Consider the following 92439-nt stretch of genomic DNA (forward strand, 5'->3'; position numbering starts at 1 on the left):
CACGAACCACCACCGCCCTGATGCAGCGTCAGCCCACTAGACTCGAAACAGGCACGCTGACCAGGACAAATGGAGAAGCACAACTGGAGTACTAGTACTCCAGAGTGACTTCGCGATCTACGCGCTGGAGGGGGCGGAGAGCCGCTGCCGGTAGTGGCTGCGACGTGCCGAAGCTTGGTGGCTTCTGCGCCAGTTCGACCAGTGCAGGAGTGCGTTCAGGGCTGTGATCGGCGGGCTGAACAGTGCGCCGATCAGGCGGCGGATCTCCGGGACGGTCAGGTCGACCGGGTCTCCGCTTCGGGCCGGGCGGCTCGCATCCGCACGTCTGGTCGGCCTCGCGTCGTCGACTGCCGCGGCAAGGAACGCGTCGCGTCGGTGCGGCGTTGCTCCGTTGGCTGTTATGTGTGGCGCCTATGTCACACCAGTGCCGCGCCGCCGTCTATCGCGAGCGTGGTGCCGGTGACGTAGGCGTTGGCCAAGACGAAGAGATAGGCCGCCGCGGCTTCCTCGGCAGTGCCGACACGCCGCGTGAGCAGCTCGGACCCGGCGCCCTGGAGGAAAGCCTCCGGGTCTGGGACACTGCCGTCCCACAGCTCGGTACGGATCACACCGGGCTGGATCACGTTGACGCGCAGAGGGGCGAGTTCGACGGCGAGTGCCCGGGACAAGGCCTCGATGCCGCCGGTGATACCTGCCGTGAGCGCGGTTCCGGACAGTGGGCGGATCGCGAGGACGCCGGAGCTGAAAGTGATCGAGCCGCCGTCGCGCAGTCGCGGTGCAGCGTACTTGGCGGAGAGGAACGCGCCCCAGAACCGGCGCTCGAAGACGGCCCTGGCCTCCTGCGGGGTGGTGTCGACCAACGGCTTGATCAGCAGAGATTCGCCCGCGGTGTAGACGAGGTGGTCGAAATCCCCGACCTGCTCGAAGAATGCGGCGATGGCGTTGCCGTCGGCGACGTCCAGGCGGCGGCCTTCGGCCGGCTCGCCCAACCGCTTCGTCGCGGCGTCCACGCGGTCCTGATTGCTAGAGGCGACCACGACGTCCGCGCCGGCCGCCGCGGCCTGTTGGGCTACCGCGAAGCCGATGCCGGAGGTTCCACCGATGATCACGATCTTCTTGCCAGCCAGAGACATGGGATCCATTCCTTCGTCGATGCAGTGCGGGGTTCGGCAACCGCCATGGCAAGAACGTACGCCTCCACATCGAGACGGTGAATGACTTAAGATCTCGATTCCCTGTCATATCGTCTCGCCGTACAGGCGCTAGAGTGGTGCTGTGGACATCCTGAGCGACACCCTCGAAGTCCTGCGAACGGGACGTCCGATGGTGACTCGCACCGACGCACACGCCCCGTGGGCCCTGAAGTTCCAACCCATCTCAGGAGCTGGATTCCACGTGGTCGTGGAAGGGCACTGCCATCTGCTGCCACCGCACGGCCAACCGCTCGCGCTCGGCCCCGGCGACATCGTGTTCCTGCAGCGCGGCAGCGGGCACACCTTGTGCGACGTGCCGGGCCGCGATCCGGTGGACTTCGTACCGGAGCGCGTGGACCGTTCCTCGCCGATCGGCCAGGTCACCGTGGACGGACCAGGGCCGCGCACGGTGCTGGTGTGCGGCGCGTACGCGATCGACGTTGATCGCCCGCATCCGCTGTTCAGCGATCTACCGGAGGTCATCCACCTCCCCGCGGTTCCCGGCCGCCACCCGGTGCTGCGCTCGGCGGTCGATCAGCTGTGCGCCGAGTTCCACGCGCGGCAGCCGGGCTCGGACGCGGTCGTCACGGCGCTCATCGATCTTCTGCTGCTGTACATCCTGCGGTCGTGGTACGCCGAACTACCGAAGGAGCGGACCCGGGGTTGGGCGGCCGCGCTGACCGACCCGGTAGTTGCCCCGGCCCTGAAGGCGATCCACGACGATCCCGGCCATCCCTGGACCGTGGAGTCGCTGGGCACCCGGGCCGGGCTGTCCCGCGCGGCGTTCGCTCGCCGCTTCGCCTCGGTGGTCGGCGAGCCGCCGTTGACCTACCTGACCAACTGGCGGATGGCCACCGCGGCGCGGTTGCTGCACCGATCGCCGACCCCGCTGAGCACGATCGCGCAGCACACGGGGTACACGTCGGAGTTCGCCTTCGCCAAAGCTTTCAAACGGCACTTCGGGTCGCCGCCGGGGGCCTACCGCAAGCAGGTCAAGGTGGCAGGCGACGAACCAGGCGGATACAACTAACGGTGAGGGCCAGGACATCACCGCAGCGGATTGGGAAGCGGTGGTCGCTGCCGATCCCGGCCTCGCGGTGGCCCCGATGTGGTGGAGCGCCGGGCGGATCGTGTCCAAGAACCCAGCGATGCGGTGATCGCGACGATGCGCGGTGGCGGAGGTTCTGGAGGCGAAGGTCCAGGTTGACGACGGCGATTACTACGACGCCTGATGCGTGCGGCCACCGCGAGATGATCAAGGGTTTGTGTGGACTGTCACGCAGCGTCGGCCCCGCACACGCGGGGATGTTCCGCTGGGCTTGCTCGCCGCACTGCTGCTGTACGGGGCGGCCCCGCACCCGCGGGGATGTTCCCACGGATCGCCGGCATCAGGCCCTCGCGCTTGCGTCTATCGGGCCGTTTCCGAACCAACGGGTCCCCGAAGAAGCCACCGCCGATCCGTGCCAGGTATCCGGTCTCATAGCGTGTGCGAGCGATGGCTCCGGTGTCATTGCTCATGACCCCCCGGGAGGGGCGCGGTCTTGCCCGCGCCCCTCGGTCGAGTCAGGAGGCGGGGCCGGTGGCGGCGGCCGCCGCGCGACGCTTCGGGCTTCGCTCACGTCGGCGTCGGCTGGTGGCGGGGCCCGCCTCGGGGGCGGGCTGGTGCTCCGTGCCGTTGTCGACGTCGTCGGGTTTCGGTACGGGGGCAGCTTCGGGCGTGGTATCCCGTTCGGGGCTCGGAGCCTCCCCGGATGCCTGCTTCTGCGGCGCCGGTTCCTCGGCCGCCGTCTCTTCGCCGCCCCCGTCTGGCTCCGGCTCGGATTTATCCTGCGGGTTCGGCTCGGCCTTGGGGTCTTAGTGGTTGTCGTCGGGGGCCGACGGGGTGTCGCGTTCGGCGGTGACAGCGGCGAGGACGTTGTCGAAGAGGTCTATCGATGGACGGTGGCCGACGTAGCGGGGTTTGTACTCGAAGGCGGGCAGCAGGTGGTCTTCGAGAGTGCGCAGGATGATGTCTGCGGGGTCTTCGTCGTCTTCGGTGACGAGGGTGGTCGCCTTGCTGTAGCGGCGCCCCTCGGGGAAGCGCGGGGCGATTTGCGCTTCGTGGGCGGCTTTTTCGGCAGGGGTGGTCACCCGGACTGGGTCAGCCGGCGATTCAAGCGCCTGGTGGAGCTGTCCGGGCTGCCCCCTGTCCGCCTCCACGATGCCCGGCACATCTCAGCGAGCCTTTCATTGCTCGCAGGGAACGACATCAAGGTCGTGCAGGAGAAAACTCGGCCACAGCTCACGGCAGATCACCTCCGACACGTACACCAGCGTCCTGCCCGAGCTGCTGCGCGCCGAGGCTGAGTCGACGCTCTCCGTCGTCCCGCGCGAAGTGTCCTACAGAGTGCATCAGGCGCTGAAGATCCCAGAGAGTGCCTTCAGGGATGGGCTGGCCGTCGTGTACGCCCATGCGGCGAGCTACGGCGATCTCTGGCCAGTAGGTGCCCGGCTTCGGCACGACGGTGAACTGCTGGGGGAGATCAGAGCCCCCGTGCGCTCCCCCGAGCAGGCGGCGGCTGCCGCAGAGAAGTGGCTGCGCGCGCACTGCACCGAAGGCAGCTTGCAACTGGTCCGAGTCGAGAATCCGCACGCGGCAGTACCTGAGGATCAGCGTCAGCGCCTCACCTTGGTGCGGCAGCGTCAGCGCCTCACCTTGGTGCGCTTCGTGGTCGGCCGCGTCGCTGCATCCGACGTAGCCGGCTGGCTGGAGCGAGCCCGAAGGACGACGGCGCGGACGAGCGACAGGGCCAGGAAGCCGCGTAGGAACACGCGGCTGAGGCGTGTCGTTGCCGCTGGTGTCCACACGTTGTCCACACACTGAGTGGACAACGGCAGAAACGGGCCGTCACGATCACCGGCAAGACCCGTCCGACCAGGGAAAACGCTGGTCAGATCGTTTCTGCACGCGTAGCGCGCGGTGGGGCGGGTGGGACTCGAACCCACGGCCGACGGATTATGAGTCCGCTGCTCTAACCGGCTGAGCTACCGCCCCTAACGGCGCGTCGCGCACAAATGTGCGCGCCGTCTGCCGCAGCATAGCCGCTCATACGATCTCCTGCCTCGGATGGTCGGCAACGCACAATCATGAGGACTGCGCTGCCCCCTGCCCGGTTCCAGGAGCCGTCGAGAAGTCGTCGTGAAGCCGTCGCGACGTACTCCAGGACACGAAAAAGGACCCCCCGCGGGGCCCTCTTCCGGTAGCTGCTCCCCCGGCTGGACTCGAACCAGCAACCCTCCGGTTAACAGCCGAATGCTCTGCCAATTGAGCTACAGGGGATCGCGCTCCCCCGACTGGACTCGAACCAGTAACCTGCCGGTTAACAGCCGGCTGCTCTGCCAATTGAGCTACAGGGGATTGCTGCGTGTGCACCGAACGCACCTACCCGGGGCGTCCCGGGGGGCGTGTGCTCGCTGCGACACATACATTAGCGCAAGCAGGGGGGTGCTCCGCCAATCGGTAAGGGCCCGGGTGATCACGGGCCTGACCGGGTAGGCGGCGAGCACCGACGCAAGGGAAGGGTGGCAGCCATGCGGTACAAGCTGACGTTCCTCGCCGGACTGGCCCTCGGCTACGTGATCGGCACGCGAGCCGGGCGCGAGCGCTACGAGCAGCTGAAGAAGTCCGTGCGCGAGTTCTCCCAGAATCCCGCCGTGCGCAATGCCGCGGAGTCCGCGGCGCACAACAGCCGCGAGGCCGCGGGCAAGGCCTTCCACGCGGTGAGCGACAAGGTCGGGGACCGGGTTCCCGACTCGGTGGCCGAGCGGGTGCGGTCCCTGCGGGAGCGGAGCGCGAGCAGCGAGGACGACTGGGGCACCACTAATACGTGACCACCGGCAGCACTGACCGACGTGCGTGACGTAGTACCACCGCGCGTGCGGCAGAATCTTGTGTCATGGGGATAGTCGCCGGCTTGGACAGTTCGTCTGCATTCACGCGCATCGTCGTCTGTGACGCGGACACGGGTTCCGTGCTGCGCCAGGGATACGCGCCGCACCCCGTCGAGGCGAAGGCCACCGAGATCGATCCGCAGGTGTGGCTGCTCTCGCTCGGCGAGGCCGCGGCCGGCGGGCTGCTCGAAGGCGTGCAGGCCATCGGCGTCTCGGCGCAGCAGCACGGTCTGCTGACGCTGGACGCGCAGGGCAATCTCGTACGTCCCGCGCTCCTGGGCAATGACCGGCGGGCGCAGGCCGCCGCGGCGGATCTGATCGACGCGCTGGGCGGGCGGCAGGCCTGGGCCGAGGCCGTCGGCTCGGTGCCGCAGTCCGCGCAGCCGGTGGCGAAGCTGCGCTGGCTGGCGCGCTCCGAGCCCGAGTCGGCGCAGCGCGTCGCTTCCGTCATGCAGCCGCACGACTGGCTGGTGTGGCAGCTGCTCGGGCGGCCGGCCCGCAGGACCACGGACCGCGGCGGCGCTTCCGGCACCGGTTTCTGGTCGGCGGGGTCCGGCTCGTACCGGCACGACCTGGTGGAGCTGGCTCTCGGGCACCAGTGCGCGCTGCCCGAGGTGCTCGGTCCGGCCGATGCCGCGGGTACGACGCCCGAGGGGCTGCTGATCTCCGCCGGGACCGGCGAGACGATGGCGGCGGCCTTCGGGCTGGGCGTCGGGGTCGGCGACGCGGTGGTCTCGCTGGGGGCCTCTGGCTCCGTGATGGCGGTGCACCACGACGCGTTGGCCGATCCGAGCGGGATGATTACGTCGTTCGCCGATGCGACCGGGATGCATCTGCCGGTGGTGCACACGCTCAATGCCGTACGGGCGCTGCGCGGCACGGCCGAGCTGCTGGGCCTGGAGGATCTCGATGAGCTCTCCGCGCTGGCCATGAAGTCGACGCCCGGTTCGTCCGGGCTTGTGATGCTGCCGTATCTGGAGGGCGAGCGCACTCCACAACTGCCGCACACCGCGGGGACGCTGAGCGGTCTGCGCCGCGAGTCGATGAGGCCCGAGCATCTGGCCCGAGCCGCTTTCGAGGGCATGCTCTGCTCACTCGCGGACGCCATGGACGTGCTGCGCGGGCGCGGGGTCGAGGTGCGCAGGGTGTTTCTGCTGGGTGGCGCCGCCGAGTTGCCGGCCGTACAGGCCGCGGCCCCCGCGATCTTCGGGGCGCAGGTCGTCGTGCCGCAGCCCGCCGACTACGCCGCGGTCGGCGCGGCCCGGCAGGCCGCGTGGGCGCTCGGGGTCTCGCAGGGGACGCTGTCGCGGGCCGCTCCACCGGCCTGGCAGGGGGCCGCGGTTGGGGTTGCCCCCGGCTTGTCCACGGGAACTTTCGAGGCGGGCGAGCAAATCGTTCCGTCGGAGGAGGAACGCGCGGTGGGTCAGGCGGTGCGTCAGCAGTACGGCGCGACGCGGGATCAGATCCACCCCGGGGCGTTCAACCCGACATCTTGACCCTGCCTTGAATTAATCCCTTGAGGTTCCCAGGGTGGAGTGCCGCAAGATGGGGTGACCCCTCGATCTTGCCGACTCCGAGAGACAGCGCGTGCTGATACGACTTCTGCGGACGTACCTCGGTCCGTACCAGAAACCCATCGCCGTACTGGTGGCGCTCCAACTGCTGCAGACCAGCGCCACCCTCTATCTGCCCACCCTGAACGCGGACATCATCGACAACGGTGTCGTGAAGGGGGACACGGGCTACATCCTCCAGGTCGGCACGGTCATGATCGCCGTCAGCGTCGTCCAGGTGGTCTGCAACATCGGCGCCGTCTTCTACGGCGCGCGGACCGCGTCCGCGCTCGGGCGCGATGTCCGGGCCGCCGTCTTCGACCGGGTGCAGAGCTTCTCCGCGCGCGAGGTAGGGCACTTCGGGTCGCCGTCGCTGATCACCCGTACGACCAATGACGTCCAGCAGGTGCAGATGCTGGTCCTGATGGCGTTCACGCTGATGGTGTCGGCTCCCATCATGTGCGTCGGCGGCATCATCATGGCGCTCGGCCAGGATGTGCCGCTGTCTGCGGTGCTGCTCGCGGTGGTGCCGGTGCTCGGCATCGCGGTTTCGCTGATCGTCAAGAAGATGCGGCCGCTGTTCCGGACCATGCAGGAGCGTCTGGACACGGTGAACCGGGTGCTGCGGGAGCAGATCACCGGCAACCGCGTCATCCGCGCCTTCGTACGCGACGAGTACGAGAAGGAGCGGTTCCGCGGGGCCAACACCGAGCTGACCGATGTGTCCCTGTCCACCGGCCGGCTGATGGCGCTGATGTTCCCGACCGTCATGACGGTGGTGAACGTGTCGTCCGTCGCCGTCGTCTGGTTCGGTGCGCACCGCATCGACAGCGGCGAGATCCAGATCGGCGCACTGACCGCGTTCCTCGCGTATCTGATGCAGATAGTGATGGCGGTGATGATGGCCACCTTCATGTTCATGCAGGTGCCGCGCGCCGAGGTCTGCGCCGAGCGGATCGAGGAGGTGCTGGCGACGGATTCGAGCGTGGTGCCGCCGTCCGCGCCCGTACGGCGGTTGCGCAGCCACGGGCATCTGGAGGTGCGGAACGTGGAGTTCCGCTACCCGGGGGCCGAGGAGTCGGTGCTGCGCAGCGTCGATCTGGTGGCGCGGCCCGGTGAGACGACCGCGATCATCGGGTCGACGGGCAGCGGAAAGTCGACGCTTCTGGGGCTCGTACCGCGGCTGTTCGATGTGACGGGCGGCGAGGTGCTCGTCGACGGGGTGGATGTGCGGGAGCTCGATCCGGCGCTGATGGCGAGGACGGTGGGGCTCGTGCCGCAGAAGCCGTATCTCTTCTCCGGGACGGTGGCCACGAATCTTCGGTACGGAAAGCCCGGCGCGAGCGACGACGAGCTGTGGCAGGCGCTGGAGGTCGCGCAGGCCGCCGACTTCGTACGGGATCTCGAAGGCGGGCTGAACGCGCCGATCGCGCAGGGCGGCACCAATGTCTCCGGCGGGCAGCGCCAACGCCTCGCGATCGCCAGGACCCTGGTGCAGCAGCCGGAGATCTACCTCTTCGACGACTCCTTCTCGGCGCTGGACTACGCGACGGACGCGGCGCTGCGCGGGGCGCTGGCACGCGAGACCGCCGAGGCGACGGTGGTGATCGTCGCCCAGCGGGTGTCCACCATCCGCGACGCCGACCGCATCGTCGTCCTGGACGAGGGGCAGGTCGTGGGGACCGGCAGCCATCACGAGCTGATGGAGAGCAATGAGACCTACCGAGAGATCGTGCTCTCGCAGCTGACGGAGGCTGAGGCCGCATGAGCGGGCCGGGCGGACGGATGATGATGGGACCGGTCGAACGGTCCATGGATTTCAGGGGCTCGGGCAAGCGGCTGCTGCGGCAGCTCGCGCCTGAGCGGACGACGCTGTGGGTGATGCTCGCGGCGTGTGTGCTGAGCGTCGCGTTCGCGGTGGTCGGGCCGAAGATTCTGGGGCAGGCGACCGACCTGGTCTTCGCGGGGGTCGTCGGCCGGGAGATGCCGGCGGGGACCAGCAAGGAGCAGGCGATCGCCGACCTGCGGGACAAGGACCAGGGCGAGCTCGCCGACATGCTGTCCGGCGTGGGCTTCACGCCCGGCGACGGCATCGACTTCGCCGCCGTGGGCAATGTGCTGCTGGTGGCGCTGGTGGTGTACGTGGCCGCGGGTCTGCTGATGCTGGTGGCGACGCGGCTGTCGATCCGGGTGATCAACCGGACCGTGTTCCGGATGCGGGAGGACGTGCAGACGAAGCTGTCGCGGCTGCCGCTGTCGTACTTCGACCGGGCCAAGCGCGGCGAGGTGCTCAGCCGGGCGACGAACGACATCGACAACGTCTCGCAGACGCTGCAGCAGACCATGGGGCAGCTGATCAACTCGCTGCTGACCATCGTGGGCGTGCTGGCGATGATGTTCTGGATCTCGCCGCTCCTCGCGGTGGTCGCGCTGGTGACGGTGCCGGTGTCGGTCTTCGTGGCGACGAAGGTCGGCAAGCGTTCGCAGCCGCACTTCGTGCAGCAGTGGAAGACCACCGGCAAACTCAACGCCCATATCGAGGAGATGTACACCGGCCATGCGCTGGTGAAGGTCTTCGGGCGCCAGAACGAGTCGGCGCAGGCTTTCGCCGAGCAGAACGAGGAGCTGTACGAGGCCGGTTTCAGGGCCCAGTTCAACAGCGGGGTGATGCAGCCGCTGATGTTCTTCGTCTCGAACCTCAACTATGTGCTGGTGGCGGTCGTCGGCGGACTGAGGGTCGCGTCCGGCGCGCTGTCCATCGGCGATGTGCAGGCTTTCGTCCAGTACTCCCGGCAGTTCTCGATGCCGCTGACGCAGGCCGCCTCGATGGCGAACCTGGTGCAGTCGGGCGTCGCGTCCGCCGAGCGGATCTTCGAGCTGCTGGACGCGGACGAGCAGGAGGCCGACGCTCCGTCGGCCGAGCGGCCGGAACAGCCGCTGGGGCAGGTCTCGCTGGAGAAGGTCGCCTTCCGGTACGACCCGGAGAAGCCGCTCATCGAGGATCTGTCGCTGAGCGTGGAGCCGGGTCATACGGTCGCGATCGTCGGCCCGACGGGTGCGGGCAAGACGACGCTGGTGAATCTGCTGATGCGGTTCTACGAGGTCACGGGCGGCCGGATCAGCCTGGACGGCGTGGACATCGCGAAGATGTCGCGGGAGGAACTGCGCTCCGGCATAGGGATGGTGCTCCAGGACACCTGGCTGTTCGGGGGCACGATCGCGGACAACATCGCGTACGGCGCGTCCCGCGAGGTGACGCGGGAGGAGATCGAGGAGGCGGCGCGCGCGGCGCACGCCGACCGTTTCATCCGTACGCTCCCCGACGGCTACGACACGGTGATCGACGACGAGGGCTCGGGCGTGAGCGCGGGCGAGAAGCAGCTGATCACGATCGCGCGGGCGTTCCTGTCCGATCCGGTGATCCTGGTGCTCGACGAGGCGACGAGCTCGGTCGACACCCGTACCGAGGTGCTCATCCAGAAGGCGATGGCGCGCCTGGCCCACGGGCGTACGAGCTTTGTCATCGCGCACCGGCTCTCCACGATCCGGGACGCGGATGTGATCCTGGTGATGGAGAACGGGGCGATCGTCGAACAGGGCACGCATGAGGGGCTGTTGGCGGCGGACGGGGCGTATGCGCGACTGTACGCGGCGCAGTTCGCGCAGGCGGTGGTGGAGGTGGAGTAGGGGGGCGGTGCGGAGGCGCCTGCGGCGGGCTTCACCCCATCCCGCCCTCCCCCTACGGCCTGGCGGCCGTGGGAGGTACCCCCATCCCGTAACCGGGGGCGCTGCCGCCGGACCCGCCCCCTACGCCCTGCGGGCGTGGGGGACCCCCAGTACGCCCTTCGGGCGTGTCCTCAATCGCCGGACGGGCTTGATTTCCGCCGGTCGTCCTGAGAATTCAAGCCGACCGGCGGAAAATCTAAGCCCCTCCGGCGATTGAGGAGCGGGGTCCGGGGCGGAGCCCCGGTGTCAGTCCAGGTAACCCCGCAGTTGGTCCGCGAAGGCGTGGTCGCGGAGTTTGTTGAGCGTCTTGGACTCGATCTGGCGGATGCGTTCACGCGTCACGCCGAAGATCCGGCCTATCTCTTCGAGCGTGCGCGGCCTGCCGTCGACCAGCCCGTAGCGCAGCTGCACGACCTTGCGTTCGCGCTCGCCGAGGGTGGAGAGCACCGCCTCGAGGTGTTCACGCAGCAGCAGGAAGGCAGCCGACTCGACGGGGGACGCCGCGTCGCCGTCCTCGATGAGATCCCCGAGAGCGACATCGTCCTCCTCCCCCACCGGCGCGTGCAGCGAGACCGGTTCCTGGGCCAGCCGCAGCACCTCGCTGACCCGCGCGGACGGCAGGTCGAGCTGGACGGCGACCTCTTCGGGGGTGGGTTCGTAGCCGCGTTCCTGGAGCATCCGGCGCTGGACCCGGACGACCCGGTTGATCAGCTCGACGACATGGACCGGGACGCGGATGGTGCGTGCCTGGTCCGCGAGGGCCCGGGACATGGCCTGGCGGATCCACCAGGTCGCGTACGTGGAGAACTTGTAGCCGCGGGCGTAGTCGAATTTCTCGACCGCCCTGATCAGGCCCAGGTTTCCCTCCTGGACGAGGTCGAGCATGGTCAGCCCGCGGCCGACGTAACGCTTGGCGACGGAGACGACGAGCCGGAGGTTCGCCTCGATCAGCCGGCGCTTCGCCATCCGGCCCATGACGACCAATTTGTCGAGGTCGACGGCGAGTTGGGAGTCATCGATGTCGGGGGTCTTGCCGAGCCGCTCCTCGGCGAACAGACCCGCTTCGACGCGCCGCGCCAGTTCGACCTCCTCGGCGGCCGTGAGCAGCGGAATCCTGCCGATCTCCCGCAGATACTGACGGAACAGGTCGGACGAGGGCCCGGCGCTGTCCATGCGGGCGGCCCGTCGTTCCGGAGGCTCGGGCACTTCCACCGGATCCTCGACGACAGTCTCCGGGACCGCTTCGGGAACGGTCACGGTCTCGGGGTGTACGGCCCGGCTCTGCGCGGGGACCTGCGCGGAGACGGCCGCGACAGCATCGGTCTCGGTCAGGGTCTGGGTCTGCACGGGGGCGACCTCCAGGGTGATCGCTGCCGGTTCGGGGGCGTGCGGCAGCGGGACGGAGGCGGCCGGACCGCTTTCCGTCCCGTACACGATGAACGGATCCGCGGGGGTGAGAGGTCCACTGTCGGTGGACCGGCCGCGCTCCGGGGACTCAGGCACCGCACCCCAGTGTGGGGTACGACACATCACTGCCACGAGGGGCGTGCGGCTACTTTTTGAGTCCAGTGCGTGACCGGGCGGTTACCCAAGCGGGGCTAGAGGGCGTCCGCGCCCTGATTGCGCAGGGACTGGGCGTACTGCTGGAGCACCCACAGTTCGTTCTGCACGGCCGTGTGGTGCTCGGGGTCGGCGTGCGGGCCGAGGCGGGCGAGGGTGCCCTGGACCTCGCGGATGCGGCGGTCGACCGCGCGGAGGCGGACCTGGACGAGCTGGGTGCCGGCGTACGTCTCGTCGACCGTCCTGGCGTGGACCGCTTCGACGGCGAGCTCGGTGACCAGGGCGCGCACGGTGTCGTTCGGGGCGGCGTCGCGCACGCGGGCGAGGTACTCGGGGGAATCCTGGGTGCCCTGTTCGGCGCCGCCGGCCTCGGCGATGGTCTGGCGGACCGCGGCGTACGGCGGGGCGGTGAACTCGTCCACGCCGTACGCGTCGAAGGCCGGGGAGACCAGGTCCGGGTGCTGGAGCGCGAGCTTGAGCAGTTCGCGTTCGGTGCGGTGGGCGGGGCTGCGGAGGTTGAGGGCGGGGCCGCCCGCGGAGGTCTGCGGAGCCGTCTGGTTCTCGTACGACCGCGGAGTGCGGGACGGGGTCGCGGGGCCGCGGCCGCCGCGGTCGCGCGCCCAGCGGGCGAGCTGGGCGACCCGCTTGACCACGAACTGCGTGTCGAGGATGCCGAGAATGCCGGCGAGTTGCACGGCCGACTCGTGCTGGATGGCGATGTTCTTGATGCCCGCGACGATGGGCGCGGCCTCGTCGAGCGCGGCGGCCCGGCCCGCGGGCGTCTCCAGGTTGTGGCGCAGGACGCTGTGGCGGATCGCGAACTCGAAGAGCGGCGTGCGTGTTTCGACCAGCTTCTGCACGGCGTCGTCGCCCTCGGCCAGGCGCAGTTCGCAGGGGTCCATGCCGCCGGGCGTAATGGCTATCGACGTCTCGGCGGCGAACTTCTGGTCGTCCTCGAAGGCGCGCAGCGCGGCCTTCTGCCCGGCCGCGTCGCCGTCGAAGGTGAAGATCACCTCGGCGGTGGCGTTGTCCATCAGCAGCCGGCGCAGGATCTTGATGTGGTCGCCGCCGAAGGACGTGCCACAGGTGGCGATGGCGGTGGTGACCCCGGCCAGATGGCAGGCCATGACGTCGGTGTAGCCCTCGACGACGACGGCCCGGCTGGTTTTGGCGATCTCCTTCTTGGCGAGATCGATGCCGTACAGCATCTGGGACTTCTTGTAGATGCCCGTCTCAGGGGTGTTGAGGTACTTCGGCCCGTTGTCGCTCTCGTACAGCTTGCGTGCTCCGAAGCCGACGACATCGCCCGAGATGTCGCGGATCGGCCACATCAGCCGGCCGCGGAAGCGGTCGATGGGGCCGCGGCGGCCGTCCTGGGAGAGGCCGGAGAGGATCAGCTCTTTGTCGCTGAAGCCCTTCCCGCGCAGAAAGCGGGTGAGGTGGTCCCAGCCCTGCGGGCTGTAGCCGACGCTGAAGTGCTGGGCGGCGGCCTGGTCGAAGCCGCGCTCGGCGAGGAACTTGCGGCCCGTCTCGGCCTCGGCGCCGGTCTCCAGCTGCTCGATGTAGAACTGCGCGGCGGCCTTGTGCGCCTCGACCAGGCGGATGCGCTCGCCCCGCTGGTGGGTGGGGTTGTACCCGCCCTCCTCGTAGCGCAGGGTGATGCCCGCCGTCGCGGCGAGGCGCTCGACCGTCTCGGAGAAGGTGAGATGGTCGATCTTCATCACGAAGGCGATGGTGTCGCCGCCTTCCTGGCAGCCGAAGCAGTGGAAGAGACCCTTGCTCGGGCTGACCTGGAAGGAGGGGGACTTCTCGTCGTGGAAGGGGCAGAGCCCCTTGAGGTTTCCGCCGCCGGCGTTGCGCAGCTGGAGGTACTCGGAAACGACGGCGTCGATCGGGACCGCGTCCCGGACCGCCTTCACGTCGTCATCGTTGATCCTGCCTGCCACACGCGGAAGTCTACGGTGGCGCGGTGACACTCCCCGTCAGCTGTTGAGGGAAGTGAGCGGTACGGAAGGGTCGGCGAGTGCGTCCGGGTCCACCGGGTCGCCCGAGCGGATCAGCTGCTGGATCGGATCGGTGACGTCCCACACATTGACGTTCATCCCGGCGAGCACCCGGCGGTCCTTCAGCCAGAAGGCGATGAACTCCCGTTTCCCGACGTCGCCGCGGAGCACCACTTGCTCGTACGAGCCGGGCGGCGCCCAGCCGGAGTACTCCAGGCCCAGGTCGTACTGGTCGGAGAAGAAGTACGGGATGCGGTCGTAGGAGACGTCCTTGCCGAGCATCGCGCGCGCGGCGGCCGGGCCGCCGTTGAGGGCGTTCGCCCAGTGCTCGACGCGCAGCCTGGACCCCAGCAGCGGGTGGTGGGCGGCCGCGACGTCGCCCGCCGCGTAGATGTCGGGGTCGGAGGTGCGCAGCGCGGCGTCGACGGCGATGCCGCCGCCGTGCGCCCGGTCCGCGAGCGCGAGGCCGGCGGCTTCGGCGAGGGCGGCGCGCGGGGCCGCGCCGATCGCGGCGAGGACGTCGTGGGCCGGGTGCTCCTCGCCGTCGTCGGTACGGGCCGCGAGGACCATGCCGTCCTGGCCGGTGATCTCGGTGAGGCGGGCGCCGAAGTGGAAGCGGACGCCGTGCTCGCGGTGCAGTTCGGTGAAGACCTGGCCGAGCTCGGGGCCGATGACCTGGTGCAGCGGGGTGGGTTCCGGTTCGACGACGGTGACCTCGGCGCCGTAGCCGCGGGCGGCGGACGCGACCTCCAGGCCGATCCAGCCCGCGCCCGCGATGACCAGATGGCCGTTGTCGCGGCCGAGTGCGGTGAGCACCTGGCGCAGCCGGTCGGCGTGGGCGAGGCGGCGCAGATGGTGGACGCCGACCAGGTCGGTGCCGGGAATGTCCAGGCGGCGCGGCTCGGCGCCGGTGGCCAGCAGCAGCTTGTCGTAGTGCAGGACGGTGCCGTCGCCCAGGCGTACGGACTTGGCGTCGCGGTCGACGGCGACGACGGTCTGGCCGAGGTGCAGTTCGACGTCGGCCTGGGCGTACCAGGCGGGTTCATGGACGAAGACGCTGTCGCGCTCCTCCTTGCCCGACAGATAGCCCTTGGACAGGGGCGGCCGCTCGTAGGGGTGGTCGCGTTCGTCACCGATGAGGATCACGCGGCCGGTGAACCCTTCGGCGCGGAGGGTCTCGGCGGCCTTGGCTCCGGCAAGGCCGCCACCGACGATGACGAATGTCCGATGTGCGTCGACCACTTGATGCCTCCTCTTTGCTTCTACGCTGCACAGCCTTCAGCGAGCGTCCCGCACGCAGCGTTATGGCGGAAGAGGGAGTGACCCGTGGGCGTGTCATCCCGGACGCGCCGCGGGGCCCTCCCGGCTGCTCAGCGGCGGGCCGTGAGCTGGGTGTGCAGGGTGCGGGCGGAGTCGTCCGTGAGCGAGGCGAGCTGATCGACGATCACCCGCTTGCGCGCCCGGTCGTCGGGGGCGGCGTCGAACAAAGCACGGAATTGCGGGTCGAGGCTCTCGGGGGCGCGGGCGGTGAGCGCCTCGGCCAGTTCGGCGAGCACGATGCGCTGGTCGGCGCGGAGCGCCTCCTGTTCGGAGCGCTGCATCACATAGCGGTCGGCGACGGCCTTGAGAACCGCGCATTCGTTGCGGGCGGCGCGCGGAACGACCAGCTCGGCGGCGTACCGGGTGAGCCGCCCGGAGCCGTACGCCTGGCGGGTCGCGCCCTCGGCGGCGAGGCAGAAACGGCCGATGAGCTGGCTCGTGGCGTCCTTCAGCCGGCCCTGCGCGACCGCAGAGCCGTCGTAGTGGTGCGGCCACCACTCCTGGTCGATGAGCCGGTCCAGGGCCTCGGCCAGCTCCTGCGGCTCTGTGTCCTCGGGTACGTACCGCCCGATCGCCACCCGCCAGATGTCGGTGCGCTCCGGTTCGGCGAGGAGGAGGTTGGGGTCGATATGGCCGGCGTGCAGTCCGTCCTCGAAGTCGTGCACGGAGTACGCCACGTCGTCGGACCAGTCCATGACCTGGGCCTCGAAGCACTTGCGGTACGCGGTGGCGCCCTCGCGGGCCCATTCGAAGACCGGCAGGTCGTCCTCGTAGACGCCGAATTTCACCGAGTCGGGGTCGGTGGGGTGTCCGCCGCGCGGCCAGGGGTATTTGGTGGCGGCGTCCAGGACTGCCCGGGTGAGGTTGAGGCCGACGCTGACGAGCTCGCCGCTCCCCGCCCCGGCATCGGCCGGTGTCGCCGTGCGGCGGACGAACCGCTTGGGCTCGATACGGGTCAGCAGCCGCAGCGACTGGGCGTTGCCCTCGAAGCCGCCGCAGTCCTTGGCGAAGTCGTTCAGCGCCTGCTCGCCGTTGTGTCCGAACGGCGGGTGGCCCATGTCGTGGGCGAGGCAGGCGGCCTCGGCGAGATCGGGGTCGCAGCCGAGCGCCGCGCCCAGTTCCCGTCCGACCTGGGCGCATTCGAGGGAGTGGGTGAGCCGGGTGCGGGGGCTGGCGTCCCATGCCTGGTTGCGGGTGCCGGGGGTGACCACCTGGGTCTTGCCGGCGAGCCTGCGCAGCGCGGAGGAGTGCAGCACGCGCGCGCGGTCGCGCTGGAAAGCGGTGCGGCCCGGGCGTTTGTCCGGCTCGGGGGCCCAGCGTGCGGTGGCCGCCTCGTCGTAAGCGTCGTCGGGAGCCACGTCGTATGCGTCGGGGCCGGATGAGGTGGTGCCGGTGGTGCCTGCCATGCACCGAAGGTAACCGGAGCCGCCGGCGGACGGGCGACGAGGTGGGCTGCGCAGGGGCGAGTTCGCGCCGCCGCACGGCTGGGCTGCGCCGGTGCGCGGCGGGGGCTACGCCGGTGCGCGTTCGCGCCGCCGCAGGGCTGGGCTGCGCCGGTGCGCGGCTGGCCTACGCGGGTGCGAGTTCGCGCCGCTGCGTCGCGTACGCAGTGCTCAGGGCCTCGTCGTAGCGCTGCAGCAGCAGCCGGGCCAGGGCCGGGTGCGCGCCGAGCGGGGCGGCGGCGATCCAGGGCGAGGCGGCGGCGCTGCGGGTGGCGAACAGGCCCGGGAACGCGAAGTAGGAGGCGATCGCGATGCGGTGGCGGCCGCGGGCGGTGAGCGCACGGACGGCCGCGGGGACGGTGGGCTGGGCAGCCGACGCGTAGGCGGGAATGACCGGCACTCCGCCGAGGCGCTCGCTGAGCAGTTCCGCCGTGTCACGGGCGTCGGACGCGGAATCGGGGTCGCGCGAGCCGGCGGCGGCCAGGACCACTCCGGCGCTGCGGCTGGTGCCGTCCTCGGGCTGCCAGCCCGCCTCCGCCAGCCGTGAGCAGAGCGCCTCCACGAGGAGGGGGTGCGGGCCGAGCGGGGCGGCGACGCGTATGTCCGCGCCGGGGACGGCCGCGGCCGCCTGCGGCAGATCGTGCTTGACGTGGTAGCCGCGGCCGAGCAGCAGCGGTACGAGGACGGCGCGGGCGCCGTCCTCGCTCCGCTCGCCCTCGAGCGCGGCGAGGGTGCGGGGCAGCAGCGGCTCGTTCAGCTCGATGTGGCCGAGGCGGACGTCGAGGCCGGGGCGCAGCTCGCGGACCCGGTCGAGGAGCTCGGTGGCGGTGAGCAGGGCGCGCGGGTCGCGGCTGCCGTGCGCGACGGCGACGAGGGTGGGCCGTTCGGTCGGGGGCATGCGCCTGCGGGTTCCGTTCAGTGTGACGTGGCTGAGTTGGCTGCCGAGCTGGTCGGAGATGCGCAGGAACAGCTGCGCCGTGGTGTCGAGGGGCCTCGTGTCGAGGGGCGTGGTGTCGAGGGGCAGGGACTCGCGAAGGTACGCCGGCTCCGTCATGGACTGATCCTGCCGGGCAGAGATTGCCGGGTCATTGCGTGAGGGTGACGGGTGTTTTCCACAGGCTCACCGGCTCCCCTGCGGCGTTGTCAGACCCGCCACCCAGGGATCGAGACGCCGGGGAGGTGTGCGCCCTGCCCGAACTGCTCGCCGGCCAAACAGGTCCCCCGACCGAACCGATCCGGCCCAATCCGCGTCTGACCAGGCGTGAAGGTGAGACTACGACTGCCCAAAGCACCCAGAACCCGGCGCGCCCAGCGGCGGATCGCGCAGACCGTCATGCTCGCCTGCGTCCTCGCGCTCGCGCCCGCGACCTGGATGCACGCCGTCGCCGACAGCCGCGTCCGCACCGTCGCGCAGGTCCCCGCGCAGGATGTCGCCGTGGTCTTCGGGGCCGGGCTCTGGAAGGGCCGCCCCACTCCCTATCTCGCGCACCGGCTGGATGCCGCCGCCGAGTTGTACCGGGCGGGCAAGGTCAAGGTCGTGCTCGTCACCGGCGACAACAGCCGCGTGGAGTACGACGAGCCGGACGCCATGCGCTCGTATCTCACCGCCCGCGGCGTGCCTGACAAGCGAATCGTCAGCGACTACGCCGGGTTCGACACGTGGGACTCCTGCGTACGCGCCAAGAAGATCTTCGGCGTCCACCGCGCGGTCCTGGTGACCCAGGGCTTCCACATCCGTCGGGCCGTCGCGCTCTGCCGGGCCGCGGGGGTCGAGTCGTACGGCGTCGGGGTCGCCGAACCCCACGACGCGACCTGGTACTACGGCGGGACGCGGGAGATGATCGCGGCGGGCAAGGCGGCGGTGGACGCCGCGTTCACGCCGGATCCCCGGTTCCTGGGCGCCGAGGAGCCCGGCGTGAGGGAAGCGCTGGCCGCAGCTGCCCGGTGACACGCGGCGACAGACTCGCGTCGGCATCCGCAGCGCGCGACAGTGAACCGTATGGAAAACCACGTAGCAACCCTGCTCAGCCGACACGCCGAAGCGCTCGCGCTCTTCACCGAACGCGTGCACGCCGTACGGGCCGATCAGTGGGACGACCCGACGCCCTGCACCGAGTGGACCGTTCGCGATCTCGTCAACCATCTCACCGCGGAGCAGCTGTGGGTGCCGGACCTGGTGACGGATGGAGCGGGCATCGATGAGGTGGGCGACGCGTACGACGGCGATGTGCTCGGCGCCCACCCGCGGGCCAGCTGGGACGCGGCCGCGCGGGCCGCACGGAAGGCCTTCGGGGCGCCTGGGGCGCTGGAGCAGACGGTGCTGCTCTCGTACGGCGAGACCCCGGCGGTGGCGTACTGCGCGCAGATGATCACGGACGCCGTCGTGCACAGCTGGGACCTGTCCCGTGCGATCGGCGCGCCGGAGCGGCTGCCGGACGTGCTGGTGGGCTTCGCGCTCGACGAGGTCACTCCGTACGCCTCTGGCCTGTCGAAGTCCGGCCTTTTCGCCCCGCCGATCGAGCCGCCGCCGGGCGACAGTCACCAGGCCAGGCTGCTGGCGCTGCTCGGCCGCCGCGCCTGAGGCGCGCCGCGGGTTCCTCACGGGGAGCCGCGGTACGTCACGGGGAGCCGCGAGTACCTCACGGCACCGCGGGTTCCTCACAGGCACCGCGGGTTCCTCACGGGGCCGCGGGGGGCGGGCGGAGCCGGGCGTACCCGGACCGTAATCCGGCGTGCCCGCCCGCGTAACACGCGCGTCCCAACCTGGGCGTATGTCCGAAACCACCACCGAGGCTGCTGCCCCGGCCACGCCGACCCACTGTCCCTACTGCGCCCTGCAGTGCGGGATGAGTCTGCGCGGCGGACCGGAAGCGGTCGAGGTGGTGGAGCGCCCGGACTTCCCGGTGAACCGGGGCGCGCTGTGCGGCAAGGGCCGCACCGCGCCCGCGCTGCTCTCCTCCCGGGTGCGCCTGACCGAGCCCCTGGTCCGTCGCCCCGCCACAGGCAGGCTCGAGCCGGCCACCTGGGAGGAGGCGCTTGGCACGGTCGCGGCGGGACTGCGGCGTACGAGGGAGACGTACGGCCCCGACGCGGTCGGCGTCTTCGGCGGCGGGGGCCTGACCAATGAGAAGGCGTACTCGCTGGGGAAGTTCGCGCGGGTCGTGCTGGGCACCTCGCAGATCGACTACAACGGGCGCTTCTGTATGTCGTCGGCGGCGGCCGCGCACCAGCGGGCGTTCGGGCTCGACCGCGGGCTGCCGTTCCCGCTGGAGGACATTCCGCGCACCGGATGCGTGATCCTCGTAGGCTCGAATCTCGCAGAGACGATGCCGCCGGCGCTGCGCTATCTGACCGAACTGCGGGAGAACGGCGGCACGTTGATCGTCGTCGACCCGCGGCGGACACGGACCGCGGAACAGGCCGACCTGCATCTCGCGCCCCGGCCGGGGACGGATCTGGCGCTCGCGCTCGGGCTGCTGCACCTGGTGGTCGCCGAGGGGCGTACGGACGAGGAGTTCATCGCCTCGCGCACGAGCGGCTGGGGCGAGGCGCGGGCCGCGGCGATGGCGCACTGGCCGGAGCTGGTGGAGCGGATCACCGGCGTGGGCGTGCCCCAACTGCGCGAAGCGGTGGAAATGTTCTGCGGCGCCGAGTCGGGGATGGTGCTGACCGCGCGCGGTCCGGAGCAGCACTCCAAGGGCACGGACACGGTGAGCGCCTGGATCAACCTCTGCCTGGCGACCGGCCGCGCGGGCCGGCCGCTGTCCGGCTACGGCTGCCTGACCGGTCAGGGAAACGGCCAGGGCGGCCGCGAACACGGCCAGAAGGCCGACCAGTTGCCGGGCTACCGCAAGCTCGACGACCCGGCGGCGCGGGCGCATGTCGCCCGGGTGTGGGGGGTTGAGCCTCAGACGCTGCCGGGCCCGGGGCGCAGTGCGTACGAACTGCTGGACGCGCTGGGCGGTGATGTGAAGTCGCTGCTGCTGATGGGCTCGAACCCGGTGGTCTCCGCGCCCCGGGCCGGGCATGTGGAGGAGCGGCTGCGCTCGCTGGACTTCCTGGCCGTCGCGGACGTGGTGCTGTCGGAGACGGCGGCGCTCGCGGACGTGGTGCTACCGGTCACGCAGTGGGCGGAGGAGACAGGCACGACGACCAATCTGGAGGGCCGTGTCCTGCTGCGCCGCCAGGCGGTGCAGGCCCCACCAGGCATACGGAGCGACCTGGAGGTGCTGGGCGGGCTGGCGGCTCTGCTCGGCCACGAGAAGGGCTTCCCCGCGGACCCGGAGGAGGTCTTCGAGGAACTGCGCAGGGCGTCGGCGGGCGGCCCGGCGGACTACTCCGGCATCACGTACCGAAGGATCACTCAGGAGGACGGGGTGTTCTGGCCGTGCCCCGAGGAGGCCTCCGGAGACCATCCCGGCACGCCCCGGCTCTTCCTCGAACGGTTCGCGACCCCCGACGGGCGCGCCCGTTTCGTCCCGGTGGCGCATCGGGCCGCCGCCGAGGAGGTCGACGAGGCCTATCCCGTACTGCTCACCACCGGGCGGGTCGTCTCGCAGTACCAGTCCGGCGCGCAGACCCGGCGGGTCGATGAGCTCAATGCCGCCGCCCCCGGGCCCTTCGTCGAGCTGCATCCGTTGCTCGCCGAGCGAGTCGGGGCCGTCGAGGGCGAGCCGCTCGCCGTCGTGTCACGGCGCGGGCGGGCCGTCGGGCCCGCCCGGATCACCGCCGGGATACGGCCCGACACCGTCTTCATGCCGTTCCACTGGCCCGGCGACGGCCGGGTCAACTCGGTGACGAACCCGGCGCTCGACCCGACCTCGCGGATGCCGGAGTTCAAGGTGTGCGCGGTCCGGGTGGAACGCGCACACGTGACATAGCCCCAGGTCAGCTGCTCAGCCGGCCGCACCAGTCGCCGCCCCGGATCCGCGTGCCCTTCGCCCGCAGCTCCGCGGCCACACCCGGCGCCGCGACGTACACCCAGGCCCGTACGGCCGTGCCGTCCGGGCGCAGGACGTCGCGGGCCACCCGCTCGTACACATTGCGCGGGTGGCCGGGCGCGGTGTACTCCTCCAGGTGGTCGAGTACCGCGAGCAGCTCGCCGTACTCCCCCGCAGCCGCCGTCACCAGCTCCCCCGCGACTGTGCCGCCGCCGGCGTCGAGGACGGCGTACGGATAGCCGGGGCCCTCGTACAGCACCGCGCCCGTGAGCAGCGCGGGCTCTTCCGTCGCCGTCCGGCCGTGCAGGAAGAGATCGTGGTTGCACTCGCCCGGGCGCAGCGTGCCGTAGACGAAGAACGGGAGCTGGTCGGCAGACATCGTCACGGCGCCGTGGTCTCCGCGTCGATCCACGCCAGATACGCGGCGCTGCCGGCCACCACCGGCGTCGCGATGATCTCCGGCGTCTCGTAGTCGTGCGCGGCGACCAGATGCGACTCCAGCGCCGCATAGCAGGCCTGCGTCGTCTTGAAGAGGACCTGCCACTCCTCCGCGGTCTCGACCTCGTGCTTCCAGCGGTAGACGGAGGTGACGGGCGCGGAGATCTGCGCGCACGCGGCCAGCCTCGCCTCCACCGCGCCGCGCGCCAGCTCCTCCGCCTTCGCGGCGCTGTCGGTCGTGGTCAGTACGGTCAGTGCCTGGGCCACTGACGGGCTCCTTCGGGTCGCGGTCCATAACCGGTCGGTCAGGCCACCGTACGCACGGCTCTTGCCCAACGTCCCGGCATCTGTGACGACGCTTGCGGCGCAGCCGCTCGCCAGCCGCTCGCCCAGCGGCCCGATCAGTACGGTCGGCCCTCAACCGGCGTACGGGTGGCTGGACTTGGCGTTCCGCAGGGCGTGCCCCCACCAGGCGAGCCGGTCGAGCATCGTCTTGGCGGCGGCGTCGCAGGCGGCGGGGTCCTTGTGCCGCCCATCGCCGTCGAAGTGGGTGCCGGCCTGGTGGAAGGAGACCGTGTCGCGGACGCTGACGGCATGCATTTCGGCGAAGACCTGGCGCAGCTGCTCGACGGCGCGCAGGCCGCCGGAGATTCCGCCGTACGAGACGAAGCCGACGGGTTTGGCCTGCCACTGGGTGTGGTGCCAGTCGATGAGGTTCTTGAGGGCGGCGGGGAAGGAGTGGTTGTACTCGGGGGTGAGGACGACGAAGGCGTCGGCGTCGGCGAGCTTCGGGGAGACCTTGGCCAGTTCGGCGCGGACGGCGGGGCCGGGGCTGTAGGAGAGGGCGGTGGGCAGGTCGGCGTCGGCAAGGTCGATCAGTTCGACGGTGAAATCCTCGCGTCCGGCGGCGCGGGAGAGGAACCAGTCGGCGATGACGGGGCCGAAGCGGCCTTCACGGTTGCTGGAGAGGATGACGGCGAGCTTCAGCGGCGCGGCACTCTCGGGCGCGGTGCTCTCGGGCACGGTTGCACGCACGGTCTCGGGCGCGGTGGCAGGCACGGCCTCGGGCACGGTGCTCTTGAGCACGGTTGCGCGCACGGCTTCAGGCGTTGTGAGGTCCATGAGGATGAGACTGGTACCTCAAGCATGATTGAGGTCAAGCCCATGCCCAGCGAGCCGGTTCGGCCGGCCGGGGCCGCCCTCACCCGTTCAGCACGCGTCGGACCCAATCCCCCATCCGACTCCCCATCACCCGCCATGACCTGCGACAACGTCCGGCGTCCAGCACGACACGCCGAGTCGGGCCATCGAATCTGATTGCCCATCAGCAGGCGTGGGCCGCGGGCTGCGCCTTATCTCAGAGAAACGAGGACGACACTCGCACCACCGTGCTTCTCCGGAGGAGCCCCATGCGCACCACCGCCCGCCTGCTGCCTGCCACCGCGCCGGCAGCCGCCACGATAGGGCTCGGCGCCCACGGGGCGTACGCCGGGGACTTCGCGGTAATGGAGGCGTTCCCGTCGACCGCCGCGCCGGGCGCGACCATCACCGTGAACACCGCCGCCTGCGGCCCGGGCGGCCGCGGCGTCGGAGACGCACGGTCGCTGGGCGCGGGCGGATTCCGTCTGTCGGCGGGTACGCACAAGAAGGTCGTGGTCGGCCGGTTCAAGGTCCCCCACGACACCGAGCCCGGGACCTACCCCATCGAGGTGAGCTGCAAGAACGACAAGCCGGCCACCGGTGACCTCGCGGTGCGGCATCACAAGCGGCCGAGCGGCCATGTGCACACCGGCGTCGGCGGCAGCGTCGGCCCGGACATCACCAAGATCGCGGCGGGCGTGGCCGTACTGGCCGCGGCCGCCGTCGGCGGGACCCTGCTCCTGCGCCGCCGGGCGAGCGGCGCGCAGGGCAGCTGACGGGCCGGTTCACACCGTCCCGGAGTACCCGCCGTGTCCCCGCTCCCGTCGGGCCCCAGGGCCTGACGGGAGCGGGCCCGGGAGTGTTGAGCGACGTCTGAGGTTCCGGGAAGGGGCGGGCGGCGCAGCGGCCGACGGACAGTCTGGCAACCGGTCACGCCAAAGGCCGTTTCGGTACTAGGGCGAGTCCACGGGCCTGGTTCCGATGACGACGGTGGCGTACAGCTCCTCGGAGACAGCCACCCGCGGCGCCAGCCCGCCTCGGGCGAAGGCTTCGACGGCCCCCGGCGCCTGCCGCTCGCCCGTCTCGATGAGCAGGCACCCGCCGGGCGCCAGCCATCGCGACGCCGCACCGGCCACCCGCCGTAGTACGTCAAGCCCGTCCGCGCCGCCGTCGAGCGCCACCCGCGGCTCGTATTCGCGCGCCTCCGGCGGCAGCAGCCCGACCTCCCCAGTCGGCACATACGGCACATTCGCGGCCAGCACATCGACCCCGCCCCGCAGCGCGGCGGGCAGTGGCCCGAAGAGGTCGCCCTCGTACACCTGCCCCCCGACGGGCCCGACATTGCGCCGGGCGCACCGCACCGCGGCCGGGTCGACATCGGCGGCGTGCAGCTGAGCCCCCTCGAGCGCCGCCGTCAGCGCGACGCCCACGGCGCCGGAACCGCAGCACAGATCGACGACGACAGCCCCCGGCCCGGCGAGGCGGACAGCCTGCGCCACGAGGAACTCGGTGCGCCGGCGAGGCACGAAGACCCCGGGCTCGACGACCACCCGCAGACCGCAGAACTCGGCCCATCCGAGGACGTGTTCAAGGGGCAGCCCGGCGACCCGCCGGTCCACCATGGCGGCGAGTTCGGACTGCGACATTGCCGTGGAGGTGAGCAGTCGCGCCTCGTCCTCGGCGAACACACAGCCGGCGGCGCGGAGCCTGGTGACGATGGCGGAGAGAGGAAGAAGTGACGGTGAAGCCGGCATGGAAGCCTTTCGGGAAGCCTGAGGGCGCTCCCGCGGGGCGGTCACCTATGTCGGATCGACCGCGCGGCCGTGAGATGAGAGCACCCAGCCTGCACCTGCGGTAATGGGTCTCACCTCCTACGACGGTCCACTGCTGGAGACGGCAACACTACCCGAGCGGGCGGGTGGCGGGCGCGTGAATCCCGGTCCCCTCACACACCCGCCCCCGGCACGCTGAGGGCAGCGTTCCCCGCGGGAAACAGAGGAGAACCTGCCGGGTAACACCGAAGCCGCAGGCTGCAGGCATGGCTTCAGAGATCGTGGTGATCGGCGGCGGGACGGCGGGCGCACAGCTGGCGCGCCGGCTCGGCTACGCGGGCGTCCCCGTCACCGTTCTCGGCGAGGAGCCGCATGCCCCGTACAACAGGGTGCTGCTCGCGGAAGTCCTCGCCGGGCGGTACGGCCCCGAGGTCATCGCCCTGCCCGACGTTCCGGTCCGGCGCGGCGTGCGGGCCACCGCGGTCGACCGGGACCGGCGTCTTGTGCACTGTGCGGACGGCACCTCGGTGGCGTACGACCGGCTGGTGCTGGCGACCGGTTCCAACCCGGTGCTGCCGCCCCTGCGCGGGATCGGCGACGGGCTCCCGGACGGGGTGCATCCCTTCCGTACGCTGGACGACTGCGCAGCGCTGTCGGCGGCCGTACGTCCCGGCATCCGCGCGGTCGTCGTCGGCGGCGGGCTGCTCGGCGTCTCGGCGGCCCGCGCCCTGGCCACGCGCGGCGCGAAGGTGGTGCTCGCCCAGCAGGGCGAGCACATCATGGAGCGCCAGCTGGACGTCTCCGCATCAGATCTGCTCCGCCTCCACCTGGAGGCACTGGGTGTGGAGATCCACACCGAGTGCCGGGTGAGGGGCCTGCACTGCGGCCCCGACGCGGCGGTCAGCGCCGTCGAACTCGCCGACGGGTACGCGCTGGACGCGGAACTCGTCGTCCTCGCGTGCGGCGTGCGCCCCAGGGTCACTCTGGCGCTGGACGCCGGGCTGGAAGTCCGCAAGGGCATCGTCGTCGACGACGAGCTGCGCACCTCGGACCCGTACATCCACGCCATCGGCGACTGCGCGGAACACGCGGGAATCGTCCAGGGCCTGGCGGGCCCGGCGCTGGAGCAGGCGGACGTCCTGGCCTCCGTACTCACCGGCACAGCCGCCCGCTACACCGGCACCCGCGCCCTGACCCGGCTGACCCTGACGGGCCCGGCAGTCCCGGCCGCGGCAACCGCAGCCATCACCGGCGCGGGCGGCACCGCCGCCGGCCCTCTCGATCTCGCCGCTTTCGGCGATCCGACGCCCCGCCCGGGGGACGACGTCATCCAGCTCGCCGACGCCACCCGGGGCGCGTACCGCAAGGTCGTCGTCCGCGGGGACCGGCTCGTCGGCGGGGTGCTGCTCGGGGATCTCGCCGCGGTCGGCGCGCTCGCCCGGGCCTGGGAGGGCGACGAGGCCCTGCCGGACTCCGTGCCCCTGCTCCACCTGCTCACCAATGATGGAGGCCTCTGACATGCCTGCGATGCCCACCCCCGCAATCGTGGTCGTCGGCCACGGGATGGTCGGCCAGCGATTCCTGGAGGCCCTCGCAGAGCGCGGCGTCGCCGGGCGGGCGCGGATCGTCGTGCTGTGCGAGGAGCCCCGCGCCGCATACGACCGGGTCCAGCTGACCTCGTACTTCTCGGGCCGCACCCCGGACGACCTCTCTCTGGTCGAGGGCGACTTCATGGAGCGCCACGGTATCGAGCTGCACCTCGACGACCCGGCCGAGACCATCGACAGGGCGGCCCGCACGGTCACCTCGCGCGCCGGGCGGACCTTCGCCTACGACACGCTCGTCCTGGCCACCGGCTCGTACCCCTTCGTACCGCCGGTGCCGAACAAGGACGCCGAGGGCTGCTTCGTCTACCGCACGATCGAGGATCTGCTCGCGATCGAGGAGTACGCGAAGACGGCCACCACCGGCGCGGTCGTCGGCGGCGGACTGCTCGGCCTGGAGGCGGCGGGCGCGCTCAAGGGGCTGGGCCTCAAGACGCATGTCGTGGAGTTCGCGCCCCGGCTGATGCCGGTGCAGGTCGACGACGGCGGCGGCGCGGCCCTGCTGAAGACCATCGAGCGCATGGGGCTGACCGTCCACACGGGCACCGGCACCCAGGAAGTCACCGTCGACGAGTCGGGCGCCGTCAACGGCATGGCCCTGTCGGACGGTTCGGTCCTCGCCACCGACCTGGTCGTCTTCTCGGCGGGCGTACGGCCCCGGGACCAGCTCGCCCGCGACGCGGGCCTGGACGTGGGCGAGCGCGGCGGCATCGTGGTCGACGACCAGTGCCGTACGTCCGACCCCGCGGTGTTCGCGATCGGCGAGTGCGCGCTGGCGTCGGACGGCCGGGTGTACGGACTGGTGGCGCCCGGCTACGAGATGGCCGAGACGGCGGCCGCCGCGCTGGAGGGCTCGCTGGAGGGCGACGTCAAGACCTTCACCGGCGCGGACATGTCGACCAAGCTCAAGCTGCTGGGCGTGGACGTGGCCTCCTTCGGTGACGCGCACGGCGCGGCAGACGGCTGCCTCGACGTCGTCTACTCCGACTCCCGCTCCGGCGTCTACAAGAAGCTGGTCATCGGCCAGGACGGCGAGCTGCTCGGCGGCGTGCTGGTCGGCGACGCCGACTCGTACGGCATGCTGCGCCCGCTCACCGGCTCCGTCCCCCCGGTCTCGCCCGAACAGCTGGTGCTGCCCGCGGGACTCGGCGCCCCGGTCGCGCTCGGCCCGTCCTCGCTGCCCGACGACGCGGTCATCTGCTCCTGCCACAACGTCACCAAGGGCACCATCCGCGGCGCGGTCACCGAGCACTCCTGCGCGACCGTGCCAGAGGTGAAGAAGTGCACCAAGGCCGGTACGGGCTGCGGCAGTTGCGTCAAGGTGCTCGGCCAGCTGGTCAACGCCGAGCTGGAGGCGTCGGGCGTCGAGGTCGACAAGGGCCTGTGCGGCTGCTTCGGGCAGACCCGCCAGGAGCTGTACGAGATCGTGCGTGCGCTGCGCATCACCTCGTACGCGGCGCTCCTCGACTCGCACGGCCGTGAGGCGGCGAAGGGCGGCAACGGCTGTGAGATCTGCAAGCCGACCGTCGGCTCGATCATCGCCTCGCTGGCCCCCACGATCGGCGCCGACGGCTACGTCCTGGACGGCGAGCAGGCGGCGCTCCAGGACACCAACGACCACTTCCTCGCCAATATGCAGAAGAACGGCTCGTACTCGATCGTGCCGCGCATCCCGGGCGGTGAGATCACTCCCGAGAAGCTGATCGTGATCGGCGAGGTGGCCCGCGACTACGGCCTCTACACGAAGATCACGGGCGGCCAGCGCATCGACCTCTTCGGCGCGCGCGTCGACCAGCTCCCGCAGATCTGGGCTCGCCTGGTGGACGCGGGCTTCGAGTCCGGGCACGCGTACGGCAAGGCGCTGCGCACCGTGAAGTCCTGCGTGGGCCAGACCTGGTGCCGCTACGGCGTGCAGGACTCGGTCAAGATGGCCATCGATCTGGAGCTGCGCTACCGGGGCCTGCGCTCCCCGCACAAACTGAAGTCCGCGGTCTCCGGCTGCCAGCGCGAGTGCGCGGAGGCGCAGAGCAAGGACTTCGGCGTCATCGCCACCGCCAACGGCTGGAACCTGTACGTCGGCGGCAACGGCGGCGCGACCCCGCGCCACGCGGATCTGCTCGCCCAGGACCTCTCGGACGCGGAACTGGTCCGGCTCATCGACCGGTTCCTGATGTTCTACATCCGCACCGCGGACCGGCTCGAACGCACCTCGACCTGGCTGGAGCGGATCGACGGCGGGCTCGGTCATGTACGTGATGTGGTCGTCCATGACTCGCTGGGCATCTGCGCCGAGCTCGAATCGCTGATGGCGGACCATGTCGCCGGCTACCGCGACGAGTGGGCCGAGACCATCAACGACCCGGAACGGCTGCGCCGCTTCGTCTCCTTCGTGAACGCGCCCGAAGTCCCGGACCCGACGGTGAAGTTCGTGCCCGAGCGCGACCAGGTCAAGCCGGACCTGCCGGTACTGCAAATCCGTACTCTGGAAGGAACCGCTGCCCGATGACGATCGCCCCTGAGAAGACGGACACGCAGCTCCAGCTCCGCCTCGGCAGTGAGTGGCTAGCACTCTGCTCGCTTTCCCTGCTGACCCCGGGCCGCGGGGTCGCGGTCCTGCTGCCGGACGGCCGCCAGGCCGCGGTCTTCCTGGACCGCGAGGGCACGCCGTACGCGATCGACAACCGGGACCCCTTCACCGGGGCGCAGGTCCTGTCCCGGGGTCTCATCGGCTCCGCGGCCGGCCGGCCGTTCGTCGCGTCGCCGCTGCTCAAGCAGCGGTTCGATCTGGGGAGCGGGGGCTGCCTGGACGACGAGTCGGTGTCGGTGACGGCGTACGAAGTGCGGCTGAGCGGCTGAGCGGCTGAGCACAGACCTGGTCGTCGGCAGTGGCTCCGCGGCCTGAACGTTCGTAGGGTGGGCCGATCGAGGTTCCCTAGCGAGGAGTTCAGCCATGTCGGGCTGGAACGCGGGCGACATCCCGGACCAGGGCGGACGTACCGCCGTGGTCACCGGAGCCAACAGCGGCATCGGACTCGTCACTGCCCAGGAGCTGGCCCGCCGCGGCGCGCGAGTGATTCTCGCGTGCCGCAGTGAGGCCCGCGGCAAGCGGGCAGAAGAGCACATGGCCCGCCAAGTCCCCGGCGCCGACGTGCAGTTCCGGCCGCTGGACCTGGCGGCACTGTCCTCCGTACGGGAGTTCGCGGCGAGCTGTCCGTACGAGCGCCTGGACCTGCTGATCAACAACGCCGGTGTGATGGCCCTGCCATACCGACAGACGGCCGACGGCTTCGAGACGCAGTTCGGCGTCAACCACCTCGGGCATTTCGCGCTGACCGGGCTGCTGCTGCCGAAACTGCTCGGCACCCCGGGGGCGCGGGTGGTGAGCCTGTCCAGCTTCATGCACGTCCTGGCCAATATCGACATGGGCGATCTCAACAGTGAGCGCCGCTACCGCCGTTGGGTCGCCTACTCCCGCTCCAAGACGGCGAACCTGCTCTTCGTGCACGAGCTGGCCAGGCGGCTGGTCGCGGCGGGCTCAGACGTCGTCGCGGCCGCTGCCCATCCCGGCTATGCGGCCACCAATCTGCAGACCGCGGGCGCGCGGATGGACGGCAGAAAGACAGCCGAGCGGTTCATGCAGGCCGGCAACCGGATCATCGCGCAGTCCGCCGAGTCGGGCGCGCTGCCGACGCTGTACGCGGCCACCGCGCCGGGCGTGCGGCCGGACTCGTTCACCGGGCCGAAGCTGGGCTGGCGCGGTGCGCCCGCGCCGGCGCAGCGGGCGATGTGGACGCGCAACGACGCGGCGGGCGAGCGGCTCTGGGTGGCGTCGGAGCAGCTCACATCGGTGACGTACGAGGGCCTCAAGGCCTGAGCCCTACAAGCCCCTGCTGGTGCCGCTCACGGAGATCCATGCGCCCGGCCCGTACGCAATGTGGATGCTGTCGGCTTCGCCGCCCCGCTTCACCCAGACGAGCAAGGCGCCGCTGCCGTGGATCTCGTACGAGTACCGGCCTTCCTCTTCGCTGTCGGTGCGGTGCTCCTCGTCGCCCGCATGCACCGACATTCCTCCCGATCCCGGCACAACCCATGTAACAGACATACCCCGACGGTACGCCCGATCGGTTCGGGACCCCCCGGGTGACGGTGCCGGGTGGCCGAAACCCCGCGGACTCGACCGCCGTGCGTCACCACCCGTTGACGTGCTGTCAATTCGCGACTCATAGGTTCCCGTACCGGCGCAACCCCGGGCGCCGACCGGCGCCACGGGGCGGTCACCTCACCTGGAGTGACAAGTGGAACGTCGCAGCTTCCTGCGCGGAGCGGTCATCGGCACCTCCGTCGCCACCTTCGGCGGCACCCTGATGCGCGGTGCCGCATATGCGGCCCCGGCCCAGAACGGCCCCAGTCCGTACGGCTCGCTGGGCGCGGCAGACGCCAACGGCATCCAGCTGCCGAGTGGGTTCACCAGCCGCGTGATCGCCCGCTCCGGGCAGACCGTCTCCGGCACTTCCTACACCTGGCACAACGCCCCCGACGGCGGCGCCTGCTTCGCCGACGGCAGCGGCTGGATCTATGTCTCCAACTCAGAGATCAACCCCGGCGGCGGCGCCAGCGCCGTGAAGTTCAACTCCTCCGGCACCATCACCAGCGCGTACCGCATCCTCTCCAACACCCGGCAGAACTGCGCCGGCGGCGCCACCCCGTGGAACACCTGGCTGTCCTGCGAGGAAGTCTCCCTCGGCTACGTCTACGAGACCAACCCGTGGGGTGGCACCAGCACCCGCAGAGACGCCATGGGCAAGTTCAAGCACGAGGCTGCCGCCGCCGACCCGGTACGCCGGGTGATCTACCTGACCGAGGACGAGTCCAACGGCTGCTTCTACCGGTTCATCCCGACCACATGGGGCAATCTCTCCTCCGGCACCCTTCAGGTGCTCGTCGCCGGCTCCGGCACCTCCGGCTCCTTCACTTGGCAGAACGTGCCCGACCCGGACGGCTCGCCGACCGCGACCCGCAACCAGGTCTCCGGCGCCAAGCACTTCAACGGCGGTGAGGGCTGTCACTACGCAGGCGACACCGTCTGGTTCACCACCAAGGGCGACAACCGCGTCTGGCAGGTCAACCTGCTGAACAGCACCTACGAGCTGGCCTACGACGACAGCCTGGTCAACCCCGGTCCCGCCCCCCTGACCGGCGTCGACAACATCACCGGCTCCTCCTCCGGCGATCTCTTCGTCGCAGAGGACGGCGGAAACCTGGAGATCTGCATCATCACGCCGAACGACATCGTCGCAGTGTTCCTGCGGGTCACGGGCCAGTCCTCGTCCGAGATCACTGGACCGGCCTTCTCGCCCGACGGCAAGCGGCTGTACTTCTCCAGCCAGCGCGGTACGAGCGGCTCCTCGTCCGGCGGCATCACCTACGAGGTGACCGGGCCCTTCCGCGCCTAGCCCGCGGCCTCCGCAGTGGCGCCGCCCCGCAGCAGGGCGGCGCCCAGCGGAGTGAGGGTGTGCAGTACGGCGTTGCCGTGGCGCAGCGTCACCACCAGGCCCGCCTCGCGCAGGACCGCCGCGTGCTGGCTGGCGGAGGCGAGCGACACCCCTGCCCTGCGGGCGAGTTCACTGGTCGTGCAGCCGAAGCGGATGGCCTTCAGGACGGTCGAGCGGGTGTGGCCGACGAGCCGGCCGAGCGAGGGGCCGCCGGTCTCGCTGAAGGCGGGCGCGCAGCTCTGGACTGCGGGGTAGACCAGGACGGGCGGGAGCGCGGCGTCACGGTAGACCACCGGGTTGCCGCGGCAGAAGAACGACGGCTGGAGCAGCAACCCCCGCCCGTCCAGGTGCAGTTCGCGCTCCACGGGATAGTCGGCCTCCAGCACCGGCGGCCGCCAGCGGAGCACCGGCGGCAGTGAGGTGAGCAGTTCGCCCGCTCCGCCGTCGAGCAGCGCCCGGCCGCGGACGGCACGGTCCGCCTCGACCCTGGCCTGGATGTGCGGCCAGTACGGCTCGATGGCGGCGCGGTAGTAGCTGCGCAGGACTCCTATGAGCCGGGCGAGCGGCTCGGGCGCGCCTTCGGCGAGCGCGGCGAGCCGGCCCGGCAGCACCGCCCCGCCGCCGCGTCCCGCGGCCGCGAGGGCCAGCTCGGAGTGCAGCCGTCCGGGCGGCGTCGCCCGCAGCGCCTCCAGCCCCGCGTCCAGCCCGCCGCCCCCTTCGGGAGGCGTGAGAAAGTCCGGGAAATACCCCCGCGGCGGAACCAGCGCGGCAAGCAGCCGTGTTTCACCATTCAACCGGGCGCGGGTTTCCGACCGCCATTCCCCGAACATGAGCGCGCGTCGGCGCTCCCGCAATCGGTGAAAGCTGAGAATCGTTTCCCACAAAACATCCGGTCTGACCGCCATCCGCACTCTGGCTAGGTCGTCCCCAGTGAAATGGATACGTAGCACCGAACCCCCACATGTTGCATCCGCAATCGCCCCGATCACTGAGTATGCATGCCATCACAGGACGTTACCACGGTGTTTCAGCCACAGTTGAAACGCCTCGCGAGGGGTGGGTGGCAACCGAAAGGCTGTACGACGTCGGGCAGGAAACCTTCTGTCACCGATGGTCGTGCGAAGGCCGTGGGGGGCTTTGCACGACCGGCGGCGGGCGACCGAGGGTGCGGCTCCCTGTCCGGCACGGGTAATGGGGCGTGGTCTGTGGATGGGGATCCGCAGGCCGCGCCCCGACCCTGGTTTTGCGTAACGAATGGCAGGAATTCGATTGCCGGAAACGGTCCGGCGGGCAACGGTCCAGAATTCAACATGCACATTGCACCGACATGGACTTTACCGAAAGACTGGAAGAAGACCCGGGCGCGGACCCGGAAGAAGACATGGAAGGGGCGGGCGCCCCGCACAGGCGCCCGCCCCTTCCCCTTCGGTGTTCCGGAGCCGCCACCGGATCGGTGAGGGTGGAGGTACCGACTGGGGGCGAACCCCCAGACCCCGCCGACGGCTCCGGCGTCTTATCGGGAGTCGCTGCCCCTTGACCCGGCTGCAGCGCGGCCGGCCTCCAGGCGCGCCACCGGGATGCGGAACGGCGAGCAGGACACGTAGTCCAGGCCCACCTCGTGGAAGAAGTGCACCGACTCGGGGTCGCCGCCGTGCTCACCGCACACGCCCAGCTTCAGGTCGGGGCGGGTGGCCCGGCCGGCCTCGACCGCGCTGCGGACGAGCGAGCCGACGCCGTCCTTGTCGATGGTCTCGAAGGGGGAGACCCCGAAGATGCCCTTCTCCAGGTACGCCGTGAAGAACGAAGCCTCCACGTCGTCGCGGGAGAAGCCCCACACGGTCTGGGTGAGGTCGTTCGTCCCGAACGAGAAGAACTGGGCGGCCTCGGCGATCTGACCGGCCGTCAGCGCGGCGCGCGGCAGCTCGATCATCGTGCCGATGGTCAGCCTGAGGTCGGTGCCGGTGGCCGCCTCGACCTCGGCGATGACCCGGTCGGCCTCCTCGCGGACGATCTCCAGCTCCTGAACGGTGCCCACCAGCGGGATCATGACCTCCGGCCGCGGGTCGCCCTTGGCGTTCTTGCGCTCGGCCGCGGCCTCGGCGATCGCCCGTACCTGCATGGCGAACAGACCGGGGATGACCAGACCGAGACGTACACCGCGCAGACCCAGCATCGGGTTCTGCTCATGGAGCTTGTGCACGGCCTGCAGCAGGCGCAGGTCGTTCTCGTTGTGGTCCTTGCGGGCCTCGGCGAGGGCGACGCGTACCGACAGCTCGGTGATGTCGGGCAGGAACTCGTGCAGCGGCGGGTCGAGCAGCCGGACGGTGACGGGCAGTCCGTCCATCGCCTCGAACAGCTCGATGAAGTCCTTCTTCTGCAGCGGCAGCAGCGCGCCAAGAGCCTGCTCGCGCTCGTCGTCGGTGTCGGCGAGGATCAGCTTCTCGACCATCTCGCGGCGCTCACCGAGGAACATGTGCTCGGTGCGGCACAAGCCGATGCCCTGCGCGCCGAACCGCCGTGCGCGCAGCGCGTCCTCGGCGCTGTCGGCGTTGGCCCGTACGCGAAGGCGGCGTACTCGGTCCGCGTAGGCCATGATCCGGTGCACGGCGGCGACCAGTTCGTCGGCGTCGTCGGCGCCCGCGTGCATCCGGCCCTCGAAGTACTCGACGACCGGGGAGGGCACGACCGGCACCTCACCGAGGTAGACCTTGCCGGTGGAGCCGTCGATGGAGACGACGTCACCCTCCTCGATGACGGTCCCGTTCACGGTGAGCCGGCGCCGCTTGGTGTCGACCTCGAGCTCCTCGGCGCCGCAGACACAGGTCTTGCCCATGCCGCGGGCGACGACGGCGGCGTGCGAGGTCTTGCCGCCACGGGAGGTCAGGATGCCCTCGGCGGCGATCATGCCGTCCAGGTCGTCGGGGTTGGTCTCACGGCGGATGAGGATGACCTTCTCGCCGGAACGCGACCACTTGACCGCGGTGTACGAGTCGAAGACGGCCTTGCCGACGGCCGCGCCGGGCGATGCGGCGATGCCGCGGCCGAGCAGCTCGGGCCCCTTCCCACCGCGCGCTCCTTCGTCTTCGAAGCGGGGGAACATCAGCTGCGCCAGCTGTGCGCCGTTGACCCGCTGGAGCGCCTCGGCCTCGTCGATCAGGCCCTGGTCGACGAGCTGGGTGGCGATACGGAAGGCGGCGCCGGCGGTGCGCTTGCCGACCCGGGTCTGCAGCATCCACAGCTGGCCGCGCTCAATGGTGAACTCGATGTCGCACAGGTCCTTGTAGTGCGTCTCGAGGGTCTCCATGATCTGCATCAGCTGGTCGTACGACTTCTTGTCGATCGACTCCAACTCGGCGAGCGGCACGGTGTTGCGGATACCCGCGACGACGTCCTCGCCCTGCGCGTTCTGCAAGTAGTCGCCGTAGACGCCCTGGTGGCCGCTGGCGGGGTCGCGGGTGAAGGCGACGCCGGTGCCGGAGTCGGGGCCGAGGTTGCCGAAGACCATGGAACAGACGTTGACGGCGGTGCCGAGGTCGCCGGGGATGCGCTCCTGGCGGCGGTAGAGCTTGGCGCGGTCGGTGTTCCACGAGTCGAAGACCGCGTGGATGGCGAGGTCCATCTGCTCGCGCGGGTCCTGCGGGAAGTCGCGGCCCGCGTCGCGGGACACGATCTTCTTGAACTGCTTGACCAGCTTCTTCAGATCGGCCGCGTCCAGGTCGGTGTCGACGGAGACCTTCTTGGCGGCCTTCGCCTCCTCGAGTGCCTCCTCGAAGAGCTCGCCCTCCACACCGAGGACGGTCTTGCCGAACATCTGGATCAGGCGGCGGTACGAGTCCCAGGCGAAGCGCTCGTCGCCGGCCTGCTGCGCGAGCCCGGTGACCGACGCGTCGGAGAGGCCGATGTTGAGGACGGTGTCCATCATGCCCGGCATGGAGAACTTGGCGCCTGAACGTACGGATACGAGAAGGGGGTCGTCGGCCTGGCCGAGCTTCTTCCCCATCTTCTGCTCGAGGGCGTCGAGGTGGGAGCTGACCTCGTCACGCAGTGCCGCGGGCTCCTCGCCGCTGTCGAGGTAGACCTTGCACGCCTCGGTGGTGATCGTGAAGCCCGGAGGGACGGGCAGTCCGAGATTGGTCATCTCGGCGAGGTTCGCGCCCTTGCCGCCGAGCAGGTCCTTGAGGTCCCTGTTGCCCTCGGTGAAGTCGTAGACGAACTTCTGATCTTTGTTTTCCGACACGGGTCTCGACTCCTCGAGGACTCGGTGGCTGCCCTGACGGCGAGGAACATACCCAGATCGAAGGCTTCTGGGTACGTCCACCTGGCCGTCATACGGCTGTAACCACTCCCCCGCCACCAGATCGAAAGTAGTTGGTCGGTGGGTTGGAGCATCAGCATGTTTTCAAGACTCGAAGTCATCGATACGCGAGGTGACGACTACCGCAGGTATCACCACGCATGGCGACGAGTCGCTCGACCGAATGAACCCAGGAGGGGTGGCACTGCGTGCCACTCTTCCGAGAGGTGCAGTCGTCGCCAATTCGCTCATCTGAGCGCTACCCCTATCAAGGGTGGCGAGAATCACGCGACCGACGAGCGTCCAGTCCCATCATCCGGACCCGCGTAACACACCGCAACACGCGGCTCCGTCCGTACTGTGCCGCCCGGCCCTGAGCGTGAACCGCGACCGCCGGGGGTGGCACCCAGGGCCACCTGGGGCGCGTCGTCCGCGCGCCGGCCGGCATCAGATGAGCGGGCTACGGGTGCGGCCGCTCCGGACCCGCCCCGGACCCCGTCCTCACTCTCCCCCGGCTACCGCTGGGAAGTGCCCCCAGGGCGGGCTTGAAATCAAGCCGACCCGGGCCGCCCTCAGCCGCCCGACGTGTCCAGTTCCGCCTCCGCGCTCACGCCCGCGCAGTCGTACGGATCCTTCAGCCAGCCGTCCGGCAGGACCACCCGGTTGTTCCCCGACGTACGCCCCCGCGGCCCGTCCGCGCCCACCGGCCACGGCTGGTCCAGGTCCAACTCCCCCAGAAGCGCGTCCAGTTCCGCCAGCGACGACGTGATCGCCAGCTTCTTGCGCATCTCAGAGCCCACCGAGAAGCCCTTCAGATACCAGGCCACATGCTTACGGAAGTCGATCACCCCGCGCGTCTCGTCGCCGATCCACTCCCCCAGCAGCTCCGCGTGCCGCCGCATGACGACCGCGACCTCCTTCAGCGTCGGCGTCGCATAGGCGCCGCTGCCCTCGAACGCCGCCACCAGATCGCCGAACAGCCAGGGCCGCCCCAGGCACCCGCGCCCCACGACCACCCCGTCGCACCCCGTCTCGCGCACCATCCGCAGCGCGTCGTCCGCCGACCAGATGTCGCCGTTGCCGAGCACCGGGATCTCCGGGACGTGCTCCTTCAGCCGCGCGATCGCGTCCCAGTCCGCCGTACCGCCGTAGTGCTGCGCCGCCGTGCGCCCATGCAGCGCAATCGCCGTCACGCCCTCCTCGACCGCGATCCGGCCCGCGTCGAGATAGGTGATGTGATCGTCGTCGATGCCCTTGCGCATCTTCATCGTCACCGGCAGATCGCCCGCGCCCGTGACCGCCTCGTTCAGGATCGCGCGCAGCAGCGGCCGCTTGTACGGCAGGGCCGAGCCGCCGCCCTTGCGGGTCACCTTCGGGACCGGGCAGCCGAAGTTCAGGTCGATGTGGTCGGCCAGATCCTCCTCCACGATCATCCGGACGGCCTTGCCGACGGTCACCGGATCCACTCCGTACAGCTGGATGGACCTGGGCGTCTCGGTCGCGTCGAAGTGGATGAGCTGCATGGTCTTCTCATTGCGCTCGACCAGCGCCCGCGTCGTGATCATCTCGCTCACGAACAGCCCCTTGCCGCCGGAAAACTCACGGCAGAGGGTGCGGAAGGGCGCGTTCGTGATGCCGGCCATGGGCGCGAGCACCACCGGGGGCTGCACGGCGTGCGGGCCGATCTTGAGCGTCGAGGACGGGGCGAGCGGGGTCATTCGCCTATTGTCGCGCACTGCCGGAAACGTTGGCCGGTCGTACGATCCGCGTATGCCCGAGCTCACACACCGGCGGCAACTGCTCGTGCTGGCGATCTGCTGTATGAGCCTGCTGATCGTCAGCCTCGACAACACTGTCCTCAATGTCGCGCTGCCCTCCATCCGCAAGGATCTGGACGCCTCCGTGGCCGGGATGCAGTGGACGATCGACGCATACACCCTGGTCCTCGCCTCGCTGCTGATGCTCGCCGGCTCCACCGCCGACCGGATCGGCCGGCGCAGGGTCTTCCAGGCCGGGCTCTTCCTGTTCACCCTCGGCTCGCTGCTCTGCTCCCTCGCCCCCAACCTCGAGTCGCTCGTCGCCTTCCGGATGGTGCAGGCCACCGGCGGCTCCATGCTCAACCCGGTCGCGATGTCGATCATCGCCAACACCTTCACCGACCCGCGCGAGCGCGCTCGCGCCATCGGAGTGTGGGGCGGCGTGGTCGGCATCTCCATGGCCGCGGGGCCCCTCGTCGGCGGAGTGTTGGTCGACAGCGTCGGCTGGCGCTCGATCTTCTGGCTCAACCTGCCCATCGGGCTCGCCGCCGCGGTGCTGACCTGGCTCTACGTCCCGGAGTCCCGCGCTCCGAAACCGCGCCGCCCCGACCCCGTCGGCCAGCTGCTGATCATGGCGCTCCTCGGCTCGCTCACGTACGCGATCATCGAGGGCCCCTCGGCCGGCTGGACCTCGCCGCTCATCCTGGGCTTCAGCACCCTCGCGGTCCTCGCGCTCGCAGGACTGCTGCTGTACGAGCCGAGGCGCGCCGAGCCGCTGATCGATCTCCGCTTCTTCCGCAGCGCGCCGTTCAGCGGGGCCACCGTCATCGCGGTCTGCGCCTTCGCCTCGCTCGGCGGATTCCTCTTCCTCAACACGCTCTATCTGCAGGACGTCCGCGGCCTGTCCGCCCTGGACGCAGGGCTGTACATGCTGCCGATGGCCGCCATGACCCTCGTCTGCGCACCTCTGGCAGGGCGGCTCGTCGGCAGCCGCGGCCCCCGTCTCCCCCTGGTGATCGCAGGCATCACCATGGCCGCGACCGGCGTGCTGTTCGCCGCCTACGAGGCCGAGACCTCCGATGCGATGCTCTTCGCGGGATACGTCCTGTTCGGTCTCGGCTTCGGCATGGTGAACACGCCGATCACCAACACCGCCGTCTCCGGCATGCCGCGTGCCCAGGCCGGAGTCGCCGCAGCCGTCGCCTCCACCAGCCGGCAGATCGGGCAGACCCTCGGCGTCGCCGTGATCGGGGCCGTACTGGCCGCCGGGGTCTCGTCCACCTCGTACGCGGAAGGCTTCGTCGCCGCGAGCCGCCCCGCCTGGTGGGTCCTCACCGGATGCGGACTGTGCATCCTCGTGGTCGGCGCGCTGACCAGCGGCGCCTGGGCGCAGCAGACGGCACGGCGCACAGCGGACCGCCTCGAAGCGCCGGACCTGGGCCGGTCGCCCTCCACGGCGACCTTATAGCGGCACACCGCCTGCGGCCCGGGCCGGTACGGCAGTGGGGCGTGGCTCACCTTCGCCCGACACGGTGGTGCCGGCCACGGTCGGTGGGCAAGGATTCGGGAGATGAGTCCGAGTCGCACATGCGAAACATGCGGGACCGCGCTGTCCGGCCGTGGCCGGCGTCCAGGAAGCGAACCGGCACAGGGCGGGCGGCCCGCCCGCTACTGCTCGGACGCATGCAGACAGCGCGCCTTCCGTCGGCGCTCCGCACGGCGGCACGGCACAGCCACCGCGGCCTCGCCCGCCCCCGCCCGCGACCTGCCACGGTCGCTGGACTCCTTCGTCGGCCGCGGGCGTGAACTCTCCCGGCTGCGTGCCCTGTTGAAGTCGTCACGGCTGCTGACGCTCACCGGCCCGGGTGGCGTGGGCAAGACACGTCTGGCGCTGGAGTTCGCCGCCGGTCTGCGCGGCGCCGGGGACGGCCGGGTCCGACTGGTCGAGCTGGACTCGCTCCATGACGGCGGCCGGCTGGCCCAGGCCGTGGCCACCGCGCTCGGTGTGGGCGAACGCGGCAGCCGGACCGGCGTCGAGGCACTGGCCCATGCGCTGGGCGACCGCTCGACGCTGCTGATCCTGGACAACTGTGAGCACCTGGCCGAGGCGTGCGCACAGCTGGCCGCGGCCCTGCTGAGCCGGTGCCCCAGGCTGCGTATCCTCGCCACCAGCCGCGAGGTGCTGCGCGTGCCCGGCGAAGTCGTGTTCCGGGTCGGCGAGTTGTCCCTGTCGCCCGCCGGGGAGGACGACGACCCGGCGGCCGTGCTGCGGGCGGAGGCCGTACGGCTCTTCGTGGAGCGTGCCGGCAGCCGCGCACCCGGATTCGCGCTGGACTCCGGCAATGCCCGTACGGTCGCGGAGATCTGCCGGCGGCTGGACGGCATGCCGCTGGCCATCGAACTGGCGGCCCGCCGCACGGGCGCCCTCCCGCTGACCGACATCCTGACCGGACTGGACGACCAGCTCGCCCTCCTCACGGACGGCAGCAGAACCGGGCCGGGACGGCACCGCGAGCTGGCCGCCGCGATCGACTGGAGCCATCGATTACTGGACCGCGAGGAGCAGACGCTCTTTCGCCGGCTCGCAGTCCTCGTCGGCGGATTCGACGCCGAGGGCGCGGCCGCGGTCTGCGCGGACGGCGGGATAGAGCCGCGGCACGTCATGCGGGTGCTGTGCGCGCTGGAGGCCAAGTCCTTGATCGTACGGCTGCCGGAGGACGCCGAAGGAACGGCGAGGTTCCGGCAGTTGAGCGCCATCCGCGCCTACGCTCTGGACCGCCTCGACGAATCCGGCGAACTGGACGGCACCTGGCGGCGGGCCGTCGACTGGCTGACCGGGTTGATGCTCCCTGTGGCGGATCAGGTGTTCGCCGACCAGGCCGGCGGACCGCTCACCGAGGAGCGGGACAACCTCGCCGCGGCCGTCGCACACACCGCCGGCCGCGACGGCCCACCGCACACCGGGCTGGCGCTGGCGCTGGCACGGGTGCACTTCCAGGAGGAGCAGCTGACGGCAGCCCGCGCGTTGCTGACTCAGGTGCTGGAGCAGGACAGCGGCTCCGCGCACGGCGGTGCCGCCCTGGCGCTCGCCGCACGCGCGGCCTGCCAGCAGGCGGACCCGGCGGCCGCTCTGCGCTTCGCGGAGCAGGCGGTGGCCGTAGAGCAGCGGCGTGACGATCCTGCGGGACTCGCCAACGCGCTGGACGCGCGGGCGGCCGCCAAGCTGAGCCGCGGCGAGTTCTCCGAGGCGGTCGCCGACTTCGCGGAGTGCCTGGACGTCGTCGTCACGCTCGGCAGCCCCCGGGACGAGGCATGGTGCCGGCATCACCTGGCATGGGCCCTGCTGCATGTCGGCAAGGCAGCCGAGGGCGACGCGCTGATGGCTTCCTGCCTGCCCCTGCTGAGGAAGCGGCAGCCCTGGTGCCAGTCGTCGGCGGCGCTGCACACCGCCGGAGCGATACGGCTCGCGCTGGGCGAACTCGACGCGGCGGAGGAGCTGTTCGCCGAGGCTCTGCGGGCGGTGCCCGGCGAGAGCTTCCACGCGCTGTATCCGCTCGAAGGACTCGCCATCGTGGCGGCCGAACGGGGCGAGATGAAACGGTCACTGCGTCTGTTCGCCGCCGGCGCGCAGGCACGACGGCGGCTGGACACCGAGCCGGAAGCCGGGTGGCAGCGACAGGTCGAGGCGGCGGCGGCCCGCGCGATGGCGGCGCTGCCCGCCGCGGCGCGGGACGGGGCGCCCGCCGGTGCGGGCAGGCTGGGCTGGGAGCGGCTGCTCGCGTACGCGCTGCGGGCGGACGACGACGCCGCGGCCGTCGGTGACGCCGGCGCGGATTCGCCGCTGACCGGTCGGGAGGCGGCGGTGGCCGCGCTGGTCGCTCAGGGGCTGACCAACCGCGAGATCGCCGCTCGCCTGGACCTGTCGGCGAGCACCGTCGCCACGCACCTCGACAACGTCCGCGACAAGCTGGGCATGCGGTCCCGGACACAGATCGCGCTGTGGGTGGTGGCCGGACAGGAACGGCGCGGCGCCCCGGACGGCGCGCCGCGCCGGGACGAGGTTTCGTAACGCCGCGAACCCGCCGGTCATCTGATCGATCCGCTCGGTCACGACAGCGGTCAGGCTGAGTCGGAACAGGGCATTCCGAGGACTCGTGGGCGTGGATCCCGGTCCTTCCCCCACGGAATGCCCTGTCCGGCGATCGAATCCGGCGAGGAGACCCGATGCGGCATGACCACGATGCGGACGGCGAACACACCAGCTCACGAAGGGCGTTCATCAAAACGAGCTCGGTGGGAGTGACCGCCGCGGCCCTCGCGGCGACGGGGGCCGCGCCCGCCGCCCCCGCCGCCCCCGCGGCCCCCGTGACCGCGGTGGCCGCGGCGCGCCTGGCGGGACGCCCCCTGGCCGTCACACCCGCCTGCGACGGGCACGAGACCCCGGCGGCGATGGAGGGCCCGCTCTTCAAACCGCAGTCCCCGGAGCGGGGAGACTTCATCACCCCGGCCATCCGCGGAGTGCGGCTCGACCTCACCGGCGTCGTCTACGACACCGTCTGCAAGCCCCTGCCCGGGACGCTGGTCGAGTTCTGGCAGTGCGACCAGAACGGCGACTACGACACCTCAGGGTTTTCGCTGCGCGGCCACCAGTACACCAACGGCAGGGGCGGCTTCCGGCTCAGCACGATCATCCCCCGTGACTACTGGGGGCGTTGGGGCCAACGAGCACCCCATATCCACACCCAGGTCCAGGCCCCCGGCGGACCGGTCCTGATCACGCAGCTGTACTTCCCGGACGACACCCAGGCGTACGGCAGGGACTTCGCCGCGCTCAACGCCGCCGACAGGCTCATCAACCGGGCCTGCACGATCGCGCTCGCGGGCCCGCGGGACGGCGCCTATACCGGCGCCTTCGACTTCGTCATCACGACCACGGTCCAGTAGCCCACCACCGATCACCGAAGGATTTCCGTGATGCATACGAGCAAGTCATCCGGGCGCCTGAACGTGCGCCGGTCTCTGGTGGCGGCGCTGGCCGCCGGCGCCGTCGCGACCGGCGGCCTGGTCGTCGCCGGCACGGGCTGGGCCGGTCCCGCACCCGCCCCCACCGGGTCGGACACCTCCGCCGCAACGTCCCGCGTCGCCGGACAGTGGCAGCGGACGCCGGTCCCCGTGACGAAGGGCGACCTGACCGCCGTGGCCGCGCTCAGCGACAAACAGGCGTGGGCCGTCGGCTACCGGCTGAAGAGCGCGACCGAAGTGGAGGCGCTGGCCCTGCGCTGGAACGGCACCACCTGGACTCAGGAGTCGACGCTGCCGAACGGCAGCTTCCCGCAGGCGCTCGCCGTCCGCTCGGCCAAGGACATCTGGGCGGTCGGCGCCGGCACGGCGCACTGGGACGGCACCTCCTGGACCGCGCGCAACCTGGACCGGGACCCGGTCGGCCGGGTAGTGCCCGACGCGGTGGCGACGACGTCCGACACAAAGGCCTGGACGGTCGGCCGGGCGGTACCGCAGTCCATCAAGAACGCGGTACCCGCCATCCAGTCGTGGGACGGCTCGGCCTGGCGCCGGCAGTCCCTGCCCGACGTCGGCAAGGGCGAACTCACCAGCCTCGCCGCCGTCGCGCCTGACGACATCTGGGCGGCGGGCACGGTCTTCGGCACCGACACCACCGATCAGACCGCCCTGCTGCTGCACTGGGACGGCACGTCCTGGAAGCGCTTCGACGCTCCCGCGGGCAAGAGCGGTGAAGACCCCTTCGTCGGCGCGGTCGCCGCACTGGCCGCCGACGACATCTGGGCCGTGGGCGGCGTGGACTCCAAGGGCTCGGAGCGCCCCTACGCGCTGCACTGGGACGGCAAGAAGTGGGCCGCCGTCACCACACCCGGCGTCGCCGACGGCCGGCTCCGGGCGGTCGGACGAGCTGGGGACGGCGTGCTGTGGGCGGTCGGCGGCAAGGGCGCGGTCTCCGTCGCCCTGCGCTGGAACGGACAGCAGAGCCGCTGGGAGCAGAGCGCCGACCCCGGTGTGGTGGTACGGGGATTCAGCACGGTCCCGCAGAGCGCCGACCTGTGGACCGTGGGCATCGCCAAGCAGGGCGACCTGGTCCCCGCAGTGACCCGCTTCACGGGCTGACCGACTTCGAAACCGGGCCCGGATCACGTGCGCCGCGGCCGTGGGCCCGGACCGCGCGGTGCGGTCCGGGCCCACGGTGTTGATCAGGCCTGCTGCTCCTGCGGCGCATCGGGCGTGCTGCCGCCCTGGGCTCGCTCGCGCATCTTGCGCACCAAGTCCTGCTTCTGGTCGGCGGACGCCTTGCGATCGGCGTTGCGCGCGGGACCGTTGCCCTGCTGGTCGGCTCGGGACAGCTTCTTTCGCTGTCCGCCCACGCCGAGGAGGTTGTTACGGCTCTTGGCCACGGGGTTCTCCCATCGTGGTGAGAAGTGACTCGGGGATCGTCAGACGGGGGGCGGAGTGGACCGCCGCCCTCTCACTCGTAGATCTGGAAGAACGAAGACATGCAGGTGACGGTACCCCGCCGGGGGGCCTGGCAATAACCAGTTTTCGGACGAGGCCCGTGTACTGACCGATGACGACCGACCACCAGAGCGCCCGCGGCGAGTACATCACCGCCCGGCGCCGGTTCGGGGCTGCTCCAGGGTCCAGGGATTGCGCCGTATGGCTGTGCTCGGCGTGCCCGGCTGATACGTCGCTGGTTTTGTCGTAGGGGCGGCGCCCGGCTCTGCGGGCGCCTGGACTCCGTGGAGAATTGAATGCGCAAGGCAATACTCGCGGTGGCCCTCGCCGCCGCCCTGTCCACCAGCGTCCCGGCACTGGCCGCTGACCCCGCCCGGGGTGACGGCGGCGGCCGCGGCGGTCTGAACGTGGCCGGACTGACATCCGACCAGCGTCTGGTGCACTTCCGCACCAGCAAACCCGGCAGTGTCACCTCGATCGGGACCGTCAGCGGTCTTGCCGGTGACACCTCGCTGGTCGGTATCGACTACCGCGTCCAGGACGGCCGGCTGTACGGCGTCGGCAACGCCGGCGGCATCTACACCCTGAACACCGCGAACGCCGTGGCGACGAAGGTGTCCCAGCTGAGCATCGCTCTCCAGGGCACGCTCTTCGGCGTGGACTTCAACCCGGCCGCCGACCGGCTGCGGATCATCAGCGACACAGGGCAGAACCTGCGCCACAACGTGACCGCCCCCGTCGGCGGCACCGTCGCCGACACGACTCTCACCAACCCGCCCGCCGTCACCCCCGCCCTCGGGGTGACCGGCGCCGCCTACACCAACAACGACCTCGACTTGGCCACCGCCACCAGCCTGTTCGACATCGACACCACCAACGACCGCGTCTCGCTGCAGTCCCCAGCCAACTCCGGCACCCTCGCCCCGACCGGAAACCTCGGCGTGGACGTCGGCCCGAGTGCGGGCTTCGACATCTTCTTCTCGCCCAAGGACGGCAGCAACCAAGGCTTCGCCGCCCTCGACACAGGCGGCGCCTTCCGCTTCTTCAAGGTCAACCCGCTGACCGGAAAAGCCACCGACTACGGCGCCTTCCCTGCCGGCCACCAGGTCTTCGACATCGCCCTCCCCTTCTCCATCAACCAGAACTAGTCCACCCCGTCGACATATCTGGTGCCGCGCGGCCTGAGCGCCTGAAGCCGGGCGCCCGGGCCGGAGCGTTCAGCTCACGCGCTCGGGTCGACCGTCGCCTGGTGTTCCTCGGCGAGGTGTTCTTCGGCCTTGAGCCAGGGCAGGAACTGCACCCCCTTGCGCCAGCCGCAGGTGTCGCAGGTCAGCGTCCGCTGCATGCCCGACTTCTGTACGTGCACGACGTGTTCGCGGCCGTGCTGATCCCATCTGCTGACCTTGCTGGTGGTCATGGACGGCATCGTGTCCTCCTGGTGACGACTGCGCCCAGTGTGCAGCAGGGACAACATCAACAGCAGCCTCTTGTCGCGCTGTTGCCCCATGCGTAGCCCAGCGGGCGTTCAACGGGCGCTCAAGCGCCACATTCCAGGAACTGTAGACGGCATGGGAAGGCCGGCCGGGCTGGGGCCCGGCCGGCCTTTCGTACGTCCCAGACGTCCGCAAACGTCCGCAGATGTCAGCAGATTCAGCAGAAGGCAGCAGACGTCAGCAGCCGAGCAGGCGGCTTCCGAGGTAGCCCTGGATCTGGTCCAGGGAGACGCGCTCCTGCTTCATGGTGTCGCGCTCGCGCACGGTCACGGCGTCGTCATCGAGGGTGTCGAAGTCGACGGTGACGCAGAACGGCGTGCCGATCTCGTCCTGGCGGCGGTAGCGGCGGCCGATGGCGCCCGCGTCGTCGAACTCGATGTTCCAGTGCTTGCGCAGGTCGGCCGCGAGGCCCTTGGCCTTCGGGGACAGCTGCGGGTTGCGGGACAGCGGCAGCACGGCGACCTTGACGGGCGCGAGGCGCGGGTCGAGGCGCATCACGGCCCGCTTCTCCATGACGCCCTTGGCGTTCGGCGCCTCGTCCTCGCTGTACGCGTCGAGGAGGAAGGCGAGCATGGAGCGGCCGACTCCGGCGGCGGGCTCGATGACGTACGGGGTGTAGCGCTCGCCGGCTTCCTGGTCGAAGTACGACAGGTCGTGGCCCGACGCCTTGGAGTGCGCGGAGAGGTCGAAGTCGGTGCGGTTGGCGACGCCCTCGAGCTCGCCCCACTCGCTGCCGCCGAACTGGTAGCGGTACTCGATGTCGGCGGTGCGCTTGGAGTAGTGGGAGAGCTTCTCCGCCGGGTGCTCGTACCAGCGCATGTTCTCCTCACGAAGACCCAGGTCGCGGTACCAGTTCCAGCGCTGCTCCATCCAGTAGTCCTGCCACTTCTCGTCCTCGCCCGGCTTGACGAAGAACTCCATCTCCATCTGCTCGAACTCGCGGGTGCGGAAGATGAAGTTGCCCGGAGTGATCTCGTTCCGGAAGGACTTGCCCATCTGGGCGATGCCGAACGGCGGCTTCTTGCGGGAAGTCTGCTGCACCTGCGCGAAGTTGGTGAAGATGCCCTGCGCTGTTTCGGGCCGCAGATAGGCGACGGAGCCGGAGTCCTGGGTCGGGCCGAGGTGCGTGGCGAGCAGGCCGGAGAACTGCTTGGGCTCGGTGAACGTGCCCTTGTTGCCGCAGTTGGGGCAGTTCAGGTCGGCGAGGCCGTGCTCGGGGGCCTTGCCGTGCTTCTCCTCGTACGCCTCCACCAGGTGGTCGGCGCGGAAGCGCTTGTGACAGGAGGTGCACTCGGTGAGCGGGTCGGTAAAGGTGGCGACGTGACCCGACGCCTCCCAGACCTCACTGGCAAGGATCACCGACGAGTCAATACCGACGACGTCCTCGCGCGAGGTGACCATGTAGCGCCACCACTGACGCTTGAGGTTCTCCTTCAGCTCGACACCCAGCGGCCCATAGTCCCAGGCGGCCCGCTGACCGCCGTAGATCTCGCTGCACGGGTAGACGAAGCCACGGCGCTTGCTCAGGTTGACGATGGTGTCGATCTTGTCGGCGGCCACGGTGCTCTCTTCATTACGACGACGACGGGAATTGGACAGATGCGGCGCGAAGCGCCTCGGTGAGGGTGGTGGTCGGGAGACGGGCGGGCGAATGCTTCAGGTTACCGGCGGCCGGACCCCCCGGATCAAATCGGTTGGGGGGCAAGGGGCTCGACAGCTTTGTTGACAATCGTTTCCAGTTTTGTTGAAAATGACTGTCATGAACGTACGCCGCCTCATACCCACCGCCGTCGCTGCCGGAGCCGTCGCCCTCGGCCTCATGGCCGTATCCGCCTGCTCCAGCTCCAATGCCGCCGATGGCGGCAGGAACGGCGACAAGCTGAAGGTGGTGGCGTCCTTCTACCCTATGCAGTATCTCGCAGAGCAGATCGGTGGCGACCACGTCTCCGTCTCCACTCTCACCGAGCCGGGCGTCGAGCCGCACGATCTTGAGCTCAAGCCCCGCCAGACCGCCGAGCTGAACGAAGCCGGCTACATCCTCTACCTCAAGGGCATCCAGCCCGCCGTCGACAAGGCCATCGCCCAGTCCGAGGCGAAGAACAAGATCGACGCCGCCACCCTCACCAAACTGGAGCACCACGGCACCGAGGGCGGCCACAGCCACGAAGAGCCCGGCCACGACGAGCACGCCCACGAGGGCGAGGGCGAGGCCGGCGCCGATCCCCACATCTGGCTCGACCCCGTGAAGTACTCCGAGGTCGCCAAGGGCGTCGGAAAGTCCCTGGAGAAGGCCGACCCGGACCACGCCGCGGACTACAAGAAGAACACCGATGCGCTGGTCAAGAAGCTGGACGGGCTGAACACCGCGTACCAGCAGGGCCTGAAGAACACCACGACCAAGACCTTCATCACCACCCACTCCGCCTTCGGCTACCTCGCCGAGCGGTACGGCCTGGACCAGGAGGGCATCGCGGGCCTCGACCCCGAGTCCGAGCCCAGCCCGGCCCGTATCAGGGAACTGCAGGACATCGCCGAGAAGGACAAGGTCACCACGGTCTTCTTCGAGACGCTCGCCAGCGACAAGACCGCCAAGACCCTCGCCAAGGACACCGGCCTGAAGACGGACGTCCTCGACCCGCTCGAGGGAATCACGGACAAGTCCCAGGGCCGTGACTACATCGAGGTCATGAAGTCCAATCTCGCCGCCCTGCAGAAGGCTCTCGGCGCGAAGTGACCCGCAAGGCAGGCAAGGCAGGCAAGGCAGCATCGGAGGCGCACGACATGGCCATGGAGCCCGTCATATCCATCCGCGGGGCTCAGGCCACGCTCGGCTCGCGGCCCGTGCTGCGCGGCATCGACCTCACCGTCAAGCGCGGTGAGGTCGTCGCGCTGCTCGGGGCCAATGGCTCGGGCAAGTCCACCGCCGTGCGCTCCCTGATCGGCCAAGTGCCGCTCACCGGCGGGGAGATCGCCCTGTTCGGCACGGAGCTGCGGCGCTTTCGCGCATGGTCGCGCGTCGGTTACGTACCGCAGCGCACCACCGCGTCGAGCGGTGTGCCCGCGACGGTGCGTGAGGTGGTCTCCTCGGGGCGTCTGTCGCGTACGAGGCTGGGCCGGCTGTCGAAGGCCGACCGGGCGGCCGTGCAGCGCGCCATAGAGCTCGTGGGGCTCGCCGACCGGGCCAGTGACTCGGTGAACGCCCTCTCCGGCGGCCAGCACCAGCGAGTGCTGATAGCGCGTGCGCTGGCCTCCGACCCGGAACTTCTGATCATGGACGAGCCGATGGCGGGCGTGGACCTGGTCAGCCAGGAGATCCTGGCCGGCACGCTGCGCGAGCAGGTCGCGGCCGGAACGACCGTGCTGCTGGTGCTGCACGAGCTGGGCGCGCTGGAGCCCTTGATCGACCGCGCGGTGGTGCTGCGCGACGGCTGTGTGGTCCATGACGGGCCGCCGCCAAAGGCCGTGGGCCAGCACGCGCTGCCCGGCCACGACCACGTACATCCGCATGCGGCCGACGAGCCGCTCCGCACGGGACTGCTGACCTGATCATGGAAATCCTCGATACGGCCTTCATGCAGCGGGCGCTCATCGCCGCCGTGCTGGTCGGCATCACCGCGCCGGCCGTCGGCATCTACCTGGTGCAGCGCCGGCAGGCGCTGATGGGCGACGGCATCGGCCATGTCGCGATGACCGGCGTCGGCCTCGGCTTTCTGCTGTCGACCAACCCGGTGTGGATGGCGACGCTCGTTGCGGTCGTCGGCGCGATCGCGATGGAGCTGATCCGGGCCTACGGACGCACCCGCGGCGACATCGCGCTGGCGATGCTCTTCTACGGCGGCATGGCGGGCGGCGTCCTGCTGATCAACATCTCGGACGCCGGGTCCACCGCGAATCTGAGCTCGTTCCTGTTCGGCTCGCTGTCCACGGTCTCCGACGAGGACCTCACCGCGATCGCGCTGCTCGCCGCCTTTGTCATGCTGGTCTCGCTGGGGCTGCGCAGGCAGCTGTTCGCGATCAGCCAGGACGAGGAGTTCGCGCGGGTGACCGGTCTGCCGGTGCGTGCGCTGAATCTCCTGATCTCCGTGACTGCGGCCGTCACCGTCAGTGTGGCGATGCGGGTGGTCGGGCTGCTGCTGGTCAGCGCGCTGATGGTGGTGCCGGTGGCCGCGGCCCAGCAGATTTCACGGTCTTTCAAGGCCACGTTCACGGTGGCGGTGGGCATCGGCATTGCCGTGACGCTGGCCGGAACCGCCACCTCGTACTACCAGGACGTGCCGCCGGGCGCGACGATCGTCCTGCTGGCCATAGCGATCTTCGTGACCCTGACCGCGGTGGCGACACCCCTGGCAAGGCGGCGTGCGCGGACTTTGGAGGCGAGCGAGGCCGAGTGCACCATGGAGGTGCCGGGCTCACGACGGCCGGGTGACGACGTCAAGGTCTGACCCCGAGCCTGGCAGAATGGCCCGACATGTGTGCGGGCAAAGCGAGGAGGCACCTGTGACGACGGCGCCAATCGGCGGGAACACCGCCCCAGTACGAGGCCGGTCGACCCGGCAGCGTGCCGCGGTGGCTGCGGCGCTCGACGAGGTGGATGAGTTCCGCAGCGCTCAGGAACTGCACGACATGCTCAAACACCGCGGCGACTCGGTGGGTCTGACCACGGTCTACCGCACGTTGCAGTCGCTCGCGGACGCGGGCGAGGTGGATGTGTTGCGCACGTCCGAGGGCGAGTCCGTCTACCGGCGCTGCTCGACGGACGACCATCACCACCATCTGGTGTGCCGGGTGTGCGGCAAGGCGGTCGAGGTCGAGGGCCCGGCGGTGGAGCAGTGGGCGGAGACGATCGCGGCGCAGCACGGCTACGTGAACGTGGCGCACACGGTCGAGGTCTTCGGCACGTGCGCGGAGTGCGCGGCGGCCGCCGCCGCCAAGTAACCGGGGCTCCGCCCCGGACCCCGTGTCCTCAAGCGCCGGACGGGCTTGATTTCTCAAGCCCGTCCGGCGCTTGAGGACAGAACCGGCCCGGCCCGTGCCGGGTGTGCGCGGCGCGAAGCTGCCGCTCGCGGGTCTGGGGCGTCAGCCCCCAGACGTCCCGTCAGGGTTTCGGGAAGGGGCGGGGTGGGGGAAGTCACCGCCCCGCTCACTCAGACGTGCCCTCGGGCCGCCCCCGCATCGCTTCCAGCTCCTCGTTCGGGATCGCCCCGCCGAACCGCCGGTCCCGCTGTGCGTACTCCAGGCATGCCCGCCACAGGTCCCGGCGGTCGAAGTCCGGCCACAGCACGTCCTGGAAGACCATCTCGGCGTAACTGCTCTGCCAGATCAGGTAGTTGGACGTCCGCTGCTCACCGCTCGGGCGCAGGAACAGGTCGACGTCGGGCATGTCCGGGTAGTACAGGTACTTCTGGATCGTCTTCTCGGAGACCTTCGCCGGGTCGAGCTTGCCGGCCTTCACATCCGCCGCGATGGCTGCCGCGGCGTCGGCGATCTCGGCGCGGCCACCGTAGTTGACGCAGAAGTACAGCGTCATCGCGTCGTTGTTCTTGGTCTGCTCCTGCGCGACCTGAAGCTCCTGGACGACGGACTTCCACATCTTCGGCATCCGGCCCACCCAGCGGATACGGATGCCCAGCTCGTCCATCTCGTCGCGGCGGCGGCGGATGACGTCGCGGTTGAAGTTCATCAGGAAGCGCACCTCGTCGGGCGAGCGCTTCCAGTTCTCGGTGGAGAAGGCGTACAGGGAGAGGTTCTTGACGCCCATCTCGATGCAGCCCTTGAGGACGTCGAGGACGACGCCCTCGCCGACCCTGTGGCCCTCCGTGCGCGGCAGGCCGCGTTCCTTGGCCCAGCGGCCGTTGCCGTCCATGACGCACGCCACATGGTTCGGCACCAGCTCGCCGGGGATCTTCGGCGGGCGCGCGCCGGAGGGGTGCGGCTCGGGGACCTTGTACTCGCGGCGGTTCCGGCCCAGGATTCCGCGTCGTGCCATGCGGCTCACATCTCCTATTTCTCTACTTCTCTACGTACCTCAGCGAGCGCAGGCCACGCTCCAGGTGCCAGTGCAGATAGGCGGACACGAGCCCGCTGCCCTCCCTGACGTGGCGCGCCTCGCACGCGTCCGCCGTGGGCCAGTCGCCGGTCAGCAGCGCGCTGAGCAGACCGATGGCCTCCGCAGAGGGTACGACGCTGCCGGGCACCCGGCAGTCGCCGCATATGACGCCGCCGGCGGCGACGGAGAAGAAACGGTTGGGCCCGTGCATGCCGCATTTCGCGCAGTCGTCGAAGCTGGGCGCGTAGCCGTTGACGGCGAGGGAGCGCAGCAGGAACGCGTCGAGGATGAGATGGGGCGCGTGCTCGCCCCGGGCGAGGGAGCGCAGGGCGCCGACGAGGAGGAGGTACTGCTGGACGGCGGGCTCGCCCTCGTGGTCGGTGAACCGCTCGGCGGTCTCCAGCATGGCGGTGCCGGCGGTGTAGCGGGCGTAGTCGGTGACGATGCCGCCACCGTACGGAGCGATGGTCTCGCTCTGGGTGCACAGGGGGAGCCCGCGGCCGACGAGTTCGCTGCCGCGGGCGAAGAACTGCACGTCGACATGGGAGAAGGGCTCGAGCCGGGCCCCGAACTTGGACTTGGTCCGCCGCACGCCCCGGGCGACCGCGCGGACCCGCCCGTGCCCGCGGGTGAGCAGCGTGATGATGCGGTCGGCCTCGCCCAGCTTCTGGGTGCGCAGGACGACGCCGTCATCACGGAACAGGCTCATGCGGCCATTGTCCCGTACTGGCCGCTGTCGTTTGACCGGGTCCGGTCAGCGATCAGTCGGTCACCCTCTCCTCCAGGCGGACCGTCACGCTGTCCCCCGCCTCCTTGCCTATCGCCTTGCGCACGTCGGCCTTCACGGGCAGCTTGTGCGTGCCGTCCCCCAGAGCCATGAACGAGCTCTGGAACGGATGCCCGTCGATCGTGCCCCGGACCTTGACCAGGCCCCGGGTGCCGAAGAACTCGACCGACTCGGGCCACACCAGGTAGGTCCAGCCGCCCTTCGCAGGGCTCTTCTGCAGCGTTGCGCTGAATTGTTTGTCCATGCAGGTAGGACGGCACAGGGCGGGCAAACTCATCGCCCCGCCCCCACAACCGGAGCGCCTGATCGACCTCCGGGACTGACCCCTCCGGCGGTCGGCGGGACCGGCGTCCGGCCGGGTTTCGCGATGGACCATTCCATACGAGAATTGGACATACACCTCTGACGGGCAGGCCACGCCACCATCGCAGCGATCGGGGCCAGCGTGTCGTCCACCGATACCAGACCGAGTACGCACCCCTTCGGCACTACGAGCGCCGAAGGCACGGCGGAGCGCGACGACGCGCTGACCGATGCCGTACTCAAGGCCGTCGAGGTGACCGGGGCCCACGCCGCGAGTGTCTTCCTGGTCTCGCACAACCGTCAGACACTGGTGCTCGCCGCAGCGGCCGGGATGCCGCCCTCCCTGCTCGGCGGCTGGCAGCGGATTCCTGTGAGCAGCCCCATTCCCGTGGCGGAGGCGTTCCGCTCCAGGCGGACGGTCCATCTGGCCGACGCCGATGAGACCATGCGGCGATTTCCCCAGCTCGCAGTGGCATTGCCCTATCCCTTCGGCTCCGCCTCCGTACCGGTCACGGCGGGGCAGGAGACCTTCGGGTCCCTGGCCACGGTGTGGGCCGCCCCGCCCGGAGGGCACGGGCTGTCCAAGGCACAGCGACGGCAGTTGCGCACCACGGCCGGCCGCCTCGGCGCATCGCTCGCCGAGCTGAGCGCGCGCGGCGTCGACGTCGGTTGCGACATGGAGACCGTTCCGGTGGAGGTCCCGGTGCCTGCCTCCTCTGCGGTACGCGTCGGCCTGTTCGACTGGAACCTGCGCAGCGGAGCCCTCGAAGCGGATGCCACGTTGTGTGCGATCTTCGGCCTCGCCCCGGACGAGTACGACGGACAAGCGGCCACGCTGGCGGCCAAGGTGCACCCAGCGGACCGTTTCGGTTTCCGGGCTGCCGGCCGTGCTGGGATCGAGGCGGGCCGCGTCCTCGCCCAGGTCCTGCGCGTGCCGGAGAAGGGCGGCGGTCACCGTACCGTCGAGCTGTGGGGCCGGGTGCCCGAGACCGCCGCCGGCCAGGAGACGCCGCCCCACCTGGTGGGCGGGGTCCTCGACCTCGGGGCCGGTATGGCCGCCGTCGCGGCGATCGAACGGCTCGCGGACGGCTTCTTCTCCCTCGACCGAGAGGGCTGTGTGACCTACGCCAACCACAGTCTGGTGCGGCTGCTGCGCGTACGCCGGGAGGATCTGGTCGGCCAACGCCCCTGGGACGCCCTGCCGTGGCTGGCCGATCCCGCCTACGAAGACCGCTTCCGAGCCGCCAGGGTCTCCCAGCAGCCCGTCTCGTTCCTGGTCCAATCCCCCGACCAGTGGCTCGTGTTCTCCCTCCGCCCGGACGCGCAGGGCATGACCGGCTGGGCGGCCCCGGCCGGACAACCGGTCCCGGCGGGGACCGAACCCGGATCACCGCCCGCGGAGGAGGCAGCCCCGTCCTCGCGGCCCGCCCCGACCCGCCTGGGCGCCATCTACCGCGTCCTTCAGATGAGCAGCGCCCTGACCGAGGCGGTCACCGCGCGCGAAGTGTGCGATGTCGTCGCCGATCAGCTCCTGCCCGCCGTCGGCGGTCATCGGCTGGCCACTTACGTGGTGCAGGAGCGGCGCATGCGTCTGCTGTCGCAGCGCGGCTACCGCGAGAGCTTCCTGGAGCGCTTCGAGGGCCTGCCGCTGCATCACGCCCGGGAGCCCATGACCGGGGCGCTGGCCTCCGGTGTCCCGCTGTTCATCGAATCGCGGGCAGAGTTCTCGCGGGCCTATCCCGAACTCCACACCGAGTCCAGCTCCTTCGTGTTCCTGCCCCTGATCGCCTCCAACCGCCCCGTGGGTGCCTGCGTCCTGGGCTTCGACGAGGTCCATTGGTTCTCCAACGACGACCGAAGCCTCCTCACCGCGCTGAGCGGACTGATCGCCCAGGCACTGGAACGTGCCAGGCTCTACGACGCCGAGTTCGCCCTCGCCCGGGGCCTGCAGAACGCGCTGCTTCCGCACCGACTGCCCACGATGCCGGGCGTCCGCGTCACCGGCCGGTATCTGCCCGGTACCCGCGGGATGGACATCGGCGGCGACTGGTACGACGCGATCCCCACCGACCACGGCGTCGTGCTGGTCGTCGGAGACGTCGAAGGCCACAACGTCGCCGCCGCGGCCGTCATGGGCCAACTGCGAAGCGCTGTACGGGCCTTCGCCTCCGCGGGCCACCGACCGAGCGACGTGATCGCCCGCACCAACCGGCAGCTCCTCGATCTCGACCCCGGGCTCCTCGCCAGCTGCTGCTACGTCCTCCTCGACCCGGAGTCGGGAGTCGCGCACGTGGTCCGCGCGGGCCACTGCCCGCCCATGCTGCGCCTGCCCGACGGACACACCGAGATCCTGGATCTGCCAGGCGGCCCGCTACTCGGAGTGAAGCGCGCCGTCGACTACCCGGAATCGGAGCTGAGTCTCCCGCCCGGCTCGATCCTGGCCCTCTACACGGACGGACTGATCGAGACACGCGAGTCCGAGATCGGTGTGGGCATGGACCGGCTGCGGACCTCGCTGGCCCATGCTCGTGTGGTCTCCCTGGAAGACCTGGCCGACGCGCTCCTGCGGGACGCCGGCCAGTCCCCGAAGCGAGTGGACGACATCGCGCTGCTGCTCACCATGTACACCCATGCCCCGCCGCCCACGACCCCCGCCGGGTGAGCAACAGCGGGCACCGGACGGCCGGCGTCAGGTCACCTCGCCCCGGCTGCGGGCGTTCACGTACGCCATCGTCGCGCTGATCCGCTCCGCCGCGGTCGCGGGCCGGACCGCGTCCGGCTCGCACTCCCACTCCCGGCCCCCGCCGACCGGTCTCAGCAGCAGCCGCGGGCCCGCCTCCCCCATGAGCAGGCCCACCTGCCCTGTGGTGATGTCGACGACGTAGGACCCGACGGGCGGCGTCACCGTGCCACTCCTCCTTCTTCCTTCGGCAGTGCTGCCGTGAGCTTGCGGACGGTGTCGACGGTGCAGCGCCCCAATTCGACCAGGGGGCAGGGCACCTCGCGTGCGTACGAAGCGGGCTCCAGGCGCAGCGACGGCAGGGTAATGCCGCACAGCTCCAGGGCCGTACGCAATTTGTTCACAGCTTCCTCCGCCTCTTCGATGCATTCCACCGAGTGCCGCGGGTTTTCCTTGTGCGCCATGACTTCCCTTCCCGATCCGATTTCACGTTTCGGATTACAACGGTGACGGAGCGCAGCTACTCTCGACAGGGGTATGCGCACTACAACTGGGCAGCTGCACAAGGGGTTTGATCGATGGCCAATGGTTCACGGCAGGCGGCTTGGGAGTTCTTCGGGGCGGAGTTGAAGCGGCTCCGGGAGGAGGCGGGATTCACTCAGGCGGCGCTGGGCGCGCGGGTTTTCGTGTCCGGTGGGTACATCGGTCAATTCGAACAGGCCATTCGGAAGCCGCAATTGGATGTGGCGCAGCGGATCGATGAGACGCTGCAAACCGGAGGCTTTTTCGAGCGGATGTGGCGGAAGCTGATCAGTACTTCGCGGTACGCGGACTACTTCGCGGCCGCGGCTGAGCTTGAGTCGCTGGCGACGAAGGTGTGTGACTTCGCGCCAACGGTGGTCCCGGGGCTCCTCCAGACCGCGGAGTACGCCCAGGCAGTCATCCTGGCGAGCAATCCGCTCGCCACCGACGAGTACGTCCAGGAGACGGTCAAGGCGCGCCTTGACCGCGCACAAATCCTCAAGGACGCCGCACGGCCGATGTATTGGGGCATCCTGCACGAGACCACGCTGCGCATCCCCGCGGGCGGACCCGCCACGATGGCGCGCCAGCTGGACCACATCGCGGCGCTGGCGGTCGAGCGCAAGGCTCTGATCCAGGTACTGCCATATGCAGCGGGTGCCCACCCACAGATGGGCAAGATGCTGAGGCTCATGGAGTTCGAGGACGCACCGCCAACCGCCTATACAGAAGCGGTGTATTCGGGGAATCTGCTGGACGATCCAGCCCTAGTGAAGCGGGTGCAGGGCACATACGATCTGCTGAGGGCCGCCGCGCTGTCGCCGGAGGCGACCCTGACCATGATCGAGTCGGCGGCGGAGGACTTCAGACGATGCGTGAGTACGACCTGAGCACCGCCCGGTGGCGCAAGAGCACCTACAGCGACGGCGACGGCGGCGAATGCGTCGAGGTGGCGTACGACTTCCCCGGCGCAGCCGAGTGGCGTAAGAGCACTCACAGCGGCGGCGACGGCGGGGAGTCCTGCGTCGAAGTCCTCGACGACATCCCCGGCGTCGTTCCCGTCCGCGACAGCAAGAACCCCGACGGCCCCGTCCTCGTCATCGGAGCCGCCAGTTGGACTTCCTTCGTCGCCGCTGTCCGCTGCTAGGACGCGCCATCTCCGCGTCCTTGTTGATGGCGCGGGCCAGGATCACCCCGATGAGGATCAGCGCCACGCCGAACCAGGACGCCGCGGCGTCGAAGATCAGGGAGACGACGCCCACCGGGATGATCAGGCCCGCCAGCGGGATCAGCAGATTGCGCACCGGTGGCGGGGGCTCACCGGCGCGGTTCCTGCTGCGGACGACCTGTGGGTACCACTCGGTGAAGCTCAGCGCGGTGACGATCGCCGCGATCTGGATGATCCACGCGGTCCAGATGTTGTTCGGGTTGTGCAGGACAAGGTCGCCGAAGCCGCCCGCGATGGCCGCCACGAGGAAGGCCGCGCCCCAGATGCCGGTGATCACTTGGTTGGCCTGGAGGAACTCCGGCGACTTCCAGTACTCCGGGCCGACGCGTTCGCGTGCGTACTGCATGGTGAAAGGCACCCGTACGGCCATCGAGCCGAAGGCGATGACGACCAGCGCGAGGTTGGACATCTCGCCCGCGTAGGTCTCCAGCCATCTGAGGCTGCCTGGCGACGCGGCGGCTCCGGCGCCGGCGAGCAGGGCGAAGAAGAGGATGTCCGCCACTTCCAGGATCTTGAGCGAGATCCCGCGGTAGAGCAGCCGCGCCGTGACGAAGAGTGCCACCGACACGGCGAGGGCGAGGGCCACCGCCAGTTCGAACCGGCCCGGGCCCACAACGACCGAGAAGATGATCCACGGGGACATCCAGACGATCGGACTCTCGAGCGCGGCGGCGAGACGGCCGCCGGGTGCCGTGTTTTCGACAGCATTCATTGCGGGGGCCCCTTCGCCCGGGCAGATCCTCCTGGCGTCCAGCTTCCCGCGTGATGCCCCACGGCGCGATACGAGACCGGGGCAGGGCCCCCCGCGGGCGGCCCGAGGGCGGGAGGTTAGGGTGTCCTTACCCCCGCCCCTCCCGGGAGCCGGGTCATAGATCAGGCTTATGGGTTCATAGGTACAGGGCGGGTACCGCGGTGGGACCGCCGTTGCCAGAGTGGCGTAGGAGAGCCGGCTCCCTCTGTACACGCGCCGGGCCGCCTCACTCGCCGGATCACGCCCCGTGGACCTCGTTCGAAGGGAACCATTCATGCCCCGCCCTCTGCGGATCGCGATCGTCGGTGCCGGCCCCGCCGGGATCTACGCCGCCGACGCGCTGCTGAAGTCCGAGGCCGCCGTCGAGCCCGGCGTCTCCATCGACCTCTTCGAGCGGATGCCCGCGCCCTTCGGACTGATCCGGTACGGCGTCGCGCCCGACCACCCGCGGATCAAGGGCATCATCACCGCCCTCCACCAGGTGCTCGACAAGCCGCAGATACGTCTCTTCGGAAATGTCGACTACCCGAGCGACATCAGCCTGGACGATCTGCGGGAGTTCTACGACGCGGTGATCTTCTCCACGGGCGCGGACGCAGACCGGGCCCTGGACATCCCCGGCATGGAGCTGGACGGCTCGTACGGGGCCGCCGACTTCGTGTCCTGGTACGACGGCCACCCGGATGTGCCGCGCACCTGGCCGCTGGAGGCCGAGAAGGTGGCCGTGCTCGGCGTCGGCAATGTCGCCCTGGACGTGGCCCGCATCCTGGCGAAGACCGCGGACGAGCTGCTGCCGACCGAGATCCCGCCGAATGTGTACGACGGCCTGGCCGCCAACAAGGCGCTTGAGGTGCACGTGTTCGGGCGGCGCGGCCCCGCGCAGGCCAAGTTCAGCCCGATGGAGCTGCGGGAGCTCGACCACTCGCCGAACATCGAGGTGATCGTCGACCCCGAGGACATCGACTACGACGAGGGCTCGATCGCCACCCGCCGCGCCAACAAGCAGGCGGACATGGTCGCGAAGACGCTGGAGAACTGGGCGATCCGCGACGTCGGCGACCGGCCGCACAAGCTGTTCCTGCACTTCTTCGAGTCCCCTGACGAAGTCCTCGGCGAGGACGGCCGGGTGGTGGGGCTGCGCACGGAGCGCACCCGGCTGGACGGCACGGGCAATGTCACCGGCACGGGCGAGACGCGCACCTGGGACGTGCAGGCCGTGTACCGCGCTGTCGGCTATCTCTCCGACGAACTGCCGAAGCTGCCCTTCGACTTCCTCACCGGCACGGTTCCGCACGAGGGCGGGCGGGTCATCGAGGGCGGGGAGCACCTGCGGTCGACGTACGTCACGGGCTGGATCAAGCGCGGCCCGGTCGGCCTGATCGGCCACACCAAGGGCGACGCGAACGAGACGGTCGCCAATCTGCTGGACGACCACGGCAACGGGCGACTGCGGACGCCTGGCGCGCCGGGCGAGGAGGCGGTCGTCAACTTCCTTGAGGCGAGGGGTGTTTCGTACACCACCTGGGAGGGGTGGCACCGGCTGGACGCAGCGGAGCGGGCGCTGGGGGCGGCACAGGGGCGGGAGCGGGTGAAGATCGTCGAGCGCGAGGCGATGCGGCGGGCGAGCGAGGCGTAACCCTGTTTCACGGGGCTCCGCCCCGGACCCCGCGATCATCGGGAAGCCAGGTCAGGGATTTGTCCGACCTGGCTTCCTTTGCTGGCGTCAGGTCGTGTGGGCCGCTTTGAGGATCAGGCTGGTGATCGTGTCGGGGTGGGTGAGGACCGACAGGTGGCTGGTCGGGACTTCGATGGTGTCGGCGTGCATGCGCCGGGCCAGGAAACGCTGGAGGTCGGGGGACGTCGTTCTGTCCTGGGTGGAGATCGCGTACCAGGTGGGCATGTGGCGCCAGGCGGCCACTGTGGTCGTCGATGTGGGGAAGAGGGAGGCGGCGACGCGGCCTTGGGCCGCGTAGAGCGTCAGGGCGCGGTGGCGGGGGACGCCGCCTGCGAAGTCTCTGAGGAAGCCCAGCTTGGTGAGTTGCTTGAAGCCGCCGGACTCGACCAGTTGGGAGTTGGCGGGGTGGGGAACTTGGCGGCCAGGGCCGTGTAGTCCTCCCCTGCGTCGGGCGCGCGGGCGGCGACGTACACGAGGCCGGTGACGTTACTGGCGAGGCCCGCCTGCGAGATGACCGTGCCGCCCCAGGAGTGTGCGGCCAGGATCGTCGGTCCGTCCTGGAGGGCCAGGGCTCGCTCCGTCGCGGCGACGTCGTCGGCGAGTGATGTCAGCGGGTTCTGTACGGACGTCACGTTCATGCCGGCCGCATGGAGGCGTTCGATCACCTCCGACCAGCTTGAGCCGTCCGCGTACGCGCCGTGTACGAGTACGACGTTGCGTACCGGCGGGCGGCGGTGGGACGGCGCTTCGTCCTCCTGAGGCGATGCCCATGCCTGGGAGGCGGGGGCGCCCGCCGTCGCGACGCCTGCGGCCAGTCCGCCCGTGAATGTCCTGCGGGTGATCACTGCTGCTGCCCTCTCTGTCGGTGGGTGTGACGGTGAGTGTGGCGGTGGGTGTCTCGGTGCGTGTCTCGGTGGGTGTGGTCACTTTGCCGGGGTTCTGACCCGGGATCGGTCGCGCGTTCGGCGGTGGCGGCGGCCCAGCGGCCGGATGTGAGGGTGCCCAGGACCAGGATGGCCGTTCCGCAGCCGGCGATGATCCACCAGGCCGCCGGGCGTGCCCCGGCGGCGACCGCGGCGCCGATCACCGCGATGCCGAGTGAGGAGCCGACCTGACGGCTGGTCGCGGCGACCGCGGCGGCGACCCCCGCCTGGGCGCGCGGCATGCCGGACACCGCCGTATAGGTGATCGGTGCGTTGACGAAGCCGAAGCCGAGACCGAACAGGGCGTATGTGACGTACAGCAGGGTGTCGGAGGGGTGGGGGGAGCGGGTGGCGGCGACGGCCAGTACGCCGCTGGCGGTGATGCCGGCCCCTGCGAGCAGCAGCGGAATCCGCGGGCCGCGGCTCCCCACGATCCGCCCGGACAGCGGTGGGCACACCAGGGACAGGACGGCCATCGGCAGCAGGTGCAGCCCGGTGCTCAGGGCACTCAGCCCCAACACCTGTTGCAGGTAGAGGGTGTTGGCGAAGAGGAAACCGCCGAGCGCGGCGAAGGCGAAGACCGCCGTCGCGGTGGCCCCGCTGAAGGGCGCGCTGCGAAAGAGCCGCGGCTCGATCAGCGGTTCGGCGCGCCGGTTCTCGTACGGCACGAAGGCGGCCAGCGCGCCCGCCGCGATGATCAGGCAGGCCACGATCGGCGGCGAGGTCCAGCCCTCGCCGGGCGCCTCGATGATCGCGTACGTCAGTGTGCCGAGCAGGGCGATCACCAGGAGTTGCCCCACCGGGTCCGCCCGTCGGGCCCGTGGCGAGCAGGACTCCGGGACGAACAGCGCGGCGAGCAGCAGCGCGGCCAGTCCGATCGGGACGTTCAGCCAGAACACCGACCGCCACCCGGCCGACTCCACGAGTACGCCGCCGAGGACCGACCCGGCCGCCATGCTGAAGCCGACCACCCCGCCCCAGACGCCGATGGCCCGTGCCCGCTCCCGTGGCTCGGTGAAGGTGTTGGCGAGGATGGCCATGGCGACGGGGGTGAGCATGCTGCCGCCCACCGCCTGCACCATGCGGAAGACCACCAGCCACCCCGTCGTGGGCGCCAGGCTGCACAGGGCCGACCCGACCGTGAAGAGCACGAGACCGAGCTGGAAGATCCGCCGCCGTCCGACACGGTCGGCGGTGGCGCCTGCCAGGGTCAGCAGCGAGGCCAGCACGATGGTGTACGCGTCGAGCGTCCACTGCAGACCGGAGACCGAGGAGTTCAGGTCCTGCTGCACCGAGGGCAGTGCGACGTTGAGGATGGTGACGTCGAGGCTGACCAGCAGCACGCTCAGGCAGCAGACGGCCAGGACGGGCGTATTCCGCCCGCGGCCGGGTTCGGACATGTCGGCTCCTCCGGTCGTTGTCAGCCGCCCAGCCGGTTGGCGGCGTGGGAGTCGGCGAAGTCCCAGACCACGGGCAGGAGTTGCCCGGGGGTCTCGACCTGGGGCATGTGACCGGTACGGGGGAGGAGTTCGAACCGGGCGCCGGGGATGGCGGCGGCGTACGCGCGTCCGTACTCGGTGTCGACGACCTGGTCGCTCTCGCCCCACGCGACGAGGACCGGGTGGGCGACCTTGGCCAGGCGCTCGCGCAGGGTGGGGTCGGCCATGGCGTGCGGGCCCGAATAGACCTGCACCGCGGCCCGGTTGGCGGCCGCGCCCGCGCGCTGCGCCTCGGAGAACGTGCTCGGGTCGACGGCGAACTTCGCGGGGTCGTGGAAGGCGAGAGCGGACAGTTCGGCGGGCGTCAGGGTGAAGGGGTCGGCGACCGGGTGGCCGGGGACGTGGATGCCGGCGGCGTTGACGAGGACGGCACTGCTGACCCGGTCGCTGCCGAGCAGGGCCAGTTCGGCGGTGATCCAGCCGCCTATGGAGTTGCCGACGACGGTGACGCCCTCCAGGCCGAGTTCGTCCAGCAGCGTTGCGTAGACCTGGGCGAGGGTGGGGACGTCGGTCAGCCAGTCGGGCCGGGCCCTCCCGCCGAAGCCGGGGTGGACGGGGGTGATGACCCGGGCCGGCCGCTGCTCGGCGAGGAGCCCGGCGAACCCCGCGACGGTCTGCGGACCGCCGCCGCCGTGCAGGAGGAGGAAGGGATGCCCCTGGCCGGTCCCGCCCCGCTCGTCCACGGTGAAGTCCAGGTCGACGTCGCCGGAGTCGAGGGTGAGGGTGATCGTGCGGGGGGTGCTGGTCATGGGGTCTCCAAATCGGTTACCCGCGTGGGTAGTTGCCGGGGTGACTGCAGGGGCGGTTGCCGGGGTGGCTGCGGGCGGTTGCCGAGGTGGTCACTGACGCGAGCCGTCATGCGTAGTCGGTGGCGGGGACGGTGGCGTAACGGCTCATCGCGTGGACGGTCGCCTGCGGGGTCAGCTCCTGCCCGCCGGCGATCATGTCCCGCAGGTCGCGGAAGTACTGCACGTACAGGTCGGGCGTGAAGGTGTTGAGCATCACGGCCGGTTCGTCGCCGAGGTTGGCGAAGGTGTGCGGCGCGCCGGGCGGGATCATCGCGAGAGTGCCGGCCGGTGCGACGTGCGTCGTCTCTGCGACGGTGAAGTGCACGGTGCCCGAGACGACGTAGAAACCCTCGTCGTGCTCGGCGTGCCGGTGCTGCGGCGGCCCTTCGGTGTGCGGGGCGAGGGTGATCTCGCCGATCCCGAGACGGTGTCCGGTGGTGCTGCCGTCCTCGAGGATGCGGATCTGTGCCGGTCCCAGCCGGATCGTCTCGCCGTCGTCCGGGCCGACCACGGAAACCTGTGTCATTGCCGTCTCCTTCGCGAGAGCCAACTCTCACGAAGGAGACTAGAGGGACGGCCCTCGTCACGCAAGCGAACTCTCATGACGAGAGCGAGCAGTGATAAGGTGCCTGCGGACGGGCAGGAAAGGGGACGTACCGATGGCGACGCAGACCGACACCGGCCGCAGCAACCAGAAGAGGCGCACGCGTACGGCGATCATCGAAGCCGCCCGCGAACTCATCGGCACGGGCGCCGAGGTGACGATGCCTGCGATCGCGCGCGCGGCCCTGGTCTCCGAGGCCACCGCCTACCGCTACTTCCCCGACCTCCCCTCGCTGATCGGCGAGGCCCTGGCCGGCGCCTGGCCGCCCCCCGCCGAGGCACTCGCGCCGGTCGCGGACTCCACCGACCCCGCCGAACGGACCGCCTTCGCCTGCGAGTTCCTGCTCCGCGGGGTACTCCTCCGTCAGGGGGCGGTGCGCGCCGTGATCGCGGCGACCATCACCCGCCCGGAGGCGGCTTCCGCGAGGCCCGGTATCCGTTTCGGGTTGATCGACCATGCGCTCGCGCCCCTGGAGGACACGCTGGGGGCGACGGATCCGGAAGCCCTCGCCCAGCTCAAGCGGGATCTCGCCGTGGTCGTCAGCGCCGAAGCCCTCTTCGCCCTCACCGACCTGTGCGGCCTCAGCCCCGACGACGCCATCGCCAGCGCCGTGCACACCGCGACCACCCTCACCGAAGCCGCACTGCGCGCGGCGGCGCGGGGGTGAGTCGAGCACGCGGAGGCCTTGGCGGGGCGGGAAAAAAGCCCCGCGGAGCCGCCGTCGCGCGCGCCGCTAGAACGGCGTACGCGCCGCCGCCAGCAATCGCGCCGTGTCGTCCGCGCACAGCCGCAGCGCAGCCCCCACCGTCGCCAGCACATCCCGCTCCGCCGGGCTGTACGGCCCGTCCGCCAGGGCGATCCGCGCGCCCTGCAGCAGGATCGACTCGCGGCCCGCGGGGGCCAGGTGCGGCGCGAGCGGCTCCAGCGCCTCGTGGAGCTCGATGGCGAGCGCGGCGCCAAAGGGCCCGGCGTCGGTGACGAAACGGCCGGTGTCCGCGGCGAGGGCCTCGATCAGGCCCGTGAGCTGGTCCTCCGTGCAGTCGTCGAGGCCTGCCGCGCGAACCGTCGCGACGGCGGTCTCGCGGACCGAGCGGGAGGACGTGCCGCCGGCGGCGAGCACGGCGAGGGCGACGGTGTGGACGGCGTCACGGAGCATCGCGGAGAAGCGGGCGGTGGTGGGGTGGTCGAGGGCCTCCATGCCGAAGTGGCTGTGGCAGGCGGCGCATTCGACGACCGGGCCCGCCGAGCCGCGCGGAAGCAGCGGCACACCGAGGACGGTGAGGCGACGGCGGCCGGTGCGTCGGCGGTAGTTGCGGTCGCCTCCGCAACCGGGACAGAAGAACTCACCGTCGCCCACAGTGTTCCAGGCTGTATGAACGCCGCAGACCAGCACTTTTCGGCCGAATAGTCCTCGGGCTGGCTGCACGTCCCACCTCCGTAACTCCCCCGTAGCCCTTCGGGCACGAGGGCGCCCACGGCAACGTTGCCGCGTTGACGTGATGTTAGCCACAGCGGTGAGGCGGCGTCAGTACCCCGGCAACAGTACGACTGGACATGGCCGATCCTCGCCCTCGCCGGGAACCCGGCGACGGGCCGTGTCGTCCCGTGGGTCAGTACCCCACTGGCCTGCCCTGTCGCCCCAGCACCGGACACCCCCGACTGCCCGGCCGCCCCTTCAAACGCACATGCGAAACCAAGCAGCGATGAGTGGAATTCGTTCCGGAGATGTCCTCTTCGACGGCCGTGTGGGCCGTGACGCGACGGACGGGCCTGGATTCCAGGCCCGTCCGTCGGCCGCCGAACGAGCGGCCGCCGGGCGGACCCGGGTCAGCCCTCGCCGCGCCCTGTGTCCTAGCGCGCGGCCCGGTTCACCGCGGAGACGACCGCCTTCAGCGACGCCCGCGTCGTGTTCGCGTCGATGCCCATGCCCCACAGCACCTTCCCGTCGATCGCGCACTCGATGTACGACGCCGCCTGCGCCGAGGCGCCCTCGCTCATCGTGTGCTCCTGGTAGTCCAGCAGCCTGGCGTCCACGCCCACCACGTTCAGCGCCTCGAAGAACGCCGAGATCGGACCGTTGCCGGAGCCGGTCAGCACGGTCTCCACGCCGTCCACGACCGCCTCGACGGTCAGCGTGTCGACGCCGTCGGTGTCGGTGGTGGTCTGGCCGGAGCGCAGCTGGATACGGCCCCACGCGTTGTCCGGGTTCGGCAGGTACTCGTCCTGGAAGACCGACCAGATCGCCGTCGGCGTGACCTCGCCGCCCTCGGTGTCCGTCTTCGTCTGGATGATCTTCGAGAACTCGATCTGCATCCGGCGCGGCAGGTCCAGCTTGTGGTCGTTCTTCAGGACGTACGCGATACCGCCCTTGCCGGACTGCGAGTTGACCCGGATGACCGCCTCGTAGGAGCGGCCGACGTCCTTCGGGTCGATGGGCAGATACGGCACGGCCCACTCGATGTCGTCGACCGTCTTGCCCTGGGCGGCCGCGTCGGCCTCCAGCGCGTCGAAGCCCTTCTTGATGGCGTCCTGGTGGGAGCCGGAGAAGGCGGTGTAGACCAGATCGCCCGCGTAGGGGTGGCGCGGGTGGATCTCCATCTGATTGCAGTACTCGCTCGTACGGCGGATCTCGTCGATCTGCGAGAAGTCGATCTGCGGGTCGACGCCCTGCGAGAACAGGTTCATGCCCAGCGTCACCAGGTCGACGTTGCCGGTGCGCTCGCCCTGGCCGAACAGACAGCCCTCGATCCGGTCCGCGCCCGCCATGATCGCCAGCTCGGCGGCGGCGACGGCGGTGCCGCGGTCGTTGTGCGGGTGCACGGACAGGCAGACGTACTCACGGCGCGACAGATTGCGCGACATCCACTCGAAGCGGTCGGCGTGCGTGGACGGAGTCGAACGCTCCACCGTGGCGGGCAGGTTGAGGATGATCTCGCGTCCGGCCTCCGGCTGCCAGACGTCACAGACGGCCTCGCAGACCTCCAGCGCGAAGTCCAGCTCGGTGTCGGTGAAGATCTCCGGGCTGTACTGGTAGCCGAAGATCGTCTCGTCAGTGAGGATCTTCTCGGCGTACTCCATCACCAGCCGCGTGCCGTCCACGGCGATCTGCTTGACCTGCTCCTTCGAGCCGCGGAAGACGACCCGGCGGAAGGTGGGCGCGGTGGCGTTGTACAGGTGGACGGTGGCCCGGTGCGCGCCGCGCAGTGACTCGACGGTGCGCTCGATCAGCTCCTCGCGCGCCTGGGTCAGGACGGAGATCGTCACGTCCTCGGGGATCGCGCCCTCTTCGATGATGGAGCGTACGAACGCGAAGTCGGTCTCGCCGGAGGACGGGAAGCCGACCTCGATCTCCTTGTAGCCCATGCGTACGAGCAGGTCGAACATCTCGCGCTTACGGGCCGGCGACATCGGGTCGATCAGGGCCTGGTTGCCGTCGCGCAGATCGGTCGACAGCCAGCGGGGGGCTTTGGTGATCCGTTTGTCGGGCCAGGTGCGGTCGGGGATGTCCACGGCGTCGTACGTGCCGTACTTGTGGATCGGCATCCCGGAAGGCTTCTGGGTGTGGGTCGCGTTGGTGACGGGCGTGGGGCGACCGACAGAATGGTCAGACATTTGCGTAGGGCTCCTCGGGGGTCCATCAAGTTGGACGGCCGACTGAGTCGAAGCAGCAGCAGATCCCGCGGGGAGGGGGTCGGCCTACGACTACAGGCCCTCGCCGCGGCAGCTAAGGAGAAGCAGCCCGAAACGCATGATGCGCATCACCATAGCCGAGGCTCACGAGAAGCGGACGTCCCGTATCACTATGCGGGACACAACTTCGGTTACGGGTAAACGGTGATCCATCACTCCATTTCATCAATCATGGTGGCAACTAGTGACAGCTGTATGACCCAGTGCCACAGTCGCCCGCATGGACGCAAACGCCCGCCGGGTAAACCCGGTCTTCTGCACCATCGTGCCGCCGCATGTCCTCGACAAACTGGCCCGCGCCGAGGACCCCGCGATCGCCGAGCCCGCCGCCCGTACGCTCGAGCACGACGCCCTCCAGCGCACCCGCCGCCGGATCACCACGGTCCGCGGCCTCGCTCCGAGCGTGCGTGGCACCGCCTCTGACAAGCCGAACCGCACGATCTACGACGCCCAGCACCGCGAGACCGTACCGGGCAAGAAGGTGCACTCGGAGAGTGACGAGCCGGCCAAGGACGCCACGGTCAACCGCGCCCACGCGGGCCTCGGCGCGACCTTCGAGCTGTTTCTCACGGCGTACGGCCGCCGCTCCATCGACGACGCCGGCCTGCCTCTGAACGCGACCGTCCACTACGGCGAGAAGTACGGAAACGCCTTCTGGGACGGCGAGCGGATGGTCTTCGGCGACGGCGACGACGATCTGTTCCTGGACTTCACGCTGCCCGTCGACGTGATCGGGCACGAGCTCGCGCACGGTGTCACGCAGCACACCGCGAACCTGGAGTACTTCAGCCAGTCCGGCGCACTGAACGAGTCCATGTCGGACGTCTTCGGCTCGCTGATCAAGCAGTACTCCCTCGGCCAGAGCGCCGACCAGGCCGACTGGCTGATCGGCGCGGGCCTGCTCGGCCCGAACGTCACGGGGGTCGCCCTGCGCTCGATGAAGGAGCCGGGTACGGCGTACGACGACGATGTCCTCGGCAAGGACCCGCAGCCCGCGACGATGGAGGACTACGTCAAGACCGGCCGCGACAACGGCGGCGTCCACATCAACTCGGGGATCCCGAACCACGCCTTCTACTTGGCCGCCACCGCGCTGGGCGGCAGTGCGTGGGAGCGGGCGGGCCAGATCTGGTACGACGTGCTGACCGGCGGCGAGCTCACGACGACGGCGCAGTTCAGCGACTTCGCGGCCCTGACAGTGGCCGCCGCGCGCGCTCGCTACGGCGAGGGCGCGGAGCAGGAGGCTCTGCTGAAAGCGTGGTCCCAGGTCGGGGTGCCTACCAACTGAGGCGTTCTCGTACTAAACAGGACCCATGCGAATTCAGGTAAGGCGCACGGGAGGATTCGCCGGCATCGAGCGGTTCGCCGAGGTGGACACCTCGGGGCGGACCGATGCGAGCGAGTGGCACGCCCTGGCCGAGCAGGCGGTGGCCGGCGGCCGGGGCACGCCGCCGGTCGGGGTGCCGGACGGGTTCAGCTACCAGATCACGGTCGACGAGCGGACGGTGTACTGCTCCGATCCCCGGCTGTCCGAGGCGCAGCAGCAGCTGATCTCGCGCGTCCTCAAGGAAGGCGCCTGAAGGGCGCGGGCGCCGACGCCGAGGCGGCGTCCGCGCCGTCCCCCTGGGCGACCGCGAAGTCCCGGACGAGCGCCAGCAGGGTCTCGTCCGCGGTGCGCGGGCCGCCGTTATGGATCAGAACCCCAGCTTGCGCAGCTGCTTCGGGTCCCGCTGCCAGTCCTTGGCGACCTTCACATGCAGGTCCAGGAAGACCGGCGTGCCCAGCAGCGCCTCGATGTGCTTGCGGGACTTGGTGCCGACTTCCTTCAGGCGCTTGCCCTTCGGGCCGATGATGATGCCCTTCTGGCTGGGGCGCTCGATGTAGACGTTCGCGTGGATGTCCAGCAGCGGCTTGTCCGCCGGGCGGTCCTCGCGCGGCAGCATCTCCTCCACCACCACCGCGATCGAGTGCGGCAGCTCGTCCCGTACGCCTTCCAGCGCGGCCTCGCGGATCAGCTCCGCGACCATGACCAGCTCGGGCTCGTCGGTGAGATCGCCCTCCGGGTAGAGCGTGGGGCCCTCGGGCAGCAGCGGGATCAGCAGGTCGGCAACCAGCTGGACCTGCTTTCCGCCGACCGCAGAGACCGGGACGATCTCCGCCCACTCCATGCCCAGCTCCTTGCCGAGCCGGTCGATCGCGATGAGCTGCTCGGCGAGGGTCCTGGAGTCGACCAGGTCGGTCTTGGTGACGATCGCGACCTTCGGGGTCTTCTTGATCCCCGCGAGCTCCTTGGCGATGAAGCGGTCGCCGGGGCCGAGCTTCTCGTTCGCGGGCAGGCAGAAGCCGATCACGTCGACCTCGGCCCACGTCGTCCGGACGATGTCGTTGAGACGCTCGCCGAGCAGCGTGCGCGGCTTGTGCAGGCCTGGGGTGTCCACCAGGATCAGCTGCGCTTCGGGGCGGTGCACGATGCCGCGCACCGTGTGCCGGGTCGTCTGCGGCCGGCTGGAGGTGATCGCCACCTTCTGGCCGACGAGAGCGTTCGTGAGGGTGGACTTGCCCGCGTTGGGGCGGCCTACGAAGCAGGCGAAGCCGGCCCGGTGGGGGCCGTTGTTCTCATCAGTACGAGCGCTCATGGCGCCCATTCTCCCTGATGTCACGCGCCCCGGAGTACGCCCGGCCGCCGAAGCCGCAGCCGCGCCCACACTCCCGCCCCCGCAAGGGCCGCCGCGAGCACCACCGCGACCAGCCACGGCAGCGCGAAGAAGGAGGCCCCTGCCGACTCGCGGACGTCCCGCGCGCTGGCCGTGAGCCGGACCTCGCCCCATTCGAGCCGGGGGGCGCCCGACCAGCGTTCGGTCAGGCGGATCTTCTGACGCGGCAGCAGTTCGGAGGGGATCTTCGTCAGCTCGCGGCTGAGCAGATCGCGTCCGAAAAGGCCCTCCGCCTTGAGCGCGACCTTGGGGTTGAGGGTGACATTGCCGCGGTTGTGGAGCGTGTACGAGATCAGCGCGCTGCTCTCGCCGGTGCCCGGCACCAGGGGCTGCTGATGGGTGAGTTCGACGTTCTCGACGGAGAGCGCGGGCACGGTGGGGCCGCCCACCCGCAGATAGACGCGCGCGCCGACAGCCTGCTGTATGCCGACGGCGACAGAACCCGTCGAGGGGCGGACGCGTTCGTCGAGGGCGACGACCGCGCCGGGGTGGTCGCCGGGCTCGGCCCCTTCGGGGACCGCGAGGGTGTACGGCACGGTGACCGAGCTGTTCGCCGGGACGGTGACCCGCTCGCGGTCGAGCGTGGCCCATGCGCCGACGCCGCGCTGCTTCTCGCTTCGCGCGCGTACGGCGAAGCCGCCGTCCCGCTCGGTGTTGTACGCGTCGGCCGCGTAGAGCCGGAAGGTCCGCGGGGCCGCGGTCTTGTTGGTGACGGTCACCCGGTCGGTGAGGGTCGTGCCGGGATCGGCCGAGAGGTAGAAGTACGGCCGCCTGCCCGGCTCGGTGGAGGTCCCCCCGGCGGAGCGAGGGGGAGAGGCGGGATAGACGGACCAGTTGCCGTTGTCGGCGGCGCGCGCGGCCGGGACGGCGGCGTATCCGTGCACCAGCACGACCAGGACCGGCAGCATCAGCAGGACGTACAGCTTGCGCATGTGCGGAGCCCCCATGATGAGGCGGGCCGACCGGGTGCGCGCCCGGCCCGCTGTTCTTGTTCTGTGGCTGACTCGTTCTGTGGCTGACTCGCCGCGGTCAGGTGAGCGTGAGGGTCAGTACGCCGGAGTACGCGCCGGGGGCGGTGTACGCCGGGACATTCAGCGAGACCTTCGCGTCCACGGTGAACTCGCCTCCGGTGAGCGCCCCGTTGGGGGTGGAGGCCAGTGTCGCGCCCGCGCTGCCGACGGCTCCCGCCGAACCGGCGACGCAGGTGCTGGGACTGCCCTGCTTGGTGGTGCAGGCCGGCGTCCAGCCGAGCTTGCCGGCGTCGATCCTGCCGCCGGGCCCGGTGAAGTCGGTGACCTTACCGGTCAGCGACCAGCCCGCGGGGCCGCCGCGGAAGTCCTTGACCGTCACCGTCTTCAGATCGCCGGTGGACGCCCCGCCCGCGCCGAAGTCGACCGCCGAGAGAGCGACGGTTTCACCGGCCTGGGACATGGACAACGTGCCTGCCGCGACGGAGGAGTTGAGCTTCTGGCTGTTGCCGGGCAGTGGGGTGTCGTCGATGACGGTGTACGCCGCCGGGCCCGCGCCCTTGTCCGTGGACCAGGCGGCGCCCTCGTACGCGACGATGCCGGTGGTCGCCTTGTCGTTGACCTTGAGTTGTGCGGTGAAGCCGCCGTTGGCGTCGGACTTGAAAGTCGTCCTGTCGGCGGTCTCGGCGGCTCCGGCCCGTCCGACGACGGTGACGTCGGCGAGCGGGGTGAACTTCGCGCCGGTGACGGTGACCTGGTCGCCGGGCTTGCCGGAGGCCGCGGCCAGCTGGATGGAGCGCTCATTGGCGCCGGGCTGGTCCGTCGCGACGATCGTCTCGGAGACGGGCGCGGGCGGAGCGATGACCGTGCAGGGGGTGTCCAGCTCCATGATGTAGCTGGTGTGGATGTTGTAGTCGCCGGGCGAGAGGGTGATCGAGCCGGGCGCGGTGACCGTGAAGGTGCCGGTCATCGAGAACGGCGGGAACGCGCCCTTGCCGGGGACGGGTGGATTCTTCTTGGGTCCGGTGACGGTGACGCTGCCGGCCTGTGCGCCGCCGACGGCGACCTTGCCGCTGGGCGTCATGATGTCGGCCGGGAGCGCGATGTCGACCGGGTTGCTGGCGGCGGGTTTGGTGACGGTGTACGTGACCGTGACGGTGTCGCCGACCTTGGGGGCGGCGTTGTCGACGGTGATCTGGGCGGTCGTGGTGCCGTCGATGGGCGGGATGCCGGCGATGGGCGGCGGTACGCAGTGGGTCGCGAAGTCCACCGGTGCGGAGGCGGCGGCCAATGCGTGCGCGGGCCCGGCGAGCGCCGCAGTACCGGCGACAAGGGCGACCGTTCCCAGTGCGGCGGTCCAGCGCCGCCTGCGGCCGGCGGGTTTGCGAGGGACAGATCTTCGAGCAGCGGATCTTCGGGTGGCTGTAGCCATGATTGCCCCCTTCTGAGGAATGCCGGGGGCCATTGACGTGGTACGGCCGGAAGAAGTCAATGGAATCGAAATGCACCGTCTGATGACCCATCAGATACTGTCAAGATCCGCGTTTCCGCAGGCCGGAAGGGGAATCGGCGCCACCGCAAAAGGTGACGCCGACCCCTGTTACAACGGTGCTGTCATGTCCGCCCCGGCGGCGAACCGGCCGCGAGCGCAGAGTTCTCCCTGCCGCTGGGGCGCGTCCTCAGCCCGCGGCGACCGAAGCCTTGAGCTCCCCGTCGGGCCCGGCGAGCAGCACCGGCGTCGCGGGCCCGCCCAGGTCACGTACCGCGGCGCGGTCCTCTTCGGAAGCGGCGTCGGCATCGGAGACGACGGCCGCGGCCTCCAGCGACTTCGCGCCGCTGGCCACGGCCATGGCGACGGCGGTCTGCAGCGCGCTCAGCTTCAGCGAGTCCAGCGCCACGGTCCCGGCGACGTACGTGCGCCCGGTCTCGTCCCGTACCGCCGCCCCCTCCGGCACACCGTTACGGGCCCGGGCGCTGCGCGCCAGCGTGATGATCTTGCGGTCCTCGGGGCCGAGGTCGGTACTCTGCGTCATGCCCCGAGCATAGATCGACGGGCGTGAACGGAAACGGCGAGGCCCCCGGAGCGGGCTCAAAAAGTTCCGCCCGACCGGCGGATATTCACGGTCCGGCCGGACTTTCAAGCCTCGTGGGGGTCCCCCCGGACGAAGTCTGGGGGAGTTTGAAGGCGGGGGGCGCGGGGCGGAGCCCGGTCAAGGGCGGTCCAGCCGCAGCCGTTCCGCCTTCGGCAAGCCCGCCACCACCAAGTCGTAGGAGTCCTCGACCAGTTCACGAACCATCCGGTCCGAAAGCCCCCCGACCGTCACGGTGTTCCAGTGGCGCTTGTTCATGTGATAGCCGGGGGTGATCGCCGGATGGTCCGCGCGCAGTTGGACCGCGATCTCCGGCTCGCACTTCAGGTTCACCCTGAGCGGCTCCGCGTCCAGCGCGCTGAGGGCGAAGAGTTTGCCGAGAACCTTGAAGACGGACGTCTCGGGCCCGAACGGAAACTCCTCCACCGCCGCGTTGAATTCCAGGCAGAACGCCCTGAGTTCCTGCGGGGTCATAGGGACTGCCTCTCCTCCGGCTCCGACAGCACCGTGACGATCTTGTTCCGGCGGCCGGCCGGCGACTCCGCCGTAAGCCGCAGCGTGCGCCCGTCCGGCAAGTCCACCGGCGCGGACGCCCCCGCGATCGGCACCCGGCCGAGCGCCTTCGCCAGCAGGCCGCCGACCGTCTCCACGTCCTCGTCGTCGAGTTCGTCGAGGCCGTACAGCTCGCCGAGGTCCCCGATGTCGAGCCGGGCGGTGACCCGGAAGCGCCCGTCGCCGAGGTCCTCGACCGGCGGCAGTTCACGGTCGTACTCGTCCGTGATCTCGCCGACGATCTCCTCCAGGATGTCCTCGATCGTGACGATGCCGGCCGTGCCGCCGTACTCGTCGATGACGACGGCGACATGGTTGCGCTCCTGCTGCATCTCGCGCAGCAGATCCCCGGCGTTCTTCGTGTCGGGCACGAACATCGCGGGCCGCATCGCCGTGGAGACCAGATCGGCCTCCGACTCGCGGTTGATGTGCGTCTTGCGGACCAGGTCCTTCAGGTAGACGACACCGACGATGTCGTCCTCGTTCTCCCCGGTCACCGGGATCCGGGAGAAGCCGGAGCGCAGGGCGAGGGTGAGCGCCTGCCGGATGGTCTTGAAGCGCTCGATGGAGACCAGGTCGGTACGGGGGACCATCACTTCGCGTACGAGAGTGTCGCCGAGCTCGAAGACGGAGTGCACCATGCGGCGCTCGTCGTCCTCGATCAGCGACTCCTGCTCGGCCAGGTCCACCATCGCCCGCAGCTCGGCCTCGCTCGCGAACGGGCCCTTGCGGAAGCCCTTTCCGGGCGTGAGCGCGTTGCCGATGAGGATCAGCAGCTGCGGGACGGGGCCCATGATGCTGGCGAGCGGGAGCAGGACGTACGCCGCTGCCGTGGCGGTGTTCAGCGGGTGCTGGCGGCCGATGGTGCGCGGGGATACGCCTACCGCGACGTACGAGACGAGCACCATCACGCCGATCGCGACGAGCAGCGCCTGCCAGGTCTCGGCGAACTCCTGCAGACAGACGTATGTGACCAGCACGCCTGCCGCCATCTCGCATGCCACCCGTACCAGCAGGGCGACATTGAGATAGCGGGTCGGGTCGGCGGCGACCTGCGCCAGCTTCGCGGAGCCGCGCCGCCCGGAGCGCTCGGCCTCGGCGGCGCGGAAGCTGGAGACGCGCGCGATGCCGGCCTCCGCGCAGGCCGCGAGCCAGGCGACGACGACCAGCAGAATCGCGCCGACGAGCAGTTGGCCGGTCATGAGACGGTCGGCGCCGGGGACGGACCGGTGAGGCCCTTCTCCGCCCGCCAGCCGTCGATGATCGCCGCCTGGAGACCGAACATCTCGCCCCGCTCGTTCGGCTCCTCGTGGTCGTAACCCAGCAGATGCAGCACCCCATGGACGGTCAGGAGCTGGAGCTCCTCGTCCATGGAGTGCTGCGTCGGAGCCTCTTCGCCCTGCTTCTGGGCGACTTCGGGGCAGAGCACGATGTCACCGAGGAGCCCCTGCGGGGGCTCCTCGTCGTCCTTGACCGGCGGGCGAAGCTCGTCCATCGGGAAGGACATGACATCGGTCGGACCTGGCAGGTCCATCCACTGGATGTGCAGCTGCTCCATGGCCGCGGCGTCCACGACGATCACCGAGAGCTCGGAGAGCGGGTGGATGCGCATCCGCGCGAGCGCATAGCGGGCGACATCGAGGATCGCCTGCTCGTCGACCTCGGTTCCGGACTCGTTGTTGACGTCGATCGACATGGCGCGCTCTGACTACTTCCCGTTTTGACCGTTTTGACCGTCGTACTTTTCGTACGCGTCGACGATACGGCCGACGAGCTTGTGCCGGACGACATCTTGACTTGTGAGCCGGGAGAAGTGGACGTCCTCGACGCCCTCCAGGATTCCCTGGACCTGGCGCAGTCCGCTCTTCGTGCCGTTCGGCAGGTCGACCTGGGTGACGTCACCGGTGATGACGATCTTCGAGTCGAAGCCGAGCCGGGTCAGGAACATCTTCATCTGCTCGGCGCTGGTGTTCTGCGCCTCGTCGAGGATGATGAACGCGTCGTTGAGCGTCCGGCCGCGCATGTACGCCAGCGGCGCGACCTCGATCGTGCCCGCCGCCATCAGCCGCGGGATCGAGTCGGGGTCGAGCATGTCGTGCAGCGCGTCGTACAGCGGCCGCAGATACGGGTCGATCTTCTCGTACAGCGTGCCGGGCAGGAAGCCGAGCCGCTCGCCCGCCTCCACCGCGGGACGGGTCAGGATGATGCGGTTGACCTGCTTGGACTGCAGAGCCTGGACCGCCTTGGCCATGGCCAGATACGTCTTGCCGGTACCGGCGGGGCCGATTCCGAACACGACGGTGTGCTTGTCGATCGCGTCGACGTACCGCTTCTGGTTGAGGGTCTTGGGGCGGATGGTCCGGCCGCGGCTGGAGAGGATGTTCTGGGTGAGCACCTCGGCCGGCGTCTCGACCTCGCCATTGCCGCTCTCACTGGCCCTGAGCATGGCGATCGAGCGTTCCACTGCGTCCTCCGTCATCGGCTGCCCGGTGCGGAGCACGAGCATCATCTCGTCGAACAGGCGCTGGATCAGAGCGACTTCCGCCGCGTCGCCGATCGCGCTGACCTGATTGCCCCGGACATGGATGTCGGCCGCCGGGAAGGCCTTCTCGATCACGCGCAGCAGGGCATCACCCGAACCCAGGACCGTCACCATCGGATGCTTGGCGGGGACGGTGAAGTGGGCTCGTGCCTGCCCCTGCGTCGGGGTCTGGGCTGTGGGTGTCTGAGTCATGGGCCGGCTCTGTGGCCTGCACATACCTCCCGTTGCAGGGTTCTCGCTGCTCGACAACCTCTGGACACCAAGCCTACGACCTGACACTGACAAGACCGAGGGCTTTTACGGCGGGTGCCGGGGGGCCGCGCCGCGGCTCAGGCCGAACGGCCGAAGCCGATGGTCGGCACCGCCCTGCGCAGCGGCCAGGGCCTGGTCGGGGCGGGCAGCAGCGACTCGAGGAAGGCGTACCGGCGCAGGGCCGCGGGGTCCTGGTCCTCGCAGCCCTGGACGTACTGCCACCAGGCCGCGATCTCGGACCAGCCGGGCGCGGAGAGCGATCCGCCGAACTCCTGCACCGACAGGGCGGCGGTCAGCCCGGCGAAGGCGAGGCGGTCGGCGAGCGGCCAGTCGGCGAGGGTGCCGGTGACGAACCCGGCCACGAAGACGTCCCCCGCGCCGGTCGGGTCGAGGGCCTCCACCGCGATGGCCGGGACCTGGGCGCTCTCGCCGGTCGCGCCGTCCACCGCGTACGCGCCGTCCACACCGAGAGTGACGACGGCGAGGCGCACACGCTCGGCGAGGGCGTGGGCGGCGGCGCGCGGGCACTCGGTGCGGGTGTAGCGCATCGCCTCCTCTGCGTTGGGCAGGAAGGCCTCGCAGTGCTCCAGATCGGCGAGGTCGGCAGGGTCCCAGCGGCCGGTCTCGTCCCATCCGACATCGGCGAAGACGCGGGTGCCCTTGCGCGCGGCCTGGGCGATCCACTCGGCGCGTGAGGGGGTCAGCGAGGCGATGGCGGCGCGGGCGGGCGGCGGACAGTCGGGCTCGGACTCGGCCGGCGGGGCCTCGTGGCCGTGGGAGACCATGGTGCGCTCGCCCTCGTACGCCATGGAGACGGTGACGGGCGAGTGCCAGCCGGGGACGGTGCGGGAGAGGGAGAGGTCGATGCCTTCGCCCTGTTCGAGAGCGTCCCAGCAGTACTCGCCGTAGTGGTCGTCCCCGAACGCGGCGGCGAGCGAGGTGCGCAGCCCGAGCCGGGCGAGCGCGGTGGCCATGTTGGCGACGCCGCCGGGGCTGGATCCCATGCCACGGGCCCAGGACTCGGTGCCGCGGACGGGGGCGGAGTCGAGGCCGGTGAAGATGATGTCGAGGAAGACGCTGCCGGTGAGGTAGACGTCGCAGCGGGGATCGGCGGGGGTCCGCAGGGCCGCGAGGGGGTCGAGGCCGTCGGCAGCCTGGTCCAGTTGCTCTCCGTGTCGAGTCGTCACCGTGCCGCTCCCGGTACGTGGTGCAGATCAGGCCAGTCTGCCTGATGGAGGGGGGACGGGGGGTGCGGAGGGTGCGGGGCCGGGGAGGTCTCCCCACCCCGGCCCATCCCGAAACTGGGGCAAGCCCCAGACCCCGGACGCCATTCGGGCGTTGGGGGGGGACCTCCCACGCCCGCAGGGCGTAGGGGGTGGGGGCACCTCCCATGCCAGAAGGGCTATGGGGGAGGTCCGGGGCGGAGCCCAGGCGGCTACCAGCGGGGCACCGGCGGCGCGGTCCAGCCGGGCTCGGCGACCCGCATCGCCGCCGCGTCGTCGCGGTCGCGCATCGTGCCGTCGTCGTCGAGCCAGCGCCGGTGGAGGCGGGCGAGGCGCCCGCGGTCGAGTTCGACGCCCAGGCCCGGAAGATCACAGACAGCCAGCCGGCCGTCCTTGAATTCGAGGCGCTCGGTGATGACGTCCTCGGTCTGCCAGGGGTAATGGCTGTCGCAGGCGTAGTCGAGGTTGGGGACGACCGCGGCGACCTGGGTCATCGCGGCGAGGCTGATGCCCAGGTGGGTGTTGGAGTGCATCGACAGGCCGACGCCGAACGTCCGGCAGATCGCGGCCAGTTCACGGGTGCTGCGCAGGCCGCCCCAGTAGTGGTGGTCGCAGAGGACGACCTGCACGGCACCCCGGGCGAAGGCCTCCGGTATCTCGGCGAAGGTCGTCACGCACATGTTCGTGGCCAGCGGCACGCCCGTCCCCGCCGCGACCTCCGCCATCCGGGCGGTCGTGGACGCCGGGTCCTCCAGATACTCCAGTACGTCGGCCAGCTCCTCCGCGACCCGCAGCGAAGTCTCCACCGACCACGCGCCGTTGGGGTCCAGCCGCAGCGGCTGTCCCGGGAACGCCTCCGCCAGCGCGCGAACCGCCGCGATCTCCTCGTCCGGCTCGAAGACGCCGCCCTTGAGCTTGAAGGAGGCGAAGCCGTAGTCGCGGGCGAACCGCCTGGCCTGGGCGACGATGCCTGCGGGGTCGACCGCCGCGCCCCAGTCGTCGGGCTCCCCCGCCCCGCCCGGATGTCCGGCCCAGCGGTAGAAGAGATACGCGCTGTAGTCGACGGCGTCGCGCACCTTGCCGCCGAGCAGCGCGTGCACGGGGAGCCCGAGTGCTTTGCCGAGCGCGTCGAGGCAGGCGACCTCGAAGCCGGAGACGACCGAGAGCCGCAGTTTGCCGGCCGTCTGCACGCCACGCAGCCCGCCGACGTCGACGGCCTTCGCGCCGGTGGCCTCGGGCGAGTCGCCGCACACCAGGTCCGCGAGCCGGTGCAGCCCGTTCACATCGCTGACCTGGCAGCCGGGCAGCGCGTCCGCCAACGGGGCCGCCAGATCGAGGTACTTGGTATCGCCGTAGGTCTCGCCGACGCCGGTGACGCCGCCCGCCGTGACCACCTCGACGATGAGGCGGGGGGTGTACGGCTGGTGCACGCCCTGCGTGTTGAGCAACGGCGGGTCGGCGACGAGGATCGGGGTGAGCCGCACTTCTGTGATCGTCAGGTCCTGCGTCATGCGGTCGCTCCTACGAGGTCGAGTCCGTCCACGAGCAGTGCGTCGAGGTCCGCGCGCGCCATGCCGTCCGACAGTCGCGCGGCGACGGCGGCTGCCGTGGCCTGCTCGATGCCGTCTCCCTATGTAGATGTTGTACACGGATGAGAATGGAGATTAGATACGCGCACAGAGCCCGTCAATGGGCCGGGGGGCCCTGGAGGCGGACTCGGCCTCGATCCGGGGCGGTTACGCGGTCGACCGCTGCCGGCGCTCCCGTACCCGGGGCTCCGCACCGTGGGGCTATTCCGGCGCGGCGAACTCGTACGCCTCGACCTCCGCGATCAACCTCCCCCTCCGCTCCTCGTCGTCCTCCAGAAACGCCGCCACAAACGAATTCCGCGCCAGCTCACGCAGCTGCTCGTCGTCCAGCCCCAGCGCCTCGTGCACCGCGTGGAACGTGTCCCCGACGTAGCCGCCGAAGTACGCGGGGTCGTCCGAGTTGACCGTGCACAGCAGCCCCGCGTCCATCATCCGCGCCAGCGGGTGCTGTTCCAGGGTGTCGACGACCCGCAGCCGGACGTTCGACAGCGGGCAGACCGTCAGCGGAATCCGCTCCCGTGCGAGCCGCTCGACCAGCTCCGGGTCCTCCATGCAGCGCAGACCGTGGTCGATGCGCTCCACGCCGAGGACGTCCAGGGCCTCGCGGACGTACGCCGGCGGGCCCTCCTCGCCCGCGTGCGCGACCTTGCGCAGGCCGAGCGTGGCAGCGGCCTCGTACACCTCGCGGAATTTCGACGGCGGGTGCCCGACCTCCGCCGAGTCCAGGCCGACCGCCGCAATCCGGTGCAGATGCGGCTTCGCGGCCTGGAGCGTCTCCATCGCCGACTCGGCGGACTCGTCCCGCAGGAAGCACATGATCAGCCGGGTCGAGATCCCGTGCCGCTCCTCGCTGCGGTCGAGCGCGCGGGCCAGGCCCTCGACCACCGTGGCGAGCGGGATACCGCGGGAGGTGTGCGCCTGCGGGTCGAAGAAGATCTCCGCGTGGCGTACGCCCTGAGCCGCCGCGCGCGCCAGATACGCGTCGGTGAGCTCGGCGAAGTCGTCCTCGGTGCGCAGGACGGCCATCAGGCTGTAGTAGAGGTCGAGGAAGGACTGCAGATCCTCGAAGAGGTAGGCGCGGCGCAGCTCTTCGGTGTCCTTGTACGGCAACTCGACGCTGTTGCGCGCCGCGAGCTCGAAGGCCAGCTCGGGTTCGAGGGTGCCTTCGATGTGGAGGTGCAGTTCGGCCTTGGGGAGGGGCACGGCGTTCTCGTCTCGGTTACGGGTGACGTTTGGGGAAGGGGACGCGAAGCAGGTCGTGAGCGACGGTCAGTTCCCCCTCGAAACCGGCCGCGCGCGCCTGCCGCTCAAATTCTTCGGGTTCGCTGTACCGCTGCGAGAAATGCGTCAGGACCAGATGCCGCACGCCCGCGTCACGAGCCGCCCGGGCCGCCTGCCCGGCGGTCAAGTGGCCGTGGTCCGCGGCGAGAAGCTCGTCCCCGTCGAGGAAGGTCGACTCGATGACGAGCACGTCGGCGCCGTCCGCGAGCTCGTGCACGCCGTCGCAGAGCCGGGTGTCCATGACGAATGCGAAGCGCTGCCCTCTGCGGAGCTCGCTGACCGCGTGCAAGGGAACGCCCCCCACCTCGCCCTCGCGCTGGAGCCGCCCGACGTCCGGGCCCTTGATGCCGTACTCGGCGAGCTTCTCGGGCAGCATCCGGCGGCCGTCCGGCTCGACGAGGCGGTAGCCGTACGACTCGACTGGGTGCGAGAGTCTGCGGGCCTCGATGGTGTACGACGCGGACTCGGCCAGGATGCCGTCGGCGGCGACCGGGGACGCGATCAGCTCGACCGTCTCGCGGTAGGCCGTCGCGTACCGCAGCCGGTCGAAGAAGCGCTGCCCGCTGGCCGGATAGTGCGCGGACACCTCGTGCGGCACCCGGTCGAGGTTTATCCGCTGGATCACCCCGGCGAGGCCGAGGGAGTGGTCGCCGTGGAAGTGCGTGACGCAGATCCGGTTGATGTCGTGTGCGGCGACCCCGGCACGCAGCATCTGGCGCTGGGTGCCCTCGCCGGGGTCGAAGAGGATGCCCTCGCCGTCCCAGCGCAGGAGGTAGCCGTTGTGGTTGCGGTGCCGCGTGGGGACCTGGCTGGCGGTCCCGAGCACGACGAGTTCACGTACGGACAAGGTGCGTCGGCTCCGTTATCCGGGGGGCCACGCGAGGCCGCGGCCGCCCAGCAGGTGGGCGTGGGCGTGGAAGACGGTCTGTCCCGCGCCGGAGCCGGTGTTGAAGACGATCCGGTACCCGGCGCTGTGGACCTTCTCCTCGGCCGCGATCTCACCGGCCTCCCGCAGCAGATCGGCGACCAGCTGCGGCTCGGCGGCGGCGAGGGCGGCGGCGTCCCGGTAGTGCGCCCTCGGGATGACCAGGACGTGCGTCGGGGCCTGGGGGTTGATGTCGCGGAAGGCGACGACGGTCTCTGTCTCCCGCACCACGGTGGCCGGCACCTCCCCCGCGGCGATCTTGCAGAACAGGCAGTCAGCCTGCGGTTCTCCTGCCATGCCGGGGTCCTCCTCGCGTGAGTCCACTACGACCGGCATCGTATCGAGTGATCGGGTTCGCGGTGCTGTGGGCAGGCGGCCGGCGCCTCCCTACGGCAGCGCCGGAGGCGACTTCGCCGGGTTCTCCGTCAGCACCGCCAGCGCCATCCGGACCGCCTCGTCCAGCTGCGGATCGCGGCCGGCCGCGTGGTCCTGAGGGGACATCACCACCTCCACGTCGGGGTCCACGCCGTGGTTCTCCACGCCCCAGCCGTAACCCTCCAGCCAGAACGCGTACTTGGGCTGCGTCACCAGCGTCCCGTCCACCAGTGTGTACCGGCTGTCGATGCCCACCACGCCGCCCCAGGTACGCGTGCCCACCACGGGGCCGATGCCCAGCGCCTTGATCGCCGCGTTGACGATGTCGCCGTCCGAGCCGGAGAACTCGTTCGCCACCGCGACGACCGGCCCGCGCGGCGCGTCCTGGGGGTAGCTGAAGGGCTGCATCCCGCGCGGCAGGTCCCAGCCCACGATCCGGCGCGCGAGCTTCTCCACGACGAGCTGGGACGTGTGCCCGCCGCGGTTCTCCCGTACGTCCACGACCAGCCCCTCGCGCGCCACCTCGACCCGCAGGTCCCGGTGGATCTGCGCCCAGCCCGGCGCCTGCATGTCGGGGACGTGCAGATAGCCCAGCCGGCCGCCGGACTTCTCGTGTACGTACGCACGCCGGCCGGACACCCACGCGTGGTAGCGCAGCGGCTCCTCGTCGGCGAGCGGGACGACGACCGCATGGCGCGGATCGCCGCCGCCCGCCGGGGAGATGGTCAGTTCGACGGGCTTGCCCGCAGCGCCCACCAGCAGCGGTCCCGGCCCGGCGACGGGGTCCACCGGGCGGCCGTCCACCGCGAGGATCACGTCGCCCGCGCGCACCGCGACGCCCGGCGCGGCGAGGGGCGAGTGGGCCTTCGGGTCGGACGTCTCTGACGGCAGGATGCTGTCGATGCGCCACGCGCCCTCCGCCGCACGGGAGATGTCCGCGCCCAGCAGCCCCTGGCGCGTCGAGCTGCTGCCGTACCCGCCGCGCGGCGTGACGTACGCGTGCGAGGTGCCGAGCTCGCCCTGCACCTCCCACAGAAGGTCCATCAGATCGTCGTGGGTGGCCACGCGCTTCAGCACCGGGCGGTAGCGGTCGAGTACGCCGTCCCAGTCGACGCCGCCGAGGTCCGCGCGCCAGAAGTTGTCACGCATCAGCCGGCCGGCCTCGTCGTACATCTGCCGCCACTCGGCGGCCGGGTCGACACTGGCGCGTACGCGCGAGAGGTCGACGGTGATGTTGGTGTCGCTGTCCTCGTCGCGCGAGGCCCTGCGGTCGCTCGGCACCACCTTGAGCTTGCCGTCGGTGTACAGCAGCACCCGCTTTCCGTCGCCGCTGACGTGGAAGCTCGTGGCGTCCGAGGAGAGTTCCTCGATCTGCTGCTGGACCAGGTCGTACCGCTCCAGCGCGGTCCTGGGCCCGGGGTCGTCGGGCGTGGCGCGGGTCGTGCCGAGGACGCCGCGCAGCGGGTGGCGCAGCCACAGCAGCCCGTCCTTGGCGGCGCGCAGCGTGGAGTAGCGGGCGGCCTCGACGGGGAACGGCACTATCCGGTCGGCGAGCCCTTCGAGGTCGATACGGGTCACCGGCGCGCCGCTCTCCTCGCCGTCCTGCTGCCGCTGGTCCTTGTCCGCCTCGAATGCCCGCCCGTGGCGCTGCGGTCCGAACGGCGACGGCGTCGTGGCCGCCAGCGTGATCAGGTGCGGGCGGCAGCCGCCGACGAAGGCGAGGTCGAAGACGTGCGTGTCGTAGACCGGGTCGAAGGCGCGCTCGGAGAGGAACGCGAGGTGCTTGCCGTCGAGCGTGAACGCGGGCTGGAAGTCGCAGAAACGCAGCGGGGTGGCCTCGGACACCGACAGATCGGCGGTGTTGGCGAGCTTGAGCTGGCGCAGCGGGTCCGGCCCCGGGTGCGACCAGGCGAGCCAGCCGGAGTCGGGCGAGAAGGCCAGGCCGGTGGCCTCGCCGTGCTCGCTGCGGTCGACCTCGCGGACCTCGCCCGACTCGCGTTCGACGAGCAGTACGCGGCCGTCGTGCGAGGCGACGGCGGCGCGGCTGCCGTCGGGGGCCACGGCCAGGCTCAGGACCCGGCCGAGCCGTCCGGCGCCGAGCCTGCGCGGCGTCGCGCCGGGCGCCGGGCCGGTGGACGGCGCGAATTCGAGGGCGTCGTCGCCCTCGGCGTCGGTGACCCAGACGGCGTGCTCCTCGCCGTCGACCCGGAAGGTGCGGGGCAGCCTCGCCCGTACGCCGGGCTCCACCCCCAGTGCCCGCGCGGGTCCTTCCCGGTGGGTGACCCAGTGGACGCCGCCGCGGATCTCCACGGCGCTGCCGCGTCCCGTGTGGTCGGGCGTGGCGGTGCCCAGGTAGTAGTCGGCCTTGACGGGGCGGGGCCGCAGATCGGTGCGCTGGCCGCCGAGCCGGATGTCGAGACGGCGGGGCTCGGCGCCGTCGAGGTCGTCGAGGAGCCACAGTTCCCCGGCCGAGGCGTAGGCGACCCGGGTGCCGTCGGTGGCGGCGTGGCGGGCGTAGAAGCCGTCGACTCCGGTGTGCCGCCGCAGATCGGACCCGTCGGCCAGGGACGAGTACATCGCCCCCACGCCTTCGTGGTCGGAGAGGAAGGCGATCCGGTCCCCCGCCCACAGCGGGTACTCGATGTTCCCGTCGAGCTCCTCATGCAGGCGTACGAACTCCCCGTCGCCCGGCCGGTCGATCCACAACTTGCCCGCCGTGCCGCCCCGGTAGCGCTTCCAGGCGGCGGCCTCGCGTCCCATCGTGGCGGAGAGCAGCACGGTGTGCGGCCCGTACGCCACATCGCCCACGGGCCCGTAGGGCAGGACCGTCGCGGGCCCGCCGTCGAGCGGCACTGCCCGCGCCCAGCTGCGGCGCAGCGAGGCCTGGCCGTACGTACTGATCGCGAGGACCTCGCCGTCCGGGGTCCAGCCGCGAACGGACGTCCTTCCGCTGCCCCAGTACGTCAGCCGGTCCGCGGGCCCGCCGTCGATGGGCGCGAGATGCACCTCGGGCGCGCCGGCCAGCTGCGAGGACCAGGCGATGTGCGTGCCGTCGGGCGAGATCCTGGGGTGGTTCACCGGAATGTTGTCGGCGCTGACGCGCCAGGCCCGGCCGCCGTCGAGCGGGGCGACCCAGACGTCGTCCTCTGCGGTGAAGGCGATCAACTCGCCGCGGACATGCGGATACCGGAGGTAGGCAGGGTGCGTCACACAGTCACCCTAGGCAGGTGGCAGCCGCCGGGTCACGCCTTTCGGATCACTTGCGCGGCGGATCGGGGGTCGCGGTGACGGTCACTGTCACAGTCACGGTGGCACCGGGTGCCTGGCTCGGCGGGTGGCTGGGCGGACGGGAGGGTGAACGGGTGGGTGCGCCCGAGCAGTTGCCGAGCACGGTCGCCTCGAAGACGACCTTGCGGTCGACCTTCGCGATCAGGTCGCCGCGTACGCACTTCCCCGAACGCTCGTCCGTCACCTTGCCCTTGAGCGTGATGTCCTGTTCCGAGTTGGTCTCGCCCTGGCAGTCGACGGTGGCGACGCCCGACGAGGAGGGCGACTTGGTCGCTCCTGAACCGGCTTTGCCGCCATCGATCTTCGCCGTGCAGCTCAGCCAGCGCACATCGAAACCGAGGCGTTCCAGTGTGCTGGTCCCCGTCTTGTCGGTGGTGATCGCGACGGCGACGGAACTCACCCCGCCGGTCGCAGGCTCACAGGCCGCGACACCCACAACTGCGGCTCCGGCAGTGCCGATTGCGGCGAGGGTGCGCGGGCAGCGTATTCGTCTCATGGCCCCCATGAGTGGCAGCCTGCCACCGCGCTCCCGACTGCGGTAGACCGCTTGCCGCCACGCTCGCACCGGGGCTCCGCCCCGGACCCCGCTCCTCAATCGCCGGCGAGGCTGGTTTTCGGGGCTCCGCCCCGCGCCCCGCTCCTCAATCGCCGGAGGCGCTGAACATTCGGCCCTGACCGGGGCTCCGCCCCGGACCCCGCGCCTCAAACGCCGACGAGGCTTGGTTTCCGCCGGTCCGGCGGAAATCAAGCCCGTTGGGGGTCCCCCCGGACGAAGTCTGGGGGAGATTGAGGACACGGCCGAAGGCCGTACCGGGGTCAACAGGCCCCGCCGCAGGTGACCCCCTCAGGACCAGCGGCCCGTGCGCCCCAGCAGCAGCGCCGTCGCCGCCGTACCCGCCGTAGACGTCCGCAGCACACTCCGTCCGAGCCGGTACGGCTTCGCCCCCGCCTCGGCGAACGCCGTCAACTCCTCGGGAGACACGCCCCCTTCAGGCCCCACCACCAGCACGATCGACCCCTCTGCCGGCAGCTCGGCGGTGGCCAGCGGCTCCGCGCCCTCCTCGTGCAGAACCGCCGCGAAATCGGCTTTGGCCAGAAGTGCCGCAACCTGCTTGGTCGTTGCTGCGTCCGCGACCTCGGGGAAGCGGAGCCTGCGAGACTGCTTGCCCGCCTCGCGAGCCGTCGCCCGCCACTTGGCGAGCGCCTTGGCTCCCCGCTCGCCCTTCCACTGAGTGATGCAGCGCGCGGCCGCCCACGGCACGACCGCGTCGACGCCGGTCTCCGTCATGGTCTCGACGGCGAGTTCGCCACGGTCGCCCTTGGGGAGAGCCTGGACGACGGTGATACGGGGCGTCGGCTCGGGCTCCGTAGGGAATTCGAACGGCTCGACGATCAGCCGGTCCTTGCCCTCGGTCCGCAGGACGACACCCGCGGCACCGCGTCCGCGGCCGTCCGTGAGCACGATGTCCTCGCCGGACTGAAGTCTGCGTACGGAGACGGCGTGCCGCCCCTCGGGCCCGTCCAGGGTGAGGATCGCACCCGGCCCCACGCCCTCCAGGGAGTCGACGACGAATACGGGCGCGGTCATCAGGAACGGCCCAGGGCCAGCGCGGCGCGCGCGGAGTCCAGTTCGGCGACGAGGACTTCGACCAGCCGGCCGGCGGGCAGGTCGCGCGCCATCTTGTGGGCCTGCCCGGCCCAGAGAGCCATGCCCTGGGGGTCGCCCGCCTTGGCGGCGGCCTTGCGCAGACCGCTCGTCAGATGGTGCACCTGGGGATAGGCGGCGGGGGCGTACGGGCCGTGCTCGCGCATGAAGCGGTTGACGAGACCGCGCGCGGGCCGTCCGGAGAAGGCGCGGGTGAGTTCGGTGCGTACGAACAGGGGGTTGGTCATGGCCTGCTTGTGCAGCGCGTTGGCTCCGGACTCGGGGCAGACCAGGAACGCCGTCCCGAGCTGCGCGGCGACCGCGCCGGCCGCGAGCGCGCCGGCGATCTGACCGCCGCGCATCAGGCCGCCCGTGGCGACGATCGGCAGCTGTACGGCCTCGCGGACCAGCGCGACGAGCGAAAGCAGCCCGATGCCGCAGCCGTCGGTCGCGGGGTCGTCCCGGTGTGTGCCCTGGTGTCCGCCGGCCTCGACGCCCTGCACGCACACGGCATCCGCCCCGGCCCACTGCGCGGCCTGCGCCTCTTCGGGCGTGGTGACGGTGACGACGGTGAAGGTCCCGGCCTTGGCGAAGGAGTCGAGCACCTCGCGGGTCGGACAGCCGAAGGTGAAGGAGACGACGGGGACCGGATCGTCGAGGAGGATGGCGAGCTTCGCCTCGTACCCGTCGTCGCGCCCCGAGTCGGGGTCGCCCAGCGGTGTCTCGTACCAGGCGGCCTCACCGGCGAGCTGATGCCGGTAGACCTCGACGGCGGCGGGGTCGGCGGTGTTGGCCTGCGGCATGAAGAGATTGACGCCGAAGGGCTGCCCGGTGAGCCCGCGGACCTGTTTGACCTCCTGGTACATGCCGTCCGCGGTCTTGTACCCGGCCGCGAGGAACCCGAGCCCACCGGCTTCGGACACGACGGCGGCGAGCTGGGGACAGGATGCGCCGCCCGCCATGGGGGCCTGCACGATCGGATAACGGCAGAGATCGGTCAGTGCGGAGGACATGCAGGCATGGTGCCATGTCACTCCCGCACCACCGAATCGGGCGCGGTGCCGGCCCTTGTCGGGCTCCGCCCCGTGCCCCGCTCCTCAAGGCCGGCGAGGCTTGAAAATCAAGCCCGTCCGGGGATTGAGGACATGCCCGGAGGGGCGTACCGGCGGCGCAGCGGCCCCGCCACCCGCAGCGCCCCTACCGGCTGAACCGCTACCGTCCGTTGAACGCGTCCTTCAGGCGGGAGAACAGTCCCTGCTGGCCCGGCTGGAACTGGCCCGTCGGCCGCTCCTCCCCGCGCAGCTTCGCCAGGTCCCGCAGCAGCCGCTCCTGATCCGCGTCCAGCTTCGACGGGGTCATCACCTCGACGTGCACGATCAGGTCGCCGCGGCCCCCGCCCCGCAGGTGCGTGATGCCGCGCCCGTGCAGCGGGATCGACTGCCCCGACTGCGTACCCGGGCGGATGTCGACGTCCTCCACGCCGTCCAGCGTCTCCAGCGGGCACTTCGTGCCCAGCGCCGCCGCCGTCATCGGGACGGTCACCGTGCAGTGCAGATCGTCGCCGCGCCGCTGGAAGACCAGGTGCGGCAGCTCGTGGATCTCGACATACAGATCACCCGCGGGGCCGCCGCCGGGGCCGACCTCGCCCTCACCGGCGAGCTGGATGCGCGTGCCGTTGTCGACGCCGGCCGGGATCTTCACGGTCAGCGTGCGACGGGACCGGATACGGCCGTCGCCGGCACATTCCGGGCACGGCGTCGGCACGACCGTGCCGAAGCCCTGGCACTGCGGGCACGGGCGCGACGTCATGACCTGGCCCAGGAAGGACCGCGTCACCTGCGAGACCTCACCGCGGCCGCGGCACATGTCGCAGGTCTGCGCCGAGGTGCCGGGCGCAGCGCCCTCACCGGAGCACGTCGTGCAGACGACCGCGGTGTCGACCTGGATGTCCTTGGTCGTACCGAAGGCCGCCTCGTTGAGGTCGATCTCCAGCCGGATCATCGCGTCCTGGCCGCGGCGCGTACGCGACCTCGGCCCGCGCTGCGACGCCGTACCGAAGAACGCGTCCATGATGTCCGAGAAGTTCCCGAAGCCACCGGCTCCGAAGCCGCCCGCGCCTGCGGCGCCCGCCTGCGATAGCGGGTCCCCGCCGAGGTCGTAGACCTGCTTCTTCTGCGGATCCGACAGCACCTCGTAGGCGGCGTTGATCTCCTTGAAGCGCTCCTGCGTCTTCGGGTCCGGATTCACATCCGGGTGGAGTTCGCGCGCAAGCCGGCGAAATGCCTTCTTGATCTCGTCCTGTGATGCGTCGCGGCGCACGCCGAGTACGGCGTAGTAGTCCGTGGCCACTTACGACTCCGCCAGGATCTGTCCGACGTAACGTGCCACTGCGCGTACCGCTCCCATCGTTCCGGGGTAGTCCATGCGGGTCGGTCCGACCACGCCGAGTTTCGCAACTGCCTCGTCGCCCGAACCGTAGCCGACCGCGACCACGGACGTGGAGTTGAGGCCTTCATGGGCGTTCTCATGACCGATCCGTACGGTCATGCCCATACCGCCAGATTCCTTGGCCTCGCCGAGCAGCTTGAGGAGCACCACATGCTCCTCGAGCGCCTCGAGCACCGGCCTGATCGTCAGCGGGAAGTCGTGACCGAAGCGCGTCAGATTGGCGGTGCCGCCGATCACCAGACGCTCCTCGGTCTCCTCGACCAGGGTTTCGAGCAGGGTCGAGAGCACCGTGGAGACGGTCCCGCTGTCCTCCGCCCCGAAGGAATCGGGAAGATCCTGCACCAGCTGCGGCACATCCGCGAAGCGGCGCCCGACGACCCGGCTGTTGAGCCGGGCCCGCAGGTCCGCGAGCGAGGTGTCACCGAACGGCGCGGGGCAGTCGATCATGCGCTGCTCGACCCGTCCGGTGTCCGTGATCAGCACCAGCATCAGCCGGGCCGGCGCGAGGGAGAGGAGCTCCACGTGCCGGACGGTGGACCGGGTCAGCGAGGGGTACTGGACGACGGCGACCTGCCGGGTCAGCTGCGCGAGCAGCCGTACCGTACGGCTCACGACGTCGTCGAGGTCGACGGCTCCGTCCAGGAAGTTCTGGATGGCGCGGCGCTCCGGCGACGACAGCGGCTTGACGCCCGCCAGCTTGTCGACGAAGAGCCGGTAGCCCTTGTCCGTCGGGATGCGGCCGGCGCTGGTGTGCGGCTGGGCGATGAACCCTTCCTCCTCCAGCACCGCCATGTCGTTTCGGACCGTGGCCGGCGAGACGCCGAGCTTATGACGCTCGGTGAGCGCCTTGGAGCCGACTGGCTCCTCGGTGCCGACATAGTCCTGGACGATGGCGCGCAGCACCTCGAGTCTGCGTTCGCTGAGCACCGCGCACACCTCCAGCTGTGGTCCCTGGGCGACTGCTTGGCACTCGATGCGTACGAGTGCCAGCCTTACACCGTGCCAGTGTACGGCCGTGGGGTACGCCCCTAGCAAGGGCGGCCGACGACGCTACCGTGCGACATCCCTGGTCGTTGCCGATAGCGTCCCGGTATGGACGTCAGTTGGGAAGAGTTCGGCTGGGAGCGGCTGGCCGACGGGGTGGGCCGCCGACGGATGCCGGGCTGGGACGCGACTGTGGGTCTGATCGCCGGTGAGAGCGGTGTCCTCATGTACGACACGGGCTCCACGCTCCGCGAGGGCGCCGAGCTCCGCACCCAGGCGCAGGCGCTCCTGGGCGGCCGCCGGGTGACGCATATCGCACTGAGCCACCCGCACTTCGACCATGTGCTGGGGACGGCGGCGTTCGCGGGGGCGGAGGTGTACGGCGCGGTCGGTCTGGCCGATCTGATGAAGCGGGAGCGGGACGGCATCCTCGGCTCGGCGGTACGCCACGGGGTGGCCGCCGACGCCGCGGCCCAGGCGGTCGACGTACTGGTGGTGCCGCACCACATGGTGAGCGGGGAGTGGACGCTGGACCTGGGCGGCCGGCAGGTGCTGCTGGCGAATGTGGGCCCGGGACATTCGGGCCACGATCTGGCGGTCCTGGTGCCGGGCAGCCCGGAGGTGGTGTTCTGCGGCGACCTGGTGGAGGAGTCGGACGAACCCCAGGTGGGCCCGGACGCGATCCCGTCCCGCTGGCCGGCCGCGCTGGACCGGCTGCTGTCCCTGGGCGGCGAGGACGCGGCGTATGTGCCGGGGCACGGGGCGGTGGTCGACGCGGCGTTCGTACGCGCCCAACGCGACGTGCTGGCGGCGCGCTTCGGGGTGTCGTAGCGTCTGCCGAATGCGCAGCTACAGCCCCGATCTGACGCCACCTTGGAAGAAGCAGCAGCCTGCTCCCGAGGTCCCCGCCGACCCGGACCTGGTCGTGGAGGAGGTCGGCACGGGATTCTGCGGCGCGGTGATCCGCTGCGAGGCGGGGACCGTGACCCTGGAGGACCGCTTCGGCAAGCACCGGGTGTTCCCGCTGGCCCCGCGGGGCTTCCTGCTGGAAGGCCGCGTCGTCACCCTGGTCCGCCCGACGTCGCCGTCTGCGTCCCGCCCGGCCCGTACGGCCTCGGGCTCCCTCGCGGTCCCCGGCGCCCGCGCGCGGGTCGCCCGCGCCGGGCGCATCTACGTGGAGGGCCGCCACGACGCCGAGCTGGTCGAGAAGGTCTGGGGCGACGATCTGCGGATCGAGGGGGTGGTGGTGGAGTACCTGGAGGGCATCGACGACCTCCCCTCGATCGTCACGGACTTCGCCCCGGGTCCGGACGCGCGCCTGGGGGTGCTGGTGGACCACCTGGTCCCCGGCTCGAAGGAGTCCCGGATCGCGTCCGAGATCTCCAGCGCCCACGCCCTGGTGGTGGGCCACCCGTACATCGACGTGTGGGAGGCGGTGAAGCCGTCCTCTGTGGGCATCCCCGCCTGGCCGACGGTCCCGCGCGGCCAGGACTGGAAGACGGGCGTCTGCCGCGCGCTGGGCTGGCCGGAGAACACGGGGGCGGCGTGGCAGCGGATCCTGTCGGGTGTGCGGTCGTACAAGGACCTGGAGCCGGAGCTGCTGGGGCGGGTGGAGGAGCTGATCGACTTCGTGACGACGCCAGGGGTGTGACCCGGGGTTCTTCCCCCACCCCGCCCCTTCCCGTAACTGGGGGCAAGCCCCCAGGCCCCCGTACGCCCTCCGGGCGTGTCCTCAATCTCCCCCAGACTTCGTCCGGGGGGACCCCCAACGGGCTTGAGTTTCCGCCCGTCCGGCGGTAATTCAAGCCCCGCCGGCGATTGAGGCGCGGGGTCCGAGTAGGACTCCGTTAGGTCTTCCTCTTGGTCGTGTTTGGGGGCATGTTGGGGGTGTGGACGCACACGAAGTGAACCGTGCTCGGGCGAAGTTGGC

83 protein-coding genes and 3 tRNA genes are annotated in these 92439 nt (G+C 70.5%); 32 read left to right on the forward strand and 54 right to left on the reverse strand.

Features of this window, described 5'->3' with window-relative positions:
* Positions 1–416: 416 nt before the first annotated feature.
* Entirely contained in the window at positions 417–1133 is a 717-nt protein-coding gene (locus tag ACFYWY_RS31435) for an SDR family oxidoreductase (RefSeq protein ID WP_389192600.1), read from the reverse strand.
* A 142-nt stretch (positions 1134–1275) separates the two neighbouring features.
* Between ACFYWY_RS31435 and ACFYWY_RS31440 the strand changes: the two genes are divergently transcribed.
* Positions 1276–2223: an AraC family transcriptional regulator gene (locus ACFYWY_RS31440; protein WP_389192603.1), complete on the forward strand. Its 948-nt coding sequence runs from the start codon at positions 1276–1278 to the stop codon at positions 2221–2223.
* 824 nt (positions 2224–3047) lie between these two features.
* On the opposite strand, the gene ACFYWY_RS31445 is transcribed toward ACFYWY_RS31440, so the two are convergent.
* From ACFYWY_RS31445 to ACFYWY_RS31465, 5 genes are all read right to left on the reverse strand, one after another.
* Complete coding sequence (locus ACFYWY_RS31445) at positions 3048–3323, reverse strand: hypothetical protein (protein WP_389192606.1); 276 nt, start codon at positions 3321–3323, stop codon at positions 3048–3050.
* A gap of 151 nt (positions 3324–3474) precedes the next feature.
* Positions 3475–4038, reverse strand: a complete 564-nt coding sequence (locus ACFYWY_RS31450) for a hypothetical protein (RefSeq protein ID WP_389192609.1) — start codon at positions 4036–4038, stop codon at positions 3475–3477.
* A 115-nt stretch (positions 4039–4153) separates the two neighbouring features.
* A tRNA-Ile gene (locus ACFYWY_RS31455) sits at positions 4154–4227 on the reverse strand.
* Positions 4228–4439: 212 nt separating this feature from the next.
* Positions 4440–4512, reverse strand: a tRNA-Asn gene (locus tag ACFYWY_RS31460).
* A 5-nt stretch (positions 4513–4517) separates the two neighbouring features.
* Positions 4518–4590: transfer RNA gene (locus ACFYWY_RS31465), tRNA-Asn, on the reverse strand.
* A gap of 173 nt (positions 4591–4763) precedes the next feature.
* On the opposite strand from ACFYWY_RS31465, the gene ACFYWY_RS31470 reads away from it, so the two are divergent.
* The 4 genes from ACFYWY_RS31470 to ACFYWY_RS31485 all read left to right on the forward strand — a co-directional run bounded on the left by ACFYWY_RS31470 (position 4764) and on the right by ACFYWY_RS31485 (position 10363).
* Entirely contained in the window at positions 4764–5063 is a 300-nt protein-coding gene (locus ACFYWY_RS31470; protein ID WP_389192612.1) for a YtxH domain-containing protein, read from the forward strand.
* Positions 5064–5128: 65 nt separating this feature from the next.
* Complete coding sequence (locus ACFYWY_RS31475) at positions 5129–6619, forward strand: FGGY-family carbohydrate kinase (RefSeq protein WP_389192615.1); 1491 nt, start codon at positions 5129–5131, stop codon at positions 6617–6619.
* Between the two features lie 91 nt (positions 6620–6710).
* Entirely contained in the window at positions 6711–8444 is a 1734-nt protein-coding gene (locus ACFYWY_RS31480) for an ABC transporter ATP-binding protein (RefSeq protein ID WP_389192618.1), read from the forward strand.
* On the forward strand, positions 8441–10363 hold the full coding sequence (locus ACFYWY_RS31485; protein ID WP_389192621.1) for an ABC transporter ATP-binding protein: 1923 nt from the start codon (positions 8441–8443) through the stop codon (positions 10361–10363). Before ACFYWY_RS31480 ends, ACFYWY_RS31485 begins: the two co-directional genes overlap by 4 nt.
* Positions 10364–10648: 285 nt before the next feature.
* Here ACFYWY_RS31485 and ACFYWY_RS31490 read toward each other — a convergent pair whose 3' ends face one another.
* From ACFYWY_RS31490 to ACFYWY_RS31510, 5 genes are all read right to left on the reverse strand, one after another.
* Positions 10649–11905, reverse strand: coding sequence for an RNA polymerase sigma factor (locus ACFYWY_RS31490; RefSeq protein WP_389192623.1), 1257 nt, complete (start codon positions 11903–11905; stop codon positions 10649–10651).
* Positions 11906–12000: 95 nt separating this feature from the next.
* Positions 12001–13908, reverse strand: a complete 1908-nt coding sequence (gene dnaG, locus ACFYWY_RS31495) for a DNA primase (protein WP_389192626.1) — start codon at positions 13906–13908, stop codon at positions 12001–12003.
* 36 nt (positions 13909–13944) lie between these two features.
* On the reverse strand, positions 13945–15207 hold the full coding sequence (locus tag ACFYWY_RS31500; protein ID WP_389192629.1) for an NAD(P)/FAD-dependent oxidoreductase: 1263 nt from the start codon (positions 15205–15207) through the stop codon (positions 13945–13947).
* A 128-nt stretch (positions 15208–15335) separates the two neighbouring features.
* On the reverse strand, positions 15336–16691 hold the full coding sequence (locus ACFYWY_RS31505; RefSeq protein ID WP_389192632.1) for a deoxyguanosinetriphosphate triphosphohydrolase: 1356 nt from the start codon (positions 16689–16691) through the stop codon (positions 15336–15338).
* A gap of 163 nt (positions 16692–16854) precedes the next feature.
* A complete protein-coding gene (locus ACFYWY_RS31510; protein ID WP_389192635.1) occupies positions 16855–17781 on the reverse strand; it encodes a sirohydrochlorin chelatase in 927 nt (308 codons plus the stop codon).
* A 279-nt stretch (positions 17782–18060) separates the two neighbouring features.
* Between ACFYWY_RS31510 and ACFYWY_RS31515 the strand changes: the two genes are divergently transcribed.
* From ACFYWY_RS31515 to ACFYWY_RS31525, 3 genes are all read left to right on the forward strand, one after another.
* Positions 18061–18675: a vancomycin high temperature exclusion protein gene (locus ACFYWY_RS31515; protein ID WP_389192826.1), complete on the forward strand. Its 615-nt coding sequence runs from the start codon at positions 18061–18063 to the stop codon at positions 18673–18675.
* Between the two features lie 51 nt (positions 18676–18726).
* Positions 18727–19308, forward strand: coding sequence for a TIGR03086 family metal-binding protein (locus tag ACFYWY_RS31520; RefSeq protein ID WP_389192637.1), 582 nt, complete (start codon positions 18727–18729; stop codon positions 19306–19308).
* Positions 19309–19498: 190 nt separating this feature from the next.
* Positions 19499–21607: a molybdopterin oxidoreductase family protein gene (locus ACFYWY_RS31525; protein WP_389192640.1), complete on the forward strand. Its 2109-nt coding sequence runs from the start codon at positions 19499–19501 to the stop codon at positions 21605–21607.
* Between the two features lie 7 nt (positions 21608–21614).
* On the opposite strand, the gene ACFYWY_RS31530 is transcribed toward ACFYWY_RS31525, so the two are convergent.
* The 3 genes from ACFYWY_RS31530 to ACFYWY_RS31540 all read right to left on the reverse strand — a co-directional run bounded on the left by ACFYWY_RS31530 (position 21615) and on the right by ACFYWY_RS31540 (position 23227).
* The gene (locus ACFYWY_RS31530) at positions 21615–22046 is read right to left on the reverse strand and encodes a gamma-glutamylcyclotransferase family protein (protein ID WP_389192829.1); all 432 of its coding nucleotides are present in this window, start codon (positions 22044–22046) and stop codon (positions 21615–21617) included.
* A gap of 2 nt (positions 22047–22048) precedes the next feature.
* On the reverse strand, positions 22049–22372 hold the full coding sequence (gene cutA, locus ACFYWY_RS31535; protein WP_389192643.1) for a divalent-cation tolerance protein CutA: 324 nt from the start codon (positions 22370–22372) through the stop codon (positions 22049–22051).
* Positions 22373–22522: 150 nt separating this feature from the next.
* Positions 22523–23227, reverse strand: a complete 705-nt coding sequence (locus tag ACFYWY_RS31540; protein WP_389192646.1) for an NADPH-dependent FMN reductase — start codon at positions 23225–23227, stop codon at positions 22523–22525.
* Between the two features lie 287 nt (positions 23228–23514).
* Between ACFYWY_RS31540 and ACFYWY_RS31545 the strand changes: the two genes are divergently transcribed.
* Positions 23515–24021, forward strand: a complete 507-nt coding sequence (locus tag ACFYWY_RS31545; RefSeq protein WP_389192649.1) for a hypothetical protein — start codon at positions 23515–23517, stop codon at positions 24019–24021.
* Positions 24022–24198: 177 nt separating this feature from the next.
* Here the strand turns inward: ACFYWY_RS31545 and ACFYWY_RS31550 are convergent, their stop codons facing one another.
* A complete protein-coding gene (locus tag ACFYWY_RS31550; protein ID WP_389192652.1) occupies positions 24199–24999 on the reverse strand; it encodes a putative protein N(5)-glutamine methyltransferase in 801 nt (266 codons plus the stop codon).
* A gap of 284 nt (positions 25000–25283) precedes the next feature.
* Here ACFYWY_RS31550 and ACFYWY_RS31555 point away from each other — a divergent pair, with 284 nt between their 5' ends.
* From ACFYWY_RS31555 to ACFYWY_RS31570, 4 genes are all read left to right on the forward strand, one after another.
* Positions 25284–26534, forward strand: a complete 1251-nt coding sequence (locus ACFYWY_RS31555; protein ID WP_389192655.1) for an NAD(P)/FAD-dependent oxidoreductase — start codon at positions 25284–25286, stop codon at positions 26532–26534.
* Positions 26535–26544: 10 nt separating this feature from the next.
* Entirely contained in the window at positions 26545–29127 is a 2583-nt protein-coding gene (gene nirB, locus ACFYWY_RS31560) for a nitrite reductase large subunit NirB (RefSeq protein ID WP_389192658.1), read from the forward strand.
* Positions 29124–29477 (forward strand): nitrite reductase small subunit NirD, encoded by a 354-nt coding sequence (gene nirD, locus ACFYWY_RS31565; RefSeq protein WP_389192662.1) that lies wholly within the window; start codon positions 29124–29126, stop codon positions 29475–29477. The genes nirB and nirD overlap by 4 nt, the downstream gene beginning before the upstream one ends.
* 94 nt (positions 29478–29571) lie before the next feature.
* A complete protein-coding gene (locus ACFYWY_RS31570) occupies positions 29572–30495 on the forward strand; it encodes an oxidoreductase (RefSeq protein WP_389192666.1) in 924 nt (307 codons plus the stop codon).
* Positions 30496–30498: 3 nt separating this feature from the next.
* Here the strand turns inward: ACFYWY_RS31570 and ACFYWY_RS31575 are convergent, their stop codons facing one another.
* Positions 30499–30723: a hypothetical protein gene (locus ACFYWY_RS31575; RefSeq protein WP_389192669.1), complete on the reverse strand. Its 225-nt coding sequence runs from the start codon at positions 30721–30723 to the stop codon at positions 30499–30501.
* A gap of 193 nt (positions 30724–30916) precedes the next feature.
* Between ACFYWY_RS31575 and ACFYWY_RS31580 the strand changes: the two genes are divergently transcribed.
* Entirely contained in the window at positions 30917–32074 is a 1158-nt protein-coding gene (locus ACFYWY_RS31580) for an alkaline phosphatase PhoX (RefSeq protein ID WP_389192672.1), read from the forward strand.
* Here the strand turns inward: ACFYWY_RS31580 and ACFYWY_RS31585 are convergent.
* From ACFYWY_RS31585 to dusB, 3 genes are all read right to left on the reverse strand, one after another.
* Entirely contained in the window at positions 32071–33063 is a 993-nt protein-coding gene (locus tag ACFYWY_RS31585) for an ArsR/SmtB family transcription factor (protein ID WP_389192674.1), read from the reverse strand. The genes ACFYWY_RS31580 and ACFYWY_RS31585 overlap by 4 nt on opposite strands.
* Positions 33064–33626: 563 nt before the next feature.
* Positions 33627–36350: a pyruvate, phosphate dikinase gene (ppdK, locus tag ACFYWY_RS31590; RefSeq protein ID WP_389192677.1), complete on the reverse strand. Its 2724-nt coding sequence runs from the start codon at positions 36348–36350 to the stop codon at positions 33627–33629.
* 629 nt (positions 36351–36979) lie between these two features.
* Entirely contained in the window at positions 36980–38125 is a 1146-nt protein-coding gene (gene dusB, locus ACFYWY_RS31595; protein ID WP_389192680.1) for a tRNA dihydrouridine synthase DusB, read from the reverse strand.
* Positions 38126–38177: 52 nt separating this feature from the next.
* Here dusB and ACFYWY_RS31600 point away from each other — a divergent pair, with 52 nt between their 5' ends.
* From ACFYWY_RS31600 to ACFYWY_RS31615, 4 genes are all read left to right on the forward strand, one after another.
* Positions 38178–39632 (forward strand): MFS transporter, encoded by a 1455-nt coding sequence (locus tag ACFYWY_RS31600; protein ID WP_389192683.1) that lies wholly within the window; start codon positions 38178–38180, stop codon positions 39630–39632.
* A gap of 102 nt (positions 39633–39734) precedes the next feature.
* Positions 39735–42233, forward strand: coding sequence for an ATP-binding protein (locus ACFYWY_RS31605; RefSeq protein WP_389192685.1), 2499 nt, complete (start codon positions 39735–39737; stop codon positions 42231–42233).
* A gap of 155 nt (positions 42234–42388) precedes the next feature.
* Positions 42389–43108, forward strand: a complete 720-nt coding sequence (locus ACFYWY_RS31610) for a dioxygenase (RefSeq protein ID WP_389192688.1) — start codon at positions 42389–42391, stop codon at positions 43106–43108.
* A gap of 30 nt (positions 43109–43138) precedes the next feature.
* Positions 43139–44302, forward strand: a complete 1164-nt coding sequence (locus ACFYWY_RS31615) for a hypothetical protein (RefSeq protein WP_389192690.1) — start codon at positions 43139–43141, stop codon at positions 44300–44302.
* Positions 44303–44385: 83 nt separating this feature from the next.
* On the opposite strand, the gene ACFYWY_RS31620 is transcribed toward ACFYWY_RS31615, so the two are convergent.
* Complete coding sequence (locus ACFYWY_RS31620) at positions 44386–44586, reverse strand: DUF6243 family protein (RefSeq protein WP_389192693.1); 201 nt, start codon at positions 44584–44586, stop codon at positions 44386–44388.
* Between the two features lie 354 nt (positions 44587–44940).
* Between ACFYWY_RS31620 and ACFYWY_RS31625 the strand changes: the two genes are divergently transcribed.
* Entirely contained in the window at positions 44941–45792 is an 852-nt protein-coding gene (locus ACFYWY_RS31625) for a DUF4394 domain-containing protein (RefSeq protein ID WP_389192696.1), read from the forward strand.
* A gap of 74 nt (positions 45793–45866) precedes the next feature.
* Here the strand turns inward: ACFYWY_RS31625 and ACFYWY_RS31630 are convergent, their stop codons facing one another.
* Entirely contained in the window at positions 45867–46070 is a 204-nt protein-coding gene (locus ACFYWY_RS31630) for a hypothetical protein (protein ID WP_389192699.1), read from the reverse strand.
* A gap of 244 nt (positions 46071–46314) precedes the next feature.
* The gene (locus tag ACFYWY_RS31635; protein WP_389192703.1) at positions 46315–47697 is read right to left on the reverse strand and encodes a glycine--tRNA ligase; all 1383 of its coding nucleotides are present in this window, start codon (positions 47695–47697) and stop codon (positions 46315–46317) included.
* A gap of 199 nt (positions 47698–47896) precedes the next feature.
* Between ACFYWY_RS31635 and ACFYWY_RS31640 the strand changes: the two genes are divergently transcribed.
* Genes ACFYWY_RS31640 through ACFYWY_RS31655 form a run of 4 tightly spaced genes read left to right on the forward strand, consistent with a single transcriptional unit; the run spans position 47897 to position 51072 of the window.
* On the forward strand, positions 47897–48871 hold the full coding sequence (locus ACFYWY_RS31640) for a metal ABC transporter substrate-binding protein (RefSeq protein ID WP_389192706.1): 975 nt from the start codon (positions 47897–47899) through the stop codon (positions 48869–48871).
* A 47-nt stretch (positions 48872–48918) separates the two neighbouring features.
* Positions 48919–49683: a metal ABC transporter ATP-binding protein gene (locus ACFYWY_RS31645; RefSeq protein ID WP_389192832.1), complete on the forward strand. Its 765-nt coding sequence runs from the start codon at positions 48919–48921 to the stop codon at positions 49681–49683.
* Positions 49684–49685: 2 nt separating this feature from the next.
* A complete protein-coding gene (locus ACFYWY_RS31650; protein ID WP_389192709.1) occupies positions 49686–50579 on the forward strand; it encodes a metal ABC transporter permease in 894 nt (297 codons plus the stop codon).
* A gap of 55 nt (positions 50580–50634) precedes the next feature.
* Positions 50635–51072: a Fur family transcriptional regulator gene (locus ACFYWY_RS31655; RefSeq protein WP_389192711.1), complete on the forward strand. Its 438-nt coding sequence runs from the start codon at positions 50635–50637 to the stop codon at positions 51070–51072.
* A 205-nt stretch (positions 51073–51277) separates the two neighbouring features.
* On the opposite strand, the gene ACFYWY_RS31660 is transcribed toward ACFYWY_RS31655, so the two are convergent.
* Genes ACFYWY_RS31660 through ACFYWY_RS31670 form a run of 3 tightly spaced genes read right to left on the reverse strand, consistent with a single transcriptional unit; the run spans position 51278 to position 53214 of the window.
* Positions 51278–52123, reverse strand: a complete 846-nt coding sequence (locus ACFYWY_RS31660; RefSeq protein WP_389192714.1) for an isoprenyl transferase — start codon at positions 52121–52123, stop codon at positions 51278–51280.
* A 22-nt stretch (positions 52124–52145) separates the two neighbouring features.
* The gene (gene recO / locus ACFYWY_RS31665) at positions 52146–52892 is read right to left on the reverse strand and encodes a DNA repair protein RecO (RefSeq protein ID WP_389192717.1); all 747 of its coding nucleotides are present in this window, start codon (positions 52890–52892) and stop codon (positions 52146–52148) included.
* Between the two features lie 52 nt (positions 52893–52944).
* Positions 52945–53214 (reverse strand): DUF1905 domain-containing protein, encoded by a 270-nt coding sequence (locus tag ACFYWY_RS31670; protein ID WP_389192720.1) that lies wholly within the window; start codon positions 53212–53214, stop codon positions 52945–52947.
* A 201-nt stretch (positions 53215–53415) separates the two neighbouring features.
* On the opposite strand from ACFYWY_RS31670, the gene ACFYWY_RS31675 reads away from it, so the two are divergent.
* Complete coding sequence (locus tag ACFYWY_RS31675) at positions 53416–55935, forward strand: SpoIIE family protein phosphatase (RefSeq protein WP_389192723.1); 2520 nt, start codon at positions 53416–53418, stop codon at positions 55933–55935.
* 27 nt (positions 55936–55962) lie between these two features.
* Here ACFYWY_RS31675 and ACFYWY_RS31680 read toward each other — a convergent pair whose 3' ends face one another.
* Together ACFYWY_RS31680 and ACFYWY_RS31685 are read right to left on the reverse strand one after the other, a co-directional pair.
* Complete coding sequence (locus ACFYWY_RS31680) at positions 55963–56178, reverse strand: hypothetical protein (protein WP_389192726.1); 216 nt, start codon at positions 56176–56178, stop codon at positions 55963–55965.
* On the reverse strand, positions 56175–56417 hold the full coding sequence (locus tag ACFYWY_RS31685; RefSeq protein ID WP_389192729.1) for a hypothetical protein: 243 nt from the start codon (positions 56415–56417) through the stop codon (positions 56175–56177). Before ACFYWY_RS31685 ends, ACFYWY_RS31680 begins: the two co-directional genes overlap by 4 nt.
* A 114-nt stretch (positions 56418–56531) precedes the next feature.
* Between ACFYWY_RS31685 and ACFYWY_RS31690 the strand changes: the two genes are divergently transcribed.
* Both ACFYWY_RS31690 and ACFYWY_RS31695 read left to right on the forward strand, forming a co-directional pair.
* Complete coding sequence (locus tag ACFYWY_RS31690) at positions 56532–57365, forward strand: Scr1 family TA system antitoxin-like transcriptional regulator (protein WP_389192732.1); 834 nt, start codon at positions 56532–56534, stop codon at positions 57363–57365.
* Positions 57347–57622: a DUF397 domain-containing protein gene (locus ACFYWY_RS31695; protein WP_389192735.1), complete on the forward strand. Its 276-nt coding sequence runs from the start codon at positions 57347–57349 to the stop codon at positions 57620–57622. The genes ACFYWY_RS31690 and ACFYWY_RS31695 overlap by 19 nt, the downstream gene beginning before the upstream one ends.
* On the opposite strand, the gene ACFYWY_RS31700 is transcribed toward ACFYWY_RS31695, so the two are convergent.
* Positions 57573–58415, reverse strand: a complete 843-nt coding sequence (locus ACFYWY_RS31700) for a hypothetical protein (protein ID WP_389192738.1) — start codon at positions 58413–58415, stop codon at positions 57573–57575. The genes ACFYWY_RS31695 and ACFYWY_RS31700 overlap by 50 nt on opposite strands.
* A gap of 313 nt (positions 58416–58728) precedes the next feature.
* Here ACFYWY_RS31700 and ACFYWY_RS31705 point away from each other — a divergent pair, with 313 nt between their 5' ends.
* Positions 58729–60090, forward strand: a complete 1362-nt coding sequence (locus ACFYWY_RS31705) for an FAD-dependent oxidoreductase (protein WP_389192740.1) — start codon at positions 58729–58731, stop codon at positions 60088–60090.
* An 87-nt stretch (positions 60091–60177) separates the two neighbouring features.
* Here ACFYWY_RS31705 and ACFYWY_RS31710 read toward each other — a convergent pair whose 3' ends face one another.
* From ACFYWY_RS31710 to ACFYWY_RS31730, 5 genes are all read right to left on the reverse strand, one after another.
* A complete protein-coding gene (locus ACFYWY_RS31710) occupies positions 60178–60519 on the reverse strand; it encodes an alpha/beta hydrolase (protein ID WP_389192834.1) in 342 nt (113 codons plus the stop codon).
* Positions 60432–60974, reverse strand: a complete 543-nt coding sequence (locus tag ACFYWY_RS31715) for an alpha/beta fold hydrolase (RefSeq protein WP_389192742.1) — start codon at positions 60972–60974, stop codon at positions 60432–60434. The genes ACFYWY_RS31710 and ACFYWY_RS31715 overlap by 88 nt, the downstream gene beginning before the upstream one ends.
* Positions 60971–62452, reverse strand: coding sequence for an MFS transporter (locus tag ACFYWY_RS31720; protein ID WP_389192744.1), 1482 nt, complete (start codon positions 62450–62452; stop codon positions 60971–60973). The genes ACFYWY_RS31715 and ACFYWY_RS31720 overlap by 4 nt, the downstream gene beginning before the upstream one ends.
* Before the next feature lie 20 nt (positions 62453–62472).
* Positions 62473–63300, reverse strand: a complete 828-nt coding sequence (locus tag ACFYWY_RS31725; protein ID WP_389192746.1) for an alpha/beta fold hydrolase — start codon at positions 63298–63300, stop codon at positions 62473–62475.
* A 106-nt stretch (positions 63301–63406) separates the two neighbouring features.
* The gene (locus ACFYWY_RS31730) at positions 63407–63865 is read right to left on the reverse strand and encodes a cupin domain-containing protein (RefSeq protein ID WP_389192749.1); all 459 of its coding nucleotides are present in this window, start codon (positions 63863–63865) and stop codon (positions 63407–63409) included.
* 133 nt (positions 63866–63998) lie between these two features.
* On the opposite strand from ACFYWY_RS31730, the gene ACFYWY_RS31735 reads away from it, so the two are divergent.
* Entirely contained in the window at positions 63999–64610 is a 612-nt protein-coding gene (locus tag ACFYWY_RS31735) for a TetR/AcrR family transcriptional regulator (protein WP_389192752.1), read from the forward strand.
* Between the two features lie 66 nt (positions 64611–64676).
* Here ACFYWY_RS31735 and ACFYWY_RS31740 read toward each other — a convergent pair whose 3' ends face one another.
* Both ACFYWY_RS31740 and leuA read right to left on the reverse strand, forming a co-directional pair.
* Positions 64677–65369, reverse strand: a complete 693-nt coding sequence (locus ACFYWY_RS31740; RefSeq protein WP_389192755.1) for a TerB family tellurite resistance protein — start codon at positions 65367–65369, stop codon at positions 64677–64679.
* Positions 65370–65794: 425 nt separating this feature from the next.
* Positions 65795–67555 carry a 2-isopropylmalate synthase gene (gene leuA, locus ACFYWY_RS31745; RefSeq protein WP_389192758.1) on the reverse strand — a complete coding sequence of 587 codons (1761 nt, stop codon included), beginning with the start codon at positions 67553–67555 and terminating at the stop codon, positions 65795–65797.
* Positions 67556–67853: 298 nt separating this feature from the next.
* Between leuA and ACFYWY_RS31750 the strand changes: the two genes are divergently transcribed.
* Positions 67854–68921, forward strand: a complete 1068-nt coding sequence (locus ACFYWY_RS31750; RefSeq protein WP_389192761.1) for a M4 family metallopeptidase — start codon at positions 67854–67856, stop codon at positions 68919–68921.
* A gap of 25 nt (positions 68922–68946) precedes the next feature.
* Entirely contained in the window at positions 68947–69213 is a 267-nt protein-coding gene (locus ACFYWY_RS31755; protein WP_389192764.1) for a protealysin inhibitor emfourin, read from the forward strand.
* Positions 69214–69327: 114 nt separating this feature from the next.
* On the opposite strand, the gene era is transcribed toward ACFYWY_RS31755, so the two are convergent.
* The 19 genes from era to hrcA form a co-directional block, all read right to left on the reverse strand.
* Positions 69328–70269 carry a GTPase Era gene (gene era, locus ACFYWY_RS31760; protein ID WP_389192767.1) on the reverse strand — a complete coding sequence of 314 codons (942 nt, stop codon included), beginning with the start codon at positions 70267–70269 and terminating at the stop codon, positions 69328–69330.
* A 20-nt stretch (positions 70270–70289) separates the two neighbouring features.
* The gene (locus ACFYWY_RS31765) at positions 70290–71279 is read right to left on the reverse strand and encodes a WxL protein peptidoglycan domain-containing protein (protein WP_389192770.1); all 990 of its coding nucleotides are present in this window, start codon (positions 71277–71279) and stop codon (positions 70290–70292) included.
* 97 nt (positions 71280–71376) lie between these two features.
* The gene (locus tag ACFYWY_RS31770; RefSeq protein ID WP_389192773.1) at positions 71377–72747 is read right to left on the reverse strand and encodes a beta-xylosidase; all 1371 of its coding nucleotides are present in this window, start codon (positions 72745–72747) and stop codon (positions 71377–71379) included.
* 247 nt (positions 72748–72994) lie between these two features.
* On the reverse strand, positions 72995–73348 hold the full coding sequence (locus tag ACFYWY_RS31775; protein ID WP_389192776.1) for a cytidine deaminase: 354 nt from the start codon (positions 73346–73348) through the stop codon (positions 72995–72997).
* A gap of 177 nt (positions 73349–73525) precedes the next feature.
* Complete coding sequence (locus tag ACFYWY_RS31780) at positions 73526–73879, reverse strand: MmcQ/YjbR family DNA-binding protein (protein ID WP_389192778.1); 354 nt, start codon at positions 73877–73879, stop codon at positions 73526–73528.
* Entirely contained in the window at positions 73876–75159 is a 1284-nt protein-coding gene (locus ACFYWY_RS31785; protein ID WP_389192781.1) for a hemolysin family protein, read from the reverse strand. The genes ACFYWY_RS31780 and ACFYWY_RS31785 overlap by 4 nt, the downstream gene beginning before the upstream one ends.
* Positions 75156–75653, reverse strand: coding sequence for an rRNA maturation RNase YbeY (gene ybeY, locus ACFYWY_RS31790; protein ID WP_389192784.1), 498 nt, complete (start codon positions 75651–75653; stop codon positions 75156–75158). Before ybeY ends, ACFYWY_RS31785 begins: the two co-directional genes overlap by 4 nt.
* Positions 75654–75665: 12 nt before the next feature.
* Positions 75666–76691 carry a PhoH family protein gene (locus ACFYWY_RS31795; protein ID WP_389192787.1) on the reverse strand — a complete coding sequence of 342 codons (1026 nt, stop codon included), beginning with the start codon at positions 76689–76691 and terminating at the stop codon, positions 75666–75668.
* 137 nt (positions 76692–76828) lie between these two features.
* Positions 76829–77938 (reverse strand): carbohydrate kinase family protein, encoded by a 1110-nt coding sequence (locus ACFYWY_RS31800; RefSeq protein ID WP_389192790.1) that lies wholly within the window; start codon positions 77936–77938, stop codon positions 76829–76831.
* A 248-nt stretch (positions 77939–78186) separates the two neighbouring features.
* Positions 78187–79485: a glucarate dehydratase family protein gene (locus tag ACFYWY_RS31805; RefSeq protein WP_389192792.1), complete on the reverse strand. Its 1299-nt coding sequence runs from the start codon at positions 79483–79485 to the stop codon at positions 78187–78189.
* A gap of 279 nt (positions 79486–79764) precedes the next feature.
* Entirely contained in the window at positions 79765–80766 is a 1002-nt protein-coding gene (locus ACFYWY_RS31810) for an adenosine deaminase (protein WP_389192795.1), read from the reverse strand.
* Between the two features lie 16 nt (positions 80767–80782).
* Positions 80783–81691, reverse strand: coding sequence for a ribonuclease Z (locus ACFYWY_RS31815; protein ID WP_389192798.1), 909 nt, complete (start codon positions 81689–81691; stop codon positions 80783–80785).
* A gap of 15 nt (positions 81692–81706) precedes the next feature.
* Positions 81707–82066 carry a histidine triad nucleotide-binding protein gene (locus tag ACFYWY_RS31820; RefSeq protein WP_389192801.1) on the reverse strand — a complete coding sequence of 120 codons (360 nt, stop codon included), beginning with the start codon at positions 82064–82066 and terminating at the stop codon, positions 81707–81709.
* 90 nt (positions 82067–82156) lie between these two features.
* Complete coding sequence (locus ACFYWY_RS31825) at positions 82157–85354, reverse strand: S41 family peptidase (protein ID WP_389192803.1); 3198 nt, start codon at positions 85352–85354, stop codon at positions 82157–82159.
* Between the two features lie 46 nt (positions 85355–85400).
* Positions 85401–85928 (reverse strand): hypothetical protein, encoded by a 528-nt coding sequence (locus ACFYWY_RS31830; RefSeq protein WP_389192807.1) that lies wholly within the window; start codon positions 85926–85928, stop codon positions 85401–85403.
* 348 nt (positions 85929–86276) lie between these two features.
* Complete coding sequence (locus ACFYWY_RS31835) at positions 86277–87020, reverse strand: 16S rRNA (uracil(1498)-N(3))-methyltransferase (protein ID WP_389192809.1); 744 nt, start codon at positions 87018–87020, stop codon at positions 86277–86279.
* Entirely contained in the window at positions 87020–88090 is a 1071-nt protein-coding gene (locus ACFYWY_RS31840; RefSeq protein ID WP_389192812.1) for a nitronate monooxygenase, read from the reverse strand. Before ACFYWY_RS31840 ends, ACFYWY_RS31835 begins: the two co-directional genes overlap by 1 nt.
* A gap of 199 nt (positions 88091–88289) precedes the next feature.
* The gene (gene dnaJ, locus ACFYWY_RS31845; RefSeq protein WP_389192815.1) at positions 88290–89426 is read right to left on the reverse strand and encodes a molecular chaperone DnaJ; all 1137 of its coding nucleotides are present in this window, start codon (positions 89424–89426) and stop codon (positions 88290–88292) included.
* Positions 89427–90452, reverse strand: coding sequence for a heat-inducible transcriptional repressor HrcA (gene hrcA / locus ACFYWY_RS31850; protein ID WP_389192817.1), 1026 nt, complete (start codon positions 90450–90452; stop codon positions 89427–89429).
* Positions 90453–90617: 165 nt separating this feature from the next.
* Here hrcA and ACFYWY_RS31855 point away from each other — a divergent pair, with 165 nt between their 5' ends.
* Positions 90618–91340 carry an MBL fold metallo-hydrolase gene (locus ACFYWY_RS31855; RefSeq protein ID WP_389192820.1) on the forward strand — a complete coding sequence of 241 codons (723 nt, stop codon included), beginning with the start codon at positions 90618–90620 and terminating at the stop codon, positions 91338–91340.
* Between the two features lie 10 nt (positions 91341–91350).
* Positions 91351–92160, forward strand: coding sequence for a DUF3097 domain-containing protein (locus ACFYWY_RS31860; RefSeq protein ID WP_389192823.1), 810 nt, complete (start codon positions 91351–91353; stop codon positions 92158–92160).
* The last annotated feature ends 279 nt before the right edge of the window (positions 92161–92439 follow it).

The sequence above is a fragment of the Streptomyces sp. NPDC002870 genome (genome assembly GCF_042888505.1).
GTDB lineage: Bacteria > Actinomycetota > Actinomycetes > Streptomycetales > Streptomycetaceae > Streptomyces.

What these genes read in the sequence shown, in the direction of transcription:
- ACFYWY_RS31435 (WP_389192600.1), bottom strand. Translation starts at nt 1,133, where the DNA reads ATGTCTCTGGCTGGCAAGAAGATCGTGATCATCGGTGGAACCTCCGGC.
- ACFYWY_RS31470 (WP_389192612.1), top strand. Translation starts at nt 4,764, where the DNA reads ATGCGGTACAAGCTGACGTTCCTCGCCGGACTGGCCCTCGGCTACGTG.
- ACFYWY_RS31475 (WP_389192615.1), top strand. Translation starts at nt 5,129, where the DNA reads ATGGGGATAGTCGCCGGCTTGGACAGTTCGTCTGCATTCACGCGCATC.
- ACFYWY_RS31485 (WP_389192621.1), top strand. Translation starts at nt 8,441, where the DNA reads ATGAGCGGGCCGGGCGGACGGATGATGATGGGACCGGTCGAACGGTCC.
- ACFYWY_RS31505 (WP_389192632.1), bottom strand. Translation starts at nt 16,691, where the DNA reads ATGGCAGGCACCACCGGCACCACCTCATCCGGCCCCGACGCATACGAC.
- ACFYWY_RS31510 (WP_389192635.1), bottom strand. Translation starts at nt 17,781, where the DNA reads ATGACGGAGCCGGCGTACCTTCGCGAGTCCCTGCCCCTCGACACCACG.
- ACFYWY_RS31515 (WP_389192826.1), top strand. Translation starts at nt 18,061, where the DNA reads ATGCTCGCCTGCGTCCTCGCGCTCGCGCCCGCGACCTGGATGCACGCC.
- ACFYWY_RS31520 (WP_389192637.1), top strand. Translation starts at nt 18,727, where the DNA reads ATGGAAAACCACGTAGCAACCCTGCTCAGCCGACACGCCGAAGCGCTC.
- ACFYWY_RS31525 (WP_389192640.1), top strand. Translation starts at nt 19,499, where the DNA reads ATGTCCGAAACCACCACCGAGGCTGCTGCCCCGGCCACGCCGACCCAC.
- ACFYWY_RS31530 (WP_389192829.1), bottom strand. Translation starts at nt 22,046, where the DNA reads ATGTCTGCCGACCAGCTCCCGTTCTTCGTCTACGGCACGCTGCGCCCG.
- ACFYWY_RS31540 (WP_389192646.1), bottom strand. Translation starts at nt 23,227, where the DNA reads ATGGACCTCACAACGCCTGAAGCCGTGCGCGCAACCGTGCTCAAGAGC.
- ACFYWY_RS31545 (WP_389192649.1), top strand. Translation starts at nt 23,515, where the DNA reads ATGCGCACCACCGCCCGCCTGCTGCCTGCCACCGCGCCGGCAGCCGCC.
- ACFYWY_RS31550 (WP_389192652.1), bottom strand. Translation starts at nt 24,999, where the DNA reads ATGCCGGCTTCACCGTCACTTCTTCCTCTCTCCGCCATCGTCACCAGG.
- ACFYWY_RS31555 (WP_389192655.1), top strand. Translation starts at nt 25,284, where the DNA reads ATGGCTTCAGAGATCGTGGTGATCGGCGGCGGGACGGCGGGCGCACAG.
- nirB (WP_389192658.1), top strand. Translation starts at nt 26,545, where the DNA reads ATGCCCACCCCCGCAATCGTGGTCGTCGGCCACGGGATGGTCGGCCAG.
- nirD (WP_389192662.1), top strand. Translation starts at nt 29,124, where the DNA reads ATGACGATCGCCCCTGAGAAGACGGACACGCAGCTCCAGCTCCGCCTC.
- ACFYWY_RS31570 (WP_389192666.1), top strand. Translation starts at nt 29,572, where the DNA reads ATGTCGGGCTGGAACGCGGGCGACATCCCGGACCAGGGCGGACGTACC.
- ACFYWY_RS31575 (WP_389192669.1), bottom strand. Translation starts at nt 30,723, where the DNA reads ATGTCTGTTACATGGGTTGTGCCGGGATCGGGAGGAATGTCGGTGCAT.
- dusB (WP_389192680.1), bottom strand. Translation starts at nt 38,125, where the DNA reads ATGACCCCGCTCGCCCCGTCCTCGACGCTCAAGATCGGCCCGCACGCC.
- ACFYWY_RS31600 (WP_389192683.1), top strand. Translation starts at nt 38,178, where the DNA reads ATGCCCGAGCTCACACACCGGCGGCAACTGCTCGTGCTGGCGATCTGC.
- ACFYWY_RS31605 (WP_389192685.1), top strand. Translation starts at nt 39,735, where the DNA reads ATGAGTCCGAGTCGCACATGCGAAACATGCGGGACCGCGCTGTCCGGC.
- ACFYWY_RS31610 (WP_389192688.1), top strand. Translation starts at nt 42,389, where the DNA reads ATGCGGCATGACCACGATGCGGACGGCGAACACACCAGCTCACGAAGG.
- ACFYWY_RS31615 (WP_389192690.1), top strand. Translation starts at nt 43,139, where the DNA reads ATGCATACGAGCAAGTCATCCGGGCGCCTGAACGTGCGCCGGTCTCTG.
- ACFYWY_RS31625 (WP_389192696.1), top strand. Translation starts at nt 44,941, where the DNA reads ATGCGCAAGGCAATACTCGCGGTGGCCCTCGCCGCCGCCCTGTCCACC.
- ACFYWY_RS31630 (WP_389192699.1), bottom strand. Translation starts at nt 46,070, where the DNA reads ATGCCGTCCATGACCACCAGCAAGGTCAGCAGATGGGATCAGCACGGC.
- ACFYWY_RS31640 (WP_389192706.1), top strand. Translation starts at nt 47,897, where the DNA reads ATGAACGTACGCCGCCTCATACCCACCGCCGTCGCTGCCGGAGCCGTC.
- ACFYWY_RS31645 (WP_389192832.1), top strand. Translation starts at nt 48,919, where the DNA reads ATGGCCATGGAGCCCGTCATATCCATCCGCGGGGCTCAGGCCACGCTC.
- ACFYWY_RS31650 (WP_389192709.1), top strand. Translation starts at nt 49,686, where the DNA reads ATGGAAATCCTCGATACGGCCTTCATGCAGCGGGCGCTCATCGCCGCC.
- ACFYWY_RS31660 (WP_389192714.1), bottom strand. Translation starts at nt 52,123, where the DNA reads ATGGCACGACGCGGAATCCTGGGCCGGAACCGCCGCGAGTACAAGGTC.
- recO (WP_389192717.1), bottom strand. Translation starts at nt 52,892, where the DNA reads ATGAGCCTGTTCCGTGATGACGGCGTCGTCCTGCGCACCCAGAAGCTG.
- ACFYWY_RS31670 (WP_389192720.1), bottom strand. Translation starts at nt 53,214, where the DNA reads ATGGACAAACAATTCAGCGCAACGCTGCAGAAGAGCCCTGCGAAGGGC.
- ACFYWY_RS31685 (WP_389192729.1), bottom strand. Translation starts at nt 56,417, where the DNA reads ATGGCGCACAAGGAAAACCCGCGGCACTCGGTGGAATGCATCGAAGAG.
- ACFYWY_RS31690 (WP_389192732.1), top strand. Translation starts at nt 56,532, where the DNA reads ATGGCCAATGGTTCACGGCAGGCGGCTTGGGAGTTCTTCGGGGCGGAG.
- ACFYWY_RS31695 (WP_389192735.1), top strand. Translation starts at nt 57,347, where the DNA reads ATGCGTGAGTACGACCTGAGCACCGCCCGGTGGCGCAAGAGCACCTAC.
- ACFYWY_RS31700 (WP_389192738.1), bottom strand. Translation starts at nt 58,415, where the DNA reads ATGAATGCTGTCGAAAACACGGCACCCGGCGGCCGTCTCGCCGCCGCG.
- ACFYWY_RS31705 (WP_389192740.1), top strand. Translation starts at nt 58,729, where the DNA reads ATGCCCCGCCCTCTGCGGATCGCGATCGTCGGTGCCGGCCCCGCCGGG.
- ACFYWY_RS31720 (WP_389192744.1), bottom strand. Translation starts at nt 62,452, where the DNA reads ATGTCCGAACCCGGCCGCGGGCGGAATACGCCCGTCCTGGCCGTCTGC.
- ACFYWY_RS31725 (WP_389192746.1), bottom strand. Translation starts at nt 63,300, where the DNA reads ATGACCAGCACCCCCCGCACGATCACCCTCACCCTCGACTCCGGCGAC.
- ACFYWY_RS31730 (WP_389192749.1), bottom strand. Translation starts at nt 63,865, where the DNA reads ATGACACAGGTTTCCGTGGTCGGCCCGGACGACGGCGAGACGATCCGG.
- ACFYWY_RS31735 (WP_389192752.1), top strand. Translation starts at nt 63,999, where the DNA reads ATGGCGACGCAGACCGACACCGGCCGCAGCAACCAGAAGAGGCGCACG.
- leuA (WP_389192758.1), bottom strand. Translation starts at nt 67,555, where the DNA reads ATGTCTGACCATTCTGTCGGTCGCCCCACGCCCGTCACCAACGCGACC.
- ACFYWY_RS31750 (WP_389192761.1), top strand. Translation starts at nt 67,854, where the DNA reads ATGGACGCAAACGCCCGCCGGGTAAACCCGGTCTTCTGCACCATCGTG.
- ACFYWY_RS31755 (WP_389192764.1), top strand. Translation starts at nt 68,947, where the DNA reads ATGCGAATTCAGGTAAGGCGCACGGGAGGATTCGCCGGCATCGAGCGG.
- era (WP_389192767.1), bottom strand. Translation starts at nt 70,269, where the DNA reads ATGAGCGCTCGTACTGATGAGAACAACGGCCCCCACCGGGCCGGCTTC.
- ACFYWY_RS31765 (WP_389192770.1), bottom strand. Translation starts at nt 71,279, where the DNA reads ATGCGCAAGCTGTACGTCCTGCTGATGCTGCCGGTCCTGGTCGTGCTG.
- ACFYWY_RS31770 (WP_389192773.1), bottom strand. Translation starts at nt 72,747, where the DNA reads ATGGCTACAGCCACCCGAAGATCCGCTGCTCGAAGATCTGTCCCTCGC.
- ACFYWY_RS31775 (WP_389192776.1), bottom strand. Translation starts at nt 73,348, where the DNA reads ATGACGCAGAGTACCGACCTCGGCCCCGAGGACCGCAAGATCATCACG.
- ACFYWY_RS31780 (WP_389192778.1), bottom strand. Translation starts at nt 73,879, where the DNA reads ATGACCCCGCAGGAACTCAGGGCGTTCTGCCTGGAATTCAACGCGGCG.
- ACFYWY_RS31785 (WP_389192781.1), bottom strand. Translation starts at nt 75,159, where the DNA reads ATGACCGGCCAACTGCTCGTCGGCGCGATTCTGCTGGTCGTCGTCGCC.
- ybeY (WP_389192784.1), bottom strand. Translation starts at nt 75,653, where the DNA reads ATGTCGATCGACGTCAACAACGAGTCCGGAACCGAGGTCGACGAGCAG.
- ACFYWY_RS31795 (WP_389192787.1), bottom strand. Translation starts at nt 76,691, where the DNA reads ATGACTCAGACACCCACAGCCCAGACCCCGACGCAGGGGCAGGCACGA.
- ACFYWY_RS31805 (WP_389192792.1), bottom strand. Translation starts at nt 79,485, where the DNA reads ATGACGCAGGACCTGACGATCACAGAAGTGCGGCTCACCCCGATCCTC.
- ACFYWY_RS31820 (WP_389192801.1), bottom strand. Translation starts at nt 82,066, where the DNA reads ATGGCAGGAGAACCGCAGGCTGACTGCCTGTTCTGCAAGATCGCCGCG.
- ACFYWY_RS31830 (WP_389192807.1), bottom strand. Translation starts at nt 85,928, where the DNA reads ATGAGACGAATACGCTGCCCGCGCACCCTCGCCGCAATCGGCACTGCC.
- ACFYWY_RS31835 (WP_389192809.1), bottom strand. Translation starts at nt 87,020, where the DNA reads ATGACCGCGCCCGTATTCGTCGTCGACTCCCTGGAGGGCGTGGGGCCG.
- ACFYWY_RS31840 (WP_389192812.1), bottom strand. Translation starts at nt 88,090, where the DNA reads ATGTCCTCCGCACTGACCGATCTCTGCCGTTATCCGATCGTGCAGGCC.
- ACFYWY_RS31855 (WP_389192820.1), top strand. Translation starts at nt 90,618, where the DNA reads ATGGACGTCAGTTGGGAAGAGTTCGGCTGGGAGCGGCTGGCCGACGGG.
- ACFYWY_RS31860 (WP_389192823.1), top strand. Translation starts at nt 91,351, where the DNA reads ATGCGCAGCTACAGCCCCGATCTGACGCCACCTTGGAAGAAGCAGCAG.